Below are 114,363 nucleotides of genomic sequence, written 5' to 3' on the forward strand. Positions count from 1 at the left end.
GTGCCGCGCGACACCGTCAACCTCGAGCGCATGGAAGTGCTCAAGGGACCGGCGTCCGCGCTGTACGGCCGCGGCGACCCAGGCGGGATCATCAGCTATACGACGAAGCAGCCGCAATTCGCACGCGCGAACACGATCGGCGTGTCGGCCGGCAGCTACGGCGCATTGCGCCAGACCCTCGATTCGACCGGCTCCGTCACGAAATCGCTGGCGTACCGCTTCGTCGCGATGAACGAGAACAACGGCAGCTTTCGCGACACGGTGTCGAGCAAACGCTACCTGTTCTCGCCGTCGTTCACGTGGGACATCGGCGCGGACACGACGCTCCACTACGAGTTCGAGAGCGCGCGTCAGAGCGCGCCGCTCGATCGCGGCGTGCTGGCGGTCAACGGCCAGCTTGGCGTGATCCCCGCATCGCGCTTTCTCGGCGAGCCGCGCGACGGCGACTACGACGTCCGCAACACGGGCCACCAGTTCACGCTCGAGCATCGCATCGATTCGGCCTGGTCGATCAACGCCGGCGTCGCGCAGCGCAACACCGACCTGTCGGGGCGCTCGTCCGAGGCGTTCGCGTTGCAGCCGGACGGCCGCACGCTGTGGCGCCGCTACCGGCAAGTCGCGTTTCACTCGAACGACCTGCAAGGCCGCCTCGAGACGACCGGCACGTTTCGCACGGGCGGCATCGGCCATACGCTTGTGATGGGCGTCGATGCGTATCGCTTCAACTACGACCAGTTCGTCACGCGCTCCACGCCGACGGCCGCAGCGCCGTATGCGATCGACATCTTCGATCCGGTCTACGGCCAGCCCGCGCCGACGCCGCGCACCGCGACCAACCTGCTCGAACGCGACGACGGTCAGGGCGTCTACGCGCAGGACACGCTCGCATTCGGGCCGCACTGGAAAATCCTGGCCGGGCTGCGCTGGGATCGCTTCCACCAGTCGATCGACAACCGCCTGAAGGGCGTGACGACCAGCCAGTTGCAGACCGCGGTGAGCCCGCGTATCGGTGTCGTCTACGAAATGAGCCCCGCGTGGTCGCTGTATGCGAACACCGCGTATTCGTTCCGGCCGAACAACGGCGCCGACATCAACGGCAACGCGTTCGATCCCGAGAAGGGCCACGGCTACGAAGCAGGCGCGAAATGGGCCGGCGCGCGCTGGCTCACGACCGTCTCGGCGTTCTACGTGACCAAGCGCAACGTACTGACCGCCGATCCGGCGAATGCGGGCTTCTCGCGCGCGGCCGGCGAAGTACGCAGCCGCGGCGTCGAATTCGAATGGAGCGGCGACCTTGGCCACGGCCTGCGCGGCATCGCCAACTTCGCGTACGTCGACGCCGAGGTCACGCGCGATTCCGTGCTGGCGTCCGGCTCACGACTCGTCGACGTTCCGCGGCTCAGCAGCAGCGCGCTGCTGATGTACGAGACCACGCTGCCGTTCGCGGACAAGGCCGGCGCCGGTGCCGGCGTGATCTATGTCGGGCGCCGGGCCGGCAACACGGCCAACACGCAGGACGGCTTCGAGCTGCCTGCCTACGCGACCGTGCAGCTCAACGGCTACCTTCAGGTCAACAAGCACTTGCGTGCGTCGGTCGTGCTGAACAACCTGTTCAATCGCACCACCTACGTCAGCTCGTACAACAGCCTGTGGGTCACGCCGGGCGCGCCGCGCAGCCTGTTCGCCTCGCTCGCCTACTCGTTCTAGGGCGGCCGCGGCGGCTGACCGGCTTTGCGCGTCAGCCGCCGACCACGAACCGCGCGGCCAGTGCGAGCAGCAGCGCCGGCAGCATCACGCACGCACCGACCGCGAGGAATTCGCCGAAACCGACCTTCAACCCTTCGCGCCGGATCGCCGCAAGCCACAGAATCGTCGCGAGCGACCCGGTAACGGACAGGTTCGGGCCAAGATCGACGCCGATCAGCATCGCGTCGATCACCGCTTGCGGGCTATGCGCGGCGTCGATCGTCGAGCTCGCGATCAGTCCGGCCGGCAGGTTGTTGATCAGGTTCGACGCCAGCGCGACCGCGACGCCCGCCGCGGCCGCGGCAGCTTGTTCGCCGCCTTGCGTCAGCTCGCGCAACAGCTCCGCCAGCACGCGCACCGCGCCGGTGCGGTCGAGCGTCTCGACGACGACGAACAACCCCGCGACGAGCGGCAGCACGCTCCATGAAATCGCACGAACGATCGGCACGCACGCCGCACGATCCCGCATCAGCACGCACGCGAGCGTGACGACACCCGCCAGCGCGGTGGGCAACCCGAGCGGGCGATCCAGGACCGACACCACCATCAGTGCGACGGCCGTTGCCGCGATCCCCGCCAGCGCGATGCGTCCGCCGCTCGTCAGCGGCTGCACCGGCAGCCCGGACTCGCAACGGCCGGCAAGCGCACGTCGCTGCACGATCCGCAGCATGACGAACGTGCACGCGATCGACACGACGGACGGCACCGCGAAATGCGCGAGCCATACGCCGAGCGACGGCATGCGCGCGCCGTACAGCACCAGGTTCGCCGGATTCGAAATCGGCAGCACGAAACTCGCGGCGTTGGCGACGAATGCGCAGCTGTACAGCAGCGGCATCGGATCGGCCTTCGCGCGGCGCGCGGCCGCGAAGACGGCGGGCGTCAGCACGACGGCGGTCGCATCGTTCGACAGGAACACCGTGGTGCCGATACCGACCAGGTAAACCAGCGCGAACAACCGCCGGGGCGAACCGTGCGCGAGATTGACGACGTGCGTCGCGACCCAGTCGAACAGCCCCTCGCGACGAGCCACCTCGGACAGCAGCATCGTGCCCGTCAGGAACAGGTACACGTCACCGCCTTTCGCGACGGCGTCCAGCGCCTGTGCGACGGGTAGCAAGTTCAACACGACGAGCAGCAGCGCGCCGCTCACGGCCCACGTGGCCTCGGGCCAACCGAAGGGGCGCGTGATGACGCCCGCGGTGGCGAGCGCGGAAATCAGCCAGGCAAGCGAAACAGGATTCATGAGCAAGTCGACAGAGGCATGAGAATCGAAACGGCGTTCAAGACGACGTCGCCGACAGGTCGGCCGGCTTGCCGCACACGCTGCTCAGCGCGCGCGCATGACCGAGCCACAGCGCGAGCGAGCCGGTCGACACGGCACCGAGTACGACGAACGCGGCCGGATAGCCGAAGTGCTGGGCGAGCACGCCGCCCAGCACGGGACTGAGCGCCGCGCCGATCCCCTGCGCGGTCGCGACGGCGCCCTGCCCGGCATTCACGCGGCCGGAGCCATGCAGCAGGCGAACGACGAGCGCGGGCACGACGACGCTTTGCAGGCCGGCGCCGATGCCGTCGAGCACCTGCACCGGCCATACGCCCGCTTCGCTCATCCACACCGCGGCGACCACGCCGCGTACCGGCAGCACGAGGTACGAGAACAGCAACACGCGCCAGTAACCGTGCGAGCGAATCAGCCGGGGCGCAAGCCAGGCCGCCGCGATCATCACGCACTGCGCGATGACGATGGTCTGTGCGGTGAACGCGCTCGCGTTGCTGCGATGCGTGACGACGACGCCCATCCCGTAGAGCGGCAGCATTGCGGCATTGCCGAGATGAAACAGCGCGAGCGACGCGCCGAGCAAAACCAACGGCCGGTTTTCGGCAAGCGTGCGCAGGCCGCCGACGCGCGACGTCGACGCCATGTCGAACGCATCGGGATGCGCGGCCGCCGTTCCCGGCGCGGCGCCGGCGGGATCGAGTCCGCGCGCGCACGCATGATCGATCGCCTGCCCGGGAATCGCGAGCGTGCTCGCGATGGCGAGGACCGTAAACGCGCCGACGAGCGCGAACACCGCGTCGAATCCGACGTGCCAGCCGAGCCATCCCGCGAGCGCTGCACCGGCGACGTTGCCGGCATGGTTCGCCATCTGGTTGCGCGCGAACTGCCGATCGAAACCCTGCCGGCGCACGATGCCGAGCGTCACGCCCGCGACGGCCGGCGCGAGCGCCGCGCCGCTGACCGCGGCCAGGATCTGCGACGCCGCCACCGCCGGATAGCCGTGGACGAACATCATCGCCAGCGACGCGAGCGCCGTCGCGGCGGTGGCCACGACGATCAGCGCCCGCTTCGCGCGTACCGCATCGACGAGCGCGCCGGCCAGCGGCGTCGCGGCCATCGCGGCGAGCCCGCCCAGCGTCATGACCGAGCCGATCGCATCGGCGCCCCAACCGCGCGACAGCAGGATGACGCCGACGAACGGGCCGAGGCCCGCCTGCACGTCGGCCAGGAAGAAGTTGAGCGATTCGAGCGCGCGCGCCGGTCTCATGGTCGTGTCACCGTCGCACGCTCATTCGGCATCCGCATCGACGAGCTCGGCGATCTCGCTCACATCGAGCGTCGTGCCGTGCGGCGTGACGACGCCGTGCCCCCACGCCTGCACATGGATACCGGGACGCAGGTAATCGTGCAGTGCTTCAGCCGCATGCGGCGGCACCCGCAGCGCGACGCCGCTGGTCAGCAACGCGCCGTTCAACTCGCCTTTCGGGCCGTGCAGCCCGAACGCGACTTCGCCGCTCAGTTCCATCGGCTGTCGAGCGGCGTGCGTCGGCTTCGGCGGCGCAGCGTGCGCGGGCCCGTCGTCGACGATGTCGACGCCGTCGCGCCCGGTCAGTTGCACGGCCGCGATCATCTCTGCGCGACGCGGCTTGACGCCGCGCACGCGGATGCGGTCGCCGACCGCGATATGGCGCGCCAGTTCGCGGCCCAGGTGCGGCGGCACGTGAACCTGCAGGTCGCCGTTCAGGATCACGCCGTCGATGTCTCCGTGCGGATTGAGCAGGAACTGCGTGACGCGGCCGCGCGTTTCGGGCAGGCAGGCGGGATCGATCCAATGCATGGCAGGACTCCTTTCGATGGATTTCGGAACAGCGCCGCGCGATCAGCGCGCGACATCGTCATAGAGATTCACGACATGACCCGGCGCGCCGAACGCCGTCGCCTGCAGCGCTTCGCCGTATGCGTTGCGCGTGCCGTAGCCGACGGCGGCCACGCGCTCGCCGGGTACGAGCAAGTCGCCGAATTGCCGGGCGGCCGGAACGGTCAGCTTGACGACCGCACCGCTGTCGAGCATCACGCCGTCCGGCTCGCCGCGCGGCGCACGCATCACGCGGCGCACGACGCCGGACACGCTCAAGCGGGCGAGGTTGACGCCGCGCAGCATGGGAGGCATGGGCGCGACGGGCGCGGGCGGCCGATCGGACAGCGACGCTCCGGTGCCGTCGTTGCGGACCACGCGGGCGCGGATTTCATCGTCGCCGCGCCGTTCGCCGGCGACCGTGACGCGCTCGCCTGCTCGCACGAGCGCCGCCAGTTGCGAACCGAGATGCGGCGGAAGACGGACGAGCGTGCCGTCGGTCAGCAGGAAGCCGTCGACGGTCCCTTCCGGATTGATCGTCAGCCGCGACAGCGTGCCGGAAACCAGCGCATCCGATGCGGTGTCGTTGCCGGGGCCGGCAGGCAAAAGCGCGCGCGGCCGAGGCGGCGGCGGCGGTGGCGGCATGGCGCCGGCCGGGTCTTCCACACGCGGCGCCGGCGGCACCTGCGCGACGCTGACCGTTGCGACGGCAACGAGCGCGGCAACGCAGAGCGTGCGATACGATCGGCGAACGACGGGCAGGGTGAGCTTCATGACGGGCTCGGGCGACGGGTTGCGATACATCGATATTTGCAATACCCGTGCCAACCCGCGGCGCCCCATGTGGCCAAGGGCCGAACGATGAAGCGCGCCGGACATGTCGGATTTCCCGACACGTTGCTTCACTGGGTGTCGTCAATCCCGACAGTCGAAACGGCCCTACTAGTCGTCGCGCTCGATCCCGAGATTCGCCATGCGCGCATAGAGCGACTGGCGGCCGATCCCGAGTTGCCTCGCGGCCTCCGCGCGATTGCCGTTCGCACGCTCGAGCGCATGCAGGATCGCCGCGCGCTCGACCGTCGCCAGCGCATCGGGCAGCAGCATGTCGAGCAGGTAGGCCGGAACCGCATCGGCGCCCGACTGGCGCGCCGGCACGGCGGCCAAACCGAGATCGGCCGCGCTGACGGCCGGCCCGGGGGCGAGCGCGGCCGCGCGCTCCATCACGTTGCGCAGTTCCCGCACGTTGCCGGGCCAGCGGTGATCGAGCAGTGCGCGCTGCGCGTCGTTGGTCAGATGCAACGACCGCATGCCTGCCGCGTTGCGCAGGAAATGCGCAGCCAGCGGAAGGATGTCGGCCACGCGATCCGCGAGCGGCGGCAGGTGCAGCGGAATGACGTTCAGCCGATAGAAGAGATCCTCGCGGAACGTGCCGTTCGCGACGGCGGCGGCGAGGTCGCGGTGCGTCGCGGCCACGACGCGAATGTCGATTGCCGTGGTGCGATCCGCGCCGAGCGGCGTCACCTCGCGCTCCTGCAGCGCCCGCAGCAGCTTGGCCTGCATCGCGGCCGGCATGTCGCCGATCTCGTCGAGGAAGAGCGTCCCGCCGTCGGCCTCGACGAGGCGCCCCGCGCGATCGGCATGCGCGCCGGTGAACGCGCCGCGACGATGCCCGAACAACTCGCTTTCGAGCAGATCGGCCGGGATGGCCGCACAGTTGACGGCGACGAACGGCCCTGCATGCCGCGCCGATGCCGCATGCAGCACGCGGGCCGCCACCTCCTTGCCCGTGCCCGTCTCGCCGGTCACGAGCACGGTCGCATCGGTCATCGCGGCCCGGCCGACCTGCTTTTGCACGTCGCGCATCGCGGCGCTCACGCCCAGCAGTCGCGGTCGGTCCGCTGAAGGCTCGCCTGCAAAACCGCCGTCCTCCGGCGCGAGCGCGGGCGGCTGATTCGCCGATACGACGCGTTCGAGCAGTTGCGCGATGTCCCGACGCCCGATCGGCTTCGTCAGGTGATCGAATGCGCCGAGCCGCATCGCTTCGATCGTGTTGTCGCTGGTCGCATGGGCCGTCAGCATGACGACCGGAATCGCGGCGAGCGCCGGATCGTCGCGCAGTTGCGCGAGCACGGCCAGCCCGTCCAGATCCGGCAGGCGGAAGTCCAGAAAGATGCATTCGATACCGCCACCGTCGCGCAGCGCGCTCAGCGCGGCCCGGCCGGATGCGGCCTCGACGACCCGATGACCGAGATCGGCCAGTGTTTCGGTGAGGCCGTCGCGAAATGCCGCGTCGTCGTCGACTACGAGGATGTTTGCCATGGAATTTCAATCACGAATGCGGCGCCCTCGTCGAGGCGCGCCTGCCCGCCGTGGGCCGCCGCCACTTCGCGGACGACGGCAAGACCGAGACCCGTGCCGTCCGCGCGCCCCGTCACGAAAGGCTCGAAAATCCGCTCGCGCTGCGCGGCCGGCACGCCGGGGCCGCTGTCCGACACGGTGATGCACAGCCAGTCGCGCCCGGCGATCGGACGCCGCTCGGCGGCGAGCGTGACCGCTCCGCCGTCGCCCGCGTGGTGCAACGCGTTGAGCAACAGATTGTCGAGCGCCCGCCGCATCTGGTCGGGATCGAAGGCGGGAAAATCCGACGGCCACGCGAGCCGCTCGCCCTGCCCCGCGAGCGACAACGTCAAGTCGATCGCCTGCTGCTGCGCAAGCTCGCGGTGTGCTTCGACGACCTGCGCGAGCCACGCGTCGACGTCGACGCGTGTCGCATGCGGGCGCACCGGCTGCGTCAGCGCGAGCAGGCTCGACAACTGCGCATCGATGCGCTCGATCTGCGCGAGGATCACGCGCAGCGCGTCCTGCTGCCGCCGGCCATCGCCGGCCAGCGCGTTTTCAGCCTTCAGCCGCATCGCACCCATCGGATTGCGAATCTCGTGCGCGACCTGCGCGGCGAGTTTGCCCAGCATGCCGAAACGCTCGGCCTGCGCGAGGCGCGTACGGAGCTCGTCGGCCTGCTGTTGCAGTTGATCAGCGCGCCGCGCCCGCTCGTTGAACGCATCGATGACGCGATCGAGATCGGGTTCGCCGACGTACGGCAGGTGATGCTCGCGACCGTCGGGGCCCAGCCCGCTTTCGATCCGGGCGAGATTGCGCTTCCAGCGGCGCAGCGCCACGGCCAGCGCCGCCGCGATCGCGAGAATCACGGCGAGCACGGCCGCCAGGCCCGTTGCCAGCAATTCCCCGTGCCGGCCCAGCGGCGGGCGCGCACGGGTCAGCATCCATACGTACAGCCCCGATCCCCCGCGTACCGGACAGGCCGCCGCGATCACGGCGTCCTGCGCGCCTTCGACGACGTTCGCCGTCGCGGCATGCGTCGCGACCGCGGCACGCAGCGTGCGGAGGATCAGCGGCGTTTCCGCTTCCGGAACATCGTGCTTGACGCCGCTGCCCTGATAAGTGGGAAAGGAATAGGCGAGAAAGCCGCTCGCGGCGGGTGCGGCGGAGGGCATCCAGAACCCGCCCTCCATGTCAGGGGCACGCGAGAGCACGATGTCGAGGATCGCATGCATCAGCTCCGGGGCAGGCCCGCCGGCCGCCGACGCGGTAGAGGCGCCGTAACGCGACGCGACCGCTTCGCATGCCGACGCGCCGGCGGCCTTGGCGCTGGCCACCTGCTGACTCTCGGCGGAACTCGCCGTGACCCAGACGACCGCGACCAGCGTCGCGCACAGCGCCGCGACGACTGCCCAGAGCATGACGAGTTGGGTGGAAAACGAAGGACGCTTCATCGAATCGGGCTGGCGGTTGAGGACGACAGAATAACGTATTGCATCGCACGTGAAGCCGCCGCGACCGCCATGCATCGCACCGACGGCCTGCCGGACCGGACCGGCGGCGGCTCGTCCCGGAAAGCCGGGCGAAAGCCTCGGGCGCTAGACTGCTCGCGGTCCCGCGTCCAACCCGAAACGTCCTCGTCGAGCACCTCATGCGCACCGTTTCCGTTCGAGCCTTGTTCGCTGTCCTGTTCGCCGTCGGTACACTCGTCGGCACGGCCTCCGCCAGCCGCGCATGCGAAGTGCCCGCCCCCGTGCGGACGATCGATCCGCCCGGCTACTACGACGACCCCACCGGTTATGCGCGCGACGTGAAGCCGATGCGCGACTTCGTCGCGAAGCTGAACGCCGCGGCGGATCACGGCGACTGGTCGTGCACATTGACGCTGCTCGACACTTGGGCGCAATCGGATGCGTTGATGGGCCATATCTCCGGTTATCAGGGCTACTACGAACGCTCGTGGGCCGGCACCGATTTCGCGATGGTGATCCTGCGCATGCCGCGCGGCTTGCGCGAAGCGAACCGCGCGCCATTCAACGCGATCGACCCATGGCTCGAACGCATCGCGATCGCGACGCGCAATGCCGAGGCGATCAACCACCTGCACAACAATCTCGTGTACTGGGCAGGGCTCGACCTGATCGCGATCGGCACCGTCACCGACAATGCCAGCCTGATCGATTCCGGCTTGCTGCGGGTACGCGAAGGCATTCGCGACATCCGCCCGGACGGGTCGCTCGAGCGCGAGGTCAAGCGCGGCGACCGCGCACTCCACTATCACACCTTCGCGCTGCTGCCGCTCGTGTTCGCCGCCGAGCTCGTGCAGCGGCGCAACATCGATCTCTACCGCGAAAACGACGGCGCGATCGGCCGCCTCGCGAACCTCGTGATCGATGCGGTGCAGGATCCCGCGAGTTTCAGGAAGATCACGCCGATCAAGCAGGACCTGTTTCCGTGGACGTTTCGCGACGAACTGAGCTGGGTCGAACCGTACTACGCGCGCTTTCACGATCGCCGCCTGCCCGCGATCATCGCGCCGCGCCGCCCGTTCGTCGAATGGCGGCTCGGCGGCGACGTGACAGCGGCGTGGGGCGCGCCGCTGCCATGACGCACGGCGCATGCGGTCAGAAGCGGTGGCGAATGCCGACGATCGCCAGTTCCTGCGTCGCCTTGCCGCCATCGACATACGCGTCCGCGATCACCGCCTGCGCCGGGCCCGCGCCGTTGCTGCCCGACGCGTGCCCGTAGCTCATCGTCGCATAGAGATCGGTGCGCTTGCTGAGCGCGTAGTCCGCCGCGAGCGTGACCTGCTGGTACGTCGCCGACGAATCGCCGTGCGATTTCAGGTAGTTGTAACCCGTCTCGAACAACAGCGCCGGCGACGCCTGCCACGCGACGAACACCGAGCCGTTGTTGAAGCGCTCGGCCGCGCCGAACGTCGAATTTCCGTCGCGCAAATACTCCGCATAGCTGTAGTGGCCGCCCAGCGTGAACGCGCCGAGCACGTAGCTCACGCCGGCGCGCGCGATATTCACCGCACTCGCCGTCGCATAGGCGTTATTGACCGGCGACAGGAAAATCGTATCGGCACTGCTTGCGTCGCGCGTCGACAGCACCGCGTTACCGTTGTCCAGATGCGCATAGCCGGCGGCGACGGTCAAGGGCCCGGCCGTGTACGACATCGCCGCGTTATACGCCTGGCCCGAGCCGACCGAACCGGCCACGCCGCCGAACCCGTACATCGCGGCCACCTGCAGCCCGCCCCACGACGGGCTCACCCATTTGACCGCATTGCTGTTGCGGACCGAGCCGTCGGCGTTGTCGACGTCCCCGGGCGCCGTGAAGTACTCGAGAAAATTGTTCCCCTGTACCGGTAACACCAGATCCTGCAACGTATCCTGCTGACGCCCGGCCGTCACCGTGCCGAATCCGCCCGCCAGCCCGACGAACGCCTTGCGCCCGAACAGCAGGCCGGAACTCATCTTGCCGTTGTTCACGTTGAAGCCGTTCTGCAGGTTGAACAGCGCGCTCAGGCCGCCGCCGAGATCCTCCTTGCCTTTCAGCCCCCACTGGCTGACGGACATCTGTCCCGACTGCAGCTTGACCTGGTTGCTGGCGCCGCCGGTGTTGTGCGTGTACTGAATCGATTCGTCGATGACGCCGTAAAGCGTGACCGAGCTTTGCGCAAATGCATTGCCGCACATGCCGGCCGCGCATGCGAGTGTGGTCGATGCGATCCATTTCATTGCCGTGCTCTCCCGTCGTTGCGTGGTTGATCCATCTGATTGACGTCATTCCGACATCATTCTTCATTCGATTCGGATAACGAATTGATATGCGCGATATCGATGCCGTTCTCTACCAGGGCTCACCGACTACGTGAATCGCCGGCGCCCCCTTTGAGCCCTACCTCACCGTGCGAGCGCGATGCCTGAACAGGCAGACCAGCTCGCTCGCCACGTGCGCGGCCGCAAGCGCGGTGATGTCCGCATGATCGTAGGCAGGCGCGACCTCGACCACATCCGCGCCGACCAGGTCGACCGACGTGAGCCCGCGGATGATCGACAGCGCCTGCGCGCTCGACAGGCCGCCCGGCACGGGCGTACCGGTTCCCGGTGCGAACGCCGGATCCAGCCCGTCGACGTCGAATGTGAAATAGGTCGGCCGCGCGCCGACGATCTCGACGATGCGTGCAATGGCCGCGTTCACGCCGTGCTCATGTACCCACGTCGCATCGAGCACCGGCACGCCCATGAAATCGTCGTTCCATGTGCGAATGCCGATCTGCACCGAGTGGGCGGGATCGATCAGCCCGTCCTTGATCGCCTTGTAGAACATCGACCCGTGATTGAGGCTGTCCGGCTGATCGTCGGGCCAGGTGTCGCAGTGCGCGTCGAAATGGATCAGCGAAAGCGGCCTGCCGTACTTTTCCGCGTGGGCCACGAGCAGCGGGTAGCTGATGTAGTGATCGCCGCCGAGTGTCAGCATCCTTGCACCGGCATCGAGGATCGTGCGCGCATGCGCGATGATCGCTTCCTTGACGGTCGACGGGTTGTGCACGTCGAGCCAGCAGTCGCCGTAGTCGATCACCGCATAGTCGTCGAACGGGTTGATCCCCCACGGATACGGCAGCAGGACGCCGAGCTGGCTGCTGGCCGCGCGGATCGCGCGCGGGCCGAGCCGCGCGCCCGGACGGTTGGTCGTCGCGATATCGAGCGGCACACCGGTCACGGCGAGATCGACGCCGGCCAGCTCCTTCGTATACAGGCGCCGCATGAACGACACCACGCCCGCGTAGGTGTTCTCCTTCGACGAACCGTATGGCGATTCGCGGCGGATCGCGCCGTCTCCGCGCACGACTGACTGCTTCTGCATGATGCGTCACCCCCCTTTTTCGTGTGCCGACAGTGCGGGCGCCCGTGTCAGATGCCCAGTGCGCAACCATCCTTGCGATGGTCGGACGCGCCGATCAGCGTGCCGGCCTCCCAGTCGATCCGGATCGCCTGCGCGCCGCCGATCGCCCAGTTCGGCGCCACGAGATTGAAGCCGCGTCGCGCGAGCGCTTCGCGCGCCGCCGCGGGCATCGTGCATTCGACCTCCACCTGATCGGTGCCCGGCCGCGGAAAGATGCGCGGCAGGTCGATCGCCGTTTGCAGGTCCAGGTCGTAGTCGAGCACCTTCGACAGGAAGTGCGCATGCCCCATCGCCTGATAGTGACCGCCCATCACGCCGAACGTGATCTGCACCTTGCCGTCGCGCGTCACCATGCCCGGAATGATCGTATGCATCGGCCTCGCATGCGGCGCGATCGCATTCGGGTGGCCCGCTTCCAGCGTGAAACTCTGGCCGCGGTTGTGCAGCATCACGCCCGTTTGCGCGGACATGATGCCGCTGCCGAACGGATGAAACAGCGAGTTGATGAAGCTCGCGCAGTTGCGATCCTTGTCGACCACGCAGATATAGACCGTATCCTTGTGCTCCACCGGCGCCGCAACCGGCGCGCCGAGGGCGTGCAGCGCCGCGATGCGCTTGCGCAGCGACTCGATGGACGCATCCGACAACAGCGTATCGACGTCCATCGGCCGATAGCGCGGATCCGCCAGCAGCACGTCGCGCAGCGCATACGCGACGCGCGCGGCGTCGATCTCCCGGTGCAGGCGCTCGGCGCCGAGCGGATCGTCGTTCGCATCGAAGCCTTCGAGCAGCTTCAGCAGCAGCAGCGCGACGACGCCCTGCCCGTTCGGCGGGCACTCGTGCACGTCGTAGCCGCGAAAGCGCGCGGTGATCGGCGTCACGTATTCGCCATGGAACGCCGCGAAGTCGTCCATCGTGTGCAGACCGCCCATGGCGCGCAGGCGGGCCACGATATCCTCCGCGACCACGCCTTCGTAGAACACGCGTGGGCCCGCTTGCGCGATCGTCTCGAGGGTGCGCGCAAGCAGCGGCTGCCGATGCACGCTGCCCGCCCGCGGCGCCTGCCCGGCAACCAGCATCTGCGCGCGGCTGGTGTCGTCCAGCGACAGCAACTGCGCCTGATGCGCCCAGTCCGCCGCCGCGCGTGGCGCGACCGCATAGCCGTCACGCGCGAGCCGGATCGCCGGCGCGAGCAATGCGGAGAGCGGCAGCGAGCCGTGATCGCGCGCGAGCGTCGCCCATGCGTCGACCGCACCGGGCACCGTCACCGCGTGCGGCGAATGGCGATCGATCGACGTGACGCCGAGCGCGCGCAGCCGCTCGACGCTGGCGGCAGCCGGCGCCCAGCCCGACCCGTTGAAGCCGACGATGTCGTCGCCGCCGCCGCGGGAATAGAGCGCGAAGCAGTCGCCGCCGATGCCGGTCGAGCCGGGCTCGACGACGCATTGCACCGCGCACGCGGCAATGGCCGCGTCCATCGCGTTGCCGCCCGATTCCAGGATCCGGACGGCAGCCAGCGTCGATGCGGGATGCGACGTCGCGGCCATCGCTTCGGTCGACATCACGAGCGAGCGGCCCGGTTGTTCGAAATTCCTCATGGTGTTCTCCCGATTCAGCGTGCGGTCAGCGACCGGCGCCACGCGAGCGTGTCGTCGAGCGCCTGTTTCGACGCATCGAACAACTGGTCGATTTCGTCGTGCGTGATGATCAGCGGCGGGCAAAAATTGAACGTATCGCCGAGCGCCCGTGTGATCACGCCGTACGTCAGCGCCCGCTCTCCGGCATGGATCGCCACGCCTTCGGACGGCGCGAACGGCGCTTTCGTCGCCTTGTCGGCGACCAGTTCGACGGCCGCGAGCAGCCCGGACCCGCGTGCCTCGCCCACGAGCGGATGCGCGGCGAGATCGGCCACGCGCTGCTGGAAGTGCGGGATCACGCTGCGCACGTGGTCGAGCACACCGTCTTCGTCGTAGATGCGCAGCGTCTCGAGCGCGACGGCCGCGCAAACGGGATGGCCGCTGTACGTGAAACCGTGGCCGAACGTGCCGATCTTCTCGCTTTCGGCCACGAGCGCGCGATAGATCGCATCGCTGACCATCAGCGCCGAGATGGGAAGGTAGCCGGCCGACAGCTGCTTGGCGACGACGATCATGTCGGGTTGCATGCCGAAGGTTTCCGAGCCGAACATGTTGCCGGTGCGACCGAACCCGCAGATGACTTCGTCGGCCACGAGCAGGATGTCGTACCGCTTCAGCACGCGCTGGATCTTTTCCATGTAGGTGGCCGGCGGGACGATCACGCCGCCCGACGCCATGACCGGCTCGGCAAAGAACGCGGCGATCGTCTCGGGCCCTTCGCGCAGAATCAGTTGCTCGAGCGACTCGGCGCAGCGCGTCGCGAACTGCTCCTCCGATTCGCCGGGCAACCCGTGACGATAGTAGTGCGGGCAGTCCGTATGCAGGACGCGATCGATCGGCAGGTCGAAATCGCGATGGTTGTTCGGCAGGCCGGTGAGGCTCGCGGACGCGATCGTCACGCCGTGGTACGCCCGCGTGCGCGCGATGATCTTCTTCTTCACCGGCCGCCCGAGCGCGTTGTTGTAATACCAGATCAGCTTCACCGCGGTGTCGTTCGCTTCCGAACCCGAGTTCGCGAAAAACACCTTCGACATCGGCACCGGCGCCATCGAGATCAGTTTCTCGGCCAGCAGGATCGACGGTTCGGACGACTTATGACCGAACGCGTGATAAAACGGCAGCTTGCGCATCTGCCGGTCCGCCGCGTCGGCCAGCCGCGGTTCGCTGAACCCCAGCGACGCGCAGAACAGGCCGCTCAGCGCTTCGATGTAGCGGTTTCCTTCCGTGTCGTACACGTAGACGCCCTCGCCGCGCTCGATCACCATCGGCCCGACGTCGCGGTGGCGGCTCAGGTTCGTATACGGATGAAGGACATGATCGATGTCGTTCTGCTTCAGCGTGTGCATGAGTACCTTCCTGGTTGAGTCTCTTCCATGGTCGTGTCTTCCGTGTGCGGCACCGGCCCGGATCGGCCGCCGGATCGCACTACTTGAGCCCGCCGGACAGGAACTTCTGCAACCGGCTGCTTCTCGGCGTCTTCAAGATGTTGCGCGGATGGCCTTCCTCCTCCACCACGCCCTGGTGCAGGAACATGACGTGGTTCGACACCTCGCGCGCGAAGCCCATCTCGTGCGTGACGACGATCATCGTGCGTCCTTCGTGTGCGAGATCGCGCATCACCTTGAGCACGTCGCCGACCAGCTCCGGATCGAGCGCCGAAGTCGGTTCGTCGAACAACAGCGCGTCGGGCTCCATCGCGAGCGCCCGTGCGATCGCGACGCGCTGCTGCTGGCCGCCGGACAGGTGCGCCGGATACGCATCGGCGAAGCGCGTCATGCCCACCTGCTCGAGATAGCGCTCCGCCCGCTCGCGCGCCTCCGCGCGACCGAGCTTCAACACGTGCAACGGCGCCTCGACGACGTTCTGCAGCACCGTCATGTGCGCCCACAGATTGAAATGCTGGAACACCATCGCAAGCCGCGTGCGCATCCGGCGCAGCTGGGCGGGATCCGAGATCCTGATCCGGCCGCTGCGGTCGACCGACGTCCGCACCTCGCCGCCGCCGAGCGATACGCGGCCCGACGAAGGCGACTCCAGAAAATTGATGCATCGAAGCAGCGTGCTCTTGCCCGATCCCGACGAGCCGATCACGCTGATCACGTCGCCGGGGTTGGCTGCCAGCGAGACGCCCTTCAGGACTTCGTTGTCCCCGTAGCGCTTGTGGAGATTTTCGACAGACAGTGCATTCATGTGGCGTTGCTCCGCGATTGCGCAAGCGTGGAAAGCGGCAGCGGCCGCAGGTGGACGAGCCAGCGCCGCTCGGTTGCCCGGATCAGCAGCGCGACGAGCCCGGTCAACGCGAAATAGACGGTGCCGACGGAAATGAACGCCTCGAACGGTGCGTAGTAGTTCGCGTAGAAATCCCGCGCGGCGCCCGTCAGGTCGATCAGCGTGATCGCGCTGACGAGCGACGTGCCGTGCAGCATCAGGATGATTTCGTTGCTGTAGGCGGGCAGGAACCGGCGCAGCGCCGACGGCAGCACGATGCGGCGCCATGCGGTCGCACGCGACATCCCGTAGGCCTGCGCCGCTTCGATTTCGCCGTAGGCGGTGGCGCGGATCGCCCCTGCCAGGATTTCGACGGTATACGCACAGGTATTCGCCGTGAGCGCGATCATCGCGCACCCGAACGGATCGCGCAGCAGCAAGAGCAGCGGATTGCCGCGCTGCCACGCGTCCTGGACCCACTGGAACTGGCCGAATCCGTAATAGACGATCATCAGTTGCGCAAGCAACGGCGTGCCGCGCATGAACCACGTGTAGACCGCCACCGAACCATGCACGAAGCGGTTCGGCGACACGCGCAATACGGCCAGCGGAATCGCGAGCAGCAACCCGAGTGCCAGCGAGCCCACGGTCAGCTGCACGGTGACCCACAGCCCGCCGGCATACGCGCCGAGCAGCGAGATCCATTGTTCATGGCTCATCCGTGCAGCCTCCCCTCTCGCATGCCGCGGTTCAGGCGCACGCGCGCACGCGCCGCGCACGCCGTCGACCCCGACGTCACCAGCAGATACACCGCGCAGGCGGCGAGATAGAACGTCATCGGCGCCCGGGTCGTGCGGCCGGCCTGGTCGGAGATGAACATCACGTCGTGCAGGCCGATCAGCGACGCGATCGCCGTGGTCTTGAGCAGCACCAGCCAGTTGTTCACGGCGGCGGGCAATGCGAGCCGCGCCATCTGGGGAAACAGGATGCGGCGAAACGCGAGCCATCCCGAGAATCCGTATGCGCGCGCCGCCTCCATCTGGCCGCGCGGTACGCCGAGGATCGCGCCACGGAACGTCTCCGTGTAGTACGCACCGAAAATGAAGCCGATCGTCAGCACCGCGGTGGCGAACGCATCGACGTCGGGCGCATGCAGGCCGAAGGCGGCCGACAGCCGGTTCAACAGGATCTGGCCGCCGTAGAACACCAGCAACATCATGACGAACTCCGGCACGCCGCGAATCAGCGTGGTATAGGCGGTGGCGGCGGACACCAGCACACGCGAGCCCGACAGCTTGGCCATCGCGCCCGCCATGCCGATGCATACGGCGAGCCCGACGGACAGCACGGCGAGCACGATCGTCACCTCGGCGCCGCGCAACAGGGCCGGCAGGTATTGCTGCAATGCGGACATGACGCTCCTTTCCAGCGCTCTCGGGATTCGTTCAGGGTGCGCCGGCGCGTGCACGCCCGCCGGCGCGGCCTGGTCAGTAGATATCGAAATCGAAGTACTTCTTCTCGATCGACTGATACACGCCGTTGGCGCGAATGGCCGTGATCGCCTGGTTCAGCTGCTGCCGGAGATCGTCGTCGGTCTTGCGCACCGGAATGCCGTAGCCCTCGCCCAGCAGCGCCTTCTGCTCGGGCGTCGTACCGACGATCGGCGTGCCGACGAACTTGAAGTTCGCACCTTCCGGTTTCGTCAGGAACGCCGAATACGCGGCAGTCGCGTCCTGCAACGCGGCGTCGATGCGGCCCGAGCGCAGATCGAGGTAGACCTCGTCCTGGGTCGGGTAGCGCACCAGCTGTACGCCGTTCTGCACCCAGTACGCGCTCGCGTACTTGTCGGCCAGCGTGCCGCGCTGGACGCCGACCCGCTTGCCCTTCAGTTCCGCCGGCGTCGCGTCCTTGATCGGGCTGTTTTTCGCGACCACCAGCCGGCGCGGCGTGTTGTAGTACTTGTCGGTAAACGCGACCTTCTGCTTGCGCTCGGCGGTGATCGCGACCGACGCGACGATCGCGTCGACCTTGTCGGCCATCAACGCGGGAAGCAGGCCGTCCCAGTTGATCTGCACCAGCGTGCAATTGGCGTGCATCTGCGCGCACAGTGCATGGATGACGTCGATGTCGAAGCCCACCGGCGTGCCGTCCGGCTGCATCGACGAAAACGGCGGATACGCGCCTTCGTAGCCGATCCGGATGTCCTTCCACTCTTTCGCCTGGGCCTGCACGGCCGCCAGCATGACGGTGGCGAGCACCAGGAATCTCATCATGGGTCGTTTCATGTTGCTACTCCGTAACGTGTTTCGGTGGAAATGACTGCGTGGTCGTGTTGCGTGGTTTTGGTACGATGATTGATTCGGATACCTTATCGACATGAACGAGACGCCGACCGCCGCCTCGTCCCGTTTCCGTCAGTTGCCGCCCGTCATCCAGTCGCGCAATGCCGGGACGGTCGCTTCGATATGCTCACGCACCACGGCCTCGAGCGCGGCAGGATCGCCTCCCCGGATCGCGTCGATCAGCCCCATGTGGTCGTCGCGCGACGTCTTCGGCTTGTAGGCCCGCTCGAGCCACAGACGCATGTGCGGTTCCACCACCGTGTGCAACCCGGCGATCTGGGTGATCAGGCGCTGGCGCCCGCACAGCCGGCACAGATATTCGTGAAAGCTGCGATGCGCGGTGACCCATTGCTGGCCGTCGGCTTCCGCGCGCTCCATCGCGTCGATCAGACGCGTCAGTTCGTCGATATGCTGCGGCGTGATGTTCGGCAGCGCCATGCGCGCCGCCAGCCCTTCGAGCACGCCGCGCATGCCGAACACCACTTCCATCTCGTCGACGTCGAGCCCCCGCACGACCGCACCGCGATTCGGACGGATCACGACCAGCCCTTCGCTCGCGAGCCGGCGGAACGCTTCCCTCACCGGCATGCGGCTCGTATCGATCTCGGCGGCGATGTCCTCGGGAATCAGGCGATCGCCGGCCTTGTACGTCCCCATCCGGATGCGGTAGAGCACATACGTATAGGCCTCTTCCTCGGCCGTGGCGGGAAATTGCGGATGCAGCGATGGCGTACGTGTGTCCATGTTCATGCAATGACCTCTTTCGCGAGCCCTGGGCTTCGCCGCGAAGCGCTCGCACGCCGAATACGCGTGGCAGGCTCTTGGACTTGCGTTCGATATTGAATGAAAGGCATTAGTAATAGTGGATATTTGTATCTACGGCTGCACTATACGACGCCAGAAATAATGTCGAATATGGGTTAACCCTTGGGGTCGGCAATACGCTGATGCGCACGTTCCCACAAGCGAAAACGCCCGACACCGGGCATCCGGCGTCGGGCGTTTCGGCCAATTACGGTGTACGGCGCACCTACCGAGCAAGCGCGGCGACTTGCGCCGCCGTCAGCGCCCCCTGGTACATGCGGAAATCGCTCACGAGGCCGTCGAAGGCAGGATCGGCCGCCTCGTCTTTCAGCACGCGGCCGCGGGTACGGCAGCGTGCTTCGACGCGCCGTCCCGCTCGATCCGCTCGACGATGCGTGCAAGCCGAATGATGTCGGTCAGCGCGAAATCGGCCGCATCGGGCCGCGGCCGGCCGCACTCGTCGGCGATGCGCATCGCGAACGCGAGCGCTTCGGAACGCTCCCGCAGCAATGCCCGGAGCGCATCCGCGACGACCCGGCGGTCGCGCGGGTCACCGAGGCCGAGCGCCGAACCGACATCCGGCGCCATGAGCGTGCCTGTCTCCAGTGCGGAGACATTCGGCACGCGCATCGTGTTCGTGTCCATGGAAGTCCTCCCGCCGACTCGCGATCGACCGGCACGTCACCGCCGGTTCGACCGCGACACCACGTCGATCCACACGGCCAGCACCAGCACCGCGCCCTTGACGATCATCTGCCAGTACGCATCGACGTCCAGCATCGACATCCCGTTGTCGAGGCTCGCCATCACGAGCGCGCCGATCAGCGCGCCGTAGACCGTGCCCGACCCGCCGCGCATCGACGTGCCGCCGATGAAGCACGCGGCGATCGCATCGAGCTCGCCCATCGTGCCGGCGGACGGCGACCCGGCCGCCAGCCGCGCGGTGTTCACGAGGCCGGCAAACGCGCACATCAACCCCATCAGCGCAAAGATCGCAAGTTTCACGCGATCGGTATCGACGCCCGACAAGCGCGTTGCCTCGAGATTCGAGCCGACCGCATAAACGCGCCGGCCGAATACCGTCTGCGTCGCGATCCACGAGAACACGCCGAGCAACGCGAGCAGCAACAGCACCGGCACCGGAATGCCGCCGTAACGGTCCAGCGTCGCGACGAATGCGAACAGCACCGCACCGGCACCCGCGACCTTCGCACCGTCCTGCCACAGCGGCGCGACCGCGAGCCGGTAGCGTCGCCGCGTGCCGCGCTGCCGCACCACCAGGAGCGTCACGAGCGCGAACAGCAGGATCGCGAGGCCGTCCCCCGCCATGCGCGGCAGATAGCCTTGCCCGATGAACACGAAGCCGTCGGACACCGGTGCGATCGTCGAGCCGCCCGTCACGCCGAGCAGGATGCCGCGGAAGGCGAGCATCCCGCCGAGACCGACGATGAACGACGGCACGCGCCGATAGGTCGACCACCAGCCGTTGAACAGCCCGATCAGCACGCCGAGCGCAAGCACGGCCGGGACCGTTGCCGCGACCGGCCAGTGGCGGTTGACGTCGAGGATCGCGGCGACGCCGCCGAGCAGCCCGAGCAGCGAACCGACCGACAGGTCGATCTCGCCCGCGATGATGACGAACACCATGCCGCACGCGAGCATGCCGGTGATCGACATCTGCCGCAGCAGGTTCGAGACGTTGCGCGGCGTGACGAATGCGCCGTCCGTCAGTACCGAGAAGAACGCCCAGATCGCGGCCACCGCGAACAGCAGCGCGAGCACCTTGTAGCGCACGAAGATGCGTCGCAGCGGATGGCCGCCCGCGGCGCGCGTGTCGGGGTCCGCCGATACGGGCCGGGAAGACGAAAGTTCGGTGTTCATGTGGCACTCGCTGCAATGGGTTCGGCCGGACGCCGCGCGGGCTTCAGCGCGGCGCCGAGAATCTGTTCCTGTGTGAGACCGTCGTTGACGAAATCGCCGCGCAGCTCGCCCTCGCCGATCACGAGCACGCGATCGGCCAGCCCGAGCACTTCCGGCAGCTCCGACGACACGACGATCAGCGCGACGCCGCGCTTCGCGAGCGCGAAGATCAGCCGGTAGATCTCCGCCTTCGCGCCGACGTCGACGCCGCGGGTCGGTTCATCGAGGATCAGTACCTGCGGGTCCGCCAGCAGCATCCTGGCGAGGACCGCCTTCTGCTGGTTGCCGCCGGACAGGCTCGCGATCGGCAGGAACGGATGCGCGGCGCGCACCGACAGCCGCTGCATCTCGGTGCGGATCGCGTCGAGTTCGGCGGCCGCGTCGATTCGGCCGCGCGTGGCGAAACGGCGCAGCACCGCCAGCGTGATGTTGTGGCCGACGCCGAGCTGCGGCACGATCCCGTGGCGCTTGCGGTCCTCCGGCACCATCGCGATACCCGCACGGATCGCATCGGCCGGCGAGCGGACCGCCAGCGTGCGGCCGTTCATCCGCACGGCCGCCGTGCTCTCGCCCGGATACGCACCGAAAATCGCCTGCATCAACTCGGTCCGGCCCGCGCCGACCAGCCCGGCGACGCCGAGAATCTCGCCGCGCCGCACGCTGAACGACACGTCGTCGACGCGCTTGCGGCGCGGGTTCGTCACGTCGCGGCAGGTGACGTGATGGGCCTCGAGCACGACGTCGCCGATCTCGTGAGGCTCGCGCGGATAGAGATTGCCGATCTCGCGCCCGACCATCATCGCGATGATGCGGTCGGTGGTGAGCGTGCGCATCGGCTCGGTCGCAACGTGGCGGCCGTCGCGGATCACGGTCACGGTGTCGCACACCGCGTCGATCTCGTCGAGCTTGTGCGAGATATACACGCACGCGACGCCGCGGCGCTTCAGGTCGCGCACGATGTCGAGCAGGATCCTCGTTTCGGCCGCGCTCAGCGACGACGACGGCTCGTCGAGAATCAGCAGCTTCGCGCGCTTGTTCAGCGCCTTCGCGATTTCGATCAGCTGCTGGTGGCCGCCGCCGTAGTTCATCACCGGCTGTGCGACGTTGATCGCATCGATCCGCAGCTCGCGCAGCAACGCTTCCGAGCGCCGCACCATTTCCGCGTAATGCATGCGCCCGCCGGGCAGCGTGATCTCGTTGCCGAGGAAGATGTTCTCGGCGACCGACAGCTCGGGCACGAGCATCAGCTCCTGGTGGATGATCACGATGCCCGCACGCTCGGTGTCGCGCACGCCGGACGCGACGAGCGGCGCGCCTTCCCAGCGGATCTCGCCGTCCCACGTGCCGTGCGGGTAGACACCCGACAGCACCTTCATCAGCGTCGACTTGCCCGCGCCGTTCTCGCCGCACAACCCGACGCACTCGCCCGGGCGCACGGTCAGGTCGATGCCGTCGAGCGCCTTCACGCCGTCGAATGCCTTGACGATGCCGCGCATCGTCAGCAGGGGTTCCGTCATTCGTTCATGCCTCGCAGGATGCGCGCGGGCGCGCCGGTGCGCTGCCCGCGCGTCGTGCCGTTACTGGCTCGCCAGCTGGGCCTGGGTGTAGAAGCCGTCCTTCACGACGACATCGACGTTGCGCTTGGTCAGCAGCGTCGGCTGCAGCAGCACCGTATCGACCTTCTTCTTACCGTTGTCGTATTGCGCGTTGAACGCGGGCTTCGTCCCCTTCGCGAGATCGACCGCGAGCGTCGCGGCTTCGCTCGCGATCAGCTTCAACGGCTTGTACACGGTCATCGTCTGCGTGCCGGCGATCACGCGCTTGACCGCAGCCAGATCCGCGTCCTGCCCGGACACCGGCACCTTGCCGGCCAGATGCTGCGCGGCAAGCGCCTGGATCGCACCGCCGGCCGTGCCGTCGTTCGACGCGACGATCGCGTCGATCTTGTTGTTGTTCGCGGTCAGCGCATCCTCGACGATCCGCAGCGCGGTCGACGCGCTCCATTCGGGCACCCACTGCTGGCCGACGACCTTGATGTCGCCGCGGTCGATCGCCGGCTTCAGCACCTTCAGTTGTCCTTCGCGCAGCATCTTCGCGTTGTTGTCGGTCGGCGCGCCGCCCAGCAGGAAATAGTTGCCCTTCGGCTTCGCGTCGAACACGCCCTGCGCCTGCAGCTCGCCGACCTTCTCGTTGTCGAACGAGATATAGGCATCGACGTCCGCGTCGAGGATCAGGCGGTCGTACGACACGACCTTGATCCCGGCCTTCCGCGCCTCGGCCACGACGTTGCCGAGCGTCTTCGAGTTGAACGGCACGATCACGATCACGTCGACGCCGCGCGAGATCAGGTTCTCGATCTGCGAAATCTGCCGTGCCTCGCTCGCGTCGGCCGACTGCACCGACACCTTCGCGCCGAGCTTCGTCGCCGCCGCGACGAAATAGTCACGATCGCGCGACCAGCGCTCGACGCGCAAATCGTCGATGCAGAAGCCGATCTCGGGCTTGTCCTTGCTCGCATGCGCGAGCGGCGTGCCCAGCGCGAGGATCGCCAGCGCGGCGGCGCCGGCAAGCGAACTCAATACGGTACGACGCGTCACGGTTTTCATGTCTCCAGACTCCTTGTTATGGAACCACCTCACGAACCGCGGGCGGCCGCCGGATGGCACCGCCCGCATCGAGTCACTGCAACGTGCGTCACGCGCCCGTTGCAAATACCGGTTCGAGCGCGCGGTACAGCGCGCGAAACGTCGGCCGCCGCACGTCGCGATACCACGCGTGCCGCGCGGGATCGGGCTCGCGCACCGCGACGACCGGCGGCTGCGGACACACGTCGGCGAGCGACGCATCCGGTTCGAGCGCGAGATGCGCAAGACGCGCGGCGCCGAGCGCCGGCCCGATCTCGCCGCCCGCGCGCAGCGTCAGCACACGACCGCTCAGGTCGGCGAGCATCTGCGTCCAGTACGCGCTGCGCGAGCCGCCGCCGATCACCGTGATGCTGTCGGGTGCGAGACCGGACGCATGCAGCGCGTCGATGCCGTCGAGCAGCGCGAAGCCGACGCCTTCGAGCGTCGCGTTCGCGAGATCCGCGCGCCGGGTATCGGGCGTGAGCCCGTAGAACACGCCCTTCGCGTTCACGTCGTTGTGCGGCGTGCGCTCGCCGCTCAGGTACGGCAGGAACCACGGGCGGCGCTCGCGTGCGTTCGCCTCGGCATCGTCGAGCAGCGCCGCGACGCCGTCGTAGCCGGCGAGTTGCGCGGTGAAGTCGATGCAGCCGGCCGCGTTCAGGATCACGGACATCAGGTGCCATGTATTCGGCAGCGCATGACAGAAGCTGTGCACCGCCGATTCGGGATTCGCGCGGAACCCGTCCGACACCGCGAAATACACGCCCGACGTGCCGAGCGACAGCAGCGCGTCGCCGGCCCGCACGATGCCGACGCCCACTGCGCCGGCCGCATTGTCGCCGCCGCCGGCCACCACCGGAATCTCGCGCAGGCCAAGCGCACGCGCGACGGCCGGCAGCAGCGTGCCGGTCACCGCGTTGCCCTCGAACACGGTCGGCATCTGCGTGCGCGACAGCCCGCAGGCCGCGAGCAGCGTGTCGTCGTAATCGCGCTTCGCGACATCGAGCCACAGCGTGCCGGCGGCATCCGACGGATCGGTCGCGAACGCGCCGGTCAGCCGGTAGCGCAGATAATCCTTCGGCAGCAGCACGTACGCGATGCGGGCGAACACGTCGGGTTCTTGCCGACGCACCCACAGCAGCTTGGGCGCGGTGAAGCCCGGCATCGCGATGTTGCCGGCCACCGTGCGCAGCGCGGGCGCGAGCCGTTCGAGTTCCTCGCACTCCGCGTCCGCACGGCCGTCGTTCCACAAAATCGCGGGACGCAGCACGTCGCCATGGGCATCGAGCAGCGTCGCGCCGTGCATCTGCCCGGTCAACCCGAGTGCGTCGATGTCGCGCGGATCGATGCCGGCCGTGCGTGCATCCGATACGAGCGCGGCGAGCGCAGCGCATGCGGCGGCCCACCAGTCGCGCGGCGCCTGCTCGGACCAGCGCGGTTGCGGCCGGCTCACCGTCAGCGCGCGGCTCGCGCTCGCGCGCACCGTGCCGTCGCGATCGAGCAGCACCGCCTTCACGCCCGACGTGCCGAGATCGAGTCCGATGTACATGGCTTCAGCGCAGCCCGTAGATCGCCTGGTTCACGATGTTCTCGAGCCGCTCCTGCGCGCCGCTCGCGTGCTGCGGATCCACGCCGCGCGCGAGCGCATCGGCGGCGAGCGATTCCAGCGTATAGCCGCCCGACAGGATCTGGCGGCCGAACGCGTCGTCCCACTTCGCGTAGCGCTGCCGGCGCAGCGCGTCGAGCCGGTCGTTCTCGACCAGCACCGCCGCGCGTTCGAGCGCGAGCGCGAGCACGTCGATCGCGCCGACGTGGCCGTAGAACAGGTCTTCCGGATCGACGCTCTGGCGCCGCACCTTCGCGTCGAAGTTCATGCCACCGGTCGTGAAGCCGCCGTGACGCAGGATCTCGTAGAACGCGAGCGTCAGTTCCTCGACGCTGTTCGGAAACTGGTCGGTGTCCCAGCCGTTCTGCTGATCGCCGCGGTTCGCGTCGACGCTGCCGAACACGCCGAGCGCGAACGCGTTCGCGATCTCGTGATGGAACGAGTGGCCCGCGAGCGTTGCATGATTCGCCTCGATGTTCACGCGGATCTCGTTCTGCAGTCCGTACTGCACGAGGAAGCCGTGCACCGTCGCGACGTCGTAGTCGTACTGGTGCTTGGTCGGCTCCTGCGGTTTCGGCTCGATGAGCAGCGCGCCCGTGAAGCCGATCCTGTGCTTGTGTTCGACGACCATCGACAGGAAGCGGGCGAACTGATCGCGCTCGCGCTTCAGGTCGGTATTCAGCAGCGTCTCGTACCCTTCCCGCCCGCCCCACAGCACGTAGTTTTCGCCGCCGAGCCGGTGGGTCGCGTCGAGCGCATGGCACACCTGGGTCGCGGCCCACGCGAACACGTCGGGGTTCGGGTTCGTCGCGGCGCCGGCCGCGAAGCGCGGGTGCGAGAACAGGTTCGCCGTGCCCCACAGGAGCCGCACGCCGCTCGCCTGCTGGCGCTCGCCGAGATAGTCCACCATCCGCGCGAAATTGGCCGCGTATTCGCGCAGGCTGTCGCCTTCCGGCGCGACGTCCGTGTCATGGAACGTATAGAAAGGCGTGCCGAGTTTCGTGAAGAACTCGAACGCCGCATCCGCTTTCTGCCGCGCCCGCTCGAGTGCGTCGCCCGGCTGCTGCCAGGGCCGGCGGAACGCGCCCTGCCCGAAGATGTCGTGCCCCGGCCACACGAACGTGTGCCAGTAGCAGACCGCGATCCGCAGATGCTCGGCGAGCGTCTTGCCGAGCACGCGCTTCTCGGGGTCGTAATGGTGATAGGCGAGCGGGTTGTCCGAGTGCGGGCCTTCGTAGCGAATCGCGGGAATATGTTCGAAATACGACATGGCGTCTCCGTGCAGGTTCTTGTTGCAGCGCAACGCGCGTCGTGGCGACGCACGCGGCCGAATTCGGTTGGCTGGATCGTGCCCGTGCGCCTGCCGGCCGGCAATTGCGAAATTGCGCAGCACGCTTGATGTTTCTTGCCAGCCGCGCTCGCGCCGCGCGCATTCCGTCCTACAATCGCCGTACACCAATCCACCGCGCGCCGCCGTCGCGAGCGCACCCCGGAGACAACGGCGCCGCGTCCTCGACGCGTTTGCCCCGACACCCAGATGACACGCGCCCCTTCCGCCCAGACACCGCATCGCATCGCGTTGCTGTTCAACGCGAACAAGGTCTACGACCGCGAGATCATCAGCGGCATCGGCCAGTACCTGCACACGACCCGCGTGGTGTGGGACCTGTTCCTCGAAGACGACTTCCGCTGCCGGCTCACGGGCATCGAGCGTTTCGACGGCGACGGCATCATCGCGGACTTCGACGATCCTGCCGTCGCCGACGCACTCGCCGGCTCGCCGCTGCCGATCGTCGCGGTCGGCTCGTCGTACGAGGATCCAGCGCAGTACCCGGCCGATGTCCCATATATTGCGACGGACAACCCGAAGCTCGTGTCGCTCGCGTATTCGCATCTGATCGGTGCGGGCCTTGCGCACTTCGCGATGTACAGCCTGCCGATCGCACAGGAGAACCGCTGGGCGCAGCAGCGCGAGCTGGCGTTCGACCAGCTTGCGCGCGCGGACGGGCTCGACGCGCCGATCTATCGCGGGCTGTCGACCAGCGCGTCGGGCTGGAATCACGCGATCGAGCAGTTGATCGGCTGGCTGCACGCGCTGCCGAAACCCGTCGGCGTGATCGCCGTCACCGACGCGCGTGCGCGGCATCTGTTGCAGGCCTGCATGATCGCCGGCATCGCGGTACCGGAACAGGTCGCGATCATCGGCATCGACAACGATCCGCTCACGCGCACGCTGACGCGCATTCCGCTGTCGTCGGTGATCCAGGGCACCGAGGAAATGGGCCGCACCGCCGCGCACCTGCTGCACCGGATGCTACGCGGCGCGCGTTTTCCCGGGCAGCGCATTCTCGTGCCGCCGGTCGGCATCAACGTGCTCGAATCGACGCGCCACCAGCCGCTTGCGAGCCAGCACGTGATGCGCGCACGGCATTTCATTCGCCAGTACGCGTGCCAGGGGATCAAGACCGAACAGGTTGCCGACTATGTCGGCGTATCGCGCTCGCTGCTCGAGGAGCACTTCCGTCGCGAACTGCAGCGCACCGTGCACCAGGAAATCCTGCGTCACAAGCTCGAGGCCGCACAGGCGCTGCTCGCCGGCCGCCATGTGTCGAGCGCGGAAGTCGCGATCCGCTGCGGCTTCACGTCGTTGCAATACATGTACGCGGTGTTCCGCCGCGAACTCGGCTGCACGCCGCGCGAATATCAGGAACGCGCGGCTGCCACGAACTGACGCCTGCCGCCCATCCGACCTCCATCCATGCACCTCGATACCGACTCCTCACACCTGACACCCGGCGTGGCACGCGTGCCTTCCGAGCCGTGGGGCACGTTGCCCGACGGCGAGCCCGTGCGGCGCTACACGCTGCGCAACGCGCACGGGATGCGCGTCGGCATCAGCGACCTCGGCGCGACCGTCGTGTCGTGGCTCGCCCCCGACCGCGCGGGGCGCTTTGCCGACATCGTGCTCGCCCACGACACGCCGGCCGAGTACCTCGAATCCGGTGTCTACCTCGGCGCGACGATCGGCCGCTGGGCGAACCGCATCGCCGGCGCGCGCTTCGCGCTCGACGGCGTCGACTACCTGCTCGACCGCAACGAGAACGGCAACCTGCTACACGGCGGCGCGAACGGCTTTCATCGCGTGCGCTGGGACGTGATCGACGACTGCGGCGGGCTGACGCTGCGGCTCGATTCGCCGGAAGGCGACGCCGGATTCCCCGGCAACGTGAGCGTCCAGGTTCGCTACACGCTCGACGACGACGGCACGCTGACGATCGACTACGCGGGGTGGACCGACGCACCGACGCCGCTGAACCTGACGAATCACAGCTACTTCAACCTGAACGGGCGCCCCGGCAGCGATGTCCGCGGCCATCTGCTGCACATCGCCGCCGATGCGTTCCTCGAAGTGGACGACGCGCTGATCCCGACCGGCACGGCCGACGTGACGGGCACGGCGTTCGATTTCCGCCAGAGCGCACCGATCGGCGCGCGCCTCGATTGGCCCCATTCGCAGCTGGCACGCGCGCGCGGCTTCGACCATTGCTTCGTCGTGGGCGACGGCGCCCGCGAGGTTCGGCCCGTCGCGCGGGTCTACGATCCGGAAAGCGGGCGCGAGTTGCTCGTGTCGACCGATCAGCGGGGCCTGCAGCTCTATACGGGAAATTATCTCGACGGCGTGCGCGTGAGCGGCGGCACGCTTTGCGCGCGACACGCCGCGCTGTGCGTCGAAGCCGGCGGCTTTCCGAATCAGGTCAACATGGCCGGCCTGAGTGACGACGTGATCCTCTATCCGGGCGCTACGTATCGGCAAACGACACGGTACCGGGTGGGCGTCCACGCGTAGTCCGAACGAGCCGGCATCGACGCCCACGTCGGGCAACGGCCGCTCCCGCTCCCTCCCCCTGCCCCGAGCCGTCACGGGCGATGCAGCCTGCGCGCGCATCGCCCTCCATTCCTCGAAACCACTCCGCAGTCAAACCCGCACGGAATCTGACCGACAAGGCGGTCTTCCGTCGCATCGGCATGCCTTCCGGGCAATACGAAACTAGAACGACTTCGAAAGCCATCCGAAATGATTTGAAATGGAAACGAATATGTCCGTCTCCATCTCGTCATCTTTCGATGTTCGAATGCGCACGCCCGGGCACTGCCCCGTCGCTCCGGTCCCGGCTCCGGCATGGATTCGGAACGACGGTGCGCTCGGCGTTCCGGCGTGCGGGGCGGTCGGCATTGCGCCCTTGCACGGTCTTGCGTCTTGCGTCGAGTCGTCCACTGCCTGACCACCAGGAGCAGGCCTGCGGAAAGCGGCTTGGCCTGGACTCGGCAGAATCGTCTCCCGCCGCTTTCACGCCAGTACGAGCATCGGCAGCTCGATTTCACGTGTACGGCCGGCAACGATAGCGACGCATCGACATCGGCCAAGGATAGAGGATGAAAAAAACCCGGGCAGTCACCTGTCTGTTCTTGTTGCTCGCGAGCGCAATGCTTTCGGGATGCGGCGACGACAGCGGCCATATCGATTCCACGTCGGCCACCAAGAAGATTTTTCACTGCGGCAACTGATCAATTGTACGAAGCGCAACATGACCATTAACCGTAGAGATTTCATCAGGCAATCTGCAGCAGTATTGGGTGCGACGACGGCGATGACGCTGTTGCCGGCCAGCATACGGCGTGCGCTCGCGATTCCGGCGGCCTCGAAGACCGGAACGATCGCCGATGTCGAGCATGTCGTCATCCTCATGCAGGAAAATCGCTCTTTCGATCACTACCTTGGCCAACACGCCGGATTTCGCGGCTTCAACGATCGATCGACGTTTCCCATCGACAATCAACGCTCGATGTGGAATCAACCGGATGGCAAGGGTGCGTATGTGAACCCCTTCCATCTCGATACCAACGCGACGAAAGCGCAAACGATCAGCTCGCTTCCGCACGGCTGGGCCGACGGGCACGGCGCGTGGAACGCGGGTCGTTGGGACAACTGGGTTTCGGCGAAAGGCGCGCTCACGATGGGCCACTTTTCGCGGAACGATATCCCGTTCCATTACGCGCTGGCGGATGCATTCACCGTATGCGATGCCTATTTCTCCTCGTGCATGGGGCCGACCAACACGAATCGGCTCCATCTGATGACAGGCATGATCGACGTGGCCGGCACGGGCGGCGGACCGCTGATCGACAACACGCCGGCGAATATCTTCACGTGGACGACGTACCCGGAGCGGCTGCAGAAGGCCGGTATCAGCTGGCATGTCTATCAAGGTTCGGACGGCACCGAATCGTTCAAGACGACACTCACGCCGGCCCCCGCGGGATCCACGAACGTCGATTTTCCGAATCCGTACAACGTCCTGAATTTCTTCCAGGCCTATACGTCGGCGAATGCGGACCCGGCACTCGTGGCAAACGGCACGACCAAGCGCACCCTGGCGGACTTCACCCGTGACGTGAAATCCGGCACGTTGCCTCAGGTATCCTGGCTCTTGCCGCCGTACATGTGCTCGGAACACCCCGCTCGCTCGCCGGCCGACGGCGCGACCTATATCGCCGCCGTGCTGGACGCGCTGACGTCCAATCCCGATACATGGAGCAAGACGGCCCTGTTCGTCACCTACGACGAGAACGACGGATTCTTCGACCACGTCGTTCCGCCGTCGCCACCGGCCTCCGGCCAGGACGGCCTGTCGAACGTCCCCACCGCGCGTGAATTCTATTCGGGCAGCGCGACGAATCCCGCGGGCCCCGTGGGACTCGGCGCGCGTGTGCCGATGTTCGTCGTCTCGCCGTGGTCCAGGGGCGCGTGGACATGCTCGGAGGTGTTCGACCATACGTCGATCATCAAATTTCTCGAGAAACGCTTCGGCGTGGTCGAGCCGAACATCAGCGCATGGCGCCGCGCAATGTGCGGCGACCTCACTTCGGCGTTCGACTTCACGAACCCCGACGCGAGCGCCGTTACCGTCCCGTCGGTGGCAGGATTGAGTGCGGCGGCGGCCGCACAAAGCACGCTGCCGGCCCCCACGGCGCCGCTCAACCAGGTGATGGCGCAGCAGGAGCGCGGCAGCCGAAACGCGCGCGCACTGCCGTATGAGCTGTTCGTCAATGCCGCCGAAAGCCCCGCATCCGGCAGCCTGACGCTCACGTTCGTGAACAGCGGAAGCGTCGCGGCCGGGTTTGCCGTCCATTCCGGCATTTCACCCACGTCGGTCAGGCGCTATACGGTCGATACGCGAACCCGGCTGTCCGACAGCTGGGGCTTTGCCGCCGCGGCGGCCGGTGTCGCCGCATACGACATCACGGTGGTCGCCCCCAACGGCTTCGTTCGGCGTTTCAGTTCCTCCGGTTCGAATGCAGGTACACGGGAAGCGACGGTCTGCTATGAAGTCACCCAGGGCGACCTCGAGATCAGCCTGACGAATAGCGGAACATCCGGCGTGACATTCACGATCACGGACAATCGCTACGGTGTCGCGGCGCAATCCGTGACCGTGCAGGCCGGACGGACGGTACAGGTTCCGTGGTCCCTCGCGGCAAGCAAGCGATGGTATGACATCAGCATCACGTGCGACGCCGATGCCCGTTTTCTGCGGCAGTTTTCCGGATATGTCGAAACCGGCGCCCCCGGCGTGACCGATCCGTCGATGGCCTGAGCCATTCGACGCCGGCGCGGATCGCACCGATGGGCCGGCGCCGGACGTAACCGGATGCGCGCCGGCAGCATGACCGGTCGAGCGGCCCGGTCATGCTCCCTCGCCGGCCGTGGCGGCATAGGCGATGCATCGACGTGCCAACACCTCGGTCGGATCGACAAGCGTTGCCCGAACGCCGTTTCGCGAAACGTACTCCGTGCCGGGCAACAGGATCGGCAGCTCGGTACAGCCAAGCACGATCACGTCGACGCCGTCTGAAATCAATCCATCGACCGCCGCCTTGACGTCTTCCGCACATTGTCCCGTCGAGAAACCCGCCTTGACGCCGTGCCTGCCGTAAATCGCTTCCATCACGCGCGCCTGCAACTCGGGCCCCGGCGCGACTTGCGTGAGCCCCTGCGCATCGAGCGCCTTCTTGTACACGCCGCTCTCGATCGTCCCGGACGTTGCCAGCACGCCAACCGCTCGCAGCGCCGGGTAGGTCTCGCGCAGATAAGCGGCCGTGACCGTCAGCATGTTGACGATCGGGATGCCGAGCCAAGGCTGAATGCGCTCCACAAATGCATGGGCAGTGTTGCAGGGGATCGCGATGACGTCCGCGCCTCCGTCCTCGAGCTTCTTGCAGGTCGAATACAACGAAATCGTAGGGTCCGTGCCGGAGCCGACGAGATTTTCCGTTCTATCGGGAATTTGCGGGTTTTGCTCGACCAGCAGCTTGATATGGTCCTGGTCGCGCGACGCCGGCGTGTTGCGCACGACCTTGTTCAGGAAATCGACGGTTGCGGCCGGCCCGACGCCGCCGACGACGCCGACCTTGAACGTCGGTGCGCACGAACCGCCCGGCGCCGAAACGGCGTACTGCGCGTACACCAGATTGGAATCGATCAGCGGCACGCGCTGCGGGCCGAGCGCGTCCGCGACAAGTGCGATTTCCGTCAGGGCCGGGACGATGACCTGCGCCCCCTGATCCGTCAGGTCCTCGCACGCAGCGCGCAGTCGTTCGACCGGCCGCCCTCGGAGGTTGCCGCGCTTGATCCCGTCCGGCCCGTAGATCGCGTCGGTCACGGGATCAATTTCGCCCTGCGCCCGCGGATAGAGGATCTCGAACCGCGGTGAAGGAAAGTACGTCTCGAACAATTTCTTTCCGCGTACATAGTCCGAAGCCATCACGCCAATGCGGGTAACGCCGGGGAACGTTTGCCGCACGTAGGTGCGAAGCGCGTCGACCATGTCGACGATCGGCAGCCGCGTGTTCGCCTTCAGTTCATCGATAAACGTATGGCTCAGAAAGCATGGGAGCACGACGGTCGTCACACCACGCTTCTCGAACTCGCGGATCATGTCGAACACGTAAAGCTTGCGTTCGGTCGTAGCGGCGCTGCTCGATCCCGAACCGCTGAAGGGGCGCTGCTCGAAGATCATGTCGGCATGCTCATCATCGGACGACGCGGCGGTTGCCTTCACCATCTTGAAGAACACGTCGGCGCTTCCGAGCGGGCCAAGACCGCCGACGACGCCGAACTTCCGCCGAGCGGCCACGGATTCGGCGTGTTTCATGCGTTCAGCTCCGGCGTGTCGAAGGCGGCATTGGCCGGCGCAGCCGACCGGTTGCCTTCCCACTTCGCGATCACGGCCGTCGCGACGCTGTTGCCGATGACGTTCGTCATCGTGCGCCCCATATCGAGAATCTGATCGATCGCGAGAACCATGGCGACGCCCGCGGCCGGCAGGTGAAACATCGGGGCCACCGCGGCCACGACGACGACGGATCCGCGCGGCACGCTTGCCATGCCCTTGCTGCTCAGCATGAGAATCAGCAGCATGACGACCTGTTGCGACAACGGCATGTGCACGCCGAAGGCTTGCGCGATGAAGATCGCTGCGAACGCCTGATACATCATCGAACCGTCGAGGTTGAACGCATAGCCCAACGGAAGCGTGAACCCGACCACCTTCTTGTCGACGCCGAACTTCTCCAGTTGTTCGGTCAGGCGTGGATAGGCAGCCTCGCTGCTCGCGGTGGAGAAGGCGATCAATGCGGGTTCGCGCACGGCTTTCAGCAGGCCGACGACGCGTCGCCCAAGAAATGCATAACCGATACCGACCAGGATCGCCCAAAGGACGAGCAATCCGAGATAGAACGCGCCGATCAGCTTGCCGTACGTGTAGATCACATCCAGGCCGCGAAGCGTGACCGCTGAAGCGATCGCGCCGAACACGCCGAGCGGCGCCGCTCGCATGACGTAGTTCGTCAGGCGCAACATCACCGGCACCAGTCCGTCGATTGCCTGGATCACGACGCCGACCCGCGGGTCTTTCCTGAGTACGCTCAGCGCGATGCCAAGGAATACCGAGAATACGAGGATCTGGAGAATGTCGTTGCGCGCCATTGCATCGAGCAGGCTGGTCGGGAATGCGTGCGTGATCACGTCCCGCGCGTTCAACGCAGCCGTATTCAGCCCCGTGTTGACCTCCGCGGCGGTATCCGTCAGATGAAGACCGGCTCCCGGCTCCAGCGCATTGGCCATGACGAGCCCAAGGCCCAGGGAAATCAGCGACGCGCAGATGAACCAGCCGACCGAACGAAAGCCGATCCGGCCGACGTCGTCACCGCTGTCCATCCCGGCCAGGCCCGAAACGAGTGTGGCGAAGACCAGCGGCGCAATGATCATCTTGATCAGCCGCAGAAAGATGTCCGTCACGATCGAAAAGTAACCGGCGACCGCTTTGAGCGTACCGGGATCGGCGAGGTTCTTGTGACACACGTAGCCGGCAACGACACCTAGAACCATGCCGGCAGCGATGTTGAGAGTGAGGCGATTTTTCATGTCCATTCGTCCTTGGAGGGCGCCGGGTGGCCGAAGCCTGCGGGGCGCTGGGAATGGGCTCAAATGACGCCGGCCGGACGTCACAATTGCCGCTGGAACGAATGGTAGGGAGCGTCAATAAAACCGTGATGCCAGTGCATCATGATCGTATGCGAGATTCGCATACGATGGGAAAACCCTAGCCGAGCCGCGGCGATGCCGAACGGAGGTGCTGCCAGAGCGTGTCCAGGAATTCGCTGCGGTTGGAGACATCGCGATAGACGCGCAGCTCGACTTCGAGATGCCACGCCGCCGGCCCGGCAGGCACGAGATCGCCGGTTTCCAGCTCTGCGGCGATCGAACTCCTGGGGAGCCACGCGACGCCCTCGCCCGCCAGCACGAGCTTCTTCAACACTTCGGCCATGTCCGACTCGTAGTGCAGCTGCAATACGGGTGTTCCGGGCGCCCGGGTGAGCAGCAACGCAAGACAACGTCCGAAGTAGCTGGTGTCCGTATACGAAATGAGCGGCAGCGGAACCTGCTTCGTGCCCGGCAGGCGAAACATGGGCCCCGAGCGCCGGTTCGGCCTGCATGCGGGCATCAGCGTATCGATACCGACGGTCACGTGCTCGTATCGGCCCGGGTCGAGATGCAACGGCAGTTCGGGATGGTGATACGCAAACATCAGCTCGCAGTTCCCGTTGACGAGCATCAGGATCGAGTCGTGAACATTGGTAGGAATGACGCGCGCCCGAACTTCTCCGAAATGGGGCGCAAGCGCTTTGAGCCAGCCGGGCAGAAAATTGAGCGCGATCGTGTGGCCGGCCGCAATCTGCAGACTCTTGCCGGCGATTCGTTGCTCGGTGCGAATGATTGCACGCGTATCGAACAATCGGCTGAGCACGTCTTCAGCCGTCTCGCGAAACAGTTGTCCGGCCGGCGTAAGCACCGGCGGGAAGCTGCTGCGATCGATCAGCTCCGCGCCGATCCACTGCTCGAGCGACTGGATTCGGCGACTGAAGCCCGACTGCGTGACGTTGCGGAACTCCGCGGCGCGGGAGAAGCTCTGGTATTGCGCGAGGGCGATGAAATCCTCGATCCACTTGATTTCCATAGTTGCCTGGGCAGTCCGGGAGCGGTCCGAATTGAACACACATTAACAAACGGGCAGACAAATCGGTAGGCAAAAGCCGCCGGTCAATGCGCTGCACCGAACAGTCGAATCACGACGCCGCGCAGCCACCGGTTGCCGGCCTCGTGGTGATAGCGCGCGTGCCAGTGCTGCCGTACCGCGAAACCTTCGACCGGAATCGGGCATGCATGAACCGCCAGATCGCTGGCCTGAGCCAGCGTCTCGCCGATGTGGCGAGGTAGCGTCGTGATCAGGTCGGTCGTCTGGACGATTGCCCCCAAACCCAGGAAACCCGGCAACTCCAGCACGATGTCCCGCTCGATGCCCGCCTGCCGCAACGCCTGTTCGAGGAGTTGCGCCCCCGTCCCCCCCGTGATGGCGACATGTCCTTCGGAACGGTACTGCTTTGCCCCGAGACGACTACGGATCCTCGGGTGATGCCGGTTCGCCAGACAGACCCAGTCCTGGTCGTACAGCTTCTGCTGATAAATGCCGCCGCCCAGCCATGGTACATAGCCGATCGCGAGATCGGCTTCGCCGGATTCGAGCGCGCGTTCCGTATTGCCGTCGATCCGTGCGGCTTCCAGCCGAACGCCAGGCGCCTGCGCCCGGACATGGGCCAACAGCCGCGGCAGCAGCGTGATGTGGCTCGCATCGGTCATGCAGATGCGAAAGCGCCGCTGCGCCGTCGCAGGATCGAACGCGATCTCCCACGCGGTGAAGCGCCGGAGAGACTCGAGAATTTCCCGGCAGGGCCCGATCAGCGCGTCGGCCTGCGGCGTCGGCGCCATGCCGCCGGGTGTCCGGACGAAGAGCGGATCGTGCAGGTATTCCCGCAGGTGCCCGAGCCAGATACTGACCGTCGGCTGGCTCTGGCCCAGTTGCTCGGCCACGCGCGTGACGCTGCGCACGTCGTACAGGAGATCGAAAAGCTGAAGCAGCTTGAGGTCAGGCAGGTCGGCGGGCATCGTCACGTTATTGTCCATGGCAATGACGTCATTGTATCCATTGTATTGTGGATATGAACGGCGACTCCTATCGTGAAGCCAACCATCGAGGAGACACCGTTGAAAATTGCAATTCTGGGCGCTGGCGCACTGGGCTGTTCGATCGGCGCCACCCTCACCCAAGGCGGCCATGAGACCTGGCTGATCGGCCGCTCGCCCGCGCACGTCGATGCGATGAACCGCGACGGCCTGCGCGTCGACGACGCGGGCGGCACCCGCCAAGTACGCGTGCACGCGACGACGCAGGCAGCCGAAGTCGGCACGGCCGACGTGGTCGTGGTGCTGGTCAAGTCGTTCCACACCGACGCTGCGATCCGCGGCGCCCTGTCGCTGGTCGGGCCCGATACCGTCGTGCTGTCGCTGCAGAACGGCCTCGGCCACGAGGACATCCTCAGCGACGCCGTCGGCCGCGAGCGCGTCCTCGCCGGCAAGACCTACGTCGGCGGCGTTCTGCGCGGCCCGGGTCATATCGAATCCGGCGTGATCGGCAAATACACCTACATCGGCGAACTCGACGGCCGCATCACGCCGCGTGTGCAGGCGATCGCGGACGCGTTCAATACGGCCGGCCTCGCGACGACGATCAGCGACAACATCGTCGGCACCATGTGGGACAAGCTGCTGGTGAATGTCGCGACCGGCGCGCTGACGGGCCTGACCGGCCTCACCTACGGGCAGCTCTACGACGAGCCGCTGCTGAAGGCGACGTCGCTCGCGGCCGTGGCCGAAGCAATCGCGGCCGCGCAGGCCGCCGGCGTCAAGCTGTCGATGACCGATCCCGAACAGGCATGGACGCTCGCCGCGGAGGGCCTGCCCGCCACCTTCAAGACCTCGATGCTGCAGAGCCTCGAGAAGGGCTCGATCACCGAGATCGACTTCATCAACGGTTCGGTCGTGCGTGCCGGGCAGCGCTACGGCGTGCCGACGCCGGTCAATGCCACGCTCGTCGCCTGCGTCAAGGGGCTGGAGCGCGCGATGGCCGATCGCCAACGCGAGGAGGCTGCCGCATGAGCGCCACGAAAGCTTATCTGGAACACGTCGCGATCTGGGTGAAGGATATCCGCTGGCACATCCGCTTCTTCGAGGACGTGCTCGGCATGACGCTGCGCGAAGTGGACGGCACGCTCGACGCGCCGCGGCAGTACTGGACGCTCGGCGGCATGCAGTTCATCCACGCGCCGGAACACGAAGGCCCGGAAGGCCGGCTCGCCCATCTCGGCGTGATGTGCGAAGACCTGGAGGCCGCGCTGGCCGCGGCACAACGATTCGGCGTGACGGAGATGCCGCAAGGGCGGAACTGGATTCGCCTGCCCGACGGGCTTGCCGTCGAACTGATCCAGGCCAGACCGGCTTCCTGCGTCGCGCAGGCGCTGGCCATCAATCCGCGCGCGGAGGCGTGAACATGATGATCGTCGAAAAATACTGGGACGACGCACGCGAGGGCGACGTGTGCACGAGCCCGAGCTACATCGTGACCAAGGAGCGCATTCTCGCGTACGCCGATCTCACCGGCGACCATACGCCCGTCCACGTGGACGAGGAATACGCGAACGCGAGCCATTTCGGCTGCCTCGTCGCGCACGGGCTGTTCGGCCTGTCCATCGCCGACGGCCTGAAGACGCAAAGCGACTACCGCTTCCTGCCCGGCATGTCGCTCGGCTGGACGTGGGACTTCGTACTGCCGATCAAGGTCGACGACGTGCTTCACGTCAAGTTCCGCGTCGGTTCGATGCGGGCCAGCAAGAGTCGCCCGGGTTGGGGCATCGTGGTGCTGCCGTCGGAGCTGATCAATCAGGACGGCCAGGTCGTTCAACACGGCGAACATCGCCTGATGGTGCCGCGGCGCCCGGAGGCCCTGTAATGCAGGCTCGCCCACTCGAAGGCATTCGCGTCGTCGACTACAGCCATTTCCTTGCCGGTCCGTATGTCGGTCGCTGTCTCGCCGCGCTCGGCGCCGAAGTCATCAAGGTCGAGCGCCCCGGCTCCGGCGACGCCGGACGCCAGCACGCGACCGTGCTCGACGACCAGCAAAGCGGCTACTTCCTCCAGCTCAACATGGGCAAGCGCGGCGTGAGCGTCAACATGAAGGACGCGCGCGGCAAGGCGTTCATGCAGCGCCTGTGCGACTCGGCCGACGTGTTCATCGAGAACTATCGGCCGGGTGCGCTGGACAAGCTCGGGCTCGGCTATGCCGAATTGTCGGCGCGCAATCCGGGCCTCGTCTACTGTTCGATTTCGGCGTACGGGCACACCGGTCCCGATGCGCACCGCGCGGGCTTCGGGCTGATCGCGGAAGCCAAGAGCGGCATCATGCAGATGGTGGGCACGCCGGGCGAGCGGCCGCCGCTGCTGCGCATCTCGCTCGGCGACATGTACACCGGCATTCACGCGGTCGCGGCCATCAATGCCGCGCTGCTGGGGCGCGTGAAGAGCGGCCGCGGGCAACACGTCGACATGGCGCTGTACGACACGCTGGTATCGATGCACGAATACGCGGTGCAGTGCTACACGCTGCAGGGCGTGCTGCCCGAGCAGACCGGGCACGACATGCCGACCTCGACGCTCTATGGCGTATTCCGTGCCGCGGACGGCGATCTCGTGATCGCCGCGCAGGTCGACGACGCGTGGAAGCGCTTCGCCGAACTGATCGCGGCGCACGGCGGCCCGGCCGGCTTCGGCACCGACACGCGGTTTCACGACAGCACCGGACGCAACGCGCACCGTGCGGAGATCCTGTCGGTCGTCGAGCCGTGGGTGGCCGCGCGTTCCGTCGCGTCGGTACTGGATCTGCTGGACGGGATCGACGTTCCCTGCGCGAAGGTGCAGCGCATCGACGAGGTATTGAACGATCCGCAGATCCAGGCCAGAGGCATGGTCGTCGAGCAACACCATCCGCGCTACGGGACACTGCGCCTGCCCAATCTGCCGTTCCGGTTTTCCGATTGCGATACGACGATTCGCGACGTCGCGCCCGATCTCGGGCAGCACAACGCGGAAATCGCGCGCTCCCTCGGGTTCGATTCGGCCGAAATCGATGCGATGCAGGCCGATGGCGTCCTCTATTCGAAGGAGAACCAATGATGACCGACCAATACGCGGTGATCGGCAATCCGATCGGGCACACGAAATCCCCGCTGATTCACGGCCTCTTCGCACAAGCAACGCGGCAGGACATCGTCTATACGGCCATCGAGGGCCCCGTCGAGCCGGCGGGCGCCTTTACTGCCGCGGTTCGTGCGTTTTTCGACGGCGGCGGCAAGGGTATCAACGTCACCGCGCCGTTCAAGCTCGACGCGTTCGCGATGTCGGACGAACGCAGCGAGCGCGCGCAGCTCGCGGGCGCGGCCAATGCGCTGAAGTTCGACGGCGGCCGCATCCTGGCGGACAACTTCGACGGAATCGGACTGGTTCGCGATATCGAAGCGAACCTCCATCTGCCGATGGCCGGCAAGCGTGTACTGGTGCTCGGTGCAGGCGGCGCCGCACGCGGCGCGCTGTTGCCGTTCCTCGAAGCCGGACCGGCCGAACTCGTCATCGCGAATCGCGACGTCGACAAGGCGCGCGCACTCGCCGCGCAGGTCGCAGGACGCGGTTCGCTCGTTGCCAGCGGCTATGCAGACCTCGCGCGGATGGGGCGTTTCGACCTGGTCGTCAACGCGACGTCGGCCAGCCTGACCGGCGACCTGCCGCCGGTCCCGCCGAGCGTATTCAGTCCGACCGGCACGGCCTACGAACTTGCATACGGCAAACGCCTCACGCCGTTTCTCCGGCTCGCGAAAAACGCGGGGGTGCACGGGATCGCGGACGGCGTCGGCATGCTGGTCGAGCAGGCGGCCGAAGCGTTCGCGTGGTGGCGCGGCATACGCCCCGAGACCAGCTCGGTGATCGACCGGCTGGCCGTCCCGTTCGATTGAACATGCGGTGGGGTGCCGTGTCGTGCGCAGGTACCCTGCCGCAGCAACTGCTACCGTCGCCCCGATGATGTGGCAGTACCTACGCCTCGTCTGACAAGGCTCGGCACATGAATCTTCTCCAGGACCGACGCTCACCCTCCTTCGTGAACCGTTAGCGTTCCAAAGCAAGCAGTCGCACATTACAAGGCGGACGCAGGCGAATCGCACGAACAGGCGCGAAGCACCTCCCGATGCCTACGCACAAGTAGGGTGCTTACCCATCCGGACCATTCGGCGCCCATGCCATAATTCCGGCAACGTACCGTCCGGTACGCGATTGCGCCACCGTCATGTCCGCTCTTTTTCGCAGGAAGATGGGCAGCCTCCTGGGATTGCTTGCAATCCTGATGGCGACGCTCGCGCCAACGGTATCGCAGAGTCTTTCGTCCGAACGCCAGTTCGACGCAGTATCCGGGGCGCTCTGTACCGCACGCAACGGCGCGGACATTACAACTCCCGACCACTCGCCGTTACCCGAGAATGCGGCCCACTGGCAGGCATGCGCATATTGCGGGCTGCTTGCCGACATACCCGCGTTACTGGGTGGGGCCGCGGGATTCGTGCCGATCGATTCGGCGGTTCATCGCGCTTCGCCTACCCCGTTTCAAACACTCCACAGCACGTTCCACTTCGCTGCGGCCCAGCCGCGTGCGCCTCCGTTTTCGTCCTGATCGAGTCAGCCCGGCGACGATGCAGATGCCTTTGCATCGTCGTGTTCTCGCGCGTCGTTTTACAGGCTCGCGAGCACATGTCGCGCCTCACACAAGGATCGAATCATGCGCACCATTTCTCAACCCGGCAGTAAGCCGATGTTTGCGGCCGTGCTCGCGTCGGCTACGCTCGCTATCCCGCTTCTGTTCCCCGCACCTGCATCGGCGCACGCTATCGCCGGCAATCGGGTCTTCCCGGCGACGATGGCGGTCGACGACCCTGGTGTCGGCGACGAACTCAATCTTGAATTCGGCCACGTCAAATCGCTGACCGACGATGGCGACGAGCAGAACACCAATACGACATCTCTCGAATGGGACAAGCTGATCACGCCCAGTTTGGCCCTTTCAGTAGTCGGAACCTACGTCGACATCAACGCACCGAACGGTGGATCGGCCCGCGGCTTCGACAACTTCGCCATCGGCGTCAAATACCGCTTTTACGTGAACGAACGGCACGAGTTCATGGCCTCGGTTGGCGCGGTCGCGGAACTGGGCGGCACCGGCGCAAGCGCGATCGCCGATCCACACTCGGCGATCACGCCAACGCTTTATGTCGGCAAGGGATTCGGCGATTTGCCGGATAGCCTGAAGTATCTGAAGCCGCTCGCGATCACCGGCACCCTCGGTCCGCGCCTGACGTTGAACAGCGCCGACCCGGATTCGTTGAGCTGGGGCGTCACCATGCAATACAGCCTCCCGTACCTGCAGAATGTCGTACAGGATGTGGGACTCAAGGCGCCGTTCAATAACCTGATCCCGGTCGTCGAGTTCCCGATGAGTACCTGTACCGCCGGTCCCTGTTCGGGACACACCACGGGCAGCATCAATCCCGGCCTGCTCTGGCTCAACCGATGGGGCCAGTTTGGCGCCGAAGCGGTCATTCCAGTCAACCATGCGAGCGGAAAGGGTGTAGGTGTCCTGTTTCAGGCGCACCTGTTTCTGGACGACGTCATGCCCCGCTCGCTTGGCAAGCCATTTTTCGGGAAAGGGGAATAGCCATGCCGGCCTTTGAACGAGATCGTCCCGGTGTGCGCGCAGCCGCCATCGCGACAGGCATCTTGCTCGCGTCGACGGCATTCGCTCACGTGTTTCCGCAAAAGCAGTCACCGTCGGCGGGCGCCGAAGGGGTGGCACCGACAAGGGTGGCGATCGAGTTCGACGGACCGCTTGAACCTGCGTTCAGTTCGTTGAACGTCAGCAATGCAAATGGTCAGCAGGTGAATACCGCGAAGGCGGAGGTCGATCCGAACAACACGAAGTCAATGCATGTTTCGCTGCCAACACTAACGCCCGACACGTATACAGTGCATTGGGTCGCGGTCGCGTCGGACGGACATCGCACGCACGGAGACTATTCGTTCAAAGTGAAGTAATGAACCCGGCGACGGTGTTCGCATCGAGCGTGGTCACCGTCGTCGCCAACGTAGCAGCCGCGTGTGCAATCGGCGCTGTTTCTTGCTGGAAGATGCTTAGAAACTTTACTAAGATCATCAGGCTAGCCGGCCTCGACATCGAATCTTGCGGAGGTTTCCTTGAAAGCAAAAAGCAAGTTCAGCTTTTTACCCGACCACCAAGCTCCGCAATCCGTTCGAGCCGCAGTCGCGGTCTACTGGCTTGTATTTTCAGTTTCCTTCCTGCGAATCGTTGCTGGAGTGGGCGTTCCGCCTTTCAACATGACGAATGAAAGGGAAGCGGCAATCACGTTGTTTGGGTTGCTTGCGGTATTTCTTGTATTTTACGCATTCACCATCACGCGCCTTTCAGCTGGAAAGCTCTGGGCAAGGAACCTTGCACTTTTCGTTACGGCACTCCTCGCCGCAGCTGCGCTCCATCATCTTTTTGCGGATGGACTATCCTCCGGGCAGAATAACGTCGTGGGCTTGATAAGCATCGCCATAGAAATTGTTGCGGGGTTATTTTTGCTGACCTCGGAAAGTACCGCGTGGTTCAAATCAAACATCAGCTAAACCGACGTACCCGGCGCTCGCCCTTTTTGGGTGGGACCGTTATCGACCCGCTCCATGCTTGTCGGTGTCGGTGTGCCTACGTAAAATGGATCAGAGTCGCTCGAGAAATTCGAGGAAAAGCAAGATGACGATGAGGACGCCAATCCATCTCACCGTCACATTGAGGTTTGCGAGCTTGAGGCCCAGCGAGACCACCGAATCCGCGACGAGTTTCGTCGTAGCGTCGGTTCCCTGCTCTCCGCTCCGCTCGGTGCCACGCAATGAAGTCGTCGCAAAGTCGATTCGAAGGCCGGTGACATAACCCGTTGCAATCGTCGGCCATTCGATCGTGTCATTGGGTTTGAGAAAAAGTCGGGACTGCTGCGCGGCGTCGGCCGTCGGGCGCCCGGCCAAATAAAGGTGTCGCATGGTCAATCCCAACTCTACCGCGCCAAGCTGGCCATCCGCGCTTGCCTTCGCAAGCACCTGCAGGCAAGCGTCGGGAATGTGGCAGGCGAGCCACCATTGATCGGGCTCGTCGACTTCGTCGTCGGCACGATTGAAGCCGAGTCGCGCACTGCCGAGCGCGACGTCGGACAACGAGGTACCCAGCTCGTCTTCCAGCGCACGCAGGCCCAGCAAGTCGGCCGCGGTGACGTCGCGCGCCTCGAAAGTCACCTGAAGCGTGCGCGTCGAGCGGTGCGTGTCGCCCATGATCAACAACTCGTGCCCTTCGATACTCGCCACGCCGTGTAGCGACGTGGAAAGTGTCGGCTGCTTGCCTGCGTCCAGTGGCTCGACGAGTTGTTGCACGATCTGAAGCTGCTCCAGCTTCAACCACATGGACGTCGCCGCGTGGTACGTCTGTTTCTCGTCGTCGGACCCGACGTGTTCAACGGTGCGAGCCTTCTGCCCGATCGGACTCACCGCCCGCCCTGTTTCCAGAAAATCCATGACACCCCCCGCTACTGCCCGTTACATCAAGCCTCTCGCTGGCAAAAAACGCGAGTGTCATCCGTCTGACCATGTGATTGAATCATCCGTTGTTTCGGATCGCCTCGCAGTAGGGGGAAACGTGGCATTTTGCTTACGCCACGCCTTCGCCAATCGTGTACTGAATCGGCACGGTCTCGAAGTGAAACCCGTCAAGCGCGCGTCGAATGTCCGTATGCTGCAACAACACCTGCTCTCGAGCGACACCGATTCAGTCACGCATACTTGTCGCCGACCGTACTGCGAATCGGATGGGTGTCGTAGATGATGATCATCCGTTCGATCAGCCCCGCCGCGTCGAACTCGAACACGTCGACGCACTCGAAGCGCGCCACCGAGCCGTCTTTCAGCCCCCAGTCGTAGATGAAGTAACCTGTCGCACGTCGAGCCCCGCTCGCACTGACGCAGATATCGATCGGTGTAATCTTGCTTTCTCCCGACGCGGCAGCGACCTTCGAAAAGAAGGGCTCAGGGTGCATCCAGCCGAGAAATGGCGAGAAAATCTGCGCGTCCGGCGTAAATAGCGCACAGATGGCACCGACATCGCCTCGCTCCAGTTCCCGAAGGTAGGCGCGAACCTGTTGCGCATGGCGTGATTCCGACATTGAGCCCAAAATTATCCTCCGATCATTCGTCGACAACCCCGTTCATTCGTCAGAACAGGACATCCAGTAGACGCACGATAGCGACGCACCGATGACCGAACAATCGAAAAATTTGCAATCCGGGTATGCAGCGCAGGCATATCCGCTGGCTGACCTGACGCGGCCGCTCCCGCCGTTGGCAGCGATCCAGTCATTCGTCGCTGCGGCGCAGCTCGGCAGCGTCAGCAAGGCTGCGGATCATCTCTGCCGTACGCAAGGCGCGGTGAGCCGCCAGATACAGCAGCTGGAATCGCATTATGGATGCGCGCTCTTTGTGCGCCATGTATCGGGCCTGACGTTGACGGCAGAAGGAAATGCCCTGCTGACGGTCGCGGTCAACGTGCTCACGCAACTGGTTCAGCACGCGGACGTCCAGGCACGGGCGACCTCGGTTCTCACGTTGCAGCTGCCGTCCACGTTCGCCATTCGCTGGTTGCTCCCGCGGCTGCCGGAGATTCATCGTGCGATGAGCGGGACGGAGCTTCGTATTTCGACATCCGCGGACGATACGCCGGATTTCTCGACGTCCGACGTCGACGCCATCGTCGTGCGGGGCACGGGACAGTGGACCGGCATGGAAGCGGTACCGCTGTTTTCCGAGATGCTCACGCCGATGTGCGCGCCTGCGTTGGCGACATCACTGCGATCCGTTTCCGACCTTGCGCATGTCGACCTGCTCCATCCCGGGCCCAGCCACGCCGAGTGGAAATGCTGGCTCGATCATGTCGGCGCACACCAGATCGATGCGAGGCGTGGGCTCGTATTCGATACCCTCGAATTGACGCTCGCGGCATCGATGGAAGGACACGGCATTGCCATCGGCGACCCACGAATGGCAAGAGACCGGCTCCGTGCCGGATCGCTGGTGATACCGTTCGAGGATGTGGTTCAGGACGGCCTTTCCTACTTCCTCGTCTATCCGCCCCAACGTGCGGAACAACCTAAAATTCGCGCCCTCGCCGACATCTTGCTGCGACTTGCGCGAGAAGACTGATCGCCAGGCGAGCGTCCGATACCTGGGTGGTGTCGATATTCAAATCCCCCGCCCAAAGTACCTCGGAAGCGCTGTCGCCGATGCCGGTTGCCTGGATGGTCGGACTCGACGCAAGCTCATAGCCCGCCGGGGTCCGCCCCCTCAAGCGCACGCCGCGCCGCGCGCGGGCAGGTCGACGACCGATTGCATGAACCGCTGATCGACCGTCGCGGCGATACGTTGGGCCGTTTCGTACAAAGCCGCACCGATCTGCGTGACCGACCTCGCGCCCGCCTCTCCCGGCAGCGCCAGGTACGGGCACGCGAGGATCGCGATGGCCGAACCCGACTTGTCGATGATCGGCGTCGCGATATCGGTGATGCCGGGAATGCGCGCGTTGGGGCGGCAGAGATAGCCATCGGCCAGATGGGGTGGCAATGCATCGTCGCCGGGCGGCGGATTGCGCGGGCCAACATCGTGCCCGCCGGCCCGCGACAAACCGGCCCGCACCGCTTCGTCCTGAAAGGCCAGGTACATCTCGCCCGCCGCGCTGCCGTGCAGCGGCACACGCGTCCCGACACGGACCGCGATGTTCCATTCCGTTTCGGCGCCGGCCGTTGCGATAACGATCATCGTGTCGCCGTCGAACACCGTCAGGTAACACGACTGGACCATCTGCAATGCGAACTGCTGCAGCAGCGGCGTGACGAGCGCGCCCAGCGATCGGGTCGGCGCATGATGCTGTCCGAGGAAGTAGAGCTTCATGGTCAGCGCGTACCGGTCGTAGCGATCCACCCTGTAGATGTAGCCGCGGTCCTCGAGCACCTGCATCATCCGGTACAGCTCGCTTCGGCTGCGCTTCAACGCGCGACAGATTTCCGCCTGCGCCATGCCGTACTGGCGATCGATGAGCAGCTCGAGGATATCGAGGCCTTTCTCGAGCGCCGGGGCGCGATAGCTGGTCTTTTTCCGGGGTTCCACACTGTCGGGAGGATCGACCGGGTCCGTATCGGGATTCCGCATATGCCACATTGCCTCTGGAATTCAGTTCACTCTCGCCACGCCGGCATGACCGGCGTCGCATCGGGACACCTGCACCGATCGACCGTCAACGTGCTTCGGGCCACCACGGCTGCGGCGTTTCCCGGATTAGGTAGTCGTCGAGGTTCTTGCCGGCCAGCCACCGGGGACGTGCGCCCTTCCCCGACCACGAGCGGCCCGTGTTCGGGTCGTAGTATTTCGCCGGCGCCTTCCGGGGCTGCGCCTTGATGAAGCCTGCCGCGCGCAGCAACTCGATTTCGGTGATGCCGAACTGCCGGACGTGCTCGGCAATCTCCTTGAGCCGGGCCTGCTTCTCCTTCTGCCGGACTTCCTCGACGATCAGGTTCAGTTGACCCAGTTGCTGTTGCAGTTCGCGAATGGTGGGACTTTTCATTTGACACGTTCAGGGAAGACTCGACAGTTGCGGTTCGACCGCACGCGACACGGCGCGGCTTCGCATGCGAAAAAAATGGCGGAACGCCCGCTCACGAAGGCTGGATCGCATGGATCACGCCGCGCAGGTTCCTGCATGACGCCTCCTTGACGCGCGGCAGCGCCGCGTGCACCTGGGCGCGCAGTTGCGGAAGTTCCGACACGAAGCGATCGAGCACCGCCGCCAGGCGCGCGGCACGCATCGCTTCGTCGGGTTTCAACAGGAAGGTATCCGGCAGTCCGAAATGACTGAAGAGCCCCTGGAACTTGTCCTGGTAGGTCAGCGCCGCGACGGGTACACCCATGCCGAGGCTGGCGATCGCGAGATGCATGCGGCCGGTCACCACGCCGTCGACCTGCCCCGAAATGGCCTTCAGTTCGGCCGCCGACATGCGGGCACGCGGGTAGCACAGCCGGTCGCCCATCGTCGCGGCCAATGCGTCGTGCAGCGGCTCCAGACAGGTATCGTCGCCGTCGCGGCCGCGATAGTCGTGAGACAGCAGGACGATGCTGACGCGATGCTGTGTCGCGAGTCCGCGCAGCGCCTCCTGCGCCGACGCGACGAGCGCGGCGATATCCGCGTCGCTGGCCCGGCGGATCAGCATCGGGTGCAGGTTGAATGCGATCGCGATGTCGCCGGCCGCACGCCGCGATGCGACCCACGACGCCGTACGCCTGACGCAATCCGACGCGTCGTCCGGCTGAAGCATGAAGGCGGAATCCGCCACGAGCTCGGCGGGCGTCGAACTGAAACGCCTGAATCGGTCGAGCGAGACGCCGTCGCGCACATTGACCAGCAGCCGCGCGTCGATTTGATCGAATGCATGCCTCAGTTGCCGGTACGGTTGGCGGTTGAAGCTGAAGCCGAGGATCGTGCCGGCCACGCCGCGCCTGACCAGCAGGTCGGCCGTCGCCAGCAGCCGCAGCGACGTCATCGGCGAGTAGTAGCCGTCCATCACGTCGGCGCCGATGACAACCACCGCGCTCGGCCGCAATGCGGCCAGCCGTTCGACGGTGTCCATCAGGCGCCATGGTTCGCGCCATGCGTCGACCGCCTGAAAGCCGAGCCGGGTCGCGGCGTCCGCCGCCTCCGGCGTGGCGGTGACGACCGACACCTTCAACGTGCCATTGGCAAGACGCAACCGCTCGACGACCGCACGCAGCATCGCCTCGTCGCCTTTCGAGCCGACCAGCGTCCACGGATCGCACGGCAGGATCAGCAGATGGGCGCCCGGTGCGGCAGCGTCGTCCGCGCCACGCCGTGCGGCCTCACGACGCCATTGCCTGGTCAGCCGCGTGACATACAGCCACACGCGCAGCCGCTGCTTCAGATCGGTCAGTTTCGACATGTTCGATTCCTCAGTGTGGTTCGACGGTTTCGGTGGATGCATCCGTCACGCGTGTGCCGCAACCGGCCGACGCCGGAGCGTCTCGCGCAGGACACCCAGCTGCGCTTCGTGCCAGGCCAGCGCGGCATCGCGTGCGGCCGCGCCCTGCGCGACACGCTGCGCGCGGTCCGTCGCGAGGCGGACGACGGCATCCGAAAAGCCCTGCGGATCGCCGTCCCGCACGACGGTCACGCCGCGCAGGTCGCGTTCGCCGAGGCCGCGCGCGCCGGTCCGCGTGCTGACGATCGGCACGCCGAGCGCCATGCTCTCGAGCAGCTTGATGTTGATGCCGGTACCGAGCAGCATCGGATTGATCGAGATCGGCGCGATCGCGAACGCGTCGCCCAACTCGGCGACGATGCCGCGCTTGACGATGTGCGGCCCGTCCGGCACAGCCGCCGCGATCGTGCCGGCGAGATGCAGGCGAAACGCCGGCAAGCGGGCCACGACGTGCGGCAGGATCTCGTCGACGAAGTACTTCACGGCATCGCGATTCGGCTGGTTGTCGCTGCCGAGAAAGGTCGCATCGGCATGCCGCGCGCAGTCCACCTGCGGCGGAAACGCGAGCAGGTGACTCAGGACCGCGACCGACGGCGTGTCGCCGCCGCCGAGGCGCGCCGCCAGCAGGTCGCCTTCCTCGGCCTGGATGGCCAGCGCGACGTGCGCACGGCGCAGTCCGTCGCATTCACGCTCCGGCGGAATCGAGAACATGTAGCGCTTCGCGCCGGGGCGGCCGATGAACGGCACGTGCCGGTCCGCGAAGATGTCGTGCGTGTCGACGACCTTCACGACCGTATCGGGAAACGCATCGAGCGCACGCGAATAGAACACGTACTCGACGAACACGGCGTCGAATGCATGGCGGTGCTGCAGCGCGTGCAACTGCCCGGAGAAGCTGTCGCTGAACAGTTCGTCGAGCCCCGTGTAATACGCATGCCGGCTGCCGGCCGCTTTCGCGGCGAGGCGACGCACGAGCCACGCGACCCGCTTGAGTCGATAGCGCGCCAGTGCCAGGCCCGCTCGACGCAATACCGACACGCGGTCGGTGCCGAACTCCTCGCGATGCGCATCGAGATCCATGCCGCCCGTCTGGCGCGACTCGAGATAGACGAAATGCACGTCGCAGCCGAGCGACCTCACCGCCCGCGCGAGATTCAGGACGCGACTGCGGTTGCCGGCATTGACGGGAAACAGCGGAATGGGCGAAACGATGGCGACTTTCATGAGGCGTTTCCTTTCAGCGGAACGGGCGGCGGCGCGCCGTCCGGTGCACGGTGACGAACGGCGACGAAGGCGCCCACGCGCACGGACTGTCCTCGAGCGAAGCCGACACCGTGGACATAGATGCCTTTCTCGTGATCGACGTCGTACGCGAACGGGCCGCCCGGTACGGGCAGCCATCGGAATTGCGTGTCGTCGAGCGTGCGCGCCGGCGTGTCGGTGCGCAGCGTCATCGGCGGGTAGGCGCCGACACGCACGGCGGCCGCGCCCGTCCCGCCGACTTCCGGCACGCGCACCGATGCGTAGAGATCCCAGCGCCCGTCGCGCGGCAGCTTGTCGAGCTTGAGCTGGATCGCCCAGGCGCCCGAATCGCCGCGAATCGCGATCGCCGCGCCATCGAGCGAAGCCGGGTCGGCCACCATGCGCGCGCTGTCGTAGAGGTTCACGCGCGACACGTCGATCGCGCGCCAGTCGCCGTCGGCAAGCCCCGTCACGAGCGGCGGCGCGACGACGGGATGCCGGTCGATATCGAGCAACGCGCCGAGTGCCGCGAGATTGCCGCTTTGCCGATACTGGCGGATGCCCGCGGCCGCGATCGCCGCGTCGAGACGGGCGCGCCGCGCGCCGACATCGAGATCCCAGCCGTCCTCCGCGGCACGCGCCGCGTAGCGGTCGCGCAGTGCGAGGATCACGAAATCGAGCGGCACGCGCGCCTGGCGCACGCGCGCGCTGCGCACGGCATCCGCGTCGACCGCACGGGCGGCTGCGTCGAAATCGCGTTCCGACTGGCGCACGAAGTCGTACGTGTACATCGACATGCCGACCGGCGTCTGCTCGGCGAGCACGTCGCCGCTCGCGCGCAGCGCCGCATGCATGCGGTCGATATAGCGCATGACGGCCGGGGCCGCCGCACCGTAATAGGCGTCGCAATATTCACGGACGAGCTGGCGCGGGTCCGCCGTCGGCGTCCACAGCATCCGTGCGATCAGCCACACGCGCAGGCTCGCGAATTCGCCGCCGCGGGACTGCCAGTCGCCTTCCGCGAAGTAGCCGTCGACGTTCGGCAGCGTGGCGAGCCACGCGATGCTGCGGCCGACCGGATAGAGATTCGGCGTCGGCTGCAGGTAGCCGCCGAAGTTCACGACGTGATCCCAGACGGTGATGTGCCGCGCGATCCCGTTCCACTGCCGCAGGCCGTCGCGCAGCCGCGCGTTGCGGTCCTCGTCGAGCGCGACGCTGTAGTCGACCTGGATCGTCATCGGATACACGCGAACGTGATCCGGCACCTGCATGCCGTCCGGCGGCGTGAAGCCCCAGTGATAGGCCGGCATCGCGAAACGCGCGCCGGGCACCGCGTCCCGGACCTGCGCCGACACGTCCCGCACCATGTCGAGAAACGCCGCCGACAGCGCGCCGCCGTGCGCATCGACGAATGCGCGGCTGGCCGCGTCCGGGTCCCAGCCCCAGTCCATGTCGCGGATGCCGAACCAGATGCGGCCCGGATCGGGAAGGCGCTTCAGTCGCTTCACGATCTCGGCGGCCATCGTGGCGCGGACGTCGGTCGACATCATCGCGAGTTGCCCGCCCGCATACCAGGCGGGGTGGGCGCCCGCGTAGCGGTCGTGCGGCACGAGCGTCCAGAAATCGGCGTCGCCGTCCCGCGCGAGCCAGCTGCGATCCCACATGTCGATCCCGGGCGGAGATGCGCGATACGACGTGCCGTGCGACTCACCGTTCAGCAGGTTGTGCGCGCGAAACGGCTTGTCCTCGCCTTCCGCGCTCAACACCTCGCGGTACGCGAAGCGCGGCACCTGCCGGACCGGTGCCGCGTCGACGCGCAGCTCGGCCCGCCGGGGCACTTCGGTCGCATCCGGCGCGAGCCACTTCACGCCGAGCTTGCGGTCGAGCCACCAGTACGCGCCGAACAGCGTGCCGCGCGGGGTGTCGCCTGCAATGACGAGGTCGCCACTACTGCGGCAGATGACGAAGCCGTCGCTGCCGAGCCCCGCCGCGTTCGCCGGCCCGCATCGCTGCGCCGCGTGCTCGCCGCCGACGACGATGGCGGGCATCCGGTCCTGGCCGTGGTCCGACACGGCGAACGAAGCACCGCTGATCCGCGACAGGTAATCGGCAATCTCGTCGGCCGCATGGCGCGTGACGGCATCCGCCGCGCCGGCATGCACGCCGTAGCGCGCGACACCGCCCTGCGCGAGCAGCACGCTCGATGCCGACGCCGATGCCCGCGCGTGCACGCTGCCCGCATGCACGCCGTGCACCGGCGGGACGGTCTGCGCGCCATCGGCGCCGTGCGCGGCCAGCGCGCACAGTGCGCACTGTGCGGCGGCGACGGCACGCAGGACCACGCGATACGGCCGGACGTGCGTCATTGCCGGGCGATCCGCGACACGCCGGGCGGCAACGACAGCGGCACGTGGAACTTGCGGTAGAAGCGCCACAGGCTGCGCAGATGATGCCGTCCCGCCCGCGAGACGGGGCTCGCCGCCGACTGCCGCTGATGCTCGTGCACGAGTGTGACGCCCGGCATGCCGAGCACGCGATAGCCGGCCAGCCAGGTCCGCGCGCACAAATCGACGTCCTCCATGTAGAGGAAATACGATTCGTCCATGCCGCCGAGCGACTCGAACAGGTCGCGCCGCACCACGAAGCCCGTTCCCATTACCCATTCGGCATCGAACGGATTGCCGCACGACCATGCATCGATCATCAGGTGCCGGGCCATCCGCGCGCGAAAGCGGTTCGAGCGGCCGAGCGCGGTGCGGCGCGCGAGGATGTCGAGCCAGCTGTAGAACCGTCGTGCCGAATACTGGCGCCGGCCGTCGGGATACTGCAGGTCGAGCCCGACGAGCCCGGCCTCCGGGCGCGTGTCGAACAACTCCAGCACCCTGGCCAGCCCGTTCTCGCTGAACCGCGTATCGGGATTGACCACCAGCACGAAGTCGCGCCGGCAGGCGGCCATGCCGAAGTTCACACCCGAGCCGAAACCGCGATTGCATGCGGCATGCAACAGCCTCACGCCGCCCGGCAGCTCGCGTCGCAGCCGCGCGTACGAGTCGTCCGGCGACGCATTCTCGACGACGACGATATCGTCGGCGAGCGCGACGCGCAGCGACGTCAATGACGCCACGCATCGAATCGTCAGGTCGGGCGTGCCGTAATTGACGACGATGACGCTGATTCTTCCTTCGGTTTCCATCGTGATACCCCGCGCCGTGGTTGATCATGTCGGCCGGTTTGCCCGGCTCTGTGGGTTGATGCGCGCGTCACGCCGACGCGCCGACCTGCTCGACGAGCTGCCAGAACCGGCTCGCCGATGTGTCCCAGTCGAACCGGCGAATCTGCTCACGGCCCCGCGCGACGAGCGCGTCCCGCGATGCGGCCTCGGTGCCGAGCCGGCGCATCGCGACCGCGATGTCGACGACCGACAGCGGATTGACGAGCATCGCGGCGGCCCCCGCCACTTCCGGCATCGCCGACACGATCGACGTCAGCACGGGTACGTCGGACGCCATCGCTTCGAGGATCGGCAAGCCAAACCCTTCGTACTGCGACACGAACGCGACGAACAGCGCACCGCGGTACAGCTTCGGCATCGCGTCGTTCGACAATACGCCCGCGAACACGAGACCTTCGGCGCAGCGGTGCTGCGCGGCATGCGCAAGCAGCGCCGGGTCCGGCTCGCCGGTCAGCATCAGGCGCACGCCGAGCGGCAACAGCCCGCTCGCGCCGAACGCCTCGATCAGCCGGTGCAGGTTCTTGTAGTTGCGCCGGTTGCCCGGATACAGCACGTACGGAAACGGATAGCCGAGCGTGTCGCGGTTGCGCCGGTATGCATCGTCGGTTCCGTTGTGGATCACGTGAACGCGCTCCGGCGGCATGCCCGACCAGCGCAGGAACTCGTCGCGCGTGAACTCCGACACGCAGACGATCGCCGTGCAGCGCCGGTACAGCGGCCGGAGGACGGTGTCGTAGTAGAAGCGGTGCGCGCGCGTGTAGAAGTGGCGATGCGTGAGGTCGTGCACGACGACGACTGACGGAAAGTCGGGCAACGTGGCCGGTACGAACCCGGGATTCCAGAACACCGCATGGCGGGCCGGCAGCCGTCGCAGCGCCCGGCTCAACGCGAGCGGCGACAGCGGGTGCGCGACCGCTCCGCCGACCGTCAGCGGAGCGATGCGCACGCTCGACGGCGCACGCTGGGCGTAGGCCGCCATCACGTTGTAGATGCCGGTGCCGACCGGCCAGCGCGTGTCGGTGTAGACCGTGAGGGGTGCGCGCCCGGTGCGACCGGCTCGTGCGTCGATGTCCGTCGACGGGGAGAGGATCGAGCTCATCGTTCAGTCCATCCAGCCAAGCAGCCGATGCGACGCGGCGATCCAGTAGTACTTCGCCCGCCGCGGATTGCGGCGCGCGCACGACAGCACGCAGCCGGCCACCGGCCGCGCGATCATGTAAAGGACGTACGCGAGCGGATAGCGATTGATGCGTAGCACATGCCCGAACCCGCGGTTGTAGCGTCGGCCGCGCGCATACGCCTGCTCGTCGAGCACGGCAAGCGGCTCGGGATGATGGACGCGCAGGTGCGGGTCGTAGTCGATCCGGCAGCCGGCCCGCAACGCGCGGACCAGGAAGTCCACCTCTTCCCCCGCGCCCCAGCGCGAGGTCGCGCCGACGCCCAGGTCGACGTCGAACTGCCCAGCCGCAGTCACGGCGGTCCGGCGCAGGAAGATCGTGTACGACGTCGCGCACACCCACACGCTGAAACGGTTCACGGTCTGCGCCGACGTCGCCCACCGCCCTTGCGACGGCCGGCCCGCGGCGTCCACGCTCATCCCCGTCACGCCGTCGATCATGCGGTCGGCCGACAGGCGCGCCGCGACCGCATGGAGCGTCCCCGGCCTATACCAGCAGTCGTCGTCGGGAAAGCCGACCACGTCGCCCGTCACGGCCTTCAGCCCGACGTTCGTCGCGCGCGACTTGCCCTTCTGCGATCGCAGGTGGACGATCGTCAACCGGTCGCGATAGCGGTCGACGATCCGCTCGACGCGGTCGTCCGGATTCTGGTCGACGACGATGACTTCGAGGTCGGCATAGGCTTGCAGCAGCAGCGAATCGAACATGCGCTCGATCTCGTCGCTGCGGCCGAGCGTCGCCATGATGAGCGAGAATTTCATCGAATAGGCCCGGACGGGAAAAGGGATCGGGGCCGCGGGACGCGCGGCGCGGTGCGGGCTTTCCGGCGTGCCGCCCGCGGAACGAAGGCGAACGACGCGAGAAAGCCGATGAACAGGTACGACGTTTCGCTCTGGTGCATCGGGTTGATCAGCGACCAGGCGGAAATCGGCGCCAGCACGACCATCGCGCGCCGGCCCTGGCCGAGGCCGCCGAAGAACACTGCCCACGCAAGCAGTCCGATCGGGCCGGCGACCAGCATCAGGTCCAGCGGCGCGCAGAAGACGGCGCTCGTGCCCTCGCCGAGCCCGCGGACGGCGACGGCCGAATGCGAGAAGTAGTGTTCGACGAAGCCGAAGCCATGGCCGATCCAGTCGCGGCCGACCAGCTTGATCGACTCCGTGAAGGCCAGCCCGCGCTCCTGCTGCAGGCGGACCTGCAACTGGTCGCCGGTCAGTTCGCGCATGAACATGTACAGATAGAACCCGGCCCCGGCGGCCATCGTCAGCACTTTCGCGAAGAAGTAGCCGCGCACCTGGAACAGGATCACGATCGCGCATGCGATCAGCACCGTCTTCGATTCGCTCAGCAGCGTCACGACCAGTGCGAGCGCCACGAACTTCACGACGTCGGGAATGCGGCGCGGCGACTGCAGGAAACACGCGTAGGCGGCCAGGAAAAAGAACGCGGCAAACCAGTTCCGCTCCTTGAACGAGCCGTGAATCGCGTTCTGCATGAAATCGACTTTCTCGTACAGCACCGGGACGTCGAAGTACTGCAGCGCGTACTGAAACGCCAGGAATCCCGCGATCGCGACATAGCCGAACGGCAGCGGCCGCCGGCGCGCCCGAGCGCCGTAGTAGCGGCCGATCAGGTAGAACGCCGGCATCACGAACACGAATTTCACGATCTGCTCGGCCGCCTTGAAGTGCGGATAGCCGGACAGGAACGTCGTCGAGAGCGCGGCGCCGACGAACAGCACGAAGGTCCAGATTTCCCACGCGCTACCGGGGATCCGGCGCCGCACCAGCAGCACCGGCAGCACGAGCACCGCGAACAGCTGGCCGAGCTGCGCGCCGCCGATCTTCAGGAACTGGATCGCGTTCAGCAGCAGCAGCACGAGCAGCACGGCGTCCGCGAGATCGAAGCGCGCGTGCGGCACGGGCACCGCCGCGCCCGGCGACGACGCGTGGTGCCGCGGCACCTGGCGGACGAGGCCGTTCATGCCGCTTTCCTCGCATCGCGCAACGCGATCAGCATCGACACGGTTTGCCGTGCGGCCTGACGGCGCAGCATCCAGGTCGCACCGGCATACGCGACGACGAAGCCGGCGATCAGCAACGGCAACCGGACCATGACGGGCACGCCGCCGAGGTGCGCGCCGAGCCGCGAGACGAGCAGCGCGCAGCCGAGCGCGATCAGATAAGGCGGCACGAGCCGGCCCAGCAGGCGGCCGGGATCGACCGACAGCTCGACGACGACGGCGCCGAAGCTGAGCGGCGTGATGAGCAGCACCGCCCCGACGTACAGCCACGCCAGCCCGGCGACGTCGTGCGACGGCAGGCACAGCATCGCGCCCAGCACCAGCACGAGCTTGACGATCGTCAGCCACATCGTGACGTTGGGGCGGCCGCGCGCCGACAGGAAGGCGCCGTTGACGAACTGGACCGTCTGGACCGCGCCGAGCGCCATCAGCGGCGTCATGATCGCAGCGCTGCCGGCCCAGCGCGCGCCGAACAGCACGAAGGTGATGTCGCGGCTCAGCACGGCCATCAGCACGAACAGCGGCGCCGCGGCCATCGCGGCCAGCCCCGTGACGTCGAGGTAGGTGGCCGCCATTTTCCCGGCGTCGTGCGCGACGCGCGACAACACCGCGAGCGCGACGTCGGTCGCGGCGCGGCACAGCAGTTCCAGCGCGGTCTGGTAGAGCCGCGCGCCGATCGCATAGATGCCCAGCCCGGCCGCGCCGTACAGCGCGACGACGATCAGGTCCACGGTGCGCGTCGCCCACCAGTCGATCAGCCGCGACGCGACGACGTGGCCGCCGAAGCGCGCGATGGGCCAGAAGGTCGACGCGTTGCGGCGGCCGCGCGGATGCCAGACCGGTCTGCGCCAGAGCCAGAGCGCGGACATCGTCATGAAGGTCGCCGCCTGCGCGATCAGGCTCCACGCGCCGGCGCCCGCAACCGCCAGCGCGACCGCCACGGCGCCGGCGACGCTCACCGCCACGAGCTGGCGCATCGCCAGCGTGCGGAAATCCAGCCGCCGCTTGTACAGCCCTTCCTGGAACGAACTTGCCGAACCGACCGGGACGAACATGCAGGCCACCCGCAGGTACGGCGCGAGACCCGGTACGCCCAGCCAGGTCTCGACGTGCCCGGCCAGCGCGAACAGCACGGCCGCGAGCACGACGGCCATGGCGATCGAGAACACGAACGGCCACTCGAGATCGTCGTCGTCGAGCATCGCGCGCTGCACCACCGCGTCGCCCAGACCGCCTTCGGCGATCATCAGGACCAGCGACAGCGACAGCGTGACGGCCGCCGCGAGCCCGACGTCGGCCGGACCGAGCCAGCGCGCGACCAGCAGATACGTGACGAGCGTGACGAGCTTGCCGCCCCACGCCTGCACCAGCGCCCACGCCAGGCTGCGGACGGTGCGCGCACCGAGCCGCTCGCCGCCGGACGACGCGTGGTCGTTCGCGGTGCGCAGCGCGAGGTCGCGCATCGCCGGCTCAGTGCTCGGTTTCATACGCGTATTTCCCTTCGCCATACGCGCCGTAGACGGCCTGGCGCCGCGGCACGTCGTTCAGCACGACGCCGCTGATCGCGATGCCCGCGTTGCGCAGGCGACGCTCCGCCTCGCGGATCTCCGGCATGGAACTGCGGCCATGCCGCACGCACAGCAGCGTCGTCGCGCCGTGGCGGCCGATGGTCGCTGCATCGTGCAGCGCGAGGATCGGCGCCGTATCGACGATGACGATGTCGTAGAGCCGCGCCGCCGTGTCGAGCAGTACCTTGAAGCGGCCGTCGTTGAACAGCTCCGACGTGCGCGCCACCGCACCGCGCGCCAGCACGTCGACGCCGGCGATCGCCGAGCGCTGGACGCCGCGCTCGAGCGCACCGCTCGCGATCGCGTCCGGCAGGCCCGGCGCCGGCTGCAACCCGAAGTGACGGTGCGCCTGGCCGCGGCGGATATCCGCATCGATCAGCAGCACGCGCTTGCCGCCCGATGCGAACAGCGATGCCAGGTTCGCGCAGAGGAACGATTTGCCCGCATTGGGCTGCGGGCTCGTGACCATGATCACGTGGTGCCCCGACTCGGACATCGTGAACTGCAGCGTCGTGCGCAGGCTGCGAATCGCGTCGACGGTCACGTCCTCGGGAATTTCCGACGCGAGCACATGCGCGCCCTGCATCGTCCGTTGCTGGCTTCGCACCAGACGCCGCTGCTCGCGGCTATGCGGGACCACCGCGTAGACCGGCACGCCCAGCGCCTGCTCGAGGTGCTCGGAATGCTCGACACGCCCCCACACCGCCCGCTGCGCGAACGGCGCGGCCACGCCCAGGGCGATCCCGAGACACAGCGACAGCGCAACCAGCAGCAGGCGCTTGGGCTTGACCGGCTTCACCGGCAGGACCGGCTCGTCGACCGCACGCACGTTGCCGATCTCGCTTTGCCTGGCGATCTTGAGCTGCTGTGCGGTATTCAGCAGGTTGGTGTACAGCTCGGTGTTGACGCGCACGTCGCGCAGCACCGCCAGCCCTTCCCGCTCCGTACTCGGCAACCTTGCTTCGCGCGCCTTCAGTTCCTGAGCCTTGCCCGCCAGTTCCGCCAGGTTGGCGTCGAGGGCCAGCACGGCCGGATGGCCGTCGGCGAATCGCGCGATCAGGTCGACGCGCTTTTGCTTGAGTTCGAACGTGCGCGTCTCGATGTCCACTTCCTGGCCGAGCAGCAGCTTGCCCTGCTCGTCGAGATCGACCGTGCGCGTCCGCGAACGAAACTCCGCGTACCGCTCCTCGGCATCCTTCAGCGTCTTCTCGACCGTCGGCATGCTGGCCTCGAGCGATTTCAGCGTCGCGGCGGCCTCTTCGCTCCGGTAATCCCGGTTCTGCGCGACATAGCCGTCGACCACGGCCTTCAGGATCTCCCGGATGCGCACCTTGTCGTCGCCCTCGAGCGTGACGGACAGGATGCCGGATTGCTTGGCCTTTTCCTCGACGGTCAGGTCGTCCTGCAGCTGCGACACCGCCTCGAGCTGCGGGATGCGCTTGAGCCGCAGCACCGTGCCCGGGCGCGCATCGAGATCGGCGACCAGCAGCGTCAACGGCTGCCCCTTGAACTCCCCGTGCGCCGGCACACCGGCCGCGCCCTTCAGCACGACGTCGTCGTCCTCGTTTCGGAGCACGTAGCGACCGCCGCCTTCGGCGGTCACGGTGAACCAGATCCCGTCCAGCACGTCGATGCCGTCGTGACTCTTCTTGCCGGCCGTCTCGAACGTGACGACGTTGAACCGCTCGCCGCCCCACGCAAACCGCGACAATCCCCACAGCGGCGGCGCCACGCCGTCGTCGCGGTAGCGACGTGCGACCCAGCGGCCGATCAGCGGAAAATAGCGCGGCTCGGCGATCACGTTGAGATGCTGCTTCGACACGACCTGGTCGATCACCATGCGCGCGCGCACGAGCTCGAGTTCGGCGGCGGTCGTGCTGCCGTTGTCGAGCAACGCCGCGATGTCGTGCAACGGCGAATTGCCGGCCGCCGTCGACTCGTTGACCTGGATCGTCGCGTCGACACGGTAGATCGGCGTCGCGAACACCACGTACAGCAGCCCCAGCAGGAACACGCCGGCCGCGATGCCCAGCACCAGCCGCCACCGCGCCAGCACGATGTCGACGTAGGACGAAAGGGGCGCCTCGTCGTACAACGCCGCGTCGTACAGCCGTGCTTCGGAAAGGTCGGTCATGGCAAATCCAGTGTCTCTCGGGTTCCGGCGGGTCATTTCGCGACCAGCGCGCCGGTCATGCCGGCATTGATGGCGGGCAGCAGCAGCGACAGCACGCGGCTGAGCCGGACGAGGCCGTTGCCGTCGACATAGACGACGTCCTTCGGCGCCAGCCTGAAGTCGTTCGCGAGCACCATCGCAACCGGCGACTTCGCGTCGAGGTGGAACACGTCGGGCGTGCGCGAGCCGCGACCGCGAATCACGTAGACCTGCGCGGTGTCCGCGGTGCCGCTGTTGAAGCTGCCGGCCTGCTGCAACGCATCGCCGAGCGTCAGCGAGCCGTCGCGAAGCGGCAGCGCGAGCGTCGGCTTCGTGACCTCGCCCATCACGAACGCACCGCTGTCTTCACGCGACTGCACGCGCAGCACGTCCCGGTTGCGCAACAGGATGCGGGCCGGGTCGATCCGTCGCGCGACGAGCTGGGACAGGTTCAGCACGTAATGCTCGTCGCCGCGCATCAGCTCGATGCGGCTTCGGTCGGCCGTCGGTTGAAGGCCGCCCGCGCGATCGAGCGCCTCGATCAGCGTCATCGGCACGTCGTTGATCGGCTGACCGCCCGGATTGCGCACCTCGCCCTCGACATAGACCTGCTGGCTGCGGTACGACGTCACCCGCACGGTGACCTGCGGGTCGCGGAACGTCTTCGTCAGCGCGACGCGGAATGCATCGCGGACCTCGGTCGTCGTCCGCCCCGCGACCGCGATCGTGCCGACATACGGAAACTGCACGCTGCCGGTTTCATCGACGACGAAGCCGCCGACGGGGTCGCTCGGCCGTTGCGTCGACGACGACTGGCTCGTCGGTGCCGCGGCAGACAGTTCGGGGTGGTCCCACACGGTGATCTGCAGCACGTCGCCGGCGCCGATCCGATAGGCGCCCTTCGCGTGCTCACGCAGCAGCGTGTCGACATTCGCGGCCGCATCGCTGTCGTCGCGCATCGCGTTCAGCAGGTCGACGTCGATTTCCCGGATCGGCACATCGAGCGACTGCGCCGGCTCGCCGTTGCGCGCGCTGGTCACCGGCAACACCTGCGAACCGGTCATTCGCATGCCGGGCGCGACGGCGCATCCCGTCAGGAACATGGACAGCACGAGCGCTGCCAATGCGTGGCCCCGTCTGCTGCGTGTCGATACCACGTCGAATGATTTACCCATTGCTGCCTGCCTCATATGTCGCGCTGTCGTCCATGCCGTTCGTGGCGCGTTGCTCACGGCTTTTTTCATTGCGTGCGGTCCGGTCGGTCACCATGGCGAGCGCGACCAGGGCGGCGCGATACCCGGCCAGTCGTCCGCCGTGCCGTCGGTCCCGCCGTGCGCCCGGATCGGGACGCGTGCCGCACGGCGCGTGCGATGCGCGCTCGGCATGCCCGGCGCGTCGATCGACAACGCACGCATCTGCCGCTCGATCGGCAGCGGCGCATAGTTGCCGGCCGACGGCACGGCGACGCCGGATGCGGCCGCCGGCTTCGCGATCGAACCGCGCCAGGGATTCGACGTTTTCGATGCGGGATCCGCGAGGCCGGCGATCCACCGCGGCGGATTCGGCGCGGCGTTCATCGCGGGGCGCGCCGCCGGCGCGCTACCGTGCGCCGCCGACGCACACGCGAAGCCGACGAACAGCACGAAGTGACGGGCGAGGTGTCGCATCAGCCGCCTCCGCGTGCGATGGCCGCCGGAATCCGCGCGATCCAGTGCGCGACCGCGCGCTCGATATGACGCGCCACCGCGTCGAAGACGTCCGTCGACTTGCCGACGGGATCCGCGATGTCGCGTTTCGTCGCATGGTCGAGCTGGAAAACGCGGCCGCGCGCGAACGGATAGCGGCGCTCGATCTCGCGGCATTGCACGAGCGTCATCGCGAGAATCAGCTGCGATGCGCGCACGTGGCCGAGATGCACCGGCTGCGCGATATGGGACGTGATGTCGAAGCCGCGCTCGCGCATGACGTCGATCGCGGCCTGTGCGGCCGGCCGCCCGGCCAGCGCGATCAGCCCGGCGCAGCGCACCTGCACGGACGGCAGTGCGCGCGCCAGCATCGCGCTCGCCATCGGGCTGCGGCATGCATTGCCGTCGCAGACGACCAGAATGCGTTCGATCATGGCGGGGCTCAGTAGGCGTTCGGATGAACGAAGCCCTTCAGCACCGTGGCGGCGACAATCTTCATGTCGAACCCGAAGGACCAGTTGCGCAGGTAATAGAGGTCGTGCTGCACGCGGCCGACCATCTTGTCGAGGTGATCCGTTTCGCCTCGATAGCCGTTGACCTGCGCCCATCCGGTGATGCCGGGCTTGATCCGGTAACGATGGATGTAACCTTCGACGAGCGGCCGGTACAGATCGTCGTGCTCGATCGCGTGCGGTCTCGGCCCGACGACCGACATGTCGCCGCGCAGCACGTTGAAGAACTGCGGCAGTTCGTCGAGGCTCGTGCGGCGCAGAAACGCACCGATGCGCGTGATGCGTGTGTCGCCGCGCGTGGCCTGGCGCACGATGCCTGCCTGTTCGGCGTGCACGCGCATCGTGCGGAACTTGTAGATCCGGAACACCCGGCCATCGGCGCCTTTCCGGGTCTGCGTAAACAGCACCGGGCCCGGCGACGACAACTTGACCGCCAGCGCGATCGCGCCGAGCAGCGGCGCCAGCGCGACGAGTGCCGCGGCCGCGAACACGCGGTCGAACAGTGCCTTCTGCATCAATGCGCGGTGCGACATCGGCGACGCCACCAGGTTGATCGCCGGCATGCCGACGAGATCCATCATCGTGCCGCCGAGCAGCGCGATGCTGCACATGTCCGGCATGAAGCGGATGTTGATCAGATCGTCGCCGAACGTCTTCAGTACCTTGCGGATCGTCCGTTCCTCCGAGATCGGCAACGCGAGCCAGATCTCCGTCGCGGCTTCGGCTCGCACGGCCGCGGCGAACGCGGCGAAATCCGCGATCGCCGGGATGATGCCGTTGGACCGTCCCGCGGGATCGTGGAGCACCACGGGGCGGAACCCGCTGGCAGGGGACAGCGCGAGCGTTTCGATCACCCGCACCGCATGCGCGCCGTTGCCGACGATCGCCACCTTGCGAAGATTCAGGCCCGCATGCCGGACCCGCGCGAGCATCGTGTATGCGACCAGGCGGATGACGATGAATCCGCATGCCGCGATCGCCGTCCAGTAGACGAACCACAGCCGCGACACGTGATCGACGCGATGCATCGCGAACAGCAGCACGAGGTTGCACGCCTGTACGGCGACCCATGCGGCACTGATGCGGCTGATCATCGCGATCCACGACCGTCCGCGCCACGACTGGTACACCTGGCATGCCGGGAAGACGGCAAGCGTCAGCATCACGACGAACGGGACGACCATCGCGTCCGGCCGGCCGAGCGTATCGTCATCGAACCGCACATAAGACGCGACGGCCGCCGCCAGCACTACGACGAGTGCATCGAGCAAACGAGCAACAATCGACTGAACTCCGAACATGACTCTTCTCCAGGCGGCGCGCGACGGCGCCGCATTTGCCGTCAAACGCGCCCGTATGCGCCGTCGAAGCGCGCGATGTCGTCTTCGCCGAGATGGCTGCCGGTCTGCACTTCGATGATTTCCGGCGACAACCGCCCCGGGTTTTCAAGCCGGTGCCCGACGCCGTTGTCGACAAGCTCGATCGCGCTCAATTTCATGTACTCCTCAACATCCGGTTTTTCAGCGCGCGACGCCCCCATCGCACCGCCCGGCCATGCCCGCGCTGACGCCGGACACGCTCCACCCTCGGTATCCCGATGCATCGACAACATTCATCCAGGACGCCAATCGTCCATCGATGAATCAATCAATAAATTCGTATTCCTACATGAAATCGAACGCACCTTTATCGGATGAACAGTTCGATTCCCGCCAGGAATCCAGACGACGAACGGACTGCGAGTTGCTTAGGCGTACGCCTCCGCACCGATGCGCTGACGCCGCGATGGCGTATCGGCACGGTTCGGCATGACAAAGGAGAGGCCGCGCCCGAGCCATCCCGAATGGATGGGCGCACGAACGCGATTGATCAAGTGAAGGCCCGGAATCGACCGCTTCGCCCCCGCGTCGCGTCCGGATATCGGAATGTGGATGTGATTCATGATTGGTCTAGCGTTATGGTATTAACTACTTCGGCACGTACCATTTAACGCACGAACCATGCCATCAAGTCCCGCATTTTTGCTGCAACGCGGAAAAACCTTGTTAAACCAATGACCTATGTACGGAAACGGAAAAGTATGAATAAATCGGAATAATCGAGTGCAACGTTTGCGCAACTGAAACATTCGCACCCGTTACGTAACGGCACGTCGTAACGCGCGTCGGATGGGAACATGTTCCGGAACGCCCCGATCGTTGCCATTGCGGAATGGTTACGTCCGAAAAACGCGAACTGAATGGATCGTCAAGCGCCTTTGCGCGTTGCCGGTATTTACCTTCGCAATATCGGCACGCCGACGGATTCACGACACTTTTCGGCACTTAGGGAAATCCGGTAAATACCGGCGGCCAGCAGGCCTAAATCCACCCCAAAAAAACTGTCAATCGATTTAAATACCGGCAAGGTGCGCTGGAAATGGCGGACGCCCTGCTGGCCAGCGGCCCTCGTCACGACGGCATGACGAAATCGATCGGCGATCTCGCGTCGTTACGCACGCGACTCGGAATGGAACGTGGGAGAGTGGCGGCAGATCATGACATGCCGCGCTTGTGCCGGCCTGCGCAGGCAGGTATCTCGAGCGTGTCTCGGGCGTCGTGCCGCGCAGGGCGGCCGGACATCTGGCGATCGCAGGGGCGCGTGCGCATGGTCTCGCCCCCGCGGTGCCTGTGTTGCTGGCGACAGCCGGATGTTGCCGGCCGTCACCTGATCCATCATCGACTCGAGTCCAAACCCGCATCAGGCCTTCAGCATGCCGAACACCTCGTTCAGCATCGACTTCGCGTCGCCGAACAACATGCGGTTGTTGTCCTTGTAGAACAGCGGATTGTCGACGCCCGCATAACCCGAAGCCATGCTGCGCTTCATCACGATCGACGTCTTCGCCTTCCACACCTCCAGCACCGGCATGCCGGCGATCGGGCTCGTCGGGTCGTCCTGCGCCGCCGGGTTCACGATGTCGTTCGCGCCGATCACCATCGACACGTCGGCTTCGGGGAAGTCGTCGTTGATCTCGTCCATTTCGAGCACGATGTCGTACGGCACCTTCGCTTCGGCCAGCAGCACGTTCATGTGCCCCGGCATGCGGCCCGCGACCGGGTGAATCGCGAAGCGCACGTCGACGCCCTTCTCGCGCAGCAGCTTCGTCAGCTCGAACACCGTGTGCTGGGCCTGTGCAACGGCCATCCCATAGCCGGGTACGATGATCACGCGCTTCGCCTCGCGCAGCAGCTCGGCCGTTTCCGCGGCGCTCACCGCGACCGCCTCGCCAGCCGGTTGCGCCGCGCCGCCGCCGGCTGCCGCCGGTGCGCCCGCGCCGCTGCCGAAACCACCGGCGATCACGCTGATGAAGTTGCGGTTCATCGCGCGGCACATGATGTACGACAGGATCGCACCCGACGAGCCGACCAGCGCGCCGATCACGATCAGCAGGTCGTTGCCGAGCATGAAGCCGGTGGCCGCTGCCGCCCACCCCGAGTAGCTGTTGAGCATCGACACCACGACCGGCATGTCCGCGCCGCCGATCGCCATCACCATGTGCACGCCGAACAGCAGCGAGATCACCGTCATCACGACGAGCGGCAGCATGCCGTCCTGGATCGTTTCCGCATGCAGGAACGCGCGGCCGTAGTAGATCACGATCAGCAGCGCGGCGAGGTTCATCCAGTGCCGCGCCGGCAGCAGCAGCGGCTTGCCGCCGATCTTGCCCGACAGCTTGCCGAACGCGATGATCGAACCCGCGAAGGTGACGGCACCGATCAGGATGCCGACGTAGATCTCCACTTCGTGGATCGCCTTCTCGGCTCCGGTGAATTGCAGCGACGTGTCGATGTAGCTTGCGAAGCCGACGAGGCAGGCCGCGAGACCGACCAGGCTGTGCATCAGCGCGACCAGTTCCGGCATCTGCGTCATCTGCACCTTCTTCGCGGCGTACAGGCCGACGGCGCCGCCGACGACCAGCGCGGCGACCACGTACGGAATGCCCGCGGCCGACACGCGCGGACCGGCCACGGTGGCCAGCACGGCGATCAGCATGCCGATCATCCCGAGCAGGTTGCCGCGACGCGCGGTTTCAGGGTTGGCCAGCCCGCCGAGGCTGAGGATGAACAGGATCGCGGCGCCGATATAGGAGACGGTAGTCAGGTTTGCAGTCATTGTTTTGTCGTCCCCTTATTTGCGGAACATCGCCAGCATGCGTCGCGTGACCGCGAAGCCGCCGAACATGTTGACGGCCGTGAGCATGAGCGCACCGACCGCGAGGCCGAGGATCAGCCCCGACGGGCGGTCGCCGGCGTTGGCCAGCTCACCGAGGGGCGGCGCGACCTGCACGAGCGCGCCGATCGCGATGATCGACGAGATCGCGTTGGTCACGCTCATCAGCGGCGTATGCAGCGACGGCGTGACGTTCCAGATCACCATGTAGCCGACGAAGCACGCGAGCACGAACACCGTGAAGTGCGACAGGAAGCTGGCCGGTGCGAACTGGCCGACCAGCAGGAAAGCCAGCGCGCCGACGGCGAACACGATCGCGAGCGCCTTGGCCGACATCGGCTCGCCGCCGTGGCCGTGGCCCTTGGACTTCGCGGGCGCGGCCGCGACAGGTGCTGCCGGGGGCTTGGGCGCGACGACCGCCTGCTTGATCGGCGGCGGCGGCCACGTAATGTTGCCTTCCTTGATGACGGTGAGGCCGCGGATCGCGTCGTCGTCGAAGTCGACGTTGATCGTGCCGTCCTTGGCCTTGCACAGCTCCTCGACCACGCGCAGCAGGTTGGTCGCATACAACGTGGACGACTGCCGCGACAGGCGCGACGCGAGATCGGTATAGCCGACGATCGTCACGCCGTGGCGCACGACGGCCTCGCCGGGCACCGTGAGTTCGCAGTTGCCGCCCTGTTCGGCGGCCATGTCGACGATCACGCTGCCGGGCTTCATCGACTGCACCATCTCGGCCGTGATCAGCTTCGGTGCGGGCTTGCCGGGGATCAGCGCGGTCGTGATGATGATGTCGGCGTCCTTGGCCTGCTGCGCGTACATCGCGCGCTGCGCCTGCTGGAAGCCTTCGCTCATCACCTTCGCGTAACCGCCGCCGCCCGAGCCTTCCTCTTCGTAGTCGACCTTGACGAATTCGCCGCCCAGCGACTTGACCTGGTCGGCCACTTCCGCTCGCGTGTCGTTGGCGCGCACGATCGCGCCGAGGCTGGCCGCGGTGCCGATCGCGGCGAGGCCCGCCACACCGGCACCGGCGATGAAGACCTTGGCCGGCGGGACCTTGCCGGCCGCCGTGACCTGGCCGTTCAGGAAGCGGCCGAACGCATGCGCGGCCTCGATCACCGCGCGGTAGCCGCTGATGCCGGCCATCGACGTGAGCGCGTCCATCTTCTGCGCGCGCGACAGCGTGCGCGGCAGCGAATCGATCGCCAGCACGGTGGCGCGCTTCGCGGCCAGCTGCTCCATCAGTTCGGGATTCTGGGCCGGCCAGACGAAACCGATCAGCGTGCCGCCCTCGCGCATCAGCGCGACTTCGTCGCTGGTCGGCGGGCGTACCTTGAACACGATGTCGCTGCCGGACCAGAGCTCGGCCGCCGTCGCGGCAACGGTTGCGCCGGCCGCACGGTAGGCGTCGTCGTCGAAATTCGCACCTGCCCCGGCGCCGCTTTGCACGGCCACCGAGAACCCCAGCTTGATCAGTTTCTCGACCACCTCGGGTACGGTCGCTACGCGCCGTTCGCCGGTGGCTATCTCCAGAGGAATCCCAATCTGCAATGTCATTTTGTGATCTGTCAGTTGCGGCCGCGCGCAGCATTCGGCCCCGCGTTTCGCGTTGCCAAATTCAGGCGCCCGGCCTTGGTGAAACAGGTCAACCTGGATCAGCAGCGCAGCCCTGATGCAGCCGCGAACATGTTGTCTCCATCGCCAGGTTCCGTACTCGATATCCGGCGTCGGCCCTGTGGCCGGCGACACAAAGCATACCGGCCGACGCGGTCTTCTCGAAATTTATCTTCTGAATCGAGCAGCATTCGTTTCATGAATCCCGTGCCGAGGATTCAGCGACAGTCTGACGGTTTCGGTTTACTCGTACAAGTCACGTGTGGAAGCAGCCGGCGATCGCCCGCCATCCCTTTTCCCGCCAGGAATTCAAAGGAATCGGTTCACCCCGACGAAATACCCGGCCAATCGCCGCAAATCATCCAGTTTTCCAAAGTGCGTGCGCTGACAACGGACGCCGGCCGATCCTTATGATCGAGCCCCTTAATTGAGTATGATGCGGACGCGTTCCGATCCACCATCAAACGTTCTTGATCGCATTGCCGTGCGTGGCCATTTCGATGAAGTGATCCGCCGGCATCGGACGCCCGAGCAGGAAGCCCTGCAGCGAATTGCAGCCGAGTCTCGTCAGGAACTGCTGCTGCGCCGTCGTTTCAACGCCCTCCGCGACGATCTTCAGGTCGAGCGCCCGACCGAGCGCGACGATCGCGGAAATGATCGCGGCATCTTCGGTGTCGTGTTCGAGATCGCGGATGAAGCCGCGGTCGATCTTGAGTTCGCTGGCCGGCAAGCGTTTGAGATAGAGCAGGCTCGAATAGCCCGTCCCGAAGTCGTCGATGGAAATGCGCACGCCCATGTCGTGAAGCTGCTGCAGGATTCTCAAGCTGGCGTCGGCGTCGCGCATCGCGGTGGATTCGGTGATCTCCAGCGTCAGGCAGTGCGGCTCCAGCCCGTGCCGTTCCAATGCCTCCTGCACGACCCGGATCAGGCTCGCGTGGCCGAATTGCAGCGGCGACAGGTTGACGGCCATCGTCCAGTCGGTTCGACCTGCATCGCACCACGCGCGCATCTGCCGGCAGGCCTCGTCCAGCACCCATTCGCCGATCGGCACGATCAAGCCGGTCTTTTCCGCGATCGGGATGAACTGATCGGGTGAAATGAGGCCGCGTGTCGGGTGCATCCATCGCAACAACGCCTCGACGCCGATGATCGGCCCATGGGGCACCTCGAACTTCGGCTGGTAATGCAGGACCAGTTCACGCCGCTCCAGCGCCAATCGGAGTTCCTGGACGATTTTCAAGTGCTCGCGGACATTCGCGTTCATCGATGCTTCGAAGAAACAGTACGCGTTCCGGCCAAGTGCCTTCGCGTGATACATCGCGGCATCGGCGTTGGTCATCAGGTCCCGGAAATCGCTGCCGTTGCCCGGATAAAGCGCGATACCGATACTGGCCGACACGCGCAATTCGTGCTCGGCCACGCGGAACGGCTGTCGAATCACCGCCAGCACCTTGTCCGCCACGTCGGCCGCGTCCGCCGGCTCGGCCACCGCCACGACCAGCACGAATTCATCGCCGCCGAGACGGGCGATCGTGTCCTGCGAGCGCAGGTTCGCGCCGATGCGCCGTGCCACGTCGACCAGCAACAGATCGCCGATGTGATGACCGTAGGCGTCGTTGACCGCCTTGAAGCCATCGAGGTCCATGAACATCAGCGCGAAACACCCTTTCTCGCGATCAGTGTTCTGGATCGCCTGATCGATCCGGTCTTCGAGCAGCACGCGATTGGGGAGCTTGGTGAGGTTGTCGTGCAGCGCCAGATACGTCAATTCCTGGTTGGCTTCGGCCAGCGATGCCGCCAGTACCGCCGTGCGGGCTTCCAGACGCAGATCGAGGATGGAGACGATCAACGCGATGGCGAGGATGGCCAACGTGGCGACGACGATGACCAGTGCAAGCCAGCCGGCGTTCATGCGGGAGCCGGATGCCCCGCAGATGCTGCCCAGCGGGAATCGCGCGGCGGCCATGCCCGTATAGTGCATGCCGGCGATGGCGGCCCCCATCAGGACGGCGGATCCCAGATTGAGCAGGCGCACGCGAGAGGAATTGGCACGCCGAACGAATACGATCCACAGCACGGCGCCCGACGCGATCACTGCGATCGCGACCGACAGGCCGACGAGCAACGGGTCGTACCGGATGCCCGGCGACATGCGCATGGAGGCCATGCCCGTGTAATGCATCCCCGCTACGCCGGCCCCCATCAACAGGGCCCCGCCACACAGCCGGTACCACTTCAGCGTGTTCCTGCCGACGAGCCACAGCGCACACGTGGAGCAGACGATGGCGATCAGCAACGACAGCCATGTAATGGCCGGATCGTAGCCAACCGGAATCGGCAACGCGAAGGCGAGCATGCCGACGAAATGCATCGACCAGATGCCTGCACCCATCACGCAAGCCCCGCCGACCAGCCACCAATGTGCGGCGGGCCCCCGAGCGGTCCTGATACGTCCAGACATGTCCAGCACGGTGTAGGACGCCAGTATGGCGATCAGGAGCGAAAGAAGAACGAGCAACGCGTTATAACTGGTCGGCAGCATTATTATTTACAGACGCTTTCTATTCGACGACGACGAGACCCCGAGTTGCAGTGGCGGCCTCGTGGATTTTTTTGATGGTTGGGCGCAAAAGGAAAGCGGTGCCGAAGGAACGGACTGGTCGTGCGACCAATCAGACGATTCCAGCGACCACCGCTTGCATGGCGGGATCATAAACGCGACCCGCCGTTCAGGGAAGAATTTACCGCTGCGGGGTCGGTGAAGGACGCCGCCGGGATTTTACGGACATTGGCGGGCGCGCATCGGGCGACCGTGCGTCATGCAGGCTTCGGCATCCTTCCGAAGCGGATGCCGACGATGAAGTGCGGGCGGCGGAACGCGGTGTCGTCGCGTGCCGCCGCTCACTCGAACCGACAGGCGGCACGCGGCAGCGCCGCGAGCGTGTCGCTCGACCATTTCAGAATGCCGTCGAAGTTGGCGCGGTTGTCCGCCGGACAGAAATCGGCGAGCGTCATGCCGTCCGGGCGCGTGTACTCGACATTGAACACGGCCTTGTTCAGCGCGATGAAACTCGCGTAGCCGTCGCACTCGTGGAATCTGTTGCACTGCTCGTTGAGCGCCCAGTCGGCGACCTTCGCCATCGCGGTGGCGATCCCCGAGCCGTTCTTGAGGCCCATCGACATCCCCCGATCGTGCGCGGCGGCGATCAGCGCCGTGTTGTAACGCAACTGGTCGTCGCGCGTCAGCGGAAAACCCGTTTCCTGCCGGTAGCTGTCGTCCAGATCCGGTTCGATGCCGTCGCAGCCCTTTTTCTTCGCCAGGTCGAGACGCGCCAGCATGATCGGCATCAGGATCTTGGTCTGGCGGATGTCCAGCCAGCGCTCATGATCTTCGTATCCTTCGACGGGGTAGCCGAGCACGCTGTCGGGAAACCGGTTCGCATCGCTGCGGCCGTCTTCGCGGCCGCCGGTCTCCATGTAGCAGACGACGTAGATACCCTTCGCCTTCAGGCGCTGGATCGTCGCCGCATCGGTCTGCTCCATGTCGACATCGAACATCTTGCGGGGATTGTTCACGCGGTCGAGCACGGTCTCGTTGATCGTGTTGCCGTCGATCTGCCATTGCCAGCTCGTGCCGGGCACGAGCGGTTTCCAGGTCGCGGCCGGCAACGCGCGCATCTCGGTTGCCGCGACGGAAGTGCCGGGAGCGGACGAATCCGCGTCGCCGCCGCACGCGGCAAGCAGCAGCATCAGCGCGACTGAAGCGAACGATCTGGCAGACATGGCGAATCCTTTGCTTTCTTGAAGGCTTGTCAGGATGCGAGGCAAAGACGAGCGGCAGGATGCGGGCGGCGCATCTGCCGATGCCGAGGGCGGAAGGGAATCCGGGAGGCACGTCCGGATGGTAGGCAGGAACGCCGGACCGAACTGTTCCGATTTGTCGACTTTTGTTGGTGCGGCGTCCGGACGACATGTCGTTCCGGACGCCCGGTGCGCTCGTGACGTCGCGGCTCACGCTGCCGTTGCCGTTCGTCGCCCCGGCGCTGGTGGCGTTCGACTACCGCAATCCCTGGTCGGACACCTCGAGCGCGCGTGCGATATTGCCGCCGGCGCGCTGCCCGAGCGTTACGCCCGCGCGTGCCCGCAAGCGCTGCTCAATACGACTTGCCCGCCACCGTCGCCGCTTCCAGTTCGCGCGTGATGATCTGCGTGCCGCCGACGTTGGCGACCGACTTGACCAGGCCGACGCCCGGCGCGAGCCAGTCGTCCGCGCTCGTCTTGGTCGTCACCGCCTGGTTGGCGGTCGTCTCCGTCGTCTGATAGTGGCAGGCGTTCGCGAAGACCTTGCCGTTCCGGAGGCTGACCGTTTCGCGCGCGACGTAGGTACGCTGGATCGAGACGGCCGTTTGCGCGCCGCCTGACGGAATGACGGGCGTACCCACGTAGTTCACCGTCTCGCTTCCTGTGAGCCCGATCGTCTCGACATAGGGCGGCGAGTTCACGTCGCGCAACACGAGCGTGCCGCCGCTGTAGACCTCGCTGCCGTAGTTCGTACGCACGCCGTTACCGACGAGGTAGTAGTCATTGGTCTGGATCGGCGAGCCGGTCGTGGTTTCAGCCTGCTGCGTGAGCGCCACGCCATTGAACGTCGCCGGCGCGAAGGTCCGCGTGTACACGCCGTTGTCGACCGACGGGCTCTGCGACGTCGCTTGCGTGTACATGTGCAACTGCACGGTATCGCCTTGCTGGTAAACCGGATCGCAATCGAGGTTCGAGGCGGTCGGCGAGCCCGAATTGCCGCCGGATGTGCCCGTGGTCGGCGTCCCGCCGCCCGATCCGCCGCTGCCACCGTTGTTGCTCGTGCCCGATCCGCCGGACGACGCGGGCGAGGAATTGTCGTCGCCGCCGCCGCAAGCGGTCAGCGCGAGGCAGGTCAATGCGATCAGTGCAACGGCTTTCATCGGAATCACCTTCTGAATGAACAGCACGAACGAAGCCAGTACGCGCGAATCGCGTCGCGCGTACGGACAGTCACGAATCAGGATTCAGGAATCGGCCGGCGGCACACCACCGGCCCGGGAACATCAGTTGACCTGCAGCTGGCCGCCGCGGCCCAGCCCGCCCTTGACGTCCTGCGCCTTGTAGCTGCGCAGTGCGACGACCATCTTGTTGTACGCGTCGATGAACGCCACGACCGTCGCCTTGCCTTCCGGCGTCGACGAGAAGCCCGCGAGCGCACCGCCCACGCCGCCGCCGAAGCCGCCCAGCGCCGCGCCGTAGTTGGTCGCCGTCGAGCTGCCTTCCGACGCCGCGATCTGCACCGCCGAGCGCACGTCGAACAGCGTCAGCGTCACGACCGACGCCTTCGTCTGCAGGTGCCCGGCCACCGCCGCCACCGCGCTGTTGCCGATCAGCCCGCCGATCATGCTGCCGATGCCGCCGATCGGCGAATCGTTGATGACGATCTGCGGTTCCATGTAGTAGTCGGCCGCGACGCGCTGGCCCTTCTGCTGCTTCGAGCCCGCGCGGTATTCGCCCGAGTTGCGCTGCAGCTGCGTGATGCGCGACAGGCGCGCGTCGCTCTTCTGGTTGCCGATCGACGTGATCACGAAGCAGTTCGACTGCTGGACCGCCAGGCGCAGCAGCGGATCGATCGTCGTCATCTTGGTCGCGCTGCCGAACGGGCCCCACCAGTCGGCGTTGCGGCCGTCGTCGACCGCGATCGTGCCGAGCGGCGACGCGCAGCGCTGCAGCCCCGAATCGGCGCCGGCGCTCGCACCGCCTGCCGCGGCACCCGTCACGCCGGCGTTCTGGCCGCCGGGCGTCACCACGCCGCCGCACCCCGCTACGGACGCACCAAGCGCTGCAACCAGCGCACCTTGAGTGAGACGATGAGAAAGGTTGGTCTTCATGTCGTTGTCGATCGATTAGAGTCGTTGTCCGGCTTATGTGTCCGTGCGAACTTCGATAAGCCCCCCGGCGTGGCGCGCGATGGTGGTCTCCCCGCGGCTGCTCCCGTTGCTTTGCCCCGGTCAGTAGTACCAGTACGTCTGCTGCCAGACGCCGTAGTACGGATAGCCCGAGTACCAGTAGCCGTAATAGACGTCACGCCATTGCGTGCGCCATTTCCAGTCTTCTTCGTCTTCCTTCTTGGCCTTGCGCGCGAGATCGAGCAGCTTTTTCGATTCCTTGTCGCCGCGGGCGGCCGCGATCGACAGCCACTTCTCCGCTTCGCGCGCATCGGAGCCCATTTCCTCGAGGCCGAACAGGTAGAAACTGCCGAGCGCCTTCTGCGCCTGCAGGTCGCCGCGCTCGGCGGCCTCGCGCATCCACTTGAGTGCCTGGTAGCTGTCCTGGCGCACGCCGTCGCCGCGGAAATAACGCAGGCCGAGGTCGTAGGCGGCCTTCGGCTGGGTCTTCGCGGTCTGCTTCAGCGCGGCGATGCGCGGATCTTCACGGTCCTCCGCGTCGTCCCTTTTTTGATAGGAGACCTGATCTTTAGGGCGATCGGAACAACCTGTGTCGTCGCAGATCCGCACCGTGTTGCTGGTGACGGACGGATCCTGCGCGCACGCGGCCAAAAGCAACAGCAGCCCCGGTGCGAGTAAACGGCGGTACATGGGTACTTTCCTCACGTTCTTATTTGCGCCGCACTGCGTCGCGCGCATTCACCCGCGAGCCCGCCCCCGCAGCGGCGGCGGATATCGTCCGCCGGACCGCATCCAGGGTTCTCTCAGGTTCTCTTTTCGGCTTGAAGCATCGCGGCAACGTCGCACCGACGAAGACGCGGATGCGCACGATGCGCTGCAACCGTCCTTCCTCGATTCCGTTACCGTGCCGTTGCAGCACCACCCGACAGAAGCACCCCGCCCCTTATTTCCGCATCAATCCCGGAAAACGTCGATTGCCGCTTACTGGGTTCAAATGATACATATCGGTCTATCCAATAGTCAAGATGACTTGAAAACCGGCCCGACGGCTGAGTTTTCTCGAGGAAGGAAGCCTGCCGCATGAAGGCTGGAAGGCCGAATTTTATAGAGCGGCGAGATGCTAGAATAATCGGTCTATGGCGCTTGAAATATCGAGGAGGAGCCGCTCGTGCGAGCCAACAAACGCCAACTGGTGGTAGACAAGGCGACCGAACTGTTCTCCAGGCACGGATTCCACCCGGTGGGTGTCGACTGGATCATCGACGATTCAGGCGTCGCCCGAATGACGCTGTATCGACATTTTGCAAGCAAGGACGAACTCATCCGCGAAGTCCTCGTCCAGCGTTACGACCTGATCGTCGGCAGCATCGATGCACAGCTTCGGCACATTGCCGATCCGGTCGAACGCGTCAAGACCATCTTCGACTGGTACGGGGCCTGGTTCAGCACACCTGAATTTGCCGGATGCCTGTTCGAGCGCGCACTGGCTGAATTCGGCACCGCCTATGCGCCGATCTCCGATGTCGCCATCCGTTATCGCCGCAAGATGGTCGAGTGGATCACCGAACTGATCGAAGCGCTTGTGCCGCCCGACACGGCAAACCGGCTGGCGACCGTCTTCATGATGCTGCTCGATGGTGCGACGGTGGAAGCACGGGCGTTCAACGATTCCGCGGCCGCCGGGCGCGCGTGGCAAGCCGCGCATGCGCTGCTCGATCAGGCCATGCACGCGGCAACGTAAGTCCGGCGTCTTGCGCCCCGCCCGATCACCGGCGCCGCCGATGACGATCCTGCCGGGACAGGTCAGTATTCGCAGCCGCGCCCGGCGCCGTTTCACTGCCCGGTTTCGATATACGCCGCGAGTTCTTCCGGCTGTCCGGACGGAAACGCATCCTTCAGGTGATCGAGAAACGCGGAAACGCGAGCGCTCAACAACCGCCTCGACGGATACAGCGCCCACACCGCGATATCGGGCCCCGGCACGTCGCCCCAGCTGACGAGCGTGCCGGCGGCCAGATCGCGGCTCACGAGCGATACCGGCAGGCATGCGGCGCCCAGTCCGAGGCGGACCGTATCGCGCACCATGATCAACGACGACAGCCGTGCCACCGGTTCGATCGGGATGCGCGACGTTCCGGCCGCGTGTGAGACCTCCCATGCAGCACGTCCGTCGTTCGCGCCGCGCACGACGGCCGGTACGGGCGCGTCGCCGCTCGGCCGCGCCAAACCGGGCTTCGCGACGATGACCAGCCGGTCGCGCAGGAACACGCGCCCGACCAGGCTTTCGTCAGGGTCCGGGTTCACGCGGATCACGAGGTCGACGCCTTCGTCGATCATGTCGACGGGCCGATCTTCCGTCGTCACCTCCAGCCGGACGTCCGGATATTTCAGCGCGAACGTCGCCACCAGCTTGCCCATCGCGAACTGCGAAAAGAGCATCGGCGCGCTGATGCGCAGCCGGCCGCGTGGCCGCTCGCTCCCCGATGCGATCGCCGACGCGCTGTCGGCGAGCTCCGCGAGCAGCACGCCCGTGCGCTCGTAGAGCGCGCGCCCTTCCTGCGTGAGCGTCACGCCACGCGAGCCGCGCTCGAACAGGCGCAGCGACAGGCTGTTCTCCAGTTCCGCAACGCGGCGCGACAGCGTCGCCTTCGGGCGATCGGCCGCGCGTGCGGCTTCCCCGAAGCTGCCATGGCGGGCGACGAGATTGAAATCGGCGAGAGCGAGCAGGTCCATGTGTTCCACCAATGAGACGGCATGTCTATTTATCACATCTTCCGGATCGCATGTGGATCACCTAACTTACGTGGGCAGTCAATCCCATCGTTACCTCAGGAGTGAACATCATGACCATTCTCGTTACCGGCGCCACCGGCCGTGTGGGCCGCCAGCTCGTCCGTCAACTCGTCGATCGCGGCGCCGACGTGCGCGTACTGGTGCGCGATCCGTCCAAGGCCGACTTTCCGGCGGCAGTGTCCGTTGCGCAAGGCGACATGCTCGACGTCGACGCCCTTCGCACCGCGTTCTCCGGCGTGCGCACGCTGTTCCTGCTCAACGGCGTGGCCGGCGACGAATTCACGCAGGCGCTGATCGCGCTGAATCTCGCCCGCGAAGCGGGTATCGAGCGTGTCGTCTACCTGTCCGTCCTCCACGCCGACCGCTTCGTGAACGTGCCGCACTTCGCGGTGAAATCCGGCGCCGAGCGGATGATCGAGCAGATGGGCTTCAGCGCGACGATCCTGCGGGCCGCGTATTTCATGGACAACGAATCGATGATCAAGGACGTGATCGTCGGGCATGGCGTCTACCCGATCCCGATCGGCGGCAAGGGCGTCGCGATGATCGACGTGCGCGACCTCGCGGAAGTCGCGGCGATCGAGTTGATCCGCCGCAACGACGCGCCCGGCAAGCTGCCGGTCGACACCCTCAACCTGGTCGGCCCCGACACGCTGACCGGCCCGCAGCTGGCGTCCATCTGGTCGGACACGCTCGGCCGCCCGGTTGCCTATGGCGGCGACGATCCCACGCCGTTCGAAGACAATTTCGCGAAGTTCATGCCGAAATGGATGGCGTACGAAATGCGGCTGATGGCCGAACGCTACGTCAGCGACGGCATGATGCCGGAGGCCGGCGACGTCGAGCGGTTGACCGCGATCCTCGGCCGCCCGCTGCGGACTTATCGCGACTTTGTGGCCGCGCTCGTCCGTTGAACGCGATACCGCGCGTTCATGCGCCGCGCGGCGGTGCGGGCAGTTGCCGGGGGGAACCGGTCGCCGCTGCGTGGCCGGTTCGCCGCGACCGCCATGCCGTCGCCGGCGACGGCGGCCACGCGGCGGCGGCCCGGCGAATGTACCGGACGGCGCGGCGTCCGGACCTCGGGCAGCGAAATGACGGCGTCAATATAATCGGCTGTTACTGCCTGTCGGCGATCGGCCATCCGCCGGTGTCGATCGCGGCTGCGTACAACCGCCCACTGGAGACGTGATGACCGCACCTGCCCTTCCGTTTGCCGAATCGTTCGACCTCGAGGCCGCATTCGCCGACGTATCCGAATACTGGTCGCCCAAGGTGGTCGCGCAGGTCAACGATCAGTATGTGAAGGTCGCGAAAGTACGCGGCCAGCTCGTATGGCACGACCACGCGCACGAAGACGAGCTGTTCTTCGTCGTGCGCGGCCACCTCAGGATCGAGTACGAAGGCGGCCGCGTCGCCGACGTGCCCGCCGGCTCGATGCATGTCGTGCCGCGCGGCACGCAGCATAATCCGGTCGCCGACGACGAATGCTGGATCGTGCTGATCGAGCCCGTGCAGACCCGGCACACGGGCGATGTCCAGTCGCCGCTGACCCGCACGATCGACGAGCAACTGGGTCGGGCCCGCTGAATCCGTCCGCCGCGGCGGGGCCGCGGTTTACAACATGGCCTGACTGACCAGCCCGTACAGTCCGACTACCGGGTCGGCCGCGCCCTCATGTGCCGCGGCCGGCGCGTTGCGAACCATCTTCGAACAGGTATCCACCTGTTTCAGTCCCTGTTCGCCCAGCCAGTCCGGCAAACTGCTCCCGTCAGGCACATCGATGCGCACGAATTCACCGTCTCGTTTCGTCAGCCAATAGGCGATCAGCGCCTTCGCGCACGCATCGTCGCTCGAACGCGGCGCGACTACCGGGCCGATCACGTAACCGCGACCGAAGCGCCGCAGCACCGAAAACCCGACGACCTCGCCGTCGCGTTCGAGCACGACGCATTCTCCCCGCATCTGCAACGCGGACAACAGCGCTTCGCGTTCGAGGCCGGATGCACGCGCGTCGAGTTCGACCAGGCGAGGCCAGTCGGCCGGCGAACCGGCACGCAGCCGCTCGCCATCGGGCACGGCCACCACGGCGGGCCGCTCCACGTTGCCCTGATATTGGCCCAGCGATCCGCACACGTCGAACCCCAGTTTCTCGTAGAGCGGCCGACCGGCCGGCGTCGCGTGCAGAAACGTGATGCGCGGACCCAGTTCGTCGAGGAGCGTCCCCATCAGTTTGCGGCCGATGCCGCGGCCCTGATGCGCGTCGGACACGATCACATGCCCGATCGCCGCGCGATCCGCGCCGTACTTCCAGCACATCGCCGTGCCGATGACGACGCCGTTTTCCTCGGCCGCGAACGCGATCGACGTGTCGGCGGAAAACTGCCAGTCTTCCGCCCGGAACGGCCAGCGAAGCGCCATGGAAAGGGCATAGGCGGCGGGGACGTCCGCCGCGGTGAATCTCCGGTAGCGAAGCGCCGACGTCGCGCCGCGCTCCGTTACTTCATGTTCCTGGTTCATCAAGCAATCCTTCCAATTTATGTCGTTGTGCAACGTGGCACGTCAGAAAAATCCGCGGCGATCACATCGAAGCGCCGCCCCGACGCATCACGGCGATCGCGAGAAGTAATGCTGCGCCAGCGCGACCCAATACCGGACGCCGGCAGGAATGATGTCGTCGTTGAAGTCGTATTTCGGGTGATGCAGCGCCGGTGCCGTCACGCCGTCCTGCGCATTGCCGATCAGCACGTAAGCGCCCGGCCGCTCCTCCAGCATGAAGCCGAAGTCTTCGGACGTCATGTTCGGCGGCACGTCGCGAAACAGGCGTTCGTCACCGAACGTGTCGCGAATCACTGCTTCGCACAGCGCCGTCTCGGCCGGCGTGTTGACCGTCGCGGGGTAGTACTGAAAGAATTCCACGTCGACCTGCGCGCCATAGGCGCCCGCCAATCCCTCGCACGCGAGCCGGACGTCGCGCTGCAGCTTCTGCTGCAATGACGACGACAGCGTGCGGATCGTGCCGCGCAACTCGGCGGTGTCGGGAATCACGTTGTCCGTCGTGCCCGCATGGAACATGCAGACGGAAATGACCGCGGGATCCACCGGATCCTTGTGCCGCGCGGCGATGGTCTGGCACTGCAGCACCATCGAGCACGCGAGCGGCACCGGATCGATGCCCAGATGCGGCTGCGCCGCGTGCGCGCCCTTGCCCGTCACGGTGATCCTGAAGCGCGAACCCGCGGCCATGATCGCGCCGGTGCGCAACCCGAAATGCCCGGCCGGCAACCCGGGCCAGTTGTGCATGCCGAATACCGCTTCCGTCGGGTATTGCTCGAACAGCCCGTCGTCGATCATCTTGCGCGCGCCCGCGCCGCCCTCTTCGCCCGGCTGAAACACGAAATGAACGGTGCCGGGCAACTGCGGCATCTCCTTCAGCACGCGTGCGGCGCCGAGCAACATCACGGTGTGGCCGTCATGGCCGCACGCGTGCATGATCCCGTGCGTGCACGACGCATGCGCGAAGTCGTTGGCTTCGTGGATCGGCAATGCGTCGAGATCCGCGCGCAGCACGATGCCGCGGCCCGGATCCGCGCCGGGCAGGCTCGCGACCACGCCCGTGCCGCCCAGCCCGCGCGACACCGCATAGCCGAGCGCTTCGAGCTCGTGTGCGACGACGTCGGCGGTCCGGTGTTCTTCGAATCGCAATTCGGGATGCGCATGCAGGTCGCGGCGCAGTTTCGCCCAGTGCGCATGATGCGCATGCAGTGTCGGGTCGGGGATCACGGGGTTGTCCAATTTCGGCACCTTCGGAATGTAGCGGGCTTCCAACTGTATCGCCGGCGCGTATCTCGCGCAGCGGCTGGGTCAGTCGTAATAGCCGACGATAGACTTGATCTCCATATACTCCTCCATCCCTTCGATCCCGTACTCGCGGCCGTTGCCCGACTGCTTGTATCCGCCGAACGGTGCCTGGGGATCCCATGCGGGATAGTTCAGATGCACCTGCCCCGAGCGGATGCGGGCGGCCACCGCGCGCACGCGCTCCATGTCAGTGCCCTGCACATGCGCGCCGAGCCCGTAGACCGTGTCGTTCGCGATGGCGACCGCTTCGTCGACAGTGTCGTAAGGCAGGATCGCGAGCACCGGACCGAAGATCTCCTGCTGCGCGATCGCCATGTCGGTGCGCACGTCGGAGAAAATCGTCGGCCGCGCATAGAAGCCTTTATCGAAACCCGCCGGCCGGCCGGGGCCGCCCGCGATCAGCTTCGCGCGTTCGTCGATGCCCACGTCGATCATCTGCGCGACCCGGCCGAACTGTGCGCGATTGGCGAGCGGCCCGTGCGTCGTTGCCTCGTCGAACGGATCGCCGACGACGAGCGCTTGCATCGCCGCGACGGCCAGTGCCTCGACCTCGCCGAGCACGGCTCGCGGCACGATCATGCGGGTCGGTGCGCTGCACGATTGCCCCATGTTGCGGAACGCGGCGGCCACGCCCGGCGCGATCGCGCGCTGCAAGTCCGCATCCGGCAACACGATATTCGGCGACTTGCCGCCCAGCTCCTGCGCGACGCGCTTGACGGTCGGCGCGGCCGCCTGCGCGACGAGCACGCCGGCCCGCGTCGATCCGGTGATCGACACCATGTCGACCTCCGGGTGCGACGAAAGCGCCGCGCCCACCGTTTCGCCGCTGCCGCTCACGAGATTGAAGACGCCGGCAGGCACGCCCGCATCGGCGACCACTTCAGCGAACAGCAGCGCGCTGAGCGGCGACAGCTCGCTCGGCTTCAGCACCACCGTGCAGCCCGCCGCGAGCGCCGGCCCGACCTTCGCGGTGATCTGATAGATCGGCCAGTTCCACGGCGTGATCAGCGCGCATACGCCGATCGGCTCGCGCGCGATCGCGGTCGTCCCGCGCCGCTCGACGAACGGATAGCGCGCGAGGTTGTCGCGTGCGACGCGGATATGTTCGGCCGCGAGCGGCACGTGCGCGCCGCGGGCATAGCCGATCGGCGCGCCCATCTCCAGCGCGAGCGCGGTGGCGAACAACTCGGCGCGCTCAAGCATCAGCGCATGCACACGGTCGAGCAGCGCGGCACGTTCCTGCGGTGAAGTCGCGGACCAGCGTTCGAACGCATTGCGCGCGGCCTGCACCGCGCGGTCGGCGTCGCGCGCGCTGCCGAGCGGGATCTCGCACAGTGCGTCTTCAGTGGACGGGCTGACGACCGCGAACCGGTCGCCGCCGTCGGGCAGCACCCAGTCGCCGTCGATGAAGAAACGATCGAGCCGGCCGGCTTGCGTTAGGTGAACAACGGGGGAATTCATTGAAGCGTGTCCTTGAGTCGATACCACGCGCCGACGAACGGCAGGAACCAGGGTTTGCCGAAGTGACCCGGAATCGCGGGCCAGTCGAAACCTTTCCACGGGTTGAGATCGGCGCGTCCGTCCATGATCTCGGCCATCAACGTGCCCATCAGGGTGGCCATGTGCGTGCCGTGGCCGCTATAGCCCATCGAGTAGTAAACGCCGTCGCGCTCGCCCGCGCGCGGCAGCCGGTTGGCCGTCATGTCGACCATTCCGCCCCAGCAGTAGTCGATGCGCACGGCGGCCAGCTCGGGAAACACGGCGGCCATCTGCTGCCGCAGGATCGCGCCGCTCTTCTCGTCCGAACGCGGATTCGACGTCGCAAACCGCGCGCGCCCGCCGAACAGCATCCGGTTGTCGGGCGTGACGCGAAAGAAATTCACGAAGTTCTTCGTGTCGGTGACCATCCGGCGCGTCGGCAGCAAGCGGTCGAGCAGATCCTTCGGCAACGGCTCGGTGACGATGATGAACGCGCCGACCGGCACAATCCTGCGGCGCACCCAGCCGAACGGCCCGACCTGCGAAATGCCGCTCGCGAGCAGCACCTGGCGCGCGCGGATCTCGCCGCGCGGTGTTTGCACCGCGTACGCGCCGCCCGCTTGCCGCTTCAGGCCGAGCACCGGCGCATGCTCGAGAATGTGCGCGCCGCGGGCTTGCGCGGCGCGCGCGAGACCGCGCACATAACGGCCAACGTGCATCCCCGCGCTCTTGCCGAACAGCAGGCCGCCGTGATATCGGTTCGAGCCGATCTCGTCGCGCAGTTCGGCCTTCGTCACCATGCGCGTGTCGGGGTCCACGCTCGCCGAGAGCAGTGCCTGGCTGCGCGCGAGCTTGTCGTAATGCTCGGGCTTCGCCGCGAGCTTCAGCTTGCCGCGGCGCACGAAGTCGCAATCGATCGACTCCTCCCTGACCAGCCGCTCGACCGTGTCGACGCCCGCGTCGAACGCGAGATAGAGCCGGTTGGCCAGCTCCGTGCCGAGGCGCTGCGACAGCGACGCGTAATCCTGCGCGAAGCCGTTGTTGCACATGCCGCCGTTGCGTCCGGATGCCGCCTGCCCGACGGTGCCGGCCTCGCAGACGATCACGCGTGCGCCTTTCTTGGCCAGCGCGAGTGCAGCCGCCGAACCGGTAATGCCGCCGCCGACCACCACGACGTCGCAACTTCCGTCATGCAACGTCGGCGAGTTGCTCGCGAATGGCTCCGACGTATCGAGCCAGTAGGAACTGAAACGCATCAGGCACTCCCAAGCTGTCCACCGCACCGCACCGCGCTGCCAGGCCGACGAACGTTCGCCGCCCCGATCCGGCCGCTCGCCCGCGATCCGGATCGCAGCACCTCGTCCGGAGGCTGCTCCGCGTCAGCGCGACGGCCTTGCACTAGAAATCCGCGACCTTGCCCCATGCGGATTCGCTGAAACGGCCCGGCCGGTACGGCGTCGGGTCCACGAACGGCTCTGCACCGGACGCGAGATCCGCAATCAGGTGCCCGGCGCCCGGCCCGATCCCGAAGCCGTGCCCCGAAAAGCCCGCCGCGAGGATCAGCCCCGGCACGCCCGGCACTTCGCCGATGCCCGGCACGCCGTCAGGCGTGCTGTCGACGAAGCCGGCCCATGCGTGCGTGATCTTCGCTTCGCGCAATTCGGGCAACAGTTCGACCGCGCGGCGGTACGTTTCGGCGACCGTCGGCATGTCGGGCTTCGGATCGAGAATGCGCACCGCTTCCATCGGCGTCGGCGCATCGAGGCGCCAGCGCTTCAGCGTTTCATGCCCGCCGCGCACGCCTTCGAGGCCGCCCGGCAGCAGATTGCGCCAGCGCTTCGCGAACATCGGCACGAATTGCGGGGCGAAGCGCAGGAACTGCGGCGTGAGGTCCACGCGCGCGCGGCCGCTGATCGCCAATGCGTAGCGTCCGTCGCTGCGGCGCGTCATGGACACGCCGGACGTGTACATCGCATCCGGCAGCGGCGTTTCGACGGGCGACACGCTCAGGATCGACTGACGGATCGACGCCTGCGGAAACCGGATGCCGAGCTGGCGGCAGAACGACGACGCCCACGCGCCGCCGGCCATCACGGCCGTCCGCGTCTTGATGACGCCGGCCTCGGTGACGACGCCGGCGACGCGGCCGCCCTCGAGCTCGATGCCGCGCGCCGCGCAGTGCTGGTGAACGCTGCCGCCCAGCTTGATCAGCGCGGCGGCCACGGCCGGCGCGGCCTTCCCTGGATCGGCCGTGCCGTCGGTCGGCGAGAAGACGCCGCCTTTCCACTGCCGCCCGGTCGCCCGTCCGCGCTCGGCGGCCTGCTTGCTGTCGAGCATGTACGTGGTCACGCCCGCGGTCTTCGCGAATTCGCCCCAGCTGGCCCAGCGGGACAGCTCGGCCTCGTCATTGCTGAGATACAGCAGTCCGCAGCGATGAAAGCCCGTGTCTTCTCCCGATTCGGCGGCGAATCGTTCCCACAGATCGATGCTCTTGCTCGCCATCGGCAACTCGCGCGCGTCGCGGTTCTGCTGCCGGCACCAGCCCCAGTTGCGGCTCGACTGCTCGGCGCCGATGCGCCCCTTCTCGACGAGCGCGACCGACAACCCGCGTCGGGCCAGATAGTAGGCGGTGAAGACGCCGATGATGCCGCCGCCGATCACGACGACGTCGGCCGCGGCCGGCGGCGTGGACAAGGTTTCGATATGGCGCAGCGGAGGGGACATGCTCAGTCTCGTTCGGTGGAGGGTTTGACGTTCTGCATCACGTAGAACTTCGCCACGCGTTCGCTGCTTTCCCACCCGATCGACGCGCCGCGCGGCACGAACAGCGCATCGCCTGCGCCGAGCGACAGCACGTCGCCGTCGGGCGCCGCGAACCGCACGCCGCCGTCCAGCAGGAACATGAATTCGTTGGCACGATGCGGCCGGACGATCCGGTGATACGGTGTCGAATCCCAGGTGCCCGCGCAGTATCCAGCGCCGTCGTCGGTAAACACGTTATCGCTGCGGCATTGCGGCGCGGGGCCGAGCAGTACCTCGGCCGGCAGCGTGGCGGATGGTTTGAAGTCCGCGTCGGCGTGCAGCGCAAAGAGGCCGTGTTTCGTCGGTGTCTCGCACGCTGCCGCGCAGAACGTCAGCAGCACGGGCGATTGCGCGGCGATGCGCAGCGCGGTGCCGCGGCCGATGACGGCGCCTTGCCCCGGGCCGAGCACCAGCGGTGCGGCCCCGGCCGCTTCGAGCGTCAGCTCGCCTTGGACGACGACGACGGTTTCGATGTGCGGAAAGCTCGACACGTCCAGTTCGCCGACGAAAACGATACGCCCCGCGGCCATCGCGTCGGGGCCTTCCCACGCAATCTCGCGATGCGACGCGAACGGATCGCTCGCGCCGAACGCCTGTTTGCTGAATACGGTGAAAGACGGTGCGCCGTCGGCCCGGTGCAACACGAAAACTGCGGTCATTTCTGCTCCTGTGCAGTGCGCGGCGGACTGGTTCAAAGCCGTCGCGCGATATCGGAAATCGTCGTTCGCCGGCTCTTCTGCCGGACATCCTCAGCGGGGCATGTCGTCCATGCGTGTGCTTACGCCGCGTGACACGACGCTTCGCGGCGTTCGTCGCGCAGGCGCGTCGATGGCGTTCGCAGCGGCGCGCCGCCCGTCCGCGCGACCACGTAATCGCGCGGCGTGATCCCGAGCACGCGCCGGAAATGCCGGCACAGATGGCTCTGATCGAAGAAGCCGACGTCGGTCGCGACGACCGACGGCGCGAGACCCGCGCGCAACAGGTCCTGCGCACGCCGTACCCGCACGAGACACAGATACCGGTGCGGCGACAGTCCGGTTTCGCTGCGAAAGCGCGCGGTGAAACGCGACACGCTCAACCCGGCCACCGCCGCGAGCGTGTCCAGGTTCAGCGGCTGCGCGAACGACGCGTCGATCGTGCGCAGCACGTCGTCGATCGCCGGCGAAACGGGCTGGGCGACGCGAGGCGAGCCAACGAATTGCACTGTCATTTCGAATTCTCCGGGGGCGCTCACTTCAATGCAGGAAATCCTGCATCCGGTAATACGCGCCGACGAGCGGCAGGAACCACGCGTGCCCGAAATGACCCGGCATCGCCGGCCATTCGAGTTCGTGCCACGGGTTCGACGTGGCCGCCCCATACAGCACGTCGGCCATCACGCGGCCCATGTGCACCGACATCTGCACACCGTGGCCGCTGTAGCCCATCGAGTAATAGAGCCCGTCATGCTGGCCCGCGCGCGGCAGCCGGTCGGCGGTGATGTCGACCAGCCCGCCCCAGCAGTAATCGAGCCGCACGCCGGCCAGCTCGGGGAAATAGCCGGCCATGCCGGCGCGCAGGATGTCGCCGCTCTTCGCATCGGAGCGCGGGCTCGACATCGCGAAACGCGCGCGTCCGCCGAACAGCAGCCGGTTATCGGGCGTCACGCGGAAGTAGTTGCCGATCTGGCGCGACGTCACGTACGCACGGCGATGCGGAAACAGCCGGTTCAACTGCGCATCGGGCAGCGGTTCGGTCACGACGATGAAGCTGCCGACCGGCGCGATGCGCCGCCGGAACCACGCGAATGGCCCGTGCTGCGAGGCGCCGGTCGCGACCAGCACGCGGTCGGCGACGATCGTGCCGCGGGCGCAGGTGATCCGGTGGCGTTCGCCGTCCATCCTGTCGAGCTGTGTGACGGCCGCGTGTTCGTATACGCGTGCGCCGGCGCGCACGGCCGCTTGCGCGAGGCCGACGCCGAACTTGCCCATGTGCATCTGCGCGCCGTTGCGCTGCAGGAGTCCACCGTAGAAACCATCGGACGCGATTTCATCGCGGATCCGCGACGGCTCGATCAGTTCGATGTCCGGATCGACATCGCGCCGCAACGCGTTGAAGGTCTTTTCGAGCCCCGCGAAGTGCTGTGGCTTCGCGGCGAGCTTCAGCTTGCCCGCGCGCCGGAAGTCGCAGTCGATCGCCTGCTCGGTCACGATCGTCTCGACGCTTTTCACCGCGCTTTCGTACGCGAGATAAAACTGCTTAGCCTGCGCGGCGCCGATACGCGCGGCCAGCGACGCGTAGTCCTGCGCGACGCCCGTATTGCACTGGCCGCCGTTGCGGCCGGACGCTTCGCCGGCCACCTGCGCGGCTTCGAGCACGACCACCGATACGCCGCGCTGCGCGAGCGCGAGCGCCGCCGACAAGCCGGTAAAGCCGCCGCCGATCACGACCACGTCGGCGCGCCCTTCGACGGGCCCAACGCTGCCGGCGCGAAACGCGGGACGGGTATCCAGCCAGTACGATTCCAGTTTCATCGGATCCTTCTTTTGCATGCCGGCAACGACGATCGGCGACCGTTCAATGAGAATCATTTAATCACCGTCAAAAACCGCAGTTGCCGCGTATTCGCGCGCGGCACGCGTACAAATTGCCGTTTTGCACGACCGCCGCGGCAGACTATGCGGCGGGCCGTCCACCGCATCGCGCGATGAACGGTTGGCACGCCACGGACTACAGCTGCACCGGCGCGACGCCGGCCGGCGCCGGCTCCGCCTGGAAGCGCGCGAGATCTTCCTCGCTGCGATGACACAGCACCTGCGCGCCGTTCCCGAGCGTGCGCAGCGACGGGGCCGTCCGGTTGCACACGCCGTCCACGCGCATCGCGCAGCGCGACAGGAACGGACACAGCTCGGCCTCGTTCTCGCGCTCGCCGATCGGCACCAGCGGCCGGTGGCAACGCTCGGTCGCATCGTCGAGCCAGCCCGCACGCAGTTCCGGCGCGGACGACACCAGCAGGTGCGAATACGGGTGATAAGGCGGCGCGCACAGCGCGTCGCGGCTGCCCGTCTCCACGCGGCGGCCCGCATACAGCACGACGATGTCGTCGCTGATCGCGCGCACCTTCGCGATGTCGTGCGTGATGAACACATACGACACGCCGAGCTTCGCCTGCAGGTCGCGCAGCAGCTCGATGATCGCGGCGCCGACGACGGTATCGAGCGCCGACGTGACCTCGTCGCACAGGATCAGGTCGGGCTCGGCTGCCAGCGCGCGCGCGAGGTTCACGCGCTGCTTCTGCCCACCGGACAATTCACCGGTACGCCGCGCGGCCACCGCCGGCGGCAGCCGCACGAGCTCGAGCAGTTCCGCGACGCGCTGGCGTGCACGCGCGCCCTTGATCCCGTGATAGAACGCCAGCGGTCGCGCGAGCGTGCGCTCGACGGTATGCACCGGGTTGAGCGCGGTATCGGCGTTCTGGAACACGATCTGCACGCGGCGATGCTGCTCCTTCGTTCGTTTGCCGATATCGCGCGCGAGCGGCTCGCCATCGAGCAGGATCGCGCCGCCGGTCGCCGGCACGAGGCCCGCGATCACTTTCGCGAGCGTCGTCTTGCCGGAGCCCGATTCGCCGATCACGCCGACGGTCTGCCCGCGCCCGATGCGCAGGTCCACCTCGTGCAGAATCACCTTCGCGGGCCAGCCCTTCGCGGTGCGGCCGCCGTAGCCGGCGATCGCGCCGCGCACGTCGAGCAGCGGCACCGGTGCGGCGCTCGCCGCTTTCGCGTCACCTGCGGCATCGCGTTCGGCGTCGTTCGGCGTGACCGCCGCGATCAGGCTCTGCGTATACGGGTGCGTCGGCGCATGCAGGATCTGTTCGGTCGCACCGGCCTCGCGGATCACGCCGTCGCTCAGCACGACGATCCGGTCGGCCATCTGCGCAACCACGGCGAGGTCGTGCGACACGTACACCGCACTCATTCCGTAGCGCCGGATCACGCTCTTGAACGCCTGCAGCACGTCGATCTGCGTGGTCACGTCGAGCGCGGTGGTCGGCTCGTCGAGGATCACCAGCTCCGGATCGGTGATCAGCGCCATCGCGGCCATCAGCCGCTGCAGCTGCCCGCCCGATACCTGGTGCGGATAGCGCTTGCCGATCGTCTCCGGCTCCGGCAGCGCGAGTGCGCGAAACAGCTCGATCGCCTTCGCCTGCGCGTCGCGCTTCGACATCGTCTTGTGGATCAGCGCGCTCTCGATCACCTGGTCGAGAATGGTGCGCGACGGGTTGAACGCGGCGGCGGCGCTCTGCGCGATATACGCGACCTTGCGGCCGCGCAGCGCGGTCAGCGCTTGCGCGGACAGCGTGCAGACGTCCGTGCCGCCGAGCTTCACCGAACCGCCGGCGATCCGGCAGCCGGTGCGCGCATGGCCCATCAGCGACAGCGCGATCGTCGTCTTGCCGGAGCCCGATTCGCCGATCAGCGCGAGCACCTCGCCGCGCCCGATATCGAAGTCGACGCCGTGGACGATCGTCGTTTCCTCGCCGCCCGGCCGGCCGCCGACCACGCGCAGCCCGCGCACCTCGACGAGCGGAGTCGATTGATCTCGCATCAGTGTTCTCCGGCGGCAGCAGCCGCGCCCTTGCGGCGGCCGCGATGCGGCAGGCCGTCGATCATCAGGTTGACGCCCACCGTCAGGATCGCGATCGCGACCGCGGGCATGATCGCGACGGCCGAGCCGTCGCCGAGGCTCGCGATGTTCTCGCGCACGAGCGAGCCGAGGTCCGCATACGGCGGCTGCACGCCGAGCCCGAGAAAGCTCAGGCCGCTCAGCAGCAGCACGACGAACGTGAAGCGCAGCCCGGTGTCCGCCAGCATCGGGTGGATCATGTTCGGCAGCATCTCGACGCACGCGATGTACAGCGCGCTTTCGCCGCGCGCCCGCGCCACCTGCACGAATTCGAGCGTGCTGATGTTGATCGCCAGCGCGCGCGCGATCCGGTACGAGCCGGGCATGTAGCTGACCGCGGCGGTGAGGACCAGCAGCGGCAGCGACGAGCCGAACGCGGCGACGAACATCAGCGCGAACATCTTCGACGGAATCGACGTGAGCGCGTCGAGCAACCGGCTCATCGTCTCGTCGACCGCGCGGCCCGACACGGTCGCGAGCAGCCCGAGCGTCGTGCCGGTCACCGCGGCGAGCAGCACCGCGGCCAGCGCGAGCAGCACGGTCAGCCGCGTGCCGTACAGGATCCGGCTCAGCATGTCGCGGCCGAGGAAGTCGGAGCCGAACGGCAGCTTCGCACTGAACGACGCGAACACGTCGGTCGTGACGATCGTGCCGACGTCATGCGGCGCAATCAGCGGCGCGAACACGGCGACGAACAGCATCAGGCCGACCATCGACAGTCCGACGCGGCCGCCGGTCGTCAATGCAATGCGCGCGGCGCGGCGCTTGCGCGGCTGGTCGGGAGCAGGTGCGGCAGGCGGCAGGCTGCCCCGCCCCAGGGGCGGGTCGCCGGATGGCGGCAGCGCGCTGCTGCGTTGTACGGGTTCGATCGGTTGCATGGGCGGCATCTCGGCAGGAAAACGAAACACTCAGGTGCGCAGTCGCGGGTTCGACACGATCGAGCACAGGTCGGCGAACAGCACGAGCGTCAGGTAAGCGACGCAGAAAATCAGCGTGCACGCCTGGACCAGCGGGAAATCGCGATTGCTGACGGCGTCGACCATCAGGCTCGCGAGGCCCGGATAGTTGAAGACCGTCTCGACGACGATCACGCCGCCGAGCAGATACGACAGGCTCAACGCGATCGCATTGGCGATCGGCCCGATCGCGTTCGGCAGCGCATGGCGCAGCACGACACGCGCGGGGCTCGCGCCCTTCAGCACGGCCATCTCGACATACGACGCGCTCAGCTGCTCGATCACCGCGGCGCGCGTCATCCGCGCCATCTGCGCGATCACGACCGCGCACAGCGTCAGCACCGGCATCGCGTACGCACGCAGGAAATCGTGCAGGCTCTCGATCGGGCCGCTGTACGACAGCGCGGACAACCAGCGCAGCTTCACCGCGAACACCAGCACGGCGACCGTCGCGATCAGGAATTCCGGCGTCGCGACGAGCGACAGCGTGCCGAGACTGATCACGCGGTCGATCACCGACTCGCGCTTGACCGCCGCGAGGATCCCGAGCAGCAGCGCGATGGGCACCGACACGGCGGTGGTGATCGCCGCCAGCGCGAGCGACTTCGGCAGGCGCCCGCCGATCAGCTCCGACACCGGCATGTCGCCGGACAGCGACCGGCCGAAATCGCCGTGCAGCAACCCGCCGAGCCAGTGCACGTAACGCACGTGCGCCGGCATGTCGAGGCCGAACTGCTGGCGCAGCGCGGCGACCGTCTCCGGCGTCGCCGACTGGCCGAGCGCGGCCTGCGCGGCGTCGCCCGGCAACAGGTTCGTGATCGTGAAGATGATCGCGGACACGATCAGCAGCGTCAGCGCGGTGACCGCGATGCGCCGGCCGATCAGGCCGATGAGAATTCGGTTCATTGAGCGGCACTCCCGAAAAAACCGCGCGTGGCCGGCGCGGTGGTCCGCACCGGCCGCGCGACGGCGGCCAGCAACAACGTCATGCGTTCCACCACACGTTCTCGGCGAACGTGAAGCCCATCATCGGGCCGGTCGGGATCGAGCCGAGGCCCGCGAGCCGCTTGTCATATCCGTCGAGGAAGCTGATGAACGCCGGAATGCCGACGCGGCCCTGCTGCGACACGATCACCTGCATGTCGCCGTACATCTGCTTGCGCTTCGCGTCGTCGGTTTCCGAACGCGCGGCGAGCAGCAACTGGTCGAACTTCGCGTTCTTCCAGCCCGACTCGTTCCACGGCGCATCCGACTTGAAGAACTGCGTGAACAGTACGTCGGCGCTCGAGCGCGGGTTGATGTTGCCGAAGGTGAGCGGGTGCTTCATCCAGTGGTTCGACCAGTAGCCGTCGGGCGACGCGCGGTTGACCTGCAGGTTCAGCCCGATCTTCTGGCCGGCCTGCTGCAGCAGCACGGCCATTTCGATCGACCCGTTCGCGTCGGACGTCGCATAGATCGGCGGCAGCGTGGCGCCCAGCGCACCCGCCTTCTGGAACAGGAACTTCGCCTTGTCCGGATCGTGCGCCCGCTGCGGCAGCGACGCGTTGTAGTAGCGATGCCCCGGCGGAATCGGCTGGTCGTTGCCGATCACCGAGTAGCCGCGGAACACCGCCGTGCGGAGCTGCTCGCGATCGAACAGGTACTTCATCCCTTCGACGAAATCGGGACTCGAGACGATCGGGTTGTCGCTGCGCATGATCAGGTCGGTATAGAGGCCCGACTTGGTTTCCTTCAGCGCGTAGCCCGGCGTCGACGAGACCCGCTGCGTCGAGCGCGGATCGATCGCGTTGATCAAGTGCACGTCGCCCGACAGCAGCGCGTTCAGGCGCGCGGCGCTGTCGCTGATGCCGATCAGCTCGATCTCGTCGAGATACGGCTTGCCCGGCTTGAAGTAGCTGTCGTTGCGCACTCCGACGGTCGATACGCCCGGCTTGAACGATTTCAGCTTGTACGGGCCGCAGCCGATGCCGGTCGAGAAGTCGGTCGTGCCGTCCTTGACGATCACGAGCTGCGGCGTCGCGAGAATGACCGGCAGGTCCGCGTTCGCGCTCGCGAGCGTCAACGTGACTTCGTCGGGCCCGCTCGCCTTCGCATCCGCGAACTGTTCGGCAAGCGTCTTGACCTTCGACGCGGTGGCCGCGTTCTTGTGACGCATCAGCGAAAACACCACGTCGGCCGGGCCGACGGGCTTGCCGTCGTGGAACGTGACGCCCTTGCGCAGCTTGATGATCCACGTCTTCGCATCGGTCGTCTGCAGCGACTCGGCGAGGTTCATCTGCGGCGTGAGGCTCGCATCGAGCTGCGTGAGGCCGCTGTAGAACATGAAGAAGCGCGTATAGTCCGCACCCGTCGAGCCCTTGGCCGGATCGAGCGTGTCGGCCGTCGAGCCGGCTTCGTTCGCGACCCGGATCTTGCCGCCGCGCTTCGGCGCGGGCGCGGCGAATGCAGATCCGGGGGTCGTCAGCAGTCCGCCGGCGCCGGCGGCCATCATGCCGCTCGCCGCCATGACCTTCATCATGTCGCGGCGCGTGAAGCCGCCCTTGCCGCCGTTGTCGATATCGTCGCTCATCCGAACTGCTCCTGACTGTGGAAAGTGGGTCCAAGGGTCCAGCGTGGTTGTTCAATCCCGCCGCGCCCGCTTGCTGGTGGCGGGCGCTGCGTCGTACACATGCAATTCATTTAAGCATCGCCAAAATGCCGGTTGTCCCGATTCGAGGCGCCCTCACGATACGAATCGACCGTTTTGGGTGGCCCGCGCAGCATGATTTGCTGCGTGCTTGCAGGGACCTCGGACGGCTGCCCGCTGCGTACCGCTGCGCGTCGTCCGGTGCCGCTGGCGATGCGCGTGTGAAAGTTCAGAGGATTGCTGGCGGCCGCCAGGCATTCATCCCGAAGGCGCGGTGCAACGCGCACACTTGCGCGGCGTGGCGACGCCGCCGGCCTGCCAGGTGCGCGGGTTTTCCCCGGGTATCGCGACAGGCCGCGGCAGATGCGCGCGACATCGCACCGGGGAAACGCGTCGCTTACAGGCCGAGCTGCGTCGCGAGATGGCCGATGTCCGACACTTCGTAATAGTTGTAGAACGGCGTGCCCGGCTCGTGGCCGCGATTCACGAACGCCTTGTGCTTGATCCCGAGATCCTCGGCCGTCATCAGGTCGTAGCGCAGGCTCGACGACACGTGCAGCACGTCCTCGGGCTTGCAGCCGAGCTTGTCGAACATGTATTCGAAGCCCTGCATGCGCGGCTTGTACGATTGGGCCTGCTGCGCGGTGAACACGGCATGGAACGGCGCGCCGAGCTTGTCGACGTTGCTCATGATCTGCTCGTCCATTGCGTTCGACAGGATCACCAGCTTGTACTTCGAAGCCAGCCGCGACAGCCCGGCCGGCACGTCCGGATGCGGGCCCCACGTCGGCACCGCCAGATAGAAACGTTCGGCCTCGGCTTCGTCGAACTTCACACCGACCCGCGCGCAGGTGCGGCGGATTGCGTTGACGACGACGTCGCGGTACGGCTTCCAGGCGCCGAGCACCTCGTCGAGCCGATACGCGGCGAACGCACGTACGAACGCCTCCATCGCGACCGGCGACAGCCGGTCCGCATAGATTTCGCGCGCCGTCTCGGCCATCCGGAAATGGGTCAGCGTGCCGTAGCAGTCGAAGGTGATGTACTTCGGTTCAAACTGGATCATGGTGACGTCCTGTCGGTGTGAAGCCCCGGGCCGGGCCGGGGACGGGCTGGGTTTGACGAAATTGAATCAAGGCAAAAAGTGCCGCGCGCGTCGTTTGGCGCCGTCCGAAACGCAGAATCGCCGCGTGTTGCGCGGCGCGAGCAGCACGATATGCGGCGCGCCCCGCCCTGCCTGCCGCTGCGGTCCGCAGGCATTCGGGCGTGACGCCGCGCTTTCATCGTAGTACCGCCGTCACAGCAGGAACGGTCGAATTGACCGGCCGCGCCGGCACGACGTGCGGAATCGTCCGTGCCGGTCGAGCGGATTCGCGTCGATCGCGCGCGCAGGGCCGCGCCGCCGGAAAACAGGCGAATCGTCCTATCCGTTGCGCCGCCGCGCTGGCAGAGTAATCGCGTCATTTCCACCCCATCCGGAGTCCGGCGTGTCCGACCACAATCCTTCCCGCACGCTCACGTATCGCCCGCTCGCCGAAGCAGACCTGCCCGCCGCGCATCGGCTGTCGGAGGCGGTCAAGTGGCCGCACCGGCTCGACGACTGGCGCTTCGTGTTCGCGCTCGGCAACGGCTTCGTCGCCGAAGACGAAACCGGCATCGTTGGCACCGCGTTTGGCTGGCCCTTCGGCGAATCGCACGCGTCGCTCGGCATGGTCATCGTGTCGCCCGAGCGCCAGGGCCACGGCATCGGGCGCGAGCTGATGACCCGCGTGGTCGACAGTCTCGGCACGCGCACCATTTTTCTGCACGCGACGCCGGCGGGCGAACCGCTGTACGCGAAATTCGGATTCGAAGCGATCGATACGATCGATCAGCACCAGGGCGCGGCCTTCCAGCCGCCGCTGATCTCGCTGCCGCCGGGCGAGCGCCTGCGCCCGCTCGGCACCAACGACGGGCCGCGCCTCGCCGCGCTCGCGTCGCGCGCGGCCGGCTACGAACGCGGCGCCGTGATCGATGCGCTGCTCGACGTCGCGAACGGGATCGCGCTCGACCGCGACGGCGAGCTGCTCGGCTTCGCGCTGTTCCGCCGTTTCGGCCGCGGCCACGTGATCGGCCCGGTGATCGCACCGGATGCGCTGCGTGCGCAAGCGCTGATCAGCCACTGGCTCGCGCTGCACGAGGGCATGTTCGTGCGGCTCGACGTGCCGGGCGACAGCGGGCTGTCCGACTGGCTGCAGGGGCTCGGGCTGCCGCGCGTCGACACCGTCGTCGCGATGGCGCGCGGCGCGGCGCCCGAACGCGACCCGGCGCTGCGCGCGTACGCGATCGTGAACCAGGCGCTCGGTTGAGCAGGACACACGATGAGCTTTCTCTACAAGGCCGACCCGGTGCGCGGCGCACAATGGGCGGCGCGCTTCGCGCAACTGGCACCCGATCTGCCGTTCCGGATCTGGCCGGACCTCGGCGACGCCGCAGCCGTCCGCTATCTCGCCGCATGGCAGCCGCCGGACGACCCGGTCGCACTCCTGCCGAATCTCGAGGTCGTGTTCTCGGTCGGCGCCGGCATCGACCAGTTCGACCTGTCGAGCGTGCCTTCGCACATCCCCGTCGTGCGGATGATCGAGCCGGGCATCGTCGAAGGGATGGTCGAGTACGTGACGCAGGCCGTGCTGACGATCCACCGCGACCTGTTCGACTATGCGGCGCAGCAGCGCGAGCAGGTATGGCGCGAGCATCCCGTGCGCGCGGCCGCGTCGCGGCGCGTCGGCGTGCTCGGGCTCGGCACGCTCGGCCAGGCCGTGCTCGACACGCTGCGGCGCTTCGGTTTTCCGTGCGCCGGCTGGAGCCGCACGCCGCGCACGCTCGACGGCGTCGACTGCTACGCGGGCGACGCGGCGCTCGAACCGTTCCTGGCCCGCACCGACATCCTGATCTGCCTGCTGCCGCTCACCGACGGCACGCGCGGCCTGCTCGGCACGCGCGTGTTCGATGCGCTGCCGGCCGGCGCATCGCTCGTGCAGGTCGGGCGCGGCCCGCAGCTCGATGCAGCCGCGCTGCTCGCCGCGCTCGACGGCGGCCGCCTCGACAGCGCGATCCTCGACGTGACGGATCCCGAACCATTGCCGGCCGGCCACCCGTTCTGGACGCACCCGCGCATCCGGATCACGCCGCACATTGCCAGCGCGACGCGGCCCGACACCGCCGTCGACGCCATCCTCGCGAACCTCGCGCGCCATCGCGCGGGCCAGCCGATGGTCGGTGTCGTCGATCGCGCGCGCGGCTACTGACGGGCGCGCCCGGCCGGCCGGGCGCGCAGCAGAAAATGCCGAAGCGCCCCGTGCAAACGCCGCGTGCGTACGTTTCGCGCCGCAAATTGAAGACGCATGCGGATTTCTCGCCCGTTAGCATGAACTCACCGCTGACACCTGACGAGAGTCCCGCCTTCCCATGAACCAAGCCGCGCTGATCGAAGCCGATCGTCAACACCTGATCCACCCCGTCGTCAATTACCGTGCACACGAAGCGCGCGGCGTCACCGTGCTGGAATCCGCCGACGGCGTGTTCCTGCGCGACGCCGCGGGCCATACGCTGCTCGACGCATTCTCGGGCCTGTGGTGCGTGAACGTCGGCTACGGCCGCGACAGCATCGTGAAAGCCGCCGCCGACCAGATGGCGAAGCTGCCCTACGCGACCGGCTATTTCCATTTCGGCTCGCAGCCCGCGATCGAGCTGGCCGAACGGCTCGCGGCACTCGCACCGCCGTCGCTGAACCGCGTGTACTTCACGCTCGGCGGATCGGATGCGGTCGATTCCGCGGTGCGCTTCATCACGCACTATTTCAACGCGACCGGCCGCCCGTCGAAGAAGCACATGATCGCGCTCGAACGCGGCTATCACGGCTCGTCGTCGATCGGCGCCGGCCTGACTGCGCTGCCGGTGTTCCACCGCCATTTCGACCTGCCTCGCGCGGACCAGCACCACATCCCGTCGCCGTACCCGTACCGCCATCCGCTCGGCGACGATCCGCAGGCGCTGATCGCCGCGTCGGTCGCCGCGCTCGAGGCGAAAGTCGCGGAACTCGGCGCGGACAACGTCGCGGCGTTCTTCTGCGAGCCCGTGCAGGGTTCGGGCGGCGTGATTGTGCCGCCGGCCGGCTGGCTGAAGGCGATGCGCGAAGCGTGCCGGCGCCTCGGCATCCTGTTCGTCGCCGACGAGGTGATCACCGGCTTCGGCCGCACCGGCCCGCTGTTCGCGTGCGAGCGGGAGCAGCTCGATCCGGACCTGATGACCGTCGCGAAGGGCCTGACCGCCGGCTATGCGCCGATGGGCGCCGTGCTGATGTCCGACGAAATCTACGAAGGCATTGCGGGCAGCCGCACGGAGTCGGCCGCGGTCGGTCACGGTCATACGTATTCCGCGCATCCGGTCAGCGCGGCGATCGGCCTCGAGGTGCTGAAGCTCTATCACGAAGGCGGGCTGCTCGCGAACGGCCAGGCGCTGGCGCCGCGCTTCGCGGCGGGGCTCGATGCGCTGCGCGCGCATCCGCTGGTCGGCGACGCGCGCTCGGTCGGCCTGCTCGGCGCGCTCGAACTGGTCGCCGACAAGGCGCGCAAGACGCGCTTCGACGCGGCGCTGAACGTGCCGGACAAGATCGCGGCGGCCGCGTATGCGAACGGCGTGGTGTTTCGCGCATTCGGCGACGGCGTGCTCGGCTTCGCGCCGGCGCTGAGCTTCACCGCGGGCGAGTTCGACCTGCTGTTCGAACGCCTGCGCAAGACGCTCGACGACGTGCTGGCCGACACGGGCGTGCAGCGCGCGCTGGACGCCGCGCACGCGCAGCCGGCCTGACGGGCCAAGGGAAAGCCGGGCTTGTGGCGGCCATCGTTCGACTCTAAAGTAACCGGACATTCCATTTTTTCCGACTCACGTGAACATGACGGACAGCAAGCTGGATCGCATCGACCTGCGCATCCTCTCCCAGTTGCAGAAGCGCGGCCGCATGACCAACGTCGAACTGGCCGACGCGGTCGGGCTGTCGCCCAGTCCATGCCTGATCCGCGTGAAGCGGCTCGAGAAGGCCGGCTACATCGGCGGCTACGGCGCGCACATCCAGCTCGAGAAACTCGGCGACGTGCAGGTCGTGTTCACCGAGGTCACGCTGGCCGACCACCGCCGTGAGGACTTCGACCGCTTCGTCGCGGCCATCCGCAACGTCGACGAGATCGTCGAGTGCCACCTCGCGAGCGGCGGCTACGACTACCTGCTGAAGTTCATCACGCGCAGCGTGAGCCACTACCAGACGATCGTCGAAGGGCTGCTCGAGCAGAACATCGGCATCGAGAAGTATTTCAGTTACGTGATCATCAAATCGCCGTTCGTCAAACGGCACTACCCGCTCGAATCGCTGTTCGGCGAACGGCACTGACCGCAGCGTGCGATCGCCCTGAACGCGGCAGCCCGCTGTCCGCGCAGGATCATCACGCGCCCGCGCAGCCGCTGTCGCCGAACTGCTCCATCCAAGGAACTGTCATGCCGCTTACGCTGTCCCGAACCGAACTCGTTCGCACCGCCAACCTGATCGACGGCACGTGGCGCGACGCGCTCGACGGCCGCCGCTTCGACGTCACCGATCCGGCGACGCTCGAGATCGTTGCCTCCGCACCCGACAGCAGCGCCGCCGACGCGCGTGCCGCGACCGATGCGGCCGCACGCGCGCTGCCTGCATGGCGCGCGACGCCGGCCCGCGAACGCGCCGCGATCCTGCGTGCATGGCATGCGGCGATCATCGCGCACACCGACGATCTCGCGAAACTGATGTCGCGCGAACAGGGCAAGCCGCTCGCGGAAGCGCGCGGCGAAGTCGCGTACGGCGCGTCGTACGTGCTGTGGTTCGCCGAGGAAGCGACGCGCACGTACGGCGACCTGATTCCGCAGCAGCAGCGCGGCAAGCGGCTCAGTGCGGTGAAGGAACCGATCGGCATCGTCGCCGCGGTCACGCCGTGGAATTTCCCGCTCGCGATGATCGCGCGCAAGATCGCGCCCGCGCTCGCGGCCGGCTGCACGGTCGTCGCGAAGCCGGCGGAGGATACGCCGCTGACCGCACTCGCGCTCGCCTTCCTCGCACAGGAAGCCGGCGTGCCGCCCGGCGTGCTGAACCTGATCGCCGCGTCGCGCGAGCGCGGCATCGAGGCGGTGGGCGACTGGCTCGCCGACGGCCGCGTGCGCAAGATCACGTTCACCGGATCGACGCCCGTCGGCAAGCTGCTCGCCCGCGAATCGGCGGCGACGCTGAAGAAGCTGTCGCTGGAGCTCGGCGGCAATGCGCCGTTCATCGTGTTCGACGATGCCGAGCTCGACGCCGCGGTCGACGGGCTGATGGCCGCGAAATTCCGCAACGGCGGCCAGACCTGCGTGTCGCCGAATCGCGTGTACGTGCAGGCCGGCGTCTACGACGCCTTTGCCGCGAAGCTCGCCGCGCGCGTCGCCGCGCTGAAGGTCGCGCCGGCCACCGACCCGGCCGCGCAGATCGGCCCGATGATCAACGCGCGTGCGGTGGACAAGATCGCGCGCCACGTCGGCGACGCCATCGAGCGCGGCGCACGCGCGCTCGCCGGCGGCAAGCGCCTGACCGAACTCGGACCGAACTTCTACGCGCCGACGGTGCTCGCCGACGCCACCGCCGACATGCAGCTGACCTGCGAGGAAACCTTCGGCCCGGTCGCGGCGTTGTTCCGCTTCGAGTCCGAGGACGAAGCCGTCGGCGCCGCGAACGACACGCCGTTCGGGCTTGCCGCGTATTTCTATACGCAGGACGTGCGGCGCATCGCGCGCGTGTCGGCGCGGCTCGAAACCGGCATCGTCGGCATCAACGAAGGCGCGCTCGCGAGCGAAGCCGCGCCGTTCGGCGGCGTGAAGGAATCGGGCTACGGCCGTGAAGGCTCGCGCTACGGCCTCGACGATTACCTGTCGATCAAGTACCTGTGCCAGGGCGGGCTCGACTGAAGCCGACCCGCCGGGCGCGAGGCTGCGGCCCGGCAGCGGCCGGGCGGCAGGCACCTGCCGCCCGGCGCATCAGCGCGCGGCGGCTTCCGTGTGCCGGACGCTGCCTAGAAACCGCGTCAGCTCCACGGTCTGCGGCCGCTCGAAGATCTCCTCGGCGGTCCCGGTTTCCCACACCCTGCCCTGGTGCATGAACACGATCCTGTCGCTCACCGCCCGCGCGAAGTTCATTTCGTGCGTGACCATGATCAGCGTCATGTCCTCGCGCGCGAGTTGCTCGACGACGCCCAGCACCTCGCCGACCAGCTCGGGATCGAGCGCCGACGTGATTTCGTCGCACAGCAGCACGCTCGGCTTCATCGCGAGCGCCCGTGCGATCGCGACGCGCTGTTGCTGGCCGCCCGACAGCTGCTCCGGAAACGCGTCGAACTTGTCGCCGAGCCCGACGCGCTCGAGCATCAGCTCCGCGATCGCGCGCGCCTGCTGACCGTGCGTCTTCTTCACGACCGACTGCGCGAGCATCACGTTCTGCCCGGCGCTCAGATGCGGAAACAGGTTGTATTGCTGGAACACCATCCCGACCTTCAGCCGCAGCGCGCGCAGGTCCGCGTGCCGCGCGTCGACGCGTTCGCCGTCGATCGAGATCGTCCCCGCGTCGATACTCTCGAGCCCGTTGAGCGTGCGCAGCAGCGTGCTCTTGCCCGAGCCGCTGCGGCCGATGATCGAGACGACCTGCCCGCGCTCGACGGAGAAATCGATGCCCTTGAGCACATGATGGGAGCCGAAGTTCTTTTCGATTCCTCGGGTTTCAACGAGCGGCATGCCATCTCCTTTGCAACGTGCGCGCATATCGGGTGAGCGGATAACAGAGCGCGAAATAGATCAGCGCGACGAGCCCGTATACGACGAACGGCCGGAACGTCGCGTTCGAGATCGCGATGCCGGCCTTCGTCAGCTCGGTAAAACCAATGATCGACACCAGCGCCGTATCCTTCACGGCCTGCACGCCGAAGCCGACGGTCGGCGCGATCGCGATGCGCGCCGCCTGCGGCAGGATCACGTGACGCAGTTGCTCGACATAGCTCATCGCCAGGCTCGACGACGCCTCCCACTGCCCTTTCGGCACCGCCTCGACGCAGCCGCGCCAGATTTCGGCGAGATACGCGCTGGTGAAGAACGTGAGCCCTGCGGTGGCCGCAACCCACGGCGGAACGTCGAGCCCGACGAGCGGCAAGCCGAAGAACACGATGAACAGTTGCATGAGCAACGGGGTGCCCTGAAACACCTCGATGTAGAGCTTCGCGGCACCGCGCAGCACCGCCGAGTTCGACACGCGCATCACGAGCAGCCCGAGGCCGACGAGGCCGCCGGACACGAACGACACGATCGACAGCACGACCGTCCAGCGCGCGGCCAGCAGCAGGTTCGCGAGAATCTGCCCGAACGTGAAATCGGTCATCGCGCACCTCGCAGGCGGCGGGAGAACAGGCGGCGGCCCATCGCGCCGAGCGTGGCACGCAGCAGCAGCGCCATCGCCAGATACGAGAGCGTGATCACGAAATACGTCTCGAATGCGCGAAAGTTGCGCGATTGAATGTAGCCCGCCGCATAGGTCAGGTCGGCCACCGAGATCTGCGACACGACGGCCGACCCGAGCATCGTGATCACGATCTGGCTCGAGAGCGCCGGAAACACCTTGGCGAGCGCCTGCGGCAGGACGACGTGGCGCAGCATCTGCGCGCGCGACATCGCCAGCGCGGACGCCGCTTCGAGATGCCCTTTCGGCACGGCGGCGACGCCCGCGCGCACGATCTCGACCGCATACGCGCCGAGATTGAGCGTCATCGCGAGGAGCGCGGCCGTGTATTCGTCGATGTGCACGCCGAGCGCGGGCAGGCCGAAAAAGATGAAGAACAGCTGGACGACGAACGGCGTGTTGCGGATCGCCTCGACGTACGCGCCGATCAACGGGCGCAGCCGCACGGCCGCGCGCGCATCGGCGCTGTACGCGGCCGCGCCGAGCACGCCGATCGCCACGCCGAGCACGGTCGCGACCGCGGTCAGTGCCAGCGTGATCGCCGCACCGCTCGCGAACACGCCGGCATACTCGCTCAGTTCGCCGAATTGAAGCTGGTAACTCATGACAAAGGGATGGATTCGGGGTCGGACAACGACATCCGCCGCGCCGGGCATGCCGGCCGCGGCGGCGCATCAGGCACGGCTGCGCACGCTCAGAGTCCGGCCGGCAACGGCTGGCCGAGCCACTTCTTCGACATCGTGCCCAGCGTGCCGTCCTGCTTCGCGTGCGCGATCGTGTCGTCGATCTTCGCCAGCAGGCGCGGTTCGTTCTTGTTGACGCCGACGAAGCACGGCGAATTCTTGATCACGAACTTGACCTCGGGCCGGCGCGGCGGATTCTTCGCGAGAATGGCCGCCGCAACGATGTTGCCGGCGGCGATCAGCTGCACTTGTCCCGACAGGAACGCCTGGATCGTCGCGTTGTTGTCCTCGAAGCGCTTGATCGTCGCGTTCGGCGCGAGCTGCGACAGCGCGATCTCCTCGAGCGCGCCGCGCGTGGCGCCGACCGTCTTGCCGGTCAGGTCGGCGGGCGCGCTCACTTTCATGTCGGCCGGCCCGAACACGCCCTGGAAATACGGCGCGTACGCGGTCGAAAAGTCGATGACCTTCTCGCGCTCCGGCGTCTTGCCGAGCGACGAGATCACCATGTCGACCTTGTTGGTCGTCAGGTACGGAATCCGGTTCGCGCTGTTCACGGGCACCAGCTTCAGCTTCACGCCGAGCGACTTGGCGAGCAGTTCGGCCATGTCGATGTCGTAGCCCTGCGGCTGCATGTCCGTGCCGACCGAGCCGAACGGCGGATAGTCCTCCGGCACCGCGACGCGCAACGCGCCGTTTTTCGCGATGGTGTCGAGCGCATCGGCATGCGCCGGTGCGGCGGCGAGGAGCGCCATCGCGGATGCTGCGATCAGCGCAGCCAGCCAGGTGCGGCGGGGAAACGGTCGAGTCGTCGGGCTCACGGTGCATCTTCCTTGTCTGGTATGTCGTCGGGCAGCACAACCGTTGCGCCGCCCAAACCCCTTCAGCAAGAACCGGGCCATCGCCGTGCGAAGCTTGCCGCGGCCGCCCCGGACGGCATTCCTCGCGCGCCGCATTCCTCATTTCGGTGCATGGGCCGGCACCGGCCGCGGCGGCTGCCCATTTGCAGCGCGCCCCGGCGCACCAAATTAACCATTCTGTTCACGCACCGGCCTGCGACCGGCTCGCCGTGCGGGATCACGGCCGATCCCGTATGCACGGATTCGAACAGGCCCAGTCGAAATTTGCATGCCGTTTGTGATCGGAATAACGGCTGAATACGTTCACGACGTACCGGACCTTCGCCGCGCCCGGCGACACGCGATCAGGATGGCCAGCTGGATTCCGCGCCCCTGTTTCTCCGGTACCGGTGGTTCCGGTCGTCTCGCGACCGGAATGACTCCAATCACATTCGTGCACGAGGATGCAGTCATGGCATCGATTCCCGAACCGTCGACAACCGGCGACACCGACAAACGCAACTGGCTCGAATCACACGAAGCCGGTTATCACAAGACCCTCGGCAATCGACAGGTGCAGATGATCGCGATCGGCGGGGCCATCGGCACGGGGCTGTTTCTCGGCGCCGGCGCCCGGCTGCAGGCGGCCGGGCCGGCGCTCGCGATCGTCTATCTGGTGTGCGGCGCGTTTTCGTTCCTGATCCTGCGCGCACTCGGCGAGCTCGTGATGCATCGCCCCAGCAGCGGCAGCTTCGTGTCGTACGCGCGCGAATTCCTCGGCGAGAAGGCGTCGTTCGTCGCAGGCTGGATGTACTTCCTGAACTGGGCGATGACCGGCATCGTCGACATCACCGCGGTCGCGCTCTACATGCACTACTGGGCGCCGTTCGCAGGCGTGCCGCAATGGATCTTCGCGCTCGTCGCGCTTTGCATCGTCGCGACGATGAACCTGATCGGCGTGAAGTGGTTCGCCGAAATGGAGTTCTGGTTCGCGCTGATCAAGGTTGCCGCGATCGTGCTGTTCCTCGCGATCGGTTCGCTGATCCTCGGCACGGGCATGCCAGTCGCCGGCCATGACACCGGGCTGCATCTGATCACCGACCACGGCGGGTTCTTTCCGCACGGACTGATGCCGGCGCTGGTGCTCGTGCAAGGCGTGGTGTTCGCGTTCGCGGGCGTCGAGCTGGTCGGCACGGCCGCCGGCGAATGCAAGGATGCGCGCAAGGTGCTGCCGCGCGCGATCAACAACGTGATCTGGCGCATCGCGATCTTCTATGTCGCGTCGGTCGTCCTGCTCGTCTGCCTGCTGCCGTGGAGCGCGTACAAGGCCGGCCAGAGCCCGTTCGTCACGTTCTTCGGGGCGCTCGGCGTGCCCGGCATCGGTTCGGTGATGAACCTGGTCGTGCTGACGGCCGCGCTGTCGAGCCTCAACTCCGGCCTGTATTCGACCGGGCGCGTGTTGCGCTCGCTGTCGATGGGTGGCTCGGCGCCGGCGTTCCTCGCCAGGATGAGCGCGCAATCCGTGCCGTACGCCGGCATTCTCGTGACGGTCGCGATCTACGTGGTGGGCGTGCTGCTCAACTATCTCGTGCCGTCGAGCGTGTTCGAGATCGTGCTGAACATCGCGTCGCTCGGCATCATCAGCACGTGGGGCTTCATCGTCGTATGCCAGATGAAGTTCCGCGCCGCGGTCAGGCGCGGCGAGGTGGACGACGTGTCGTTCAGGATGCCCGGCGCGCCCGTGACGTCGTGGCTGACGCTGCTGTTCCTGCTCGGCGTGCTGGTCCTGATGGCGTTCGACTACCCGAACGGAACGTGGACGATCGCATCGATTCCGCTGGTCGCGCTGCTGCTCGTGGCCGGCTGGAAATGGCTGAGCAGCCGTGCGCGCCGCGCATTGCTCAAGCCGACGATTCCGTCGGTCGCGCTGACGCAGAGCGTGCTCGAGAAGGGTGACGACTGACGCCATGGCCGACGCGGGCCGGCAACCGTTGCCGGCCCGTCGTATCGCGCGTGGCGCGCCCCGTGCGGCCGGCCGGCGGCGTCCCTACACTTTCCCCGCCAGATGAAACCGCGACGCCGGATGCCACAGCGTGACCGACGTGGCAACCTGCTCGCCGACCCAGGTGCGGCGCCTCAACAGCAGGCACGGCTCGCCGATTTCCATCACGAGATGCCGGCGCACCTGCGCATTGGGCTTCTCCGCGTAGATCCTGAACTCGGCACGCTGAATCGGCGCCAGGCGCACCATGTAATGATTCGGCGTCTCGATCGAGAAGTCCTGCTCCAGATAGGCAGGAAACAACGCTGGATTGACGTAGCGATCCTCGAACTGGATCGGTTCGTCTTCCTCATAGTGCACGATGCGTGAATGAAACACGGGCCCGGAACGCAGTCCGAGCGCATCGATTGCTTCCGGATCGACGCTGCGCTCGATCTGCAGCACCCGCGCACGATGCCGATGACCGCGCTCGGCAATCTCGTCCGCGATGTTGCGGATCTCCAGCACCGTCGATTCGTAATGCCGGCGCTCGACGAACGTGCCGGCCCCCTGGATGCGGGTTAGCACACGTTCGGCCGTCAGCTCGCGCAGCGCGCGCGACACCGTCATCCGGGCCACGCCGAACTCCTTGACCAGTTCGGCCTCGGTCGGAATCGCGCCGCCGGGCTTCCAGTCACCCTTCGCGATCCGTTCGACGACGTAGCGCTTGATCTGCTGATAGGCCGGCAGTGCGCGCGCCGGCACGGCGTCGCCCGATGCCCGCGCCGCCCATGCGGCAGGTTCGCGTTCCGTTTCGTTCATGCGCCCTCGACCGAATGAATAATGGATGACTCGCCGTCGTCGCCCGTCGTCACTGCAACGAAGGCGGCACGCCCGCGACGATGGCGGCCGCGATCGCGATGTCGTCCGCAAGCGGCCGGTCGTCGCGATACGCCGGCACGCGTTCGCGCACGTGGCGCCACAACGCGTCGGTCGACGCGGCGCGCCCGGTTTCGTCCCGCTGCAGATCGTACGCCTGAGCGGCGGCCAACAGCTCGATCGCGAGCACGCGCGTCGTATTCTCGATGATGTCGAGCGCCTTCAGCGCCGCCGGTGTCGCATGACACAGGTGATCCTCCTGCAGCCCCGACGTGATGCCGCCGTCGAGGCTCGCCGGCGCCGCGAGCCGCTGGTTCTGCGCGACCAGCGCGACCGCCGTGTATTGCGCGATCATGAAACCCGAGCAGCTTCCGCCCGGCGTCGCGAGAAACGCCGGCAACCCGCTGACGAGCGGATTCACGAGCCGGTCGAGACGCCGCTCGGCGATCGCCGCGACCTGCGCCATCGCGGCCGCGAGGCTGTCCATCGCGAGCGCGATGCCCGCGCCGACGGCATGCGCCTGCGAATGCGCGGCCGGCGCCTCGCGCGTGCCGGCGACGATCGGATTGTCGGTGACGGACGCGAGTTCGCGATCGACCACCTCGGCCGTGACGACGAACACATCGCGCGCCGCGCCATGCACGTGCGGAATCGTGCGCAGGCTGAGCGGATCCTGCGTATGCCGGCCGCTCGCCGCAGCCAGCATGCCGCTGTCCGCCAGCAGCGCACGCAAGCGGGCACCGACCTGCCCGATGCCGGGCGAAATCCGCAGCGCAAGCGAGGCCGGGTCGAAGGCGGCAAGTTGTCCGCCGAGGTTCTCGAAGCTCATCGCCGCGATCCAGTCGGCCCAGTCGAGCAAGCGTTCCGCGCGGGCCAGCGCGAGCGCGGCCAGGCCCGTGACGCACGGGGTGCCGTTGACGAGGCTCAGCCCCTCCTTCGCGCCAAGCACGAGCGGTTCGCGGCCGATACGGCGCAGCGCCTCGTCGCCGCGCATGCGCTCGCCGCGATAGCGAGCATGACCGTGGCCGATGCAGACGAGCGCGACGTGCGCCATGTGGGTCAGGTAGCCGACCGAGCCGTGGGCCGGCACTTCGGGCAGGCAATCGTGTTCGAGCAGTGCGACGAGCTGCTCGACGACGTCGACACGCACGCCCGAATAGCCATGCGCGTAGTTGTTGATCGCCGCCGCCATGATCGCGCGCGTTTCCGCCGCACCGAGCGGCACGCCGACGCCCACCGCGTGGCTCATCAGGATGTTGCGCGACAGTTCGCTCTGCTGAGCGGGCGACACGATCACGTTGCACAGCGCGCCGACGCCCGTATTGACGCCGTATGCGCGAATGCCGCGCGCCACGAGCGCGTCGACGAGCTCGCGTGCCGCGACGACGCGTTCGCGCGCGTCGCCGGTCAAGCCGAGCGGATCGCCGGCCGCCACGGCCGCGACCTGCCGCCATTCGAGCGGCGTGGTGGAACGAAACACGGTCATGGCAGCCTCAGTTCGCGGTGCGGTCGTGATGGCTCGACACGAACTGCCGGAAGCGTTCCGAGCACTGGCCGCCGAACAGCGCATCGGGTGTGCCGTCCGCATCGACTTCGCCCTGATGCAGGAACATCACGCGATTCGACACATGGCGCGCGAAGCCCATTTCATGCGTGACGACCAGCATCGTGCGGCCCTCCTCGGCGAGCGAGCGCATCACGCGCAGCACTTCGCCGACCAGCTCGGGGTCGAGCGCCGACGTCGGTTCGTCGAACAGCATCACCTTCGGATGCATCGCGAGCGCACGGGCAATCGCGACGCGCTGCTGCTGGCCGCCCGACAGGTGCGCGGGATAGTAGCCGCGCTTGTCGGCAAGCCCGACGCGCGCGAGCAGTGCCTCGGCTTCCTCCACCGCTTCCGCCCGGCTGCGCTTCTGCACGCGCAGCGGCCCTTCGACGAGGTTGTCGAGCACCGTCATGTGGGACCACAGGTTGAAGTTCTGGAACACCATCCCGAGCTGGGAGCGAATCCGGTCGACCTGGCGCCGGTCGCTCGGGTGCAGCTTGCCGTCGCGCGCGCGCTTCATCGCCAGTTCCTCGCCCGCGAGCGCGACGGAACCGTCGTCGGGCGTCTCGAGCAGGTTCAGGCAGCGCAGGAACGTGCTCTTGCCCGACCCGCTCGCGCCGAGGATCGAGATCACGTCGCCCTCGTGCGCGTCGAGCGAAATGCCCTTCAGCACATGATGATCGCCGAACGACTTGTGGATGTTCTTGACCGACAGTGCGACGGGAGCAGCGGTGTTCATCGGTTTCTCCAGGAAAGTTTGGCGCGCTCAGGAAGCGACGCGGCGGGCATTGCGGGTCGCCGCGGCCGGCGCGCCGGACGGCTTCGGCGCACGCAGGTGCCCCGAGAGCCGCCATTCGAGCGCGCCGAGCAGGCGCACGACGATGAAGTTCAGGCCCAGATAGATGACGGCCGCGCAGACGAACACCTCGGTCGTCCGGTAGGTTTGCTGAATGATCTGCTGCGCGACGCCCGTGACCTCCCACACCGTGACGAGGCTCGCCAGCGCGGTCGACTTGACCAGCAGCACGGCTTCGGTCGAATACGCAGGCAGGCACTGGCGCAATGCGATCGGGCCGATCACGCGCCGCAGCAGCGCGAAGCCCGACAAGCCGATCGAATAGCCGGCCTCGATCTGTCCGACCGGCACGGCCATCAGCCCGCCGCGCAGGATTTCGGCCGTATAGCCGGCCGTGCACAGCGCGAGCGACAGCACCGCGCAGACGTATGGTTCGCGCAGCAGCGGCCACATGAAGCTCTCGCGAATCACGCCGAACTGGCCGAGCCCGTAATACACGAGGAACATCTGGATCAGCAGCGGCGAGCCGCGAAACACCAGGATGTACGCGCGCGCGAAGCGGTTCGGCAGCCAGTGCGGCGACACGCGCATCGTGACGATCACGAGCGACAGCAGGCCGCCGAGCACGAGCGACGCGAAGAACAGGCCGAGCGTGGTCGGCACGGCCGCGAGCAGCTGGCGCAGCGTGTCGAGGAGAAAAGCGAAATCGATGGACATGCCCGTGCTCCGTCAGTTGCGCGCGAAATTGCGGCGGAACGACCGGCCGACGATCGCTTCCGCCCGGTTGAACACGCGGTTCGACAAGCCCGTCATCAGCAGGTACAGCGCCCCGCCTGCGACGAAGAACACGAAATACTGGTGCGTCGAATTCGCGGCGATCTGGCTCGTACGCAGCAGCTCGGCGAGCCCGGTGACCGAGATCAGTGCCGAGTCCTTGAGGCTCAGTTGCCACACGTTGCCGATGCCGGGCAGCGCGAAGCGCAGCACTTGCGGCACCAGGATGCGGCGCAGCACCATGCTGCGCGGCATGCCGATCGCGCGCGCCGCCTCGAGTTCGCCCTTCGATACCGCGAGCACCGCCGCGCGATACACCTCCGCCTGGTAGGCGCCCGAGATCATCCCGACCGCGAGCGCACCGATCACGAACGGCGGCACGCCGATGAAACCTTCCGCGCCGAACCACTGGCCGACAGCCGTGACGAGCGTCGAGCCGCCGAAGTAGAACAGGTAGATGACGAGCAGTTCGGGGACGCCGCGAAACACGGTCGTATAGAGGTCGCCGAGCAGGCGCGCGCTGCGGTGGCGCGACAGCTTCGCGGCCGCGATCGCCGCGCCGATCACGGCGCCGACCGCGAGCGCCGCGAGCGTCAACGCGACCGTCATCAGTGCGGCGAGCAGCAGCACACCGCCCCAGCCTTCGGTTCCGAAGCCGAGCATTTCAAGAATCGCCATGCGTGCCTCCCGGCAAGCGTTGAGTGAATCCGCTGGATGCGCGCCGCCGCGCGTCGTTCGAAGGACCTGGCGCGGCGGCGGCCGGACGCGCGCTTACGGCGTGACGTCGGTCTTGAACCACTTGTCGGCAAGCTTCTTCACGGTACCGTCCGCGAGCGCCGCGCCGATCGCCGTATCGAACTTCGTCTTCAGGTCGGCATCCTGCTTGCGGAACGCGAGCCCTTCGCCCGGCCCCCAGATCGGCCCGCCGAGCTTCGGCCCCGCGAGCACGATCGATGCGGTGTCCTTCTTCGTGTTGTTCGCCGCGTAGTACGTCACGTCGTCGAACGATGCATCGATGCGGCCGGCGACGAGGTCGAGGTCGCGTTCGGGCGACGTCTTGTACACGCGAATCGACGCGATGTCCTTGAAGCTGTCGTTGATGAATTTCGTGTAGACGGTGCCCGACTGGATGCCGATCGTCTTGCCCTTCAGTTGCTTGCGCAGTGCGTCGACGGTGGGTTTGTCCGCATTCGCGTCACCCGTCAGCTTGACGATCGGCGCGCCGGGCGCGGCCTTCGGCAGGATCTTCGTATCGGTGACGGCGAACGTCGCCGGCGTCGCCGCATAGGGGCGCGAGAACAGCAGGATCTTCTCGCGATCCGGCGTGATGGAAATCGCATCCATCAGGATATCGAACTTGCCGGCCTGCAGGCCCGGAATCATCCCGTCCCAGTCCTGCGCGACCATGTTGCACTGCACCTTGATCCGCTCGCACACGTTGGCGAGCAGCTCCGGCTCGAAACCGCCCAGCTTGCCGCCCGGCAGCGTGAGGTTCCACGGCGCGTAGCCGCCTTCCAGCGCGACCGTCACCGTCTTCCATTCCTTGGCCTGCACGGGCGCCGCGAGCGTTGCCGCTGCAGCTGCGATGACGCCGATCGTCCTGACTGCCCACTTGATGCGCTTACCGTTCACGAGATTTCTCCTTGCGTTGAAGTTCGCCATCCCTTCGGTTCATCGAGCCGCCTCAGGAATTTGTCTATACAAGCATGCAAGAAGAAAAACGGCGAGACAAGCAGCGTTCAAAAAAAACCGGGGAAACGCGGGAAATCCCCTAATTACAGGCTTCCGGCGTGCGTCGTCATGGGGAATTCAGGCACGCACTTGGTGCAGTCCTGACGATCCAATCGCAAGGATGACTAGACAAATTCCGGATTCGATCACCAGCGTTGCGCGATCCGGCGCGAGAAGCCCCGCATGCCGGACCGGCCTGCATGAAGACCGGCACGCTGCGCGCCGCGAATCGATCGCGCCATGAACGGCGCTCATGCGGCGCATGAAATCTTATCGATTGTTGGCACCCCGGATCGACGCCGACAATCCGCTTCATGTCCCCTCGCTTGCGGTACGGGCCACTCCCCCTCCCAATCGGCACATCACGATCCATGAACCATCCGCTCCCCGTCTCCTGCCTCGCCGAGGCCCGCGCGGCCACGGCGGCACCGTTCCCTGCCCGCCCCCGCACCTGCGGCGAAGCACTCGTCGACCTCCTCGAACGCCAGGGCGTCGAATGCGTGTTCGGCATTCCCGGCGTGCATACCGTCGAGCTCTATCGCGGCCTCGCCGCATCGTCGATCCGTCACGTGACGCCGCGCCACGAGCAGGGGGCCGGCTTCATGGCCGACGGCTACGCACGCGTCACGGGTCGGCCGGGGGTCTGCTTCATCATCACCGGGCCGGGCATGACCAATATCGCGACCGCAATGGCACAGGCCTACGCCGATTCGATCCCGATGCTGGTGATCTCGAGCGTCAATGCACGACGCGAGCTCGGCAGCGGCGACGGCCGCCTGCACGAACTGCCGTCGCAGCGTGACGTGTTCGCGGGCCTCACCGCGTTCTCCCACACGCTGCTCGACGCGGCCGACCTGCCGCAGGTCCTCGCGCGCGCCTTCGCGGTGTTCGAGAGCGCGCGGCCGCGGCCCGTGCACATCGAGATTCCGCTCGACGTGATCGTGATGCCGGCGCCCGCGCTGCCCGCCGCGCCGCTCGCGCTGCCCGCGCGCCCCGCGCCGGACGCGAACGCCCTCGCGGCGGCCGCCGACCTGCTCGCGCACGCGCGCCGGCCGCTGATCCTCGCGGGCGGCGGTGCCATCCATGCGGCGGCGGAACTGCGCGAGCTCGCCGAACGCCTGCACGCGCCCGTCGCGCTGACGATCAACGCGAAGGGCCTGCTGCCGCCCGGCCACCCGTTGCTGATCGGCTCCACCCAGTCGCTGCCGGCCACCCGCGCGGCGATCCGCGATGCCGACGTGGTGCTCGCCGTCGGCACCGAGCTTGGCGAAACCGATTACGACGTCACGTTCGACGGCGGCTTCGCGATCGACGGCCGGCTGATCCGCATCGACATCGACGCGCAACAGCTGATGCGCAACGCCCGCGCGGAAATCGCCATCGCCGGCGATTCCCGGCTGGCGCTCGGCGCACTGTCGACCCGCCTGCACGAGCGGCCCGCGCCCACCCCCGAGACCGGCTGGGGGGCGCTGCGGGTGGCGGCCGTTCGCGCCGCGATCGCTTCCGGCCACGACGGCCCCGCGCACGCGCAGGCGCGGCTGATCGACACGATCGTCGCGGCGCTGCCCGGCGCGATCATCGCCGGCGATTCGACGAGCCCCGTCTACGTCGGCAATTTCACGCACGATGCGCCGGCGCCACGCAGCTGGTTCAACTCGTCGACCGGCTACGGCACGCTCGGCTACGGGCTGCCCGCCGCGATCGGCGCAAAGCTCGCCGCGCCTGCGCGGCCGGTCGTTTGCCTGATCGGCGACGGCGGCCTGCAGTTCACGCTGCCGGAGCTCGCGAGCGCGGTCGAGGCGCGCGTGCCGGTGATCGTGATCGTCTGGAACAACCGCGGCTACGGCGAGATCCGTAAATACATGGTCGCACGCGACATCACGCCGATCGGCGTCGAGCCCTATACGCCCGATTTCCAGGCACTCGCACGCGGGTTCGGCTGCGCGGCGCACGCCGCCGCGACGCCCGACGCACTGGCCGAAGCGCTGCGCGACGCGGCGGCACGCACGATTCCGACCGTGATCGAAATCGACGAGGCAAGCTGGTTCGGTCAGGTGCAGCGATGAGCACGACGCCCGATTTCGCGTTCGATCCGCCGCTGCACACGCGCCACTTCATCGACGGGACGTGGCGCGCGAGCGTCGGCGGCGCGACGCTGCCCGTCGTCGATCCGTCGACGGAAGCGCACCTCGCCGACGTCAGCGCAGGCGGCGAGGCAGACGTCGAACACGCCGTGCAAGCCGCGGCGCGCGCGTTTCCCGGCTGGAAACGCACGACCGGGGCCGAACGCGCGGCCCTGCTCCGCGCGATCGCGCGCGGCGTCGACGCACGCCGCACGCGGCTTGCCACGCTGCAGTCGCTCAACAATGGCAAGCCGTTCGCCGAGGCCGAGATCGACGTCGCGGACGTGATCGCCACCTTCGACTACTACGCAGGCCTCGCGGATCGTCTCGACACGGACGGCGAAACCGAGGTATCGCTGCCCGGCGGCGACCATCGTGCGTGGATCCGGCGCGAACCGGCCGGCGTCGCCGCGCTGATCGTGCCGTGGAATTTCCCGATGGTGACGACCGCTTGGAAGCTCGCACCCGCGCTCGCGGCCGGTTGCACCGTCGTGCTGAAGCCGTCCGAGATCACGCCGCTGCCCGAACTCGAACTCGCCGCGATCGCCGCCGAGGCGGGCGTGCCGCCCGGCGTGCTGAACGTCGTGACGGGCACCGGCCACGACGTCGGCGCCCGGCTGTGCGCGCATCCGCTCGTCGCGAAGGTGTCGTTTACCGGCAGCACGGCGGTCGGCGCACAGGTCATGAAGACGGCCGCGGACACGATCAAGGGCGTCGGCCTCGAACTCGGCGGCAAGTCGTCGATCGTCGTGTTCGACGACGCCGACCTCGATCACGCGGTCGAACTGATCGCGGGCGGCGGCCTCTTCAACGCCGGGCAGATGTGTTCCGCGACCTCGCGCGTGCTCGTCGCCGCCCCGCTCGCCGACGACCTCGTCACGCGCCTCGCGCGGCGGATCGACGCGACCGTCGTCGGCCCGCCGTTCGCGCCCGGCGTACAGATGGGCCCGCTGACGAACCGCGCGCAATACGAACGCGTGAAGTGCCACAT

101 protein-coding genes and 1 pseudogene (2 of these 102 cut by a window edge) are annotated in these 114,363 nt (G+C 66.9%); 28 read left to right on the plus strand and 74 right to left on the minus strand.

The features are described from left to right. Positions 1-1,707: the 3' portion of a TonB-dependent siderophore receptor gene (locus tag AC5LXX_RS34860; RefSeq protein ID WP_493413731.1), read on the plus strand. It extends 399 nt beyond the left edge of the window; the window shows 1,707 of its 2,106 coding nt (coding positions 400-2,106); its start codon lies off the left edge, out of view; its stop codon occupies positions 1,705-1,707. 31 nt (positions 1,708-1,738) lie between these two features. Here the strand turns inward: AC5LXX_RS34860 and AC5LXX_RS34865 are convergent, their stop codons facing one another. The 6 genes from AC5LXX_RS34865 to AC5LXX_RS34890 form a co-directional block, all read right to left on the minus strand. Next, complete coding sequence (locus AC5LXX_RS34865) at positions 1,739-2,992, minus strand: arsenic transporter (protein ID WP_493413732.1); 1,254 nt, start codon at positions 2,990-2,992, stop codon at positions 1,739-1,741. A gap of 37 nt (positions 2,993-3,029) precedes the next feature. Further along, positions 3,030-4,295, minus strand: a complete 1,266-nt coding sequence (locus AC5LXX_RS34870; RefSeq protein WP_493413733.1) for an MFS transporter — start codon at positions 4,293-4,295, stop codon at positions 3,030-3,032. Between the two features lie 21 nt (positions 4,296-4,316). Next, the gene (locus AC5LXX_RS34875) at positions 4,317-4,865 is read right to left on the minus strand and encodes a hypothetical protein (protein WP_493413734.1); all 549 of its coding nucleotides are present in this window, start codon (positions 4,863-4,865) and stop codon (positions 4,317-4,319) included. A 42-nt stretch (positions 4,866-4,907) separates the two neighbouring features. Continuing rightward, positions 4,908-5,657 carry a hypothetical protein gene (locus AC5LXX_RS34880; protein WP_493413735.1) on the minus strand — a complete coding sequence of 250 codons (750 nt, stop codon included), beginning with the start codon at positions 5,655-5,657 and terminating at the stop codon, positions 4,908-4,910. A 168-nt stretch (positions 5,658-5,825) separates the two neighbouring features. Continuing rightward, on the minus strand, positions 5,826-7,202 hold the full coding sequence (locus AC5LXX_RS34885; protein ID WP_493413736.1) for a sigma-54-dependent transcriptional regulator: 1,377 nt from the start codon (positions 7,200-7,202) through the stop codon (positions 5,826-5,828). Then, positions 7,184-8,674 carry an ATP-binding protein gene (locus AC5LXX_RS34890; RefSeq protein WP_493413737.1) on the minus strand — a complete coding sequence of 497 codons (1,491 nt, stop codon included), beginning with the start codon at positions 8,672-8,674 and terminating at the stop codon, positions 7,184-7,186. The genes AC5LXX_RS34885 and AC5LXX_RS34890 overlap by 19 nt, the downstream gene beginning before the upstream one ends. Positions 8,675-8,871: 197 nt before the next feature. Between AC5LXX_RS34890 and AC5LXX_RS34895 the strand changes: the two genes are divergently transcribed. Then, entirely contained in the window at positions 8,872-9,828 is a 957-nt protein-coding gene (locus AC5LXX_RS34895) for a mannuronate-specific alginate lyase (RefSeq protein ID WP_493413738.1), read from the plus strand. Between the two features lie 16 nt (positions 9,829-9,844). Here AC5LXX_RS34895 and AC5LXX_RS34900 read toward each other — a convergent pair whose 3' ends face one another. The 15 genes from AC5LXX_RS34900 to xylA form a co-directional block, all read right to left on the minus strand. Then, on the minus strand, positions 9,845-10,966 hold the full coding sequence (locus AC5LXX_RS34900) for a porin (RefSeq protein WP_493413739.1): 1,122 nt from the start codon (positions 10,964-10,966) through the stop codon (positions 9,845-9,847). A 160-nt stretch (positions 10,967-11,126) separates the two neighbouring features. Continuing rightward, positions 11,127-12,095 carry an agmatinase gene (gene speB / locus AC5LXX_RS34905; RefSeq protein ID WP_493413740.1) on the minus strand — a complete coding sequence of 323 codons (969 nt, stop codon included), beginning with the start codon at positions 12,093-12,095 and terminating at the stop codon, positions 11,127-11,129. A gap of 47 nt (positions 12,096-12,142) precedes the next feature. Further along, the gene (locus AC5LXX_RS34910; protein WP_493413741.1) at positions 12,143-13,732 is read right to left on the minus strand and encodes a gamma-glutamyltransferase family protein; all 1,590 of its coding nucleotides are present in this window, start codon (positions 13,730-13,732) and stop codon (positions 12,143-12,145) included. Positions 13,733-13,746: 14 nt separating this feature from the next. After that, complete coding sequence (locus tag AC5LXX_RS34915) at positions 13,747-15,117, minus strand: aspartate aminotransferase family protein (RefSeq protein WP_493413742.1); 1,371 nt, start codon at positions 15,115-15,117, stop codon at positions 13,747-13,749. Positions 15,118-15,196: 79 nt separating this feature from the next. Continuing rightward, the gene (locus AC5LXX_RS34920) at positions 15,197-15,961 is read right to left on the minus strand and encodes an ABC transporter ATP-binding protein (RefSeq protein WP_124455667.1); all 765 of its coding nucleotides are present in this window, start codon (positions 15,959-15,961) and stop codon (positions 15,197-15,199) included. Then, positions 15,958-16,698 carry an ABC transporter permease gene (locus AC5LXX_RS34925; RefSeq protein WP_493413743.1) on the minus strand — a complete coding sequence of 247 codons (741 nt, stop codon included), beginning with the start codon at positions 16,696-16,698 and terminating at the stop codon, positions 15,958-15,960. Before AC5LXX_RS34925 ends, AC5LXX_RS34920 begins: the two co-directional genes overlap by 4 nt. Then, positions 16,695-17,393 carry an ABC transporter permease gene (locus AC5LXX_RS34930; protein ID WP_493413744.1) on the minus strand — a complete coding sequence of 233 codons (699 nt, stop codon included), beginning with the start codon at positions 17,391-17,393 and terminating at the stop codon, positions 16,695-16,697. Before AC5LXX_RS34930 ends, AC5LXX_RS34925 begins: the two co-directional genes overlap by 4 nt. Positions 17,394-17,466: 73 nt before the next feature. Beyond that, the gene (locus tag AC5LXX_RS34935) at positions 17,467-18,252 is read right to left on the minus strand and encodes an ABC transporter substrate-binding protein (protein WP_493413745.1); all 786 of its coding nucleotides are present in this window, start codon (positions 18,250-18,252) and stop codon (positions 17,467-17,469) included. Positions 18,253-18,393: 141 nt separating this feature from the next. After that, positions 18,394-19,071 (minus strand): GntR family transcriptional regulator, encoded by a 678-nt coding sequence (locus AC5LXX_RS34940; RefSeq protein WP_493413746.1) that lies wholly within the window; start codon positions 19,069-19,071, stop codon positions 18,394-18,396. A 381-nt stretch (positions 19,072-19,452) separates the two neighbouring features. Further along, positions 19,453-19,713: a hypothetical protein gene (locus tag AC5LXX_RS34945; protein WP_493414343.1), complete on the minus strand. Its 261-nt coding sequence runs from the start codon at positions 19,711-19,713 to the stop codon at positions 19,453-19,455. A gap of 93 nt (positions 19,714-19,806) precedes the next feature. Further along, complete coding sequence (locus tag AC5LXX_RS34950; RefSeq protein ID WP_493413747.1) at positions 19,807-21,006, minus strand: sugar ABC transporter permease; 1,200 nt, start codon at positions 21,004-21,006, stop codon at positions 19,807-19,809. Beyond that, positions 21,003-22,562, minus strand: a complete 1,560-nt coding sequence (gene xylG / locus AC5LXX_RS34955) for a D-xylose ABC transporter ATP-binding protein (RefSeq protein WP_124455674.1) — start codon at positions 22,560-22,562, stop codon at positions 21,003-21,005. The genes AC5LXX_RS34950 and xylG overlap by 4 nt, the downstream gene beginning before the upstream one ends. Positions 22,563-22,622: 60 nt before the next feature. After that, positions 22,623-23,651: a D-xylose ABC transporter substrate-binding protein gene (gene xylF, locus AC5LXX_RS34960; protein WP_124455675.1), complete on the minus strand. Its 1,029-nt coding sequence runs from the start codon at positions 23,649-23,651 to the stop codon at positions 22,623-22,625. 88 nt (positions 23,652-23,739) lie between these two features. After that, positions 23,740-25,218 (minus strand): xylulokinase, encoded by a 1,479-nt coding sequence (gene xylB / locus AC5LXX_RS34965; protein ID WP_493413748.1) that lies wholly within the window; start codon positions 25,216-25,218, stop codon positions 23,740-23,742. A 4-nt stretch (positions 25,219-25,222) separates the two neighbouring features. After that, the gene (gene xylA / locus AC5LXX_RS34970) at positions 25,223-26,545 is read right to left on the minus strand and encodes a xylose isomerase (RefSeq protein ID WP_124455677.1); all 1,323 of its coding nucleotides are present in this window, start codon (positions 26,543-26,545) and stop codon (positions 25,223-25,225) included. 267 nt (positions 26,546-26,812) lie between these two features. Between xylA and AC5LXX_RS34975 the strand changes: the two genes are divergently transcribed. The 4 genes from AC5LXX_RS34975 (at position 26,813) to AC5LXX_RS34990 (ending at position 31,931) form a co-directional block, all read left to right on the plus strand. Continuing rightward, positions 26,813-28,006, plus strand: coding sequence for a XylR family transcriptional regulator (locus tag AC5LXX_RS34975; RefSeq protein ID WP_493413749.1), 1,194 nt, complete (start codon positions 26,813-26,815; stop codon positions 28,004-28,006). Positions 28,007-28,033: 27 nt separating this feature from the next. Further along, the gene (locus AC5LXX_RS34980) at positions 28,034-29,122 is read left to right on the plus strand and encodes an aldose epimerase family protein (protein WP_493413750.1); all 1,089 of its coding nucleotides are present in this window, start codon (positions 28,034-28,036) and stop codon (positions 29,120-29,122) included. Between the two features lie 587 nt (positions 29,123-29,709). After that, positions 29,710-29,841: a hypothetical protein gene (locus AC5LXX_RS34985; protein WP_493413751.1), complete on the plus strand. Its 132-nt coding sequence runs from the start codon at positions 29,710-29,712 to the stop codon at positions 29,839-29,841. Between the two features lie 20 nt (positions 29,842-29,861). After that, entirely contained in the window at positions 29,862-31,931 is a 2,070-nt protein-coding gene (locus AC5LXX_RS34990) for a phosphocholine-specific phospholipase C (RefSeq protein ID WP_493413752.1), read from the plus strand. 90 nt (positions 31,932-32,021) lie between these two features. On the opposite strand, the gene cuyB is transcribed toward AC5LXX_RS34990, so the two are convergent. The 4 genes from cuyB to AC5LXX_RS35010 form a co-directional block, all read right to left on the minus strand. Further along, positions 32,022-33,488 carry a cysteate racemase gene (gene cuyB, locus AC5LXX_RS34995; protein ID WP_493413753.1) on the minus strand — a complete coding sequence of 489 codons (1,467 nt, stop codon included), beginning with the start codon at positions 33,486-33,488 and terminating at the stop codon, positions 32,022-32,024. Beyond that, a complete protein-coding gene (locus tag AC5LXX_RS35000; RefSeq protein ID WP_493413754.1) occupies positions 33,485-34,759 on the minus strand; it encodes a dicarboxylate/amino acid:cation symporter in 1,275 nt (424 codons plus the stop codon). Before AC5LXX_RS35000 ends, cuyB begins: the two co-directional genes overlap by 4 nt. Before the next feature lie 178 nt (positions 34,760-34,937). Further along, a complete protein-coding gene (locus AC5LXX_RS35005; RefSeq protein WP_322083708.1) occupies positions 34,938-35,852 on the minus strand; it encodes a LysR substrate-binding domain-containing protein in 915 nt (304 codons plus the stop codon). An 83-nt stretch (positions 35,853-35,935) separates the two neighbouring features. Continuing rightward, positions 35,936-36,856, minus strand: a complete 921-nt coding sequence (locus AC5LXX_RS35010) for a LysR family transcriptional regulator (protein ID WP_493405840.1) — start codon at positions 36,854-36,856, stop codon at positions 35,936-35,938. Positions 36,857-36,937: 81 nt separating this feature from the next. Here AC5LXX_RS35010 and AC5LXX_RS35015 point away from each other — a divergent pair, with 81 nt between their 5' ends. The 9 genes from AC5LXX_RS35015 (at position 36,938) to AC5LXX_RS35055 (ending at position 43,510) form a co-directional block, all read left to right on the plus strand. Continuing rightward, positions 36,938-37,888, plus strand: a complete 951-nt coding sequence (locus AC5LXX_RS35015; protein WP_493413755.1) for a ketopantoate reductase family protein — start codon at positions 36,938-36,940, stop codon at positions 37,886-37,888. Further along, positions 37,885-38,277 carry a VOC family protein gene (locus AC5LXX_RS35020; RefSeq protein WP_493413756.1) on the plus strand — a complete coding sequence of 131 codons (393 nt, stop codon included), beginning with the start codon at positions 37,885-37,887 and terminating at the stop codon, positions 38,275-38,277. Before AC5LXX_RS35015 ends, AC5LXX_RS35020 begins: the two co-directional genes overlap by 4 nt. A 2-nt stretch (positions 38,278-38,279) precedes the next feature. Next, the gene (locus AC5LXX_RS35025) at positions 38,280-38,738 is read left to right on the plus strand and encodes a MaoC family dehydratase (protein WP_493413757.1); all 459 of its coding nucleotides are present in this window, start codon (positions 38,280-38,282) and stop codon (positions 38,736-38,738) included. Next, complete coding sequence (locus tag AC5LXX_RS35030; RefSeq protein ID WP_493413758.1) at positions 38,738-39,958, plus strand: CaiB/BaiF CoA transferase family protein; 1,221 nt, start codon at positions 38,738-38,740, stop codon at positions 39,956-39,958. The genes AC5LXX_RS35025 and AC5LXX_RS35030 overlap by 1 nt, the downstream gene beginning before the upstream one ends. Continuing rightward, positions 39,958-40,791: a shikimate dehydrogenase gene (aroE, locus tag AC5LXX_RS35035; RefSeq protein WP_493414344.1), complete on the plus strand. Its 834-nt coding sequence runs from the start codon at positions 39,958-39,960 to the stop codon at positions 40,789-40,791. Before AC5LXX_RS35030 ends, aroE begins: the two co-directional genes overlap by 1 nt. 353 nt (positions 40,792-41,144) lie before the next feature. After that, on the plus strand, positions 41,145-41,501 hold the full coding sequence (locus AC5LXX_RS35040) for a DUF2946 domain-containing protein (protein WP_493414345.1): 357 nt from the start codon (positions 41,145-41,147) through the stop codon (positions 41,499-41,501). Between the two features lie 105 nt (positions 41,502-41,606). Next, positions 41,607-42,539 (plus strand): hypothetical protein, encoded by a 933-nt coding sequence (locus AC5LXX_RS35045; protein ID WP_493413759.1) that lies wholly within the window; start codon positions 41,607-41,609, stop codon positions 42,537-42,539. Positions 42,540-42,541: 2 nt separating this feature from the next. Then, positions 42,542-42,916, plus strand: a complete 375-nt coding sequence (locus tag AC5LXX_RS35050; RefSeq protein WP_493413760.1) for a copper resistance CopC family protein — start codon at positions 42,542-42,544, stop codon at positions 42,914-42,916. A gap of 159 nt (positions 42,917-43,075) precedes the next feature. Next, positions 43,076-43,510 (plus strand): hypothetical protein, encoded by a 435-nt coding sequence (locus AC5LXX_RS35055; RefSeq protein ID WP_493413761.1) that lies wholly within the window; start codon positions 43,076-43,078, stop codon positions 43,508-43,510. Between the two features lie 90 nt (positions 43,511-43,600). Here the strand turns inward: AC5LXX_RS35055 and AC5LXX_RS35060 are convergent, their stop codons facing one another. Together AC5LXX_RS35060 and AC5LXX_RS35065 are read right to left on the minus strand one after the other, a co-directional pair. Further along, on the minus strand, positions 43,601-44,443 hold the full coding sequence (locus AC5LXX_RS35060; protein WP_493413762.1) for a hypothetical protein: 843 nt from the start codon (positions 44,441-44,443) through the stop codon (positions 43,601-43,603). Between the two features lie 254 nt (positions 44,444-44,697). Beyond that, a complete protein-coding gene (locus AC5LXX_RS35065) occupies positions 44,698-45,087 on the minus strand; it encodes a nuclear transport factor 2 family protein (RefSeq protein WP_493413763.1) in 390 nt (129 codons plus the stop codon). Between the two features lie 91 nt (positions 45,088-45,178). On the opposite strand from AC5LXX_RS35065, the gene AC5LXX_RS35070 reads away from it, so the two are divergent. Further along, entirely contained in the window at positions 45,179-46,120 is a 942-nt protein-coding gene (locus AC5LXX_RS35070; RefSeq protein ID WP_493413764.1) for a LysR substrate-binding domain-containing protein, read from the plus strand. Positions 46,121-46,261: 141 nt separating this feature from the next. Here AC5LXX_RS35070 and AC5LXX_RS35075 read toward each other — a convergent pair whose 3' ends face one another. The 23 genes and pseudogenes from AC5LXX_RS35075 to AC5LXX_RS35185 form a co-directional block, all read right to left on the minus strand. Further along, complete coding sequence (locus AC5LXX_RS35075) at positions 46,262-47,122, minus strand: IclR family transcriptional regulator (protein ID WP_124455693.1); 861 nt, start codon at positions 47,120-47,122, stop codon at positions 46,262-46,264. An 85-nt stretch (positions 47,123-47,207) separates the two neighbouring features. Beyond that, positions 47,208-47,534 (minus strand): H-NS histone family protein, encoded by a 327-nt coding sequence (locus AC5LXX_RS35080; RefSeq protein ID WP_124455694.1) that lies wholly within the window; start codon positions 47,532-47,534, stop codon positions 47,208-47,210. Between the two features lie 91 nt (positions 47,535-47,625). Next, entirely contained in the window at positions 47,626-48,921 is a 1,296-nt protein-coding gene (locus AC5LXX_RS35085; RefSeq protein WP_493413765.1) for a polysaccharide pyruvyl transferase family protein, read from the minus strand. 45 nt (positions 48,922-48,966) lie between these two features. Next, entirely contained in the window at positions 48,967-50,184 is a 1,218-nt protein-coding gene (locus AC5LXX_RS35090) for a glycosyltransferase (protein WP_493413766.1), read from the minus strand. Continuing rightward, complete coding sequence (locus AC5LXX_RS35095; RefSeq protein WP_493413767.1) at positions 50,181-52,568, minus strand: DUF4838 domain-containing protein; 2,388 nt, start codon at positions 52,566-52,568, stop codon at positions 50,181-50,183. The genes AC5LXX_RS35090 and AC5LXX_RS35095 overlap by 4 nt, the downstream gene beginning before the upstream one ends. Further along, positions 52,565-53,395: a glycosyltransferase family 2 protein gene (locus AC5LXX_RS35100; protein ID WP_493413768.1), complete on the minus strand. Its 831-nt coding sequence runs from the start codon at positions 53,393-53,395 to the stop codon at positions 52,565-52,567. Before AC5LXX_RS35100 ends, AC5LXX_RS35095 begins: the two co-directional genes overlap by 4 nt. A 67-nt stretch (positions 53,396-53,462) precedes the next feature. Next, on the minus strand, positions 53,463-54,533 hold the full coding sequence (locus tag AC5LXX_RS35105; RefSeq protein ID WP_493413769.1) for a glycosyltransferase family 4 protein: 1,071 nt from the start codon (positions 54,531-54,533) through the stop codon (positions 53,463-53,465). A gap of 3 nt (positions 54,534-54,536) precedes the next feature. Beyond that, positions 54,537-55,373, minus strand: coding sequence for a glycosyltransferase family 2 protein (locus tag AC5LXX_RS35110; protein WP_493413770.1), 837 nt, complete (start codon positions 55,371-55,373; stop codon positions 54,537-54,539). Next, entirely contained in the window at positions 55,370-56,596 is a 1,227-nt protein-coding gene (locus AC5LXX_RS35115) for a hypothetical protein (protein WP_493413771.1), read from the minus strand. Before AC5LXX_RS35115 ends, AC5LXX_RS35110 begins: the two co-directional genes overlap by 4 nt. Beyond that, the gene (locus tag AC5LXX_RS35120; RefSeq protein ID WP_493413772.1) at positions 56,593-58,122 is read right to left on the minus strand and encodes an oligosaccharide flippase family protein; all 1,530 of its coding nucleotides are present in this window, start codon (positions 58,120-58,122) and stop codon (positions 56,593-56,595) included. The genes AC5LXX_RS35115 and AC5LXX_RS35120 overlap by 4 nt, the downstream gene beginning before the upstream one ends. Continuing rightward, positions 58,106-60,337 carry a polysaccharide biosynthesis tyrosine autokinase gene (locus tag AC5LXX_RS35125; RefSeq protein WP_493413773.1) on the minus strand — a complete coding sequence of 744 codons (2,232 nt, stop codon included), beginning with the start codon at positions 60,335-60,337 and terminating at the stop codon, positions 58,106-58,108. The genes AC5LXX_RS35120 and AC5LXX_RS35125 overlap by 17 nt, the downstream gene beginning before the upstream one ends. Positions 60,338-60,369: 32 nt before the next feature. Then, positions 60,370-61,530: a polysaccharide biosynthesis/export family protein gene (locus tag AC5LXX_RS35130; protein WP_493413774.1), complete on the minus strand. Its 1,161-nt coding sequence runs from the start codon at positions 61,528-61,530 to the stop codon at positions 60,370-60,372. An 87-nt stretch (positions 61,531-61,617) separates the two neighbouring features. Continuing rightward, entirely contained in the window at positions 61,618-62,022 is a 405-nt protein-coding gene (locus AC5LXX_RS35135; RefSeq protein ID WP_493413775.1) for a hypothetical protein, read from the minus strand. Further along, positions 62,022-62,474: an arsenate reductase/protein-tyrosine-phosphatase family protein gene (locus tag AC5LXX_RS35140; RefSeq protein WP_493413776.1), complete on the minus strand. Its 453-nt coding sequence runs from the start codon at positions 62,472-62,474 to the stop codon at positions 62,022-62,024. The genes AC5LXX_RS35135 and AC5LXX_RS35140 overlap by 1 nt, the downstream gene beginning before the upstream one ends. An 8-nt stretch (positions 62,475-62,482) precedes the next feature. Next, positions 62,483-63,853: an undecaprenyl-phosphate glucose phosphotransferase gene (locus AC5LXX_RS35145; RefSeq protein ID WP_493413777.1), complete on the minus strand. Its 1,371-nt coding sequence runs from the start codon at positions 63,851-63,853 to the stop codon at positions 62,483-62,485. A 41-nt stretch (positions 63,854-63,894) separates the two neighbouring features. After that, positions 63,895-64,059, minus strand: a pseudogene (gene cpsB, locus AC5LXX_RS35150) (mannose-1-phosphate guanylyltransferase/mannose-6-phosphate isomerase); the annotation flags it as partial. A gap of 1,232 nt (positions 64,060-65,291) precedes the next feature. Continuing rightward, on the minus strand, positions 65,292-66,707 hold the full coding sequence (gene pntB, locus AC5LXX_RS35155) for a Re/Si-specific NAD(P)(+) transhydrogenase subunit beta (protein ID WP_124455707.1): 1,416 nt from the start codon (positions 66,705-66,707) through the stop codon (positions 65,292-65,294). A 15-nt stretch (positions 66,708-66,722) separates the two neighbouring features. Beyond that, entirely contained in the window at positions 66,723-68,321 is a 1,599-nt protein-coding gene (locus AC5LXX_RS35160) for a Re/Si-specific NAD(P)(+) transhydrogenase subunit alpha (protein ID WP_493413778.1), read from the minus strand. A gap of 517 nt (positions 68,322-68,838) precedes the next feature. Then, on the minus strand, positions 68,839-70,920 hold the full coding sequence (locus tag AC5LXX_RS35165; protein WP_124455709.1) for a putative bifunctional diguanylate cyclase/phosphodiesterase: 2,082 nt from the start codon (positions 70,918-70,920) through the stop codon (positions 68,839-68,841). Positions 70,921-71,279: 359 nt separating this feature from the next. Further along, positions 71,280-72,161, minus strand: coding sequence for an endo alpha-1,4 polygalactosaminidase (locus AC5LXX_RS35170; RefSeq protein ID WP_493413779.1), 882 nt, complete (start codon positions 72,159-72,161; stop codon positions 71,280-71,282). A 371-nt stretch (positions 72,162-72,532) separates the two neighbouring features. Next, positions 72,533-73,339: a hypothetical protein gene (locus tag AC5LXX_RS35175; RefSeq protein WP_493413780.1), complete on the minus strand. Its 807-nt coding sequence runs from the start codon at positions 73,337-73,339 to the stop codon at positions 72,533-72,535. Between the two features lie 123 nt (positions 73,340-73,462). Continuing rightward, complete coding sequence (locus AC5LXX_RS35180; RefSeq protein WP_124457137.1) at positions 73,463-74,290, minus strand: hypothetical protein; 828 nt, start codon at positions 74,288-74,290, stop codon at positions 73,463-73,465. Positions 74,291-74,410: 120 nt separating this feature from the next. Next, positions 74,411-74,998, minus strand: coding sequence for a tetratricopeptide repeat protein (locus AC5LXX_RS35185; protein WP_493412080.1), 588 nt, complete (start codon positions 74,996-74,998; stop codon positions 74,411-74,413). On the opposite strand from AC5LXX_RS35185, the gene AC5LXX_RS35190 reads away from it, so the two are divergent. Both AC5LXX_RS35190 and AC5LXX_RS35195 read left to right on the plus strand, forming a co-directional pair. Then, positions 74,997-75,392 (plus strand): hypothetical protein, encoded by a 396-nt coding sequence (locus tag AC5LXX_RS35190; RefSeq protein ID WP_493413781.1) that lies wholly within the window; start codon positions 74,997-74,999, stop codon positions 75,390-75,392. The two genes, AC5LXX_RS35185 and AC5LXX_RS35190, sit on opposite strands and share 2 nt — an antisense overlap. Positions 75,393-75,476: 84 nt before the next feature. Beyond that, positions 75,477-76,049 carry a TetR/AcrR family transcriptional regulator gene (locus tag AC5LXX_RS35195; RefSeq protein WP_493413782.1) on the plus strand — a complete coding sequence of 191 codons (573 nt, stop codon included), beginning with the start codon at positions 75,477-75,479 and terminating at the stop codon, positions 76,047-76,049. A gap of 92 nt (positions 76,050-76,141) precedes the next feature. Here AC5LXX_RS35195 and AC5LXX_RS35200 read toward each other — a convergent pair whose 3' ends face one another. Beyond that, a complete protein-coding gene (locus AC5LXX_RS35200) occupies positions 76,142-77,041 on the minus strand; it encodes a LysR family transcriptional regulator (RefSeq protein ID WP_493413783.1) in 900 nt (299 codons plus the stop codon). A gap of 110 nt (positions 77,042-77,151) precedes the next feature. Here AC5LXX_RS35200 and AC5LXX_RS35205 point away from each other — a divergent pair, with 110 nt between their 5' ends. Together AC5LXX_RS35205 and AC5LXX_RS35210 are read left to right on the plus strand one after the other, a co-directional pair. Beyond that, the gene (locus AC5LXX_RS35205; protein ID WP_493413784.1) at positions 77,152-78,015 is read left to right on the plus strand and encodes an SDR family oxidoreductase; all 864 of its coding nucleotides are present in this window, start codon (positions 77,152-77,154) and stop codon (positions 78,013-78,015) included. A gap of 274 nt (positions 78,016-78,289) precedes the next feature. Further along, positions 78,290-78,688 carry a cupin domain-containing protein gene (locus tag AC5LXX_RS35210; protein ID WP_124456820.1) on the plus strand — a complete coding sequence of 133 codons (399 nt, stop codon included), beginning with the start codon at positions 78,290-78,292 and terminating at the stop codon, positions 78,686-78,688. Positions 78,689-78,715: 27 nt separating this feature from the next. Here AC5LXX_RS35210 and AC5LXX_RS35215 read toward each other — a convergent pair whose 3' ends face one another. The 13 genes from AC5LXX_RS35215 to AC5LXX_RS35275 form a co-directional block, all read right to left on the minus strand. After that, a complete protein-coding gene (locus AC5LXX_RS35215) occupies positions 78,716-79,618 on the minus strand; it encodes a GNAT family N-acetyltransferase (RefSeq protein WP_493413785.1) in 903 nt (300 codons plus the stop codon). Positions 79,619-79,705: 87 nt separating this feature from the next. Next, a complete protein-coding gene (locus AC5LXX_RS35220; RefSeq protein ID WP_493414346.1) occupies positions 79,706-80,893 on the minus strand; it encodes a M20 aminoacylase family protein in 1,188 nt (395 codons plus the stop codon). A gap of 69 nt (positions 80,894-80,962) precedes the next feature. Further along, positions 80,963-82,420, minus strand: a complete 1,458-nt coding sequence (locus AC5LXX_RS35225; protein WP_493413786.1) for an aldehyde dehydrogenase family protein — start codon at positions 82,418-82,420, stop codon at positions 80,963-80,965. Further along, the gene (locus AC5LXX_RS35230) at positions 82,417-83,694 is read right to left on the minus strand and encodes an NAD(P)/FAD-dependent oxidoreductase (protein ID WP_493413787.1); all 1,278 of its coding nucleotides are present in this window, start codon (positions 83,692-83,694) and stop codon (positions 82,417-82,419) included. Before AC5LXX_RS35230 ends, AC5LXX_RS35225 begins: the two co-directional genes overlap by 4 nt. 142 nt (positions 83,695-83,836) lie before the next feature. Next, positions 83,837-85,162: an NAD(P)/FAD-dependent oxidoreductase gene (locus AC5LXX_RS35235; RefSeq protein WP_322084734.1), complete on the minus strand. Its 1,326-nt coding sequence runs from the start codon at positions 85,160-85,162 to the stop codon at positions 83,837-83,839. A gap of 2 nt (positions 85,163-85,164) precedes the next feature. Beyond that, the gene (locus AC5LXX_RS35240; RefSeq protein ID WP_493413788.1) at positions 85,165-85,899 is read right to left on the minus strand and encodes a cupin domain-containing protein; all 735 of its coding nucleotides are present in this window, start codon (positions 85,897-85,899) and stop codon (positions 85,165-85,167) included. Between the two features lie 119 nt (positions 85,900-86,018). Next, complete coding sequence (locus AC5LXX_RS35245; protein ID WP_322084736.1) at positions 86,019-86,450, minus strand: AraC family transcriptional regulator; 432 nt, start codon at positions 86,448-86,450, stop codon at positions 86,019-86,021. 25 nt (positions 86,451-86,475) lie between these two features. After that, on the minus strand, positions 86,476-87,753 hold the full coding sequence (locus AC5LXX_RS35250; RefSeq protein WP_493413789.1) for an NAD(P)/FAD-dependent oxidoreductase: 1,278 nt from the start codon (positions 87,751-87,753) through the stop codon (positions 86,476-86,478). 196 nt (positions 87,754-87,949) lie between these two features. Next, positions 87,950-89,827, minus strand: a complete 1,878-nt coding sequence (locus AC5LXX_RS35255) for an ABC transporter ATP-binding protein (RefSeq protein ID WP_493413790.1) — start codon at positions 89,825-89,827, stop codon at positions 87,950-87,952. Continuing rightward, positions 89,827-90,783 (minus strand): ABC transporter permease, encoded by a 957-nt coding sequence (locus AC5LXX_RS35260; protein ID WP_493413791.1) that lies wholly within the window; start codon positions 90,781-90,783, stop codon positions 89,827-89,829. Before AC5LXX_RS35260 ends, AC5LXX_RS35255 begins: the two co-directional genes overlap by 1 nt. Positions 90,784-90,813: 30 nt before the next feature. Beyond that, the gene (locus AC5LXX_RS35265) at positions 90,814-91,767 is read right to left on the minus strand and encodes an ABC transporter permease (RefSeq protein WP_493413792.1); all 954 of its coding nucleotides are present in this window, start codon (positions 91,765-91,767) and stop codon (positions 90,814-90,816) included. 79 nt (positions 91,768-91,846) lie between these two features. Further along, positions 91,847-93,430 (minus strand): ABC transporter substrate-binding protein, encoded by a 1,584-nt coding sequence (locus tag AC5LXX_RS35270; RefSeq protein WP_124456832.1) that lies wholly within the window; start codon positions 93,428-93,430, stop codon positions 91,847-91,849. Between the two features lie 454 nt (positions 93,431-93,884). Beyond that, complete coding sequence (locus AC5LXX_RS35275) at positions 93,885-94,553, minus strand: haloacid dehalogenase type II (RefSeq protein ID WP_322084739.1); 669 nt, start codon at positions 94,551-94,553, stop codon at positions 93,885-93,887. Positions 94,554-94,974: 421 nt separating this feature from the next. Here AC5LXX_RS35275 and AC5LXX_RS35280 point away from each other — a divergent pair, with 421 nt between their 5' ends. The 5 genes from AC5LXX_RS35280 (at position 94,975) to AC5LXX_RS35300 (ending at position 100,489) form a co-directional block, all read left to right on the plus strand. Further along, complete coding sequence (locus AC5LXX_RS35280; protein ID WP_124456834.1) at positions 94,975-95,835, plus strand: GNAT family N-acetyltransferase; 861 nt, start codon at positions 94,975-94,977, stop codon at positions 95,833-95,835. A gap of 12 nt (positions 95,836-95,847) precedes the next feature. After that, a complete protein-coding gene (locus AC5LXX_RS35285) occupies positions 95,848-96,774 on the plus strand; it encodes a 2-hydroxyacid dehydrogenase (RefSeq protein ID WP_493413793.1) in 927 nt (308 codons plus the stop codon). 160 nt (positions 96,775-96,934) lie between these two features. After that, the gene (locus tag AC5LXX_RS35290; RefSeq protein WP_493413794.1) at positions 96,935-98,335 is read left to right on the plus strand and encodes an aspartate aminotransferase family protein; all 1,401 of its coding nucleotides are present in this window, start codon (positions 96,935-96,937) and stop codon (positions 98,333-98,335) included. An 85-nt stretch (positions 98,336-98,420) separates the two neighbouring features. Beyond that, on the plus strand, positions 98,421-98,912 hold the full coding sequence (locus AC5LXX_RS35295) for an Lrp/AsnC family transcriptional regulator (RefSeq protein ID WP_006749694.1): 492 nt from the start codon (positions 98,421-98,423) through the stop codon (positions 98,910-98,912). 104 nt (positions 98,913-99,016) lie between these two features. Then, the gene (locus AC5LXX_RS35300) at positions 99,017-100,489 is read left to right on the plus strand and encodes an NAD-dependent succinate-semialdehyde dehydrogenase (protein WP_493413795.1); all 1,473 of its coding nucleotides are present in this window, start codon (positions 99,017-99,019) and stop codon (positions 100,487-100,489) included. A 69-nt stretch (positions 100,490-100,558) separates the two neighbouring features. Here AC5LXX_RS35300 and AC5LXX_RS35305 read toward each other — a convergent pair whose 3' ends face one another. The 4 genes from AC5LXX_RS35305 to AC5LXX_RS35320 form a co-directional block, all read right to left on the minus strand. Next, on the minus strand, positions 100,559-101,308 hold the full coding sequence (locus tag AC5LXX_RS35305; RefSeq protein ID WP_124456838.1) for an amino acid ABC transporter ATP-binding protein: 750 nt from the start codon (positions 101,306-101,308) through the stop codon (positions 100,559-100,561). Next, complete coding sequence (locus AC5LXX_RS35310; RefSeq protein WP_493413796.1) at positions 101,295-101,945, minus strand: amino acid ABC transporter permease; 651 nt, start codon at positions 101,943-101,945, stop codon at positions 101,295-101,297. Before AC5LXX_RS35310 ends, AC5LXX_RS35305 begins: the two co-directional genes overlap by 14 nt. Beyond that, positions 101,942-102,628: an amino acid ABC transporter permease gene (locus tag AC5LXX_RS35315; RefSeq protein ID WP_493413797.1), complete on the minus strand. Its 687-nt coding sequence runs from the start codon at positions 102,626-102,628 to the stop codon at positions 101,942-101,944. The genes AC5LXX_RS35310 and AC5LXX_RS35315 overlap by 4 nt, the downstream gene beginning before the upstream one ends. Positions 102,629-102,717: 89 nt before the next feature. Next, positions 102,718-103,524 carry a transporter substrate-binding domain-containing protein gene (locus AC5LXX_RS35320; protein ID WP_124456841.1) on the minus strand — a complete coding sequence of 269 codons (807 nt, stop codon included), beginning with the start codon at positions 103,522-103,524 and terminating at the stop codon, positions 102,718-102,720. Positions 103,525-104,014: 490 nt separating this feature from the next. On the opposite strand from AC5LXX_RS35320, the gene ansP reads away from it, so the two are divergent. Next, on the plus strand, positions 104,015-105,505 hold the full coding sequence (gene ansP / locus AC5LXX_RS35325) for an L-asparagine permease (RefSeq protein WP_493413798.1): 1,491 nt from the start codon (positions 104,015-104,017) through the stop codon (positions 105,503-105,505). An 84-nt stretch (positions 105,506-105,589) separates the two neighbouring features. Here the strand turns inward: ansP and hutC are convergent, their stop codons facing one another. The 6 genes from hutC to AC5LXX_RS35355 form a co-directional block, all read right to left on the minus strand. Beyond that, complete coding sequence (gene hutC / locus AC5LXX_RS35330; RefSeq protein WP_493413799.1) at positions 105,590-106,345, minus strand: histidine utilization transcriptional repressor HutC; 756 nt, start codon at positions 106,343-106,345, stop codon at positions 105,590-105,592. Positions 106,346-106,394: 49 nt separating this feature from the next. Beyond that, positions 106,395-107,888: an aromatic amino acid ammonia-lyase gene (locus AC5LXX_RS35335; RefSeq protein WP_493405880.1), complete on the minus strand. Its 1,494-nt coding sequence runs from the start codon at positions 107,886-107,888 to the stop codon at positions 106,395-106,397. 7 nt (positions 107,889-107,895) lie between these two features. Further along, positions 107,896-108,687 carry an ABC transporter ATP-binding protein gene (locus AC5LXX_RS35340; RefSeq protein ID WP_493413800.1) on the minus strand — a complete coding sequence of 264 codons (792 nt, stop codon included), beginning with the start codon at positions 108,685-108,687 and terminating at the stop codon, positions 107,896-107,898. A gap of 27 nt (positions 108,688-108,714) precedes the next feature. Continuing rightward, on the minus strand, positions 108,715-109,461 hold the full coding sequence (locus tag AC5LXX_RS35345) for an ABC transporter permease (protein WP_493405882.1): 747 nt from the start codon (positions 109,459-109,461) through the stop codon (positions 108,715-108,717). Between the two features lie 12 nt (positions 109,462-109,473). Continuing rightward, positions 109,474-110,196: an ABC transporter permease gene (locus tag AC5LXX_RS35350; RefSeq protein ID WP_493413801.1), complete on the minus strand. Its 723-nt coding sequence runs from the start codon at positions 110,194-110,196 to the stop codon at positions 109,474-109,476. A 93-nt stretch (positions 110,197-110,289) separates the two neighbouring features. Further along, positions 110,290-111,150, minus strand: a complete 861-nt coding sequence (locus AC5LXX_RS35355) for a transporter substrate-binding domain-containing protein (protein WP_493413802.1) — start codon at positions 111,148-111,150, stop codon at positions 110,290-110,292. A 470-nt stretch (positions 111,151-111,620) separates the two neighbouring features. Here AC5LXX_RS35355 and AC5LXX_RS35360 point away from each other — a divergent pair, with 470 nt between their 5' ends. Both AC5LXX_RS35360 and AC5LXX_RS35365 read left to right on the plus strand, forming a co-directional pair. After that, positions 111,621-113,315, plus strand: coding sequence for a 5-guanidino-2-oxopentanoate decarboxylase (locus AC5LXX_RS35360; RefSeq protein WP_493413803.1), 1,695 nt, complete (start codon positions 111,621-111,623; stop codon positions 113,313-113,315). After that, a protein-coding gene (locus tag AC5LXX_RS35365) for an aldehyde dehydrogenase family protein (protein WP_493413804.1) crosses the window boundary here: on the plus strand, positions 113,312-114,363 show its 5' portion. The gene runs 421 nt beyond the window's last position; the window shows 1,052 of its 1,473 coding nt (coding positions 1-1,052); it begins with the start codon at positions 113,312-113,314; its stop codon lies off the right edge, out of view. Before AC5LXX_RS35360 ends, AC5LXX_RS35365 begins: the two co-directional genes overlap by 4 nt.

The organism is Burkholderia torrens, assembly GCF_984668525.1.

What these genes read in the sequence shown, in the direction of transcription:
- xylG (WP_124455674.1), bottom strand. Translation starts at nt 22,562, where the DNA reads ATGACGGAACCCCTGCTGACGATGCGCGGCATCGTCAAGGCATTCGAC.
- AC5LXX_RS35085 (WP_493413765.1), bottom strand. Translation starts at nt 48,921, where the DNA reads ATGTCGAAACTGACCGATCTGAAGCAGCGGCTGCGCGTGTGGCTGTAT.
- AC5LXX_RS35305 (WP_124456838.1), bottom strand. Translation starts at nt 101,308, where the DNA reads ATGCCGCTCGTTGAAACCCGAGGAATCGAAAAGAACTTCGGCTCCCAT.
- xylA (WP_124455677.1), bottom strand. Translation starts at nt 26,545, where the DNA reads ATGTCGTATTTCGAACATATTCCCGCGATTCGCTACGAAGGCCCGCAC.
- ansP (WP_493413798.1), top strand. Translation starts at nt 104,015, where the DNA reads ATGGCATCGATTCCCGAACCGTCGACAACCGGCGACACCGACAAACGC.
- xylB (WP_493413748.1), bottom strand. Translation starts at nt 25,218, where the DNA reads ATGTACATCGGACTCGATCTCGGCACGTCGGGCGTGAAGGCGGTGCTG.
- AC5LXX_RS35020 (WP_493413756.1), top strand. Translation starts at nt 37,885, where the DNA reads ATGAGCGCCACGAAAGCTTATCTGGAACACGTCGCGATCTGGGTGAAG.
- AC5LXX_RS35360 (WP_493413803.1), top strand. Translation starts at nt 111,621, where the DNA reads ATGAACCATCCGCTCCCCGTCTCCTGCCTCGCCGAGGCCCGCGCGGCC.
- AC5LXX_RS35340 (WP_493413800.1), bottom strand. Translation starts at nt 108,687, where the DNA reads ATGAACACCGCTGCTCCCGTCGCACTGTCGGTCAAGAACATCCACAAG.
- AC5LXX_RS35295 (WP_006749694.1), top strand. Translation starts at nt 98,421, where the DNA reads ATGACGGACAGCAAGCTGGATCGCATCGACCTGCGCATCCTCTCCCAG.
- speB (WP_493413740.1), bottom strand. Translation starts at nt 12,095, where the DNA reads ATGCAGAAGCAGTCAGTCGTGCGCGGAGACGGCGCGATCCGCCGCGAA.
- AC5LXX_RS35170 (WP_493413779.1), bottom strand. Translation starts at nt 72,161, where the DNA reads ATGTCTGCCAGATCGTTCGCTTCAGTCGCGCTGATGCTGCTGCTTGCC.
- AC5LXX_RS35040 (WP_493414345.1), top strand. Translation starts at nt 41,145, where the DNA reads ATGGGCAGCCTCCTGGGATTGCTTGCAATCCTGATGGCGACGCTCGCG.
- AC5LXX_RS35130 (WP_493413774.1), bottom strand. Translation starts at nt 61,530, where the DNA reads ATGGGTAAATCATTCGACGTGGTATCGACACGCAGCAGACGGGGCCAC.
- AC5LXX_RS34980 (WP_493413750.1), top strand. Translation starts at nt 28,034, where the DNA reads ATGCACCTCGATACCGACTCCTCACACCTGACACCCGGCGTGGCACGC.
- AC5LXX_RS35075 (WP_124455693.1), bottom strand. Translation starts at nt 47,122, where the DNA reads ATGCGGAATCCCGATACGGACCCGGTCGATCCTCCCGACAGTGTGGAA.
- AC5LXX_RS35045 (WP_493413759.1), top strand. Translation starts at nt 41,607, where the DNA reads ATGCGCACCATTTCTCAACCCGGCAGTAAGCCGATGTTTGCGGCCGTG.
- AC5LXX_RS35245 (WP_322084736.1), bottom strand. Translation starts at nt 86,450, where the DNA reads ATGACAGTGCAATTCGTTGGCTCGCCTCGCGTCGCCCAGCCCGTTTCG.
- AC5LXX_RS34915 (WP_493413742.1), bottom strand. Translation starts at nt 15,117, where the DNA reads ATGCACACGCTGAAGCAGAACGACATCGATCATGTCCTTCATCCGTAT.
- AC5LXX_RS34930 (WP_493413744.1), bottom strand. Translation starts at nt 17,393, where the DNA reads ATGTCCGCATTGCAGCAATACCTGCCGGCCCTGTTGCGCGGCGCCGAG.
- AC5LXX_RS35205 (WP_493413784.1), top strand. Translation starts at nt 77,152, where the DNA reads ATGACCATTCTCGTTACCGGCGCCACCGGCCGTGTGGGCCGCCAGCTC.
- pntB (WP_124455707.1), bottom strand. Translation starts at nt 66,707, where the DNA reads ATGACTGCAAACCTGACTACCGTCTCCTATATCGGCGCCGCGATCCTG.
- AC5LXX_RS35080 (WP_124455694.1), bottom strand. Translation starts at nt 47,534, where the DNA reads ATGAAAAGTCCCACCATTCGCGAACTGCAACAGCAACTGGGTCAACTG.
- AC5LXX_RS34925 (WP_493413743.1), bottom strand. Translation starts at nt 16,698, where the DNA reads ATGAGCCATGAACAATGGATCTCGCTGCTCGGCGCGTATGCCGGCGGG.
- AC5LXX_RS35225 (WP_493413786.1), bottom strand. Translation starts at nt 82,420, where the DNA reads ATGAATTCCCCCGTTGTTCACCTAACGCAAGCCGGCCGGCTCGATCGT.
- AC5LXX_RS34870 (WP_493413733.1), bottom strand. Translation starts at nt 4,295, where the DNA reads ATGAGACCGGCGCGCGCGCTCGAATCGCTCAACTTCTTCCTGGCCGAC.
- hutC (WP_493413799.1), bottom strand. Translation starts at nt 106,345, where the DNA reads ATGAACGAAACGGAACGCGAACCTGCCGCATGGGCGGCGCGGGCATCG.
- AC5LXX_RS35235 (WP_322084734.1), bottom strand. Translation starts at nt 85,162, where the DNA reads ATGTCCCCTCCGCTGCGCCATATCGAAACCTTGTCCACGCCGCCGGCC.
- AC5LXX_RS35165 (WP_124455709.1), bottom strand. Translation starts at nt 70,920, where the DNA reads ATGCTGCCGACCAGTTATAACGCGTTGCTCGTTCTTCTTTCGCTCCTG.
- AC5LXX_RS35350 (WP_493413801.1), bottom strand. Translation starts at nt 110,196, where the DNA reads ATGGCGATTCTTGAAATGCTCGGCTTCGGAACCGAAGGCTGGGGCGGT.
- AC5LXX_RS34885 (WP_493413736.1), bottom strand. Translation starts at nt 7,202, where the DNA reads ATGGCAAACATCCTCGTAGTCGACGACGACGCGGCATTTCGCGACGGC.
- AC5LXX_RS35230 (WP_493413787.1), bottom strand. Translation starts at nt 83,694, where the DNA reads ATGCGTTTCAGTTCCTACTGGCTCGATACGTCGGAGCCATTCGCGAGC.
- AC5LXX_RS35310 (WP_493413796.1), bottom strand. Translation starts at nt 101,945, where the DNA reads ATGACCGATTTCACGTTCGGGCAGATTCTCGCGAACCTGCTGCTGGCC.
- AC5LXX_RS34875 (WP_493413734.1), bottom strand. Translation starts at nt 4,865, where the DNA reads ATGCATTGGATCGATCCCGCCTGCCTGCCCGAAACGCGCGGCCGCGTC.
- AC5LXX_RS35270 (WP_124456832.1), bottom strand. Translation starts at nt 93,430, where the DNA reads ATGAGCGACGATATCGACAACGGCGGCAAGGGCGGCTTCACGCGCCGC.
- AC5LXX_RS35285 (WP_493413793.1), top strand. Translation starts at nt 95,848, where the DNA reads ATGAGCTTTCTCTACAAGGCCGACCCGGTGCGCGGCGCACAATGGGCG.
- AC5LXX_RS34920 (WP_124455667.1), bottom strand. Translation starts at nt 15,961, where the DNA reads ATGAATGCACTGTCTGTCGAAAATCTCCACAAGCGCTACGGGGACAAC.
- AC5LXX_RS35025 (WP_493413757.1), top strand. Translation starts at nt 38,280, where the DNA reads ATGATGATCGTCGAAAAATACTGGGACGACGCACGCGAGGGCGACGTG.
- AC5LXX_RS35190 (WP_493413781.1), top strand. Translation starts at nt 74,997, where the DNA reads ATGGGTACTTTCCTCACGTTCTTATTTGCGCCGCACTGCGTCGCGCGC.
- aroE (WP_493414344.1), top strand. Translation starts at nt 39,958, where the DNA reads ATGACCGACCAATACGCGGTGATCGGCAATCCGATCGGGCACACGAAA.
- AC5LXX_RS35120 (WP_493413772.1), bottom strand. Translation starts at nt 58,122, where the DNA reads ATGAAACCGAGCACTGAGCCGGCGATGCGCGACCTCGCGCTGCGCACC.
- AC5LXX_RS35100 (WP_493413768.1), bottom strand. Translation starts at nt 53,395, where the DNA reads ATGGAAACCGAAGGAAGAATCAGCGTCATCGTCGTCAATTACGGCACG.
- AC5LXX_RS34940 (WP_493413746.1), bottom strand. Translation starts at nt 19,071, where the DNA reads ATGAACATGGACACACGTACGCCATCGCTGCATCCGCAATTTCCCGCC.
- AC5LXX_RS34950 (WP_493413747.1), bottom strand. Translation starts at nt 21,006, where the DNA reads ATGAACACCGAACTTTCGTCTTCCCGGCCCGTATCGGCGGACCCCGAC.
- AC5LXX_RS35335 (WP_493405880.1), bottom strand. Translation starts at nt 107,888, where the DNA reads ATGACCGTGTTTCGTTCCACCACGCCGCTCGAATGGCGGCAGGTCGCG.
- AC5LXX_RS34945 (WP_493414343.1), bottom strand. Translation starts at nt 19,713, where the DNA reads ATGGCGCCGGATGTCGGTTCGGCGCTCGGCCTCGGTGACCCGCGCGAC.
- AC5LXX_RS35160 (WP_493413778.1), bottom strand. Translation starts at nt 68,321, where the DNA reads ATGACATTGCAGATTGGGATTCCTCTGGAGATAGCCACCGGCGAACGG.
- AC5LXX_RS35200 (WP_493413783.1), bottom strand. Translation starts at nt 77,041, where the DNA reads ATGGACCTGCTCGCTCTCGCCGATTTCAATCTCGTCGCCCGCCATGGC.
- cuyB (WP_493413753.1), bottom strand. Translation starts at nt 33,488, where the DNA reads ATGAAACACGCCGAATCCGTGGCCGCTCGGCGGAAGTTCGGCGTCGTC.
- AC5LXX_RS34935 (WP_493413745.1), bottom strand. Translation starts at nt 18,252, where the DNA reads ATGATGAGATTCCTGGTGCTCGCCACCGTCATGCTGGCGGCCGTGCAG.
- AC5LXX_RS35000 (WP_493413754.1), bottom strand. Translation starts at nt 34,759, where the DNA reads ATGAAAAATCGCCTCACTCTCAACATCGCTGCCGGCATGGTTCTAGGT.
- AC5LXX_RS35110 (WP_493413770.1), bottom strand. Translation starts at nt 55,373, where the DNA reads ATGAAATTCTCGCTCATCATGGCGACGCTCGGCCGCAGCGACGAGATC.
- xylF (WP_124455675.1), bottom strand. Translation starts at nt 23,651, where the DNA reads ATGAAAACCGTGACGCGTCGTACCGTATTGAGTTCGCTTGCCGGCGCC.
- AC5LXX_RS35290 (WP_493413794.1), top strand. Translation starts at nt 96,935, where the DNA reads ATGAACCAAGCCGCGCTGATCGAAGCCGATCGTCAACACCTGATCCAC.
- AC5LXX_RS35030 (WP_493413758.1), top strand. Translation starts at nt 38,738, where the DNA reads ATGCAGGCTCGCCCACTCGAAGGCATTCGCGTCGTCGACTACAGCCAT.
- AC5LXX_RS35105 (WP_493413769.1), bottom strand. Translation starts at nt 54,533, where the DNA reads ATGAGCTCGATCCTCTCCCCGTCGACGGACATCGACGCACGAGCCGGT.
- AC5LXX_RS35260 (WP_493413791.1), bottom strand. Translation starts at nt 90,783, where the DNA reads ATGCAACCGATCGAACCCGTACAACGCAGCAGCGCGCTGCCGCCATCC.
- AC5LXX_RS35060 (WP_493413762.1), bottom strand. Translation starts at nt 44,443, where the DNA reads ATGGATTTTCTGGAAACAGGGCGGGCGGTGAGTCCGATCGGGCAGAAG.
- AC5LXX_RS35005 (WP_322083708.1), bottom strand. Translation starts at nt 35,852, where the DNA reads ATGGAAATCAAGTGGATCGAGGATTTCATCGCCCTCGCGCAATACCAG.
- AC5LXX_RS35210 (WP_124456820.1), top strand. Translation starts at nt 78,290, where the DNA reads ATGACCGCACCTGCCCTTCCGTTTGCCGAATCGTTCGACCTCGAGGCC.
- AC5LXX_RS35095 (WP_493413767.1), bottom strand. Translation starts at nt 52,568, where the DNA reads ATGACGCACGTCCGGCCGTATCGCGTGGTCCTGCGTGCCGTCGCCGCC.
- AC5LXX_RS35250 (WP_493413789.1), bottom strand. Translation starts at nt 87,753, where the DNA reads ATGAAACTGGAATCGTACTGGCTGGATACCCGTCCCGCGTTTCGCGCC.
- AC5LXX_RS34975 (WP_493413749.1), top strand. Translation starts at nt 26,813, where the DNA reads ATGACACGCGCCCCTTCCGCCCAGACACCGCATCGCATCGCGTTGCTG.
- AC5LXX_RS35065 (WP_493413763.1), bottom strand. Translation starts at nt 45,087, where the DNA reads ATGTCGGAATCACGCCATGCGCAACAGGTTCGCGCCTACCTTCGGGAA.
- AC5LXX_RS35145 (WP_493413777.1), bottom strand. Translation starts at nt 63,853, where the DNA reads ATGTTCGGAGTTCAGTCGATTGTTGCTCGTTTGCTCGATGCACTCGTC.
- AC5LXX_RS35135 (WP_493413775.1), bottom strand. Translation starts at nt 62,022, where the DNA reads ATGCGACACCTCGCCCGTCACTTCGTGCTGTTCGTCGGCTTCGCGTGT.
- AC5LXX_RS35265 (WP_493413792.1), bottom strand. Translation starts at nt 91,767, where the DNA reads ATGAACCGAATTCTCATCGGCCTGATCGGCCGGCGCATCGCGGTCACC.
- AC5LXX_RS35315 (WP_493413797.1), bottom strand. Translation starts at nt 102,628, where the DNA reads ATGAGTTACCAGCTTCAATTCGGCGAACTGAGCGAGTATGCCGGCGTG.
- AC5LXX_RS35140 (WP_493413776.1), bottom strand. Translation starts at nt 62,474, where the DNA reads ATGATCGAACGCATTCTGGTCGTCTGCGACGGCAATGCATGCCGCAGC.
- AC5LXX_RS35300 (WP_493413795.1), top strand. Translation starts at nt 99,017, where the DNA reads ATGCCGCTTACGCTGTCCCGAACCGAACTCGTTCGCACCGCCAACCTG.
- AC5LXX_RS34865 (WP_493413732.1), bottom strand. Translation starts at nt 2,992, where the DNA reads ATGAATCCTGTTTCGCTTGCCTGGCTGATTTCCGCGCTCGCCACCGCG.
- AC5LXX_RS34990 (WP_493413752.1), top strand. Translation starts at nt 29,862, where the DNA reads ATGACCATTAACCGTAGAGATTTCATCAGGCAATCTGCAGCAGTATTG.
- AC5LXX_RS35345 (WP_493405882.1), bottom strand. Translation starts at nt 109,461, where the DNA reads ATGTCCATCGATTTCGCTTTTCTCCTCGACACGCTGCGCCAGCTGCTC.
- AC5LXX_RS35010 (WP_493405840.1), bottom strand. Translation starts at nt 36,856, where the DNA reads ATGGACAATAACGTGACGATGCCCGCCGACCTGCCTGACCTCAAGCTG.
- AC5LXX_RS34900 (WP_493413739.1), bottom strand. Translation starts at nt 10,966, where the DNA reads ATGAAATGGATCGCATCGACCACACTCGCATGCGCGGCCGGCATGTGC.
- AC5LXX_RS34985 (WP_493413751.1), top strand. Translation starts at nt 29,710, where the DNA reads ATGAAAAAAACCCGGGCAGTCACCTGTCTGTTCTTGTTGCTCGCGAGC.
- AC5LXX_RS35215 (WP_493413785.1), bottom strand. Translation starts at nt 79,618, where the DNA reads ATGAACCAGGAACATGAAGTAACGGAGCGCGGCGCGACGTCGGCGCTT.
- AC5LXX_RS35180 (WP_124457137.1), bottom strand. Translation starts at nt 74,290, where the DNA reads ATGAAGACCAACCTTTCTCATCGTCTCACTCAAGGTGCGCTGGTTGCA.
- AC5LXX_RS34895 (WP_493413738.1), top strand. Translation starts at nt 8,872, where the DNA reads ATGCGCACCGTTTCCGTTCGAGCCTTGTTCGCTGTCCTGTTCGCCGTC.
- AC5LXX_RS35240 (WP_493413788.1), bottom strand. Translation starts at nt 85,899, where the DNA reads ATGACCGCAGTTTTCGTGTTGCACCGGGCCGACGGCGCACCGTCTTTC.
- AC5LXX_RS34890 (WP_493413737.1), bottom strand. Translation starts at nt 8,674, where the DNA reads ATGAAGCGTCCTTCGTTTTCCACCCAACTCGTCATGCTCTGGGCAGTC.
- AC5LXX_RS35090 (WP_493413766.1), bottom strand. Translation starts at nt 50,184, where the DNA reads ATGAAAGTCGCCATCGTTTCGCCCATTCCGCTGTTTCCCGTCAATGCC.
- AC5LXX_RS35115 (WP_493413771.1), bottom strand. Translation starts at nt 56,596, where the DNA reads ATGAACGGCCTCGTCCGCCAGGTGCCGCGGCACCACGCGTCGTCGCCG.
- AC5LXX_RS35175 (WP_493413780.1), bottom strand. Translation starts at nt 73,339, where the DNA reads ATGAAAGCCGTTGCACTGATCGCATTGACCTGCCTCGCGCTGACCGCT.
- AC5LXX_RS35185 (WP_493412080.1), bottom strand. Translation starts at nt 74,998, where the DNA reads ATGTACCGCCGTTTACTCGCACCGGGGCTGCTGTTGCTTTTGGCCGCG.
- AC5LXX_RS35050 (WP_493413760.1), top strand. Translation starts at nt 42,542, where the DNA reads ATGCCGGCCTTTGAACGAGATCGTCCCGGTGTGCGCGCAGCCGCCATC.
- AC5LXX_RS35125 (WP_493413773.1), bottom strand. Translation starts at nt 60,337, where the DNA reads ATGACCGACCTTTCCGAAGCACGGCTGTACGACGCGGCGTTGTACGAC.
- AC5LXX_RS35275 (WP_322084739.1), bottom strand. Translation starts at nt 94,553, where the DNA reads ATGATCCAGTTTGAACCGAAGTACATCACCTTCGACTGCTACGGCACG.
- AC5LXX_RS35070 (WP_493413764.1), top strand. Translation starts at nt 45,179, where the DNA reads ATGACCGAACAATCGAAAAATTTGCAATCCGGGTATGCAGCGCAGGCA.
- AC5LXX_RS34880 (WP_493413735.1), bottom strand. Translation starts at nt 5,657, where the DNA reads ATGAAGCTCACCCTGCCCGTCGTTCGCCGATCGTATCGCACGCTCTGC.
- AC5LXX_RS35255 (WP_493413790.1), bottom strand. Translation starts at nt 89,827, where the DNA reads ATGCGAGATCAATCGACTCCGCTCGTCGAGGTGCGCGGGCTGCGCGTG.
- AC5LXX_RS34910 (WP_493413741.1), bottom strand. Translation starts at nt 13,732, where the DNA reads ATGAGGAATTTCGAACAACCGGGCCGCTCGCTCGTGATGTCGACCGAA.